Source organism: Corynebacterium sp. CCUG 70398 (assembly GCF_024454055.1).
GTDB lineage: Bacteria > Actinomycetota > Actinomycetes > Mycobacteriales > Mycobacteriaceae > Corynebacterium > Corynebacterium genitalium.
Window position 1 is genome coordinate 172,252 of record NZ_JAGPYZ010000003.1, and the last position, 82,217, is coordinate 254,468.

82 protein-coding genes (1 of these 82 running past the window's edge) are annotated in these 82,217 nt (G+C 63.5%); 61 read left to right on the forward strand and 21 right to left on the reverse strand.

All coding sequences use genetic code 11. The features are described from left to right. Window positions 1–659 carry the final stretch of a signal recognition particle protein gene (gene ffh, locus KBX07_RS05385; RefSeq protein WP_256023324.1) on the forward strand. Its footprint begins 1,066 nt before the window's first position, so the window shows 659 of its 1,725 coding nt (coding positions 1,067–1,725); its start codon lies beyond the left edge, outside the window; its stop codon occupies window positions 657–659. Between the two features lie 124 nt (window positions 660–783). Here the strand turns inward: ffh and KBX07_RS05390 are convergent, their stop codons facing one another. Further along, complete coding sequence (locus KBX07_RS05390) at window positions 784–3,123, reverse strand: acyltransferase family protein (protein ID WP_256023325.1); 2,340 nt, start codon at window positions 3,121–3,123, stop codon at window positions 784–786. Between the two features lie 274 nt (window positions 3,124–3,397). On the opposite strand from KBX07_RS05390, the gene rpsP reads away from it, so the two are divergent. The 12 genes from rpsP (at window position 3,398) to KBX07_RS05450 (ending at window position 13,206) form a co-directional block, all read left to right on the forward strand. Continuing rightward, on the forward strand, window positions 3,398–3,922 hold the full coding sequence (gene rpsP, locus KBX07_RS05395; RefSeq protein WP_255995845.1) for a 30S ribosomal protein S16: 525 nt from the start codon (window positions 3,398–3,400) through the stop codon (window positions 3,920–3,922). An 82-nt stretch (window positions 3,923–4,004) separates the two neighbouring features. Beyond that, window positions 4,005–4,514 (forward strand): ribosome maturation factor RimM, encoded by a 510-nt coding sequence (rimM, locus tag KBX07_RS05400; RefSeq protein ID WP_256023327.1) that lies wholly within the window; start codon window positions 4,005–4,007, stop codon window positions 4,512–4,514. Window positions 4,515–4,516: 2 nt separating this feature from the next. Continuing rightward, window positions 4,517–5,722 carry a tRNA (guanosine(37)-N1)-methyltransferase TrmD gene (trmD, locus tag KBX07_RS05405; RefSeq protein ID WP_256023328.1) on the forward strand — a complete coding sequence of 402 codons (1,206 nt, stop codon included), beginning with the start codon at window positions 4,517–4,519 and terminating at the stop codon, window positions 5,720–5,722. 117 nt (window positions 5,723–5,839) lie between these two features. After that, window positions 5,840–6,187, forward strand: coding sequence for a 50S ribosomal protein L19 (gene rplS, locus KBX07_RS05410; RefSeq protein ID WP_005289675.1), 348 nt, complete (start codon window positions 5,840–5,842; stop codon window positions 6,185–6,187). Between the two features lie 219 nt (window positions 6,188–6,406). After that, a complete protein-coding gene (gene lepB / locus KBX07_RS05415) occupies window positions 6,407–7,108 on the forward strand; it encodes a signal peptidase I (RefSeq protein ID WP_083770353.1) in 702 nt (233 codons plus the stop codon). A 1-nt stretch (window position 7,109) separates the two neighbouring features. Then, window positions 7,110–7,757, forward strand: coding sequence for a ribonuclease HII (locus KBX07_RS05420; protein WP_256023330.1), 648 nt, complete (start codon window positions 7,110–7,112; stop codon window positions 7,755–7,757). Next, window positions 7,754–8,059, forward strand: a complete 306-nt coding sequence (locus tag KBX07_RS05425) for a DUF2469 domain-containing protein (RefSeq protein WP_005289678.1) — start codon at window positions 7,754–7,756, stop codon at window positions 8,057–8,059. Before KBX07_RS05420 ends, KBX07_RS05425 begins: the two co-directional genes overlap by 4 nt. Before the next feature lie 179 nt (window positions 8,060–8,238). Further along, entirely contained in the window at window positions 8,239–8,616 is a 378-nt protein-coding gene (locus KBX07_RS05430) for a YraN family protein (RefSeq protein ID WP_255998310.1), read from the forward strand. Further along, a complete protein-coding gene (locus KBX07_RS05435) occupies window positions 8,603–10,135 on the forward strand; it encodes a YifB family Mg chelatase-like AAA ATPase (RefSeq protein ID WP_256023331.1) in 1,533 nt (510 codons plus the stop codon). The genes KBX07_RS05430 and KBX07_RS05435 overlap by 14 nt, the downstream gene beginning before the upstream one ends. Then, entirely contained in the window at window positions 10,132–11,328 is a 1,197-nt protein-coding gene (locus KBX07_RS05440; protein ID WP_256023333.1) for a DNA-processing protein DprA, read from the forward strand. The genes KBX07_RS05435 and KBX07_RS05440 overlap by 4 nt, the downstream gene beginning before the upstream one ends. Window positions 11,329–11,599: 271 nt before the next feature. Then, complete coding sequence (locus KBX07_RS05445; protein ID WP_040423620.1) at window positions 11,600–12,226, forward strand: LysE family translocator; 627 nt, start codon at window positions 11,600–11,602, stop codon at window positions 12,224–12,226. Between the two features lie 95 nt (window positions 12,227–12,321). After that, window positions 12,322–13,206 carry a tyrosine recombinase XerC gene (locus tag KBX07_RS05450; RefSeq protein ID WP_256023334.1) on the forward strand — a complete coding sequence of 295 codons (885 nt, stop codon included), beginning with the start codon at window positions 12,322–12,324 and terminating at the stop codon, window positions 13,204–13,206. On the opposite strand, the gene KBX07_RS05455 is transcribed toward KBX07_RS05450, so the two are convergent. Beyond that, complete coding sequence (locus KBX07_RS05455) at window positions 13,169–13,714, reverse strand: M23 family metallopeptidase (RefSeq protein WP_256023336.1); 546 nt, start codon at window positions 13,712–13,714, stop codon at window positions 13,169–13,171. The genes KBX07_RS05450 and KBX07_RS05455 overlap by 38 nt on opposite strands. A gap of 387 nt (window positions 13,715–14,101) precedes the next feature. Between KBX07_RS05455 and rpsB the strand changes: the two genes are divergently transcribed. The 4 genes from rpsB (at window position 14,102) to KBX07_RS05475 (ending at window position 17,911) form a co-directional block, all read left to right on the forward strand. Beyond that, the gene (gene rpsB, locus KBX07_RS05460; RefSeq protein ID WP_256023337.1) at window positions 14,102–15,082 is read left to right on the forward strand and encodes a 30S ribosomal protein S2; all 981 of its coding nucleotides are present in this window, start codon (window positions 14,102–14,104) and stop codon (window positions 15,080–15,082) included. Window positions 15,083–15,274: 192 nt separating this feature from the next. Further along, a complete protein-coding gene (gene tsf, locus KBX07_RS05465; RefSeq protein WP_256023339.1) occupies window positions 15,275–16,093 on the forward strand; it encodes a translation elongation factor Ts in 819 nt (272 codons plus the stop codon). Window positions 16,094–16,285: 192 nt separating this feature from the next. Next, window positions 16,286–16,969 (forward strand): UMP kinase, encoded by a 684-nt coding sequence (gene pyrH / locus KBX07_RS05470; RefSeq protein WP_232210339.1) that lies wholly within the window; start codon window positions 16,286–16,288, stop codon window positions 16,967–16,969. A 12-nt stretch (window positions 16,970–16,981) separates the two neighbouring features. Continuing rightward, a complete protein-coding gene (locus tag KBX07_RS05475) occupies window positions 16,982–17,911 on the forward strand; it encodes a DMT family transporter (protein WP_256018404.1) in 930 nt (309 codons plus the stop codon). Here the strand turns inward: KBX07_RS05475 and KBX07_RS05480 are convergent. Then, on the reverse strand, window positions 17,898–18,998 hold the full coding sequence (locus tag KBX07_RS05480; protein ID WP_256023340.1) for an amidase: 1,101 nt from the start codon (window positions 18,996–18,998) through the stop codon (window positions 17,898–17,900). The two genes, KBX07_RS05475 and KBX07_RS05480, sit on opposite strands and share 14 nt — an antisense overlap. A gap of 79 nt (window positions 18,999–19,077) precedes the next feature. Here KBX07_RS05480 and frr point away from each other — a divergent pair, with 79 nt between their 5' ends. From frr to rlmN, 3 genes are all read left to right on the forward strand, one after another. Beyond that, the gene (frr, locus tag KBX07_RS05485) at window positions 19,078–19,635 is read left to right on the forward strand and encodes a ribosome recycling factor (protein ID WP_005289691.1); all 558 of its coding nucleotides are present in this window, start codon (window positions 19,078–19,080) and stop codon (window positions 19,633–19,635) included. Window positions 19,636–19,639: 4 nt separating this feature from the next. Continuing rightward, entirely contained in the window at window positions 19,640–20,533 is an 894-nt protein-coding gene (locus KBX07_RS05490) for a phosphatidate cytidylyltransferase (RefSeq protein ID WP_005289692.1), read from the forward strand. 70 nt (window positions 20,534–20,603) lie between these two features. Continuing rightward, window positions 20,604–21,725 carry a 23S rRNA (adenine(2503)-C(2))-methyltransferase RlmN gene (gene rlmN, locus KBX07_RS05495; protein WP_156774825.1) on the forward strand — a complete coding sequence of 374 codons (1,122 nt, stop codon included), beginning with the start codon at window positions 20,604–20,606 and terminating at the stop codon, window positions 21,723–21,725. Between the two features lie 103 nt (window positions 21,726–21,828). On the opposite strand, the gene KBX07_RS05500 is transcribed toward rlmN, so the two are convergent. After that, window positions 21,829–22,422, reverse strand: a complete 594-nt coding sequence (locus tag KBX07_RS05500) for a DUF2631 domain-containing protein (RefSeq protein WP_256023342.1) — start codon at window positions 22,420–22,422, stop codon at window positions 21,829–21,831. Between the two features lie 154 nt (window positions 22,423–22,576). On the opposite strand from KBX07_RS05500, the gene dxr reads away from it, so the two are divergent. From dxr to map, 5 genes are all read left to right on the forward strand, one after another. Further along, on the forward strand, window positions 22,577–23,725 hold the full coding sequence (dxr, locus tag KBX07_RS05505) for a 1-deoxy-D-xylulose-5-phosphate reductoisomerase (protein ID WP_256023343.1): 1,149 nt from the start codon (window positions 22,577–22,579) through the stop codon (window positions 23,723–23,725). After that, window positions 23,716–24,918 carry an RIP metalloprotease gene (locus KBX07_RS05510; protein WP_255994971.1) on the forward strand — a complete coding sequence of 401 codons (1,203 nt, stop codon included), beginning with the start codon at window positions 23,716–23,718 and terminating at the stop codon, window positions 24,916–24,918. The genes dxr and KBX07_RS05510 overlap by 10 nt, the downstream gene beginning before the upstream one ends. A gap of 10 nt (window positions 24,919–24,928) precedes the next feature. Continuing rightward, entirely contained in the window at window positions 24,929–26,092 is a 1,164-nt protein-coding gene (gene ispG / locus KBX07_RS05515) for a flavodoxin-dependent (E)-4-hydroxy-3-methylbut-2-enyl-diphosphate synthase (RefSeq protein ID WP_005289697.1), read from the forward strand. 63 nt (window positions 26,093–26,155) lie between these two features. Next, a complete protein-coding gene (locus KBX07_RS05520; protein WP_256023345.1) occupies window positions 26,156–28,009 on the forward strand; it encodes a penicillin-binding transpeptidase domain-containing protein in 1,854 nt (617 codons plus the stop codon). Window positions 28,010–28,172: 163 nt separating this feature from the next. Next, window positions 28,173–29,045 carry a type I methionyl aminopeptidase gene (gene map / locus KBX07_RS05525; protein WP_256023346.1) on the forward strand — a complete coding sequence of 291 codons (873 nt, stop codon included), beginning with the start codon at window positions 28,173–28,175 and terminating at the stop codon, window positions 29,043–29,045. Between the two features lie 101 nt (window positions 29,046–29,146). Here map and KBX07_RS05530 read toward each other — a convergent pair whose 3' ends face one another. The 4 genes from KBX07_RS05530 to KBX07_RS05545 all read right to left on the reverse strand — a co-directional run bounded on the left by KBX07_RS05530 (window position 29,147) and on the right by KBX07_RS05545 (window position 32,583). After that, on the reverse strand, window positions 29,147–29,548 hold the full coding sequence (locus tag KBX07_RS05530) for a hypothetical protein (protein WP_256018418.1): 402 nt from the start codon (window positions 29,546–29,548) through the stop codon (window positions 29,147–29,149). A 52-nt stretch (window positions 29,549–29,600) separates the two neighbouring features. Further along, a complete protein-coding gene (locus KBX07_RS05535) occupies window positions 29,601–29,957 on the reverse strand; it encodes a hypothetical protein (RefSeq protein WP_256023348.1) in 357 nt (118 codons plus the stop codon). A gap of 227 nt (window positions 29,958–30,184) precedes the next feature. After that, entirely contained in the window at window positions 30,185–31,597 is a 1,413-nt protein-coding gene (gene mtr, locus KBX07_RS05540; protein WP_256023349.1) for a mycothione reductase, read from the reverse strand. Further along, a complete protein-coding gene (locus tag KBX07_RS05545) occupies window positions 31,579–32,583 on the reverse strand; it encodes an alpha/beta hydrolase (protein WP_256023351.1) in 1,005 nt (334 codons plus the stop codon). Before KBX07_RS05545 ends, mtr begins: the two co-directional genes overlap by 19 nt. 153 nt (window positions 32,584–32,736) lie before the next feature. Here KBX07_RS05545 and mqo point away from each other — a divergent pair, with 153 nt between their 5' ends. After that, the gene (mqo, locus tag KBX07_RS05550; RefSeq protein WP_256023352.1) at window positions 32,737–34,284 is read left to right on the forward strand and encodes a malate dehydrogenase (quinone); all 1,548 of its coding nucleotides are present in this window, start codon (window positions 32,737–32,739) and stop codon (window positions 34,282–34,284) included. Window positions 34,285–34,312: 28 nt separating this feature from the next. Here the strand turns inward: mqo and KBX07_RS05555 are convergent, their stop codons facing one another. Then, the gene (locus KBX07_RS05555) at window positions 34,313–35,497 is read right to left on the reverse strand and encodes a protein adenylyltransferase SelO family protein (protein WP_256023354.1); all 1,185 of its coding nucleotides are present in this window, start codon (window positions 35,495–35,497) and stop codon (window positions 34,313–34,315) included. Between the two features lie 24 nt (window positions 35,498–35,521). Here KBX07_RS05555 and cobA point away from each other — a divergent pair, with 24 nt between their 5' ends. Both cobA and KBX07_RS05565 read left to right on the forward strand, forming a co-directional pair. Continuing rightward, window positions 35,522–36,262 carry a uroporphyrinogen-III C-methyltransferase gene (cobA, locus tag KBX07_RS05560; protein WP_256023355.1) on the forward strand — a complete coding sequence of 247 codons (741 nt, stop codon included), beginning with the start codon at window positions 35,522–35,524 and terminating at the stop codon, window positions 36,260–36,262. Further along, complete coding sequence (locus tag KBX07_RS05565; protein ID WP_256023357.1) at window positions 36,246–37,229, forward strand: class I SAM-dependent methyltransferase; 984 nt, start codon at window positions 36,246–36,248, stop codon at window positions 37,227–37,229. Before cobA ends, KBX07_RS05565 begins: the two co-directional genes overlap by 17 nt. Here KBX07_RS05565 and KBX07_RS05570 read toward each other — a convergent pair. Together KBX07_RS05570 and KBX07_RS05575 are read right to left on the reverse strand one after the other, a co-directional pair. Beyond that, window positions 37,201–37,722: a thermonuclease family protein gene (locus KBX07_RS05570; RefSeq protein WP_256023358.1), complete on the reverse strand. Its 522-nt coding sequence runs from the start codon at window positions 37,720–37,722 to the stop codon at window positions 37,201–37,203. The genes KBX07_RS05565 and KBX07_RS05570 overlap by 29 nt on opposite strands. Before the next feature lie 8 nt (window positions 37,723–37,730). After that, window positions 37,731–38,450 (reverse strand): DUF1648 domain-containing protein, encoded by a 720-nt coding sequence (locus tag KBX07_RS05575; RefSeq protein WP_256023360.1) that lies wholly within the window; start codon window positions 38,448–38,450, stop codon window positions 37,731–37,733. Window positions 38,451–38,525: 75 nt separating this feature from the next. On the opposite strand from KBX07_RS05575, the gene KBX07_RS05580 reads away from it, so the two are divergent. Beyond that, window positions 38,526–39,446: a hypothetical protein gene (locus KBX07_RS05580; RefSeq protein ID WP_256023361.1), complete on the forward strand. Its 921-nt coding sequence runs from the start codon at window positions 38,526–38,528 to the stop codon at window positions 39,444–39,446. Between the two features lie 210 nt (window positions 39,447–39,656). Here the strand turns inward: KBX07_RS05580 and KBX07_RS05585 are convergent, their stop codons facing one another. Next, window positions 39,657–41,453, reverse strand: coding sequence for a proline--tRNA ligase (locus tag KBX07_RS05585; protein WP_040424378.1), 1,797 nt, complete (start codon window positions 41,451–41,453; stop codon window positions 39,657–39,659). 31 nt (window positions 41,454–41,484) lie between these two features. Here KBX07_RS05585 and yaaA point away from each other — a divergent pair, with 31 nt between their 5' ends. Then, window positions 41,485–42,228, forward strand: coding sequence for a peroxide stress protein YaaA (gene yaaA, locus KBX07_RS05590; RefSeq protein ID WP_040423630.1), 744 nt, complete (start codon window positions 41,485–41,487; stop codon window positions 42,226–42,228). Between the two features lie 24 nt (window positions 42,229–42,252). Here yaaA and KBX07_RS05595 read toward each other — a convergent pair whose 3' ends face one another. Then, a complete protein-coding gene (locus KBX07_RS05595; protein ID WP_255998339.1) occupies window positions 42,253–43,098 on the reverse strand; it encodes a hypothetical protein in 846 nt (281 codons plus the stop codon). A 38-nt stretch (window positions 43,099–43,136) separates the two neighbouring features. Here KBX07_RS05595 and rimP point away from each other — a divergent pair, with 38 nt between their 5' ends. From rimP to KBX07_RS05640, 9 genes are all read left to right on the forward strand, one after another. Continuing rightward, window positions 43,137–43,718: a ribosome maturation factor RimP gene (gene rimP, locus KBX07_RS05600; RefSeq protein ID WP_040423632.1), complete on the forward strand. Its 582-nt coding sequence runs from the start codon at window positions 43,137–43,139 to the stop codon at window positions 43,716–43,718. Continuing rightward, a complete protein-coding gene (gene nusA, locus KBX07_RS05605) occupies window positions 43,715–44,740 on the forward strand; it encodes a transcription termination factor NusA (RefSeq protein ID WP_255994988.1) in 1,026 nt (341 codons plus the stop codon). Before rimP ends, nusA begins: the two co-directional genes overlap by 4 nt. A gap of 94 nt (window positions 44,741–44,834) precedes the next feature. Further along, on the forward strand, window positions 44,835–45,107 hold the full coding sequence (locus tag KBX07_RS05610; protein ID WP_255994989.1) for a YlxR family protein: 273 nt from the start codon (window positions 44,835–44,837) through the stop codon (window positions 45,105–45,107). 119 nt (window positions 45,108–45,226) lie between these two features. Next, on the forward strand, window positions 45,227–48,070 hold the full coding sequence (infB, locus tag KBX07_RS05615; protein WP_256023363.1) for a translation initiation factor IF-2: 2,844 nt from the start codon (window positions 45,227–45,229) through the stop codon (window positions 48,068–48,070). 148 nt (window positions 48,071–48,218) lie between these two features. Then, a complete protein-coding gene (rbfA, locus tag KBX07_RS05620; RefSeq protein ID WP_256023364.1) occupies window positions 48,219–48,659 on the forward strand; it encodes a 30S ribosome-binding factor RbfA in 441 nt (146 codons plus the stop codon). Continuing rightward, a complete protein-coding gene (locus KBX07_RS05625; protein ID WP_256023366.1) occupies window positions 48,659–49,657 on the forward strand; it encodes a bifunctional oligoribonuclease/PAP phosphatase NrnA in 999 nt (332 codons plus the stop codon). Before rbfA ends, KBX07_RS05625 begins: the two co-directional genes overlap by 1 nt. Before the next feature lie 3 nt (window positions 49,658–49,660). Next, on the forward strand, window positions 49,661–50,956 hold the full coding sequence (locus KBX07_RS05630; RefSeq protein ID WP_256023367.1) for an MATE family efflux transporter: 1,296 nt from the start codon (window positions 49,661–49,663) through the stop codon (window positions 50,954–50,956). A 23-nt stretch (window positions 50,957–50,979) separates the two neighbouring features. Then, entirely contained in the window at window positions 50,980–51,798 is an 819-nt protein-coding gene (locus KBX07_RS05635; protein WP_255994994.1) for a metallophosphoesterase, read from the forward strand. Continuing rightward, window positions 51,795–52,496, forward strand: a complete 702-nt coding sequence (locus KBX07_RS05640; protein ID WP_256023369.1) for a 4'-phosphopantetheinyl transferase — start codon at window positions 51,795–51,797, stop codon at window positions 52,494–52,496. Before KBX07_RS05635 ends, KBX07_RS05640 begins: the two co-directional genes overlap by 4 nt. Here the strand turns inward: KBX07_RS05640 and truB are convergent. Further along, the gene (truB, locus tag KBX07_RS05645) at window positions 52,458–53,378 is read right to left on the reverse strand and encodes a tRNA pseudouridine(55) synthase TruB (protein ID WP_256023370.1); all 921 of its coding nucleotides are present in this window, start codon (window positions 53,376–53,378) and stop codon (window positions 52,458–52,460) included. The genes KBX07_RS05640 and truB overlap by 39 nt on opposite strands. On the opposite strand from truB, the gene KBX07_RS05650 reads away from it, so the two are divergent. From KBX07_RS05650 to KBX07_RS05665, 4 genes are all read left to right on the forward strand, one after another. Next, window positions 53,377–54,387: a bifunctional riboflavin kinase/FAD synthetase gene (locus KBX07_RS05650; RefSeq protein ID WP_255994997.1), complete on the forward strand. Its 1,011-nt coding sequence runs from the start codon at window positions 53,377–53,379 to the stop codon at window positions 54,385–54,387. The two genes, truB and KBX07_RS05650, sit on opposite strands and share 2 nt — an antisense overlap. A gap of 42 nt (window positions 54,388–54,429) precedes the next feature. Further along, entirely contained in the window at window positions 54,430–55,398 is a 969-nt protein-coding gene (locus KBX07_RS05655) for a nucleoside hydrolase (RefSeq protein ID WP_255994998.1), read from the forward strand. 125 nt (window positions 55,399–55,523) lie between these two features. Continuing rightward, on the forward strand, window positions 55,524–55,793 hold the full coding sequence (rpsO, locus tag KBX07_RS05660; protein ID WP_255994999.1) for a 30S ribosomal protein S15: 270 nt from the start codon (window positions 55,524–55,526) through the stop codon (window positions 55,791–55,793). A 124-nt stretch (window positions 55,794–55,917) separates the two neighbouring features. Next, window positions 55,918–58,221, forward strand: a complete 2,304-nt coding sequence (locus KBX07_RS05665; RefSeq protein WP_370687014.1) for a polyribonucleotide nucleotidyltransferase — start codon at window positions 55,918–55,920, stop codon at window positions 58,219–58,221. Window positions 58,222–58,300: 79 nt separating this feature from the next. Here the strand turns inward: KBX07_RS05665 and KBX07_RS05670 are convergent, their stop codons facing one another. After that, a complete protein-coding gene (locus KBX07_RS05670) occupies window positions 58,301–58,978 on the reverse strand; it encodes a hypothetical protein (protein ID WP_256023372.1) in 678 nt (225 codons plus the stop codon). Between the two features lie 147 nt (window positions 58,979–59,125). On the opposite strand from KBX07_RS05670, the gene dapB reads away from it, so the two are divergent. The 8 genes from dapB (at window position 59,126) to KBX07_RS05710 (ending at window position 69,596) form a co-directional block, all read left to right on the forward strand. After that, window positions 59,126–59,872: a 4-hydroxy-tetrahydrodipicolinate reductase gene (gene dapB, locus KBX07_RS05675; protein WP_005289755.1), complete on the forward strand. Its 747-nt coding sequence runs from the start codon at window positions 59,126–59,128 to the stop codon at window positions 59,870–59,872. Next, the gene (gene thyX / locus KBX07_RS05680) at window positions 59,872–60,624 is read left to right on the forward strand and encodes an FAD-dependent thymidylate synthase (protein ID WP_255995002.1); all 753 of its coding nucleotides are present in this window, start codon (window positions 59,872–59,874) and stop codon (window positions 60,622–60,624) included. Before dapB ends, thyX begins: the two co-directional genes overlap by 1 nt. A gap of 14 nt (window positions 60,625–60,638) precedes the next feature. After that, complete coding sequence (gene dapA, locus KBX07_RS05685) at window positions 60,639–61,529, forward strand: 4-hydroxy-tetrahydrodipicolinate synthase (protein ID WP_255995003.1); 891 nt, start codon at window positions 60,639–60,641, stop codon at window positions 61,527–61,529. 2 nt (window positions 61,530–61,531) lie between these two features. Next, window positions 61,532–63,655 (forward strand): ribonuclease J, encoded by a 2,124-nt coding sequence (locus tag KBX07_RS05690; RefSeq protein WP_305082948.1) that lies wholly within the window; start codon window positions 61,532–61,534, stop codon window positions 63,653–63,655. A gap of 113 nt (window positions 63,656–63,768) precedes the next feature. Continuing rightward, entirely contained in the window at window positions 63,769–64,398 is a 630-nt protein-coding gene (locus KBX07_RS05695) for a TIGR03085 family metal-binding protein (RefSeq protein ID WP_255995004.1), read from the forward strand. Between the two features lie 93 nt (window positions 64,399–64,491). Further along, window positions 64,492–67,599, forward strand: a complete 3,108-nt coding sequence (locus tag KBX07_RS05700) for a DNA translocase FtsK (RefSeq protein WP_255995005.1) — start codon at window positions 64,492–64,494, stop codon at window positions 67,597–67,599. Beyond that, complete coding sequence (locus KBX07_RS05705; RefSeq protein WP_255995006.1) at window positions 67,600–68,205, forward strand: DJ-1/PfpI family protein; 606 nt, start codon at window positions 67,600–67,602, stop codon at window positions 68,203–68,205. A gap of 215 nt (window positions 68,206–68,420) precedes the next feature. Then, window positions 68,421–69,596, forward strand: coding sequence for a TerC family protein (locus tag KBX07_RS05710; protein WP_255995007.1), 1,176 nt, complete (start codon window positions 68,421–68,423; stop codon window positions 69,594–69,596). A gap of 15 nt (window positions 69,597–69,611) precedes the next feature. Here KBX07_RS05710 and KBX07_RS05715 read toward each other — a convergent pair whose 3' ends face one another. Then, window positions 69,612–69,884 carry a YciI family protein gene (locus KBX07_RS05715; RefSeq protein ID WP_255995008.1) on the reverse strand — a complete coding sequence of 91 codons (273 nt, stop codon included), beginning with the start codon at window positions 69,882–69,884 and terminating at the stop codon, window positions 69,612–69,614. Between the two features lie 33 nt (window positions 69,885–69,917). Here KBX07_RS05715 and pgsA point away from each other — a divergent pair, with 33 nt between their 5' ends. The 4 genes from pgsA to KBX07_RS05735 all read left to right on the forward strand — a co-directional run bounded on the left by pgsA (window position 69,918) and on the right by KBX07_RS05735 (window position 72,502). Further along, the gene (gene pgsA / locus KBX07_RS05720) at window positions 69,918–70,481 is read left to right on the forward strand and encodes a CDP-diacylglycerol--glycerol-3-phosphate 3-phosphatidyltransferase (protein WP_255995009.1); all 564 of its coding nucleotides are present in this window, start codon (window positions 69,918–69,920) and stop codon (window positions 70,479–70,481) included. Then, a complete protein-coding gene (locus KBX07_RS05725; protein ID WP_256023373.1) occupies window positions 70,478–71,101 on the forward strand; it encodes a CinA family protein in 624 nt (207 codons plus the stop codon). The genes pgsA and KBX07_RS05725 overlap by 4 nt, the downstream gene beginning before the upstream one ends. Window positions 71,102–71,155: 54 nt before the next feature. Continuing rightward, entirely contained in the window at window positions 71,156–71,518 is a 363-nt protein-coding gene (locus KBX07_RS05730; RefSeq protein ID WP_255995011.1) for a helix-turn-helix domain-containing protein, read from the forward strand. Between the two features lie 105 nt (window positions 71,519–71,623). Beyond that, a complete protein-coding gene (locus KBX07_RS05735; protein WP_005289774.1) occupies window positions 71,624–72,502 on the forward strand; it encodes a PspA/IM30 family protein in 879 nt (292 codons plus the stop codon). Window positions 72,503–72,522: 20 nt separating this feature from the next. Here KBX07_RS05735 and KBX07_RS05740 read toward each other — a convergent pair whose 3' ends face one another. The 4 genes from KBX07_RS05740 to KBX07_RS11435 all read right to left on the reverse strand — a co-directional run bounded on the left by KBX07_RS05740 (window position 72,523) and on the right by KBX07_RS11435 (window position 75,599). Continuing rightward, entirely contained in the window at window positions 72,523–73,140 is a 618-nt protein-coding gene (locus KBX07_RS05740; RefSeq protein ID WP_256023375.1) for an energy-coupling factor transporter transmembrane protein EcfT, read from the reverse strand. Next, on the reverse strand, window positions 73,137–73,826 hold the full coding sequence (locus tag KBX07_RS05745; protein ID WP_256023376.1) for an ABC transporter ATP-binding protein: 690 nt from the start codon (window positions 73,824–73,826) through the stop codon (window positions 73,137–73,139). The genes KBX07_RS05740 and KBX07_RS05745 overlap by 4 nt, the downstream gene beginning before the upstream one ends. A gap of 9 nt (window positions 73,827–73,835) precedes the next feature. Beyond that, entirely contained in the window at window positions 73,836–74,426 is a 591-nt protein-coding gene (locus tag KBX07_RS05750; protein WP_005289783.1) for a biotin transporter BioY, read from the reverse strand. Window positions 74,427–74,489: 63 nt separating this feature from the next. After that, window positions 74,490–75,599 carry an HNH endonuclease signature motif containing protein gene (locus KBX07_RS11435; protein WP_255995015.1) on the reverse strand — a complete coding sequence of 370 codons (1,110 nt, stop codon included), beginning with the start codon at window positions 75,597–75,599 and terminating at the stop codon, window positions 74,490–74,492. Window positions 75,600–75,755: 156 nt separating this feature from the next. Here KBX07_RS11435 and KBX07_RS05760 point away from each other — a divergent pair, with 156 nt between their 5' ends. From KBX07_RS05760 to KBX07_RS05770, 3 genes are all read left to right on the forward strand, one after another. Next, window positions 75,756–75,971: a DUF3046 domain-containing protein gene (locus KBX07_RS05760; protein ID WP_255995016.1), complete on the forward strand. Its 216-nt coding sequence runs from the start codon at window positions 75,756–75,758 to the stop codon at window positions 75,969–75,971. Window positions 75,972–76,163: 192 nt separating this feature from the next. Next, a complete protein-coding gene (gene recA / locus KBX07_RS05765; RefSeq protein ID WP_256002582.1) occupies window positions 76,164–77,285 on the forward strand; it encodes a recombinase RecA in 1,122 nt (373 codons plus the stop codon). Continuing rightward, a complete protein-coding gene (locus KBX07_RS05770; RefSeq protein ID WP_256002584.1) occupies window positions 77,285–77,896 on the forward strand; it encodes a regulatory protein RecX in 612 nt (203 codons plus the stop codon). Before recA ends, KBX07_RS05770 begins: the two co-directional genes overlap by 1 nt. 21 nt (window positions 77,897–77,917) lie before the next feature. On the opposite strand, the gene KBX07_RS05775 is transcribed toward KBX07_RS05770, so the two are convergent. Beyond that, window positions 77,918–78,772: a glutamate ABC transporter substrate-binding protein gene (locus KBX07_RS05775; protein WP_256002586.1), complete on the reverse strand. Its 855-nt coding sequence runs from the start codon at window positions 78,770–78,772 to the stop codon at window positions 77,918–77,920. Between the two features lie 56 nt (window positions 78,773–78,828). Between KBX07_RS05775 and miaB the strand changes: the two genes are divergently transcribed. The 3 genes from miaB (at window position 78,829) to KBX07_RS05790 (ending at window position 82,128) form a co-directional block, all read left to right on the forward strand. Next, window positions 78,829–80,391 (forward strand): tRNA (N6-isopentenyl adenosine(37)-C2)-methylthiotransferase MiaB, encoded by a 1,563-nt coding sequence (miaB, locus tag KBX07_RS05780; RefSeq protein WP_256023378.1) that lies wholly within the window; start codon window positions 78,829–78,831, stop codon window positions 80,389–80,391. 7 nt (window positions 80,392–80,398) lie between these two features. Continuing rightward, window positions 80,399–81,043: a hypothetical protein gene (locus tag KBX07_RS05785; protein ID WP_256023379.1), complete on the forward strand. Its 645-nt coding sequence runs from the start codon at window positions 80,399–80,401 to the stop codon at window positions 81,041–81,043. Window positions 81,044–81,171: 128 nt separating this feature from the next. After that, window positions 81,172–82,128 (forward strand): hypothetical protein, encoded by a 957-nt coding sequence (locus KBX07_RS05790; RefSeq protein WP_256023381.1) that lies wholly within the window; start codon window positions 81,172–81,174, stop codon window positions 82,126–82,128. The last annotated feature ends 89 nt before the right edge of the window (window positions 82,129–82,217 follow it).

The window sequence follows — 82,217 nt, forward strand, 5'->3', positions numbered from 1 at the left end:
TGGGGCCGATCGGCAACCTGCTGAAAATGATGCCCGGCGGCAAGCAAATGAACGACATGGCTGACATGGTCGACGAGAAGCAGCTCGACCGCATCCAGGCCATCATCCGCGGTATGACCCCGCAGGAGCGTGAGGACCCGAAGATCCTCAACGCTTCCAGGCGCAAGCGGATTGCTAACGGTTCCGGAGTCACTGTCGCTGACGTCAACCAGCTGGTGGAGCGCTTCTTCGAGGCGAAGAAGATGATGAGCAAGATGGCTAACCAGTTCGGCATGTCCGGAATGCCCGGCATGCCGGGGATGCCTGGCATGGGCGGCGGCCGGTCCGCGACGAAGAAGCAGCCGAAGGGCCGCAAGAACAAGAAGGGCAAGCGCAAGCCGCCGAAGAAGCAGAACGGGCCGAAGATGCCGCCAATGGGCGGAGCGCCCGGTGCCCCGGCAGCCCCCGCCGGTCCTGGTGGAATGCCGGGGATGCCCGGGATGGACGGCCTCGATCCGGCTGAGCTGAAGAAGATTCAGGAGCAGCTGCCTCCCGGCATGGACGGGCTGGACCTGGGCAACCTGAACAACATGGACATGAACGAGATGATGAAGCGCATGGGCGGCATGCCCGGCATGGGCGGTGGCTTCCCGGGCTTCGGGGGGAAGAGAAAGAAGTAAGGTCCGAGAGTTACTCGGACCCGGAATACTGCTCGAGCTTATAAGCCGATCTGCATGTTTCTCACCAGGGCTTTCACGTGAGCAGTATTGCGGAAAACCCCGAGTAGTATTCCGGTGTCGCGCGTTAGTTGAAGATCAATTTGCCCGGTTCTCCCAGCGCGGGGTTGTTCGGGTCCGCGGGTGCGTAGGGTCCGTTGGGGTGAGCCTCGCCGGTAGGGTCCCCGTCGTCGGTGGCAGGGTCAGCATTCTCCGGTGCAGGCGGCGTGGTCGGGCTGCTTTCGCCGGTGGCTTCAGTGGCATCGGTGGCATCGGTGGCATCGGTGCCGCCGTTGTGCGGAATCTCCAGGGCGTCGAAGATCTCTCTGAGCTTCTCCCACACCAGCGGGGTGGTGGTTCGCGCGTAGGCGTTGGAGATGTGGTTCTGATCGCGGTAGACGTAAAGGTTGCCGATGATCGGCGGGCACAGCGTGTCGTCGCAGAACCAGTCGGACGTATCCAGGGACCACTGCTGGTTCTCCGGGAAGAGGAACGCCTCGCCCGGGTCTTCGTATCCGTAGACGGTTTCGCGGACGGTCGAGCAGGCTTCCATGGAGTTGCCGGCAACGAGGCACTCGTTGGGGTCCATGTGCTCGCCCTCGCGGCTGAATACCCACGGGTTGTCGCGAATGCCCAGGAAGGGGATGTCGTTCAGGCGGAGAGTGTCCCACACGTTTGCGTAGGCGGCTGGAACGAGGTCAGGGCCGACACTGCCTTCGCCGGCGCGGCCGGCCGGCCGGGTCGAGGTGGACACCGCCAGGTCCGGGTCGAGGTCGATGATCTTTTGGAAGGCTTGCTGGGACCACTCGGCACACACTTCAGACACAGTGTCCAGATCATCGAGGACTAGCGGGCACTCTTGACGCATGTACGGTACGACCTTGAACCCGTGCTCGCGCCCGAGGATGTCGAGGGGGATGACCCAGGGCTCCGAGTGGGAGCCGCCGAAAAGAACCACGGTGGTGTCGGCTTCGGCGTCGCCGTAAACGCAATGCTCGCCAGGCATCATGTCGGCTGGCTGGTCCATCCAGATCAAGCAGCCGTCATCAACGGTCGGCGGGAACATGTCAGCGATCAAGGTGGGGTCCGGTTCTGCTTGGGCCTCCGGTACATCGGCGCCGAAACGCGCCATCACGCCCGGGTAGGTGGCCGCGTCCAGGACTCCTTCAGCGTTGTCCACTTGGCGGGCAAAGACCGGCTGAATCGCCAGCAAACCTGCCAACAGTAGTGCGATGACAGCGCCGCCGGCGGCGCGGAGGCGGCCAGGAAGCGTCGTCAAGCTTGCTTTGGCGCGTTGAACGGGCTTGTCCGTCGTCTTAGGGCGCTTGGCGTGCTGGCGCAACGGGTCTTCGACCAAGCTGTAGGTCAGGTGCGCGAGCGCGAGCGACAGGCCGATGACGAGGATGCCCAAAGCGATCGACGGCGTGTCGCGTTCCGATCTCACCGTAAACAGAATGAGCAGCGGCCAGTGCCACAAGTAGAGGGAGTAGGCCACCTTGCCCAACCACTTCATCGGGGAGGACGCCAGTACGCGGGCGACAGCGTGATCCGGCCCGGCCACGACGACCAGCGCTGCACCCAGCAGCGGGAGCAGCGCGGCGGGGCCGGGGAATGCCAGCGAGGTGGAGATGACAAAGCCGGTGATCGTGATCATCACTAGGCCGAGACCCGCTGCGAACGAGCGGAGGCGTGCCGGGATGACGTCGGCGAAGGGAATCATGGCCAGCAGTGCACCGAAGCTCAGCTCCCACAGGCGGGAGGGGAAGGCGTAGTAGTTCTCCGGCGTGCCGACGAGCCCGTGCCGCGACGCGTAGGCAAAGGACGCGATCGTGACCAGTGAGAGCACGACAATGGCGCCGCGGCGCAGTCGCTTAACACCGATATGTGCGCGGGTAGCCAACAGCGCCACGATGATGCCGGCCGCGATGGCGAAGAGGTAGAACTGCCCCTGCACACTCATAGACCACAGGTGCTGCAGCGGGGATGTCTCCGAACCCGCGGCGGCATAGGCGGCGTCCTGCGCAGCGAGCTCGTAGTTCTGGTAGTACAACACGGACGCGGTGAACTGCTGAGTCAGCTCTAGGCTGAGCAACTCCGGCGTGAGATACTTGATCCCCAGGTAGGTCGCGGATAGCACCACCGCCAGCGCTGGCAGAAGACGCCGTGCGGTGCGCCACAACGGCCACCAAGGGTTGAGCGACGGGTTCGGGCGGACTGCATAGCGCAGCTGCGCACCCATGAAGAAATAACCGGACAGCAGCAGGAAGACATCCACACCGCCGGAAACGCGCCCGACGAAGACGTGGAAGACTACGACTAAGGCGATGGCAAACCCGCGCAGGCCGTCAAGGTCGTTGCGGTACGTCAGCCTAGGCAAGGGGGCTTGCCCCTGCTCGCGTGGCTTCTGTGTGCTTACCGTGGTAGTCATGCAATCTTGTCCGGCGTGTCTCGCTCGTATGTTTTGTTGATCCCCGCAGACCTTACCGCGCTTTCCCTGTAAACCTCATAACCCACGCCTCTTTTGGTGTATAGGCCAGCAGCGGGTAGGGTGATTCGAGCTGCGTAAGCGCCGACCCCGGTAGTGCCAGTACAGCACACAACCGGCCGGCCAGTCACACGCAGGGAAATCTAAGGGTTGAACCGGTCCGCCAATAAGTGGCGGATGTCTGCACTGCCCAGTGACCGTAAGGAAGTACTTAAACATGGCTGTCAAGATCAAGCTGCAGCGCGTGGGCAAGATCCGCAATGCCCAGTACCGTGTTGTCGTTGCCGATGCCCGCACCCGCCGCGATGGTCAGGTCATCGAGAACATCGGTATCTACCACCCGAAAGAAGAGCCGTCGCTCATCCGCATCGATTCCGAGCGTGCACAGTACTGGCTCGGCGTCGGCGCACAGCCGACGGAGCCGGTTGCGGCTCTGCTCAAGGTGACCGGCGACTGGCAGAAGCACAAGGGCCTCGACGGTGCAGAGGGCACCCTCAAGGTTGCTGATGAGAAGCCGTCCAAGCTCGACCTGTTCAACCAGGCTCTTGAGGAAGCTGCTGGCGGCCCGACCGCTGAGGCCATCACCGAGAAGCGCAAGAAGGCTAAGGAAGAGGCAGAGGCTAAGGCTGCTGCTGAGGCTGCCGCTGAAGCTGAGGCTGCAGAGGCAGCTGAGGCTGAGGCTGAGTCCGATGACGCTGCTGAGGACGCACCGGCTGAAGAGGCTGAGGCCGAAGAGAACTAGTCGCCATCCCGCGAACCTCTCTGGGCTAGGACCTGGGGAGGTTTTCTCATGCCCGGAAGGAGATCGCGGTAGCCTGAGCTGCATGGAAATCAGGATTGGCAGGGTAGTGAAATCTCATGGTGTCCGCGGTGAGGTGGTTGTGGAGCCACTCGCGGACGACGAGGACATTCATTTCGCTCAAGGCGAGGTGCTCCACGGCCGACAGGCCGGCAAGGAGCGAGACCTGACCGTCACATCGGTGCGTCCGCATCAGAAGCGCCTGCTGGTCACGTTCGAGGAGGTTGCGGACCGCACTGCCGCAGAATCTCTGCGCGGCATGCAGTTCTTCGCCGAGCCGCTCGAGCGCGACGAGGACTCCGACGAGTACTACGACCACGAGCTCATCGGCCTGAAAGTGCTCCTTGACCATGCCGGAGGCACGCACATCGGCGATATCACCGGCGTGATGACCATGCCCAACCGCAAACTCCTCGAAGTGGACTATCAGGGCAAGGAGGCGCTCATCCCGTTCGTGATGGACATCGTGCCGGAGATCGACCTGGATGAGGGCTACCTGGTGATTACTCCGCCGGAGGGTCTGTTGGAGCTGTGAGCATGAGACTGGACATCATCACGATCTTCCCCGAGTACCTCGACCCGCTGCGCCACGCGCTGTTGGGCAAAGCGATCGAGCAGGGGATCCTCTCCGTCGGCGTGCACAATCTGCGCGACTGGGCCACCGGCAACCACAAAGCGGTGGACGATTCGCCGCTCGGTGGCGGCCCCGGCATGGTGATGCTCCCGGAAGTGTGGGGCCAAGCGCTCGATCACGTGGCGCAGCTTCCGCTTATCGACGGCAGCGCCCCCCAACTCCACTCCGCGACCCCGCACCGCAACGACAAAGCGCGCCATGACGACGTCGCCGCTGTGGCGCCGCGGCCGTACCAGGAAGAGAGGGACTGCCGGGCGGGCGAGGATCCAGAAGCGCCCTTGCTGCTCGTACCCACGCCCGCCGGGGTGCCGTTCACCCAGGCGGATGCACGGGCGTGGTCGCGCGAAGAGCACATTGTTATCGCCTGCGGGCGCTATGAAGGCATTGACCAACGTGTGTTCATGGACGCCGCGCAGCGCTACCGGGTGCGGGAGGTCTCCATCGGCGACTACGTGCTCATCGGTGGGGAAGTGGCGGCATTGGTCATCGCCGAGGCCGTGACGCGACTCATTCCCGGCGTGCTGGGCAACACCGAGAGCCACGAGGAGGACAGCTTCTCTGACGGCCTACTCGAGGGACCGTCCTACACTAAGCCGCGTCAGTGGCGGGGACTCTCGGCACCGGAGGTGCTGGTATCGGGAGACCACGGCAAGATCGCCCGGTGGCGCCGTGATGAGGCTTTGCGCAGGACGCAGCAGGTGCGGCCGGAACTCGTCGATAAGCTGCGCGCAGAAGGTGGGCTGGATGGAGATGACCTATTCACGCTCGATGCGCGGGATGTCTCCACCGACATCGCGGTGATCATGAATGCGGTCGCGTGGGAAAAGTCCCAGGGCAAAGTGGCGAAGAAGCTGCGCCGGGCGGGATTCATGGATGCCGCCGTGACAGTGGAGCTGCAGGATCAGATGTGTGTGGTGGACAATGCCGTCGTCACGCAATATTTGCAGGCTGAAGACGGCCCGCTGCTCGATCCGGTGTACCGCGTTGTTGTGGAGGGCCGCACGGCGCTGCCGCTGAAGGACGCGACTCAGGCCGTGGTCAACGCACTTCCCGGTGTCCAGTACTGGTACGGAACGACGACGGAGAAAACCGCACGGCGATTTGGGTGAACCCCTGGTGGTGTGCTTGAATATTCGGGTCATGTAGCCGACACGAACCAGCCGAGCGCCTTGCATAGGGAAGAGCCGCTAGGGTCCTCTGTCCAAATCTGAAAAGGAACATTCGTTATGTCTAACGGCATTATCGACAAGGTCGACGCAGGCCAGCTGCGCGATGACATCCCCGACTTCCGTCCCGGTGACACCCTGGGTGTCCACGTGAAGGTTATTGAGGGCAACGTTACCCGTACCCAGCTCTTCGAGGGCTTCGTGGTCCGCCGCCAGGGTTCTGGTATCCGCGAGACCTTCACTGTCCGCAAGATCTCCTTCGGCATCGGTGTGGAGCGTACCTTCCCGGTTCACTCCCCGAACATCGACCACATCGAGGTTGTCCGCCGCGGCCGTGTCCGCCGCGCGAAGCTGTACTACATGCGCGATTTGCGCGGTAAGGCAGCGCGCATCAAGGAGCGCCGCTAAGCTCCTGCCGTGCGAAACGCCCTCACCTGGTGGTGGGGGCGTTTGGATTTCCTGGTGCTAAGGTGATTGCCCGTGACCCACAACCCTGATCCCCGGTCTTCCCGCCGAACCGCCCCGTGGCCCGAACTTCCGCAGCAGTCCGGTAGTCCTGTGACGGCGCGGTACCAGCCCCGCCCTTCTGGTGAGCCGAAGAAGGCACCGAAGGACGACAAGGCCACGATGCCGTGGTACGTGGAGATCCCCATGGTGGTCGTGCTGACGCTGGGATTGATCTTCCTGCTCCAGACGTTTGTGGGACGCGTTTACCTGATTCCGTCGGCGTCGATGGAACCGACGCTGCACGGCTGTGAGGGCTGCAACGGTGACCGCATCTTCGTAGAGAAGGTCTCCTATTACTTCTCCGACCCGGAGCCGGGCGACATTGTGGTCTTCGAGGGCACTGACTCCTGGAACACCAATTACGTGTCTAACCGCTCGGACAACCCGATTGTGGCTGGGCTGCAGCAGCTCGGTTCGTACGTGGGCTTGGTCGCCCCCGACGAGAACGATTTGGTCAAGCGCATTGTCGCAACCGGTGGCCAGACCGTGTCGTGCCAGGCGGGAGACCCTGCCGTGATGGTTGACGACGAGCCGATTGACCAGTCCTACATTCTTCAGCCCCACGCGAACCCGATCATCGGTGATGAGGCTTCAGAGGCCTGCGGTGGAAGCTTCTTCGGGCCGCTGACAGTGCCGGACGATCATGTCTTCGTCATGGGCGATAACCGCACGAACTCGCTCGACTCCCGAGCTCACATGGGCGACCAGTTCCAGGGAACGATTCCAGAGGAGAACATCCGCGGCAAAGTCTCCTTCATCATTCTGCCGCTGACGCGCATTGGGTCTGTGAACAACCAGGACATTCAGCCGCAGCAGCAGTAGCGTGAGGCGACTCAAGCAGCTGCGCACGTATGAAGTCGCGCTGAGCAAAGCGGGCTTGGGGCCTGTCGCAGGTATCGACGAAGCCGGCCGCGGCGCATGCTTCGGCCCTGTCACTATCGCCGCGTGCGTACTGCCCGACAAGCCCATTCCACCGCTCGACGGTCTGACGGATTCCAAGAAGCTCACGCCTGCCAAAAGAGCAGTGCTTTACGACGCCATCCTTACCTCCTCGGATGCCCACTGCGTCGTGCATATCCCTGCCGCGGAGGTGGATCGGCGCGGGATCCAGAACGCCAACCTTGACGGCGCGCGCCTGGCTATCGCAGGTCTTGGACTGAGGCCGGGCTTCACGCTTGTCGACGCATTCCGCGTCCCGGGCCTTACCATGCCCCAGTTGCCGATCATCGGAGGGGACTACACCGCCCGCTGTATCGCCGCGGCGAGCGTGCTGGCGAAAGTCAGCCGCGACCGGCTCATCACGAAGATGGCGGAGACTTTCCCTGACTACGGCTTGGAGAGCCATAAGGGCTACGGCACGGCGGCGCACATGGATGCGGTGCGCCGTCACGGTGCGAGCGCGGAGCATCGCTACACTTATGCCAACGTTGCAGCTGCCCACGAGATGTACATGAGGAGCCGGACACAATGAGTGCTGAGGAACTGGACAACTACGAAGCAGAGGTGGAGCTGTCCCTCTACCGCGAGTACCGCGACGTGGTCAGCCAGTTCTCCTACGTGGTCGAGACAGACCGCCGCTTCTACCTGGCCAACGCCGTGGAGCTGATCCCGCACACCGAGGGCAAGGATGTCTACTACGAGGTCCGCATGTCAGACGCGTGGGTCTGGGACATGTACCGTGCGGTCCGTTTCGTCCGCTACGTCCGCGTGATTACCTACAAGGACGTCAACATCGAGGAGCTGGATAAGCCGGAGATGGTCATTCCTGAGTGACCCCTTTTCTAGCTCTGGCCGCTAATAGGACCTGTGGATAACGGTGGTTATCCACAGGTTTTGTCGTTCTCGGATGTTTCTCTCCCCCTGACGGAACCGATCGAGGTTCTCCGGTAGTCCAACGAAGTAGATCGTTTCAGCACGACTCTTCACACAGGTTCTGGACAACAGGGGGATACATGACTGCGGGCATCACGCCACGCGACCAGTACATGCTGGGAGCACTGGGGGAGACAGAGGTAGCCACCCGCTACGAACAAGCGGGGTACATCATCGTGGCGCGCAACTACCGCTGTCGCGATGGGGAGATAGACATTATCGCCATGGCCACAGACGGCACGACTGTGTTCGTGGAGGTGAAAACGCGCCGGGGCACGAACTTCGGCGGCGCTGAATCCGTGACCGCACGCAAGCTTGCGCGCATGCGCAAAGCCGCGGTGCACTGGCTCAGAGATAAACCGTTCAGGCAGGTGCGGTTCGACGTTGTCGAAGTGCTTTTCGACGGTCACGACTGCCACACCCGCCTCTACCAAGGAGTCGACGATGGCTCTTGCTAGCACCTACTCCGCCACGGTCGAAGGCGTGACGGCGCATTCGGTCACCGTGGAGGCCAACGTCGGTCCCGGCTTGCCGGGGATGCACATTGTCGGCCTCGGTGACAAAGCTGTCGGGGAGTCCCGGGACCGGATCCGCACCGCGGTGGCCAACTCGGGCTTGCCGTGGCCGCGGACGAAGATCATGGTCTCGCTCTCACCGGCCAACTTGCCGAAAGCCGGCTCACAATTCGATCTCCCTATCGCGCTGGCCGTTTTGGCCAGCATGGATCCGGTTATCGAGCGTCGCCTCAAGGGCTGCCTGGTAGTCGGCGAACTGGGGTTGAGTGGCCAGCTCAGGCGTGTCGACGGCATTTTGCAGATCATCCTCGATGCCCTCCACAGCGACCCGCTCCGAACCATCGAGCACATCGTCATTCCCGCCGGTAACGCTCAAGAAGCGGCATTGGTTGGCCACCCCAGTGTGCGGATTGCGCAGAGTCTCACCGAAGCGTGGCAATGGCTCGCGGGGGAGCGGGAACTGCCCGGCTTGGAGAAGGTCGACCACGTCGTGCGTTCGGTCCCGGTTGCCGATTTCCGGGATGTCGTCGGGCAAGAGCAAGAGCGCCGCGCTTTCGAGATCGCTGCCGCCGGGGCGCACCACATTCTCATGATCGGCGCACCGGGTTCGGGCAAATCCATGCTGGCCGAGCGGTTGCCGTCCATCCTGCCCGAGCTTTCGTCACAGCAAGTCGTCGAGGCCACCGCGATTCATTCCATTTCCGGGGAGTCGAGTGGTGAGGTGATAGGGCAAGCTCCCTTTGTGGCGCCGCATCCGTCGTTAAGCAAGGCGGCGCTGATTGGTGGTGGTTCCGGGATTCCGCGACCGGGTGCCGTGAGCCACGCGCATCATGGCGTGCTGTTTCTCGACGAAGTCAGCGAGATCCCTGCCGACACCCTCGACGGGCTGCGCGTGCCGCTGGAAAAGGGGGAAGTTCGGCTTACCCGGGCGCGCCGGGAGGTGGTGTACCCGGCGAACTTTCAGCTGGTCATGGCGGCGAATCCATGTCGTTGCGGGGTGGACGTGCCGGAGAAGTGCACCTGCCGGCCGATGGAACGTGTTAACTATCTGCGCAATGTGTCGGGCCCGCTGCGTGATCGCGTCGATATCTCGCTCAGGACGTCTTCGGTCGGGGCGGTGGTGGGCAGGGCCGACAACGAACCGTCGGAAGCGATCGCGCAGCGAGTGTTGGCGGCGCGTGACCGGGCCAAGCACCGGTGGGAGAAAGCAGGCGTGCGCGCGGCAACCAATTCGCGCGTTGCGGGGGCGACATTGCGGCGGCACTTTCCGGCGGATGACGCCGGCATGGCGGTGATTGAGGGTGCCTTGGCGAATGGCGACATCACGCAGCGGGGAGTCGACCGGATCCTGCGTCTGTCGTGGACCATCGCCGATCTCGCGGGCGCGGAGCGGCCGAGCCTGGAGCACGTTTTCGATGCGCTGGAACTGCGCGCATCCAAGGAGAGGGGAGTACTGGTATGAGTGCATCGAAACTTGAGTCGTGGGCATATTTGAACCGGGTCGTGGAGGGGCCCAACCGCCACTTGCTCGCGCACTTGGGTGCCGGGCGCGATGCCGACGAGCTTGCCCGCGGCATCCGCACCCGTGCGAGTTGGCTGGGGGAGCTGGGTCCCGCGACAGAATCGCGCTACACCTGGGACCGTCCCGCCGAAGACCTGGAGGAGGCCGCGCAGCACGGATACTCGTTGATCACCCCGGAGGATCCGGAGTGGCCCGCCGATGAGATCGCAGCGTCATTCGGCAGCGCGTTGAGCAAGCAGGAGCGGGGCCTGGGCCCGGCTGCCGACGAAGAGCCCCTCCCGCCTGAGGGGTACCCACCGCACTCCTTGTGGGCGCGGGGCAATACGAACCTGGCGCAGTTGTTCGCGCAGTCGGTGGGGATCGTCGGCACGCGAGCGGCGAGCGCCTACGGCCACCACGCAACCGCGGATTTGTGTACCGGTCTTGCGCGGCATAGGTACACGATCGTGTCCGGCGGGGCACTGGGTATTGACACCGTCGCCCACGAGACCGCCTTGAACAACCAGGCGTTGACCGTTGTTGTGGCCGCGTGCGGGCCGGGGCAGATCTACCCGAAGCGCAACGGCAAACTGTTTGACCGGATCGCGGCTGAGGGCGGTGCCATTGTCACCGAGTACCCGCCGGGAATGACTCCGGACCGGCACCGATTCCTGACTCGAAACCGGCTCGTGGCGGCGTTGACTCAAGGGTCGATCGTCGTCGAGGCTGCGTTCCGGTCGGGCGCGTTGAACACGCTGAAATGGGTGAAGACGTACAACCGCATTCCGCTCGCTGTGCCGGGGCCGATCCTGGGGCCGGGCTCGCTGGGAACGAATCTGGCCATCAGAAACGACAGGGCTGACATGGTGCTCAGTGCCGACGATGCGCACCAGCAGCTCGGCGCGATCGGCTCCACTGATGCCGATGGACAGTTGGAGATCGACTTCGAGGCAGACGCGATCCAGAAGCTCTCCCGCAACGAGCTGCGCGTCTACGACTCGCTGCCAGTGGCCGGAGCGGGCGGAATCGACGCCGAGGCCGTTGCCCAGGCGAGCGGGTTCACACTCGCCCTCACCGTCCACCTACTGATGGACCTGCACAAAAAAGGGCTCGTGGTCAGGAAAGAGCAGATGTGGGAAAGGAGCGAGAACTAGACGGCGGCGCGGCACTTTCGCGTGTGAAGCGCCGCGCTGGCTGCTGCGCTTTCGTGCCGTCCACGCGTCAAGTAACACCTGCAACAGCAGTAACATCTGAACTGGGTGTTTGTAGAGGCGATTTCAACGGCACGAAAATGCAAAAAAGCTTATGGGTTTCCATTGTTAGCCGAGCTGGGGTGCAGCGCAGGACCGGATGTTGGGCTGGCGATGATTTACCGGGTCTGAAACTTTTGGCTGCCGGGCAGCGTCGTTCTGGCATAATTCCGGTGTGCTTTCACTTGCTGCACTATTCGGATTCGGTCTCGCGGTGGCGCCGCTCGTGGTCACGCCGGGTGCGAGCTTCACTTTGGTCAGTGCCCGCGGTCTGGCAGGGGATCGTCGCGGAGCTCGGGCGGTCATTGCGGGCACTGCCCTGGGAATTCTCACGCACGGTCTCTTTGCTGGTGTCGGGCTCGCAGCGGTGGTGATGCGTTCCGCTGAGGCTTATCAAATACTGCGCCTAGTCGGCGCGGTGTACCTCGTAGCGCTTGGCTCGCTCTTGGTAGTCCGAGCTGCTCGCGGGCAAGGATCCAGCACGGCCGTTGTTCGTCCTCCAGCAAAAAACGCAGCGAAAGAAATTGGGCGTGCGTACCTCGCTAATGTGCTGAACGTAAAAGCGGCTACCGTGTATCTCACGTTGGCTCCGCAGTTTGTGCCCGTCCAATCTGTCGGGGTGGGATCGATGGTCACTCTCGCCTTCGTGCATGTCTTAGTGATGGCCGCGTGGTTAGGGCTCTGGTCGACTGGTTTGGTGGCCATGTCAGCTCGATTCAACATCGCCACATGGAAAAGGCGGATTGATCTGGCCGGCGGGGCGGTCCTGGTCTTCTTGGGTGTTCGCTCAGCAAGGCCGTGAACCTGAATCGGGGCATGCGCGGATGTTCCGGAAAGCGGAATCGGCAGTCTTATACTTCCACTGAAGATGAGAAGTAGAGTTCCGGAGGTTGGGCGATGGCGCAGTTAGAAGAGGCCATCGATGACTTCGCTGATCACGCGCTGCTCGTCAAAGGCTGCTCCGAGGCGACAGTCAAGGGCTACCGCAGCGACCTGCGCACCTTGGCCGAGGTTGCTCCGACCTTCGACGATTTCACCCTCATCGCCCTACGCGGGTGGCTCGCCGACGCGATGCGGCAGGGCCTTGCGCGCTCCACAATGGCGCGGCGTACCGCCGCAGCGCGAAGCTTTTCGACGTGGGCGTACGAGCGCGGCTACCTCGACTCCGATGTCGCAGCGCGGCTGGTGACTCCCCAGATCAACCGTCACCTGCCCGACGTGGTGACTCCGTCGCGGGCGGGCGAGCTCGTCGAGGCGGAAATCAATCCTGACTCCGACGGACCAGAAGCCGCACGTGACCGGGCCATGCTTGAGTTGATGTACGCGACAGGCATGCGCGTGGCGGAGCTGACGGGACTCGATGTGGATGATGTCGATACCAAGCAAGGGCTTGCCCGCGTCACCGGAAAAGGCAACAAACAGCGGGTTGTGCCGTTTGGGGAGCGTGCCACGGCAGCCATCGAGGAGTGGAAGACCCGCCGCACCGAACTCGTGGGGGAGAAGAGCGGGCACGCGCTGTTCCTCGGCTCCCGGGGCGGGAGGATTGACCAGCGGCAAGTGCGGCGCGTGGTGGAACGCGCCGCGCAGCGCACCGGTGACACGGATCTGAGCCCCCACGCCCTGCGGCACAGTGCGGCAACGCACATGCTCGAAGGCGGGGCGGACCTGCGTGTGGTGCAGGAGTTGCTCGGGCACTCGTCGCTGCAGACGACGCAGATCTACACGCACGTCTCCGCGCAGCGGCTCAAGAACGTGTACGACCAGGCGCACCCGCGGGCGTGACACGCTGACCGGTGACGGGTTTGAGCCGGATCGGCGGGGCGTCGAGCAGGCTCAGCGGGTTGATATAGGAGTCTTTGCCGGTGCGCGCACCCCAATGGAGGCCCGCATGGCCCGCCATGGGGTGGGCCATTCTTCCGATCGGCTGGCCTTCACGGACGTGGTCGCCAACCTTCACTGTGGCGTGGACAGGCTGATAGGTGGTGCGGATGCCGTCTGGGTGGTCGACGGAGACCGTCGGCATGCCGACGACAAGACCGGTGAAAGCGACCACTCCCTCCCCGGCCGCGAGGATGTCTTGGCCGGTGCGGGCAGCTAGGTCGACGCCGCGGTGGCCGGGCAGCCAATTCTTCTCCGGGATGTCGGCGCTGCGGGTAACGCCTGTGGCGTGCGGGGTACCTGTTGTCGGGTCGACATAGGCGGCGGCTGGGGTGGCAGCGGAGATGCCCGTCACAAGCGTCGTGAGCATCACAAGCGCGGCTAACAAGGGTGAAACGGAGCGGGTGTTCATGGGGTTCAGTGTGGCGGGGATGGTGGGAGGATGCGTCGCTAAGCGAAATGCCCTGTGGAAAACGCCGGCTTATCCACAATCCCGGTTCGTCCGCGCGCCGTGAATTGGCGCATACGCTGGAACGATGTAGACTCAACTACTAGCAGTGTGCCCTGCGGGGTGTGCTGACTACGCGCGATGAAAATGCCTGGTAAGGCCCTTGCGTCAAGGGCCTTGCGCAACACAGGTGCTGCTACCCGCAACGGTCCCACGAACATGAGCACACGGGCGGTTCCCTGCCCGGTGAAAATTTTTGAGGGCGTGGGTGCGGCTCGTCGCTAGGGTGCGGGCAAAACCCGCACAACAGACAAGTAACCGAACACGATTAACTCCCAAGGAGACATTCCCATGGCAGTCGTAACCATGCGTGAACTCCTCGACGCCGGTGTGCACTTCGGCCACCAGACGCGTCGTTGGAACCCGAAGATGCGTCGTTTCATCTTCACCGACCGCAACGGCATCTACATCATCGACCTGCAGCAGACGCTGACCTACATCGACGAGGCATACGAGTTTGTCAAGGAGACCGTCGCACACGGCGGCACCATCCTCTTCGTCGGCACCAAGAAGCAGGCTCAGGAGCCTGTCCAGAAAGAAGCTGACCGTGTGGGCATGCCGTACGTCAACCACCGCTGGCTCGGTGGCATGCTGACCAACTTCCAGACCGTGTCCAAGCGCCTCGCCCGCATGAAGGAGCTGCAGGCCATGGACGCTGCCGAGGACGGTTACGCTGGCCGCGGCAAGAAGGAAATCCTCATGCTCAACCGCGAGCGCACCAAGCTCGAGCGCGTGCTGGGCGGCATTTCCGACATGACCAAGACCCCGTCCGCACTGTGGATCGTGGACACCAACAAGGAGCACATCGCTGTCGCCGAGGCAGAGAAGCTGCGCATCCCTGTTGTCGCCATCCTGGACACCAACTGCGACCCGGACACCGTCGACTACCCGATCCCGGGCAACGACGACGCGATCCGCTCCGTCAAGCTGCTCACCCACATCGTGGGCGAGGCTGTTGTTGCTGGTAAGCAGCAGCGCGAGGAGCGCCAGCTGGCAAAGGCTCGCGAGGCTGCTGGTGACGCTCCGGCAGCTGGCACCACCCAGGACGCCGGCATCGCCGAGGTTCAGGCTGAGGCTCCGGCAAACGCTTCTGGCGAGAACGTTGCTGAGGCTGTCGCAGACGTGGAGGCCACCGAGACCGCTGCGCCGCAGGGCACCCCGGCAACCCCGGCCGCTCAGGAGGCAGACGCTGCTTCCGCTCCGGCGCAGGAGGCTGCAGCTGAGGCTGTGGAGAACGTCGACAACCCGAACAACGACGTCGACCCGGTCTAAAACACGTGACATCGCGAATGTGACCCCCGCGCCCGCAGTGCGCCCTGTGAGCATAAAACGCCACGAAGGGTGCGGGACGCGGGGGTTTGTCGTGGTGTAAGACAGCTCCGGCAAACTCCGCGCGAGTCCACTACGCTGTCTAGCGAACTACATAAAGAACGAAGATCCAATAACGAGGAGGCTCGCCCCACTATGGCGAACTACACCGCTGCAGACGTGAAGAAGCTGCGCGAAACCACCGGTTCCGGCATGCTCGACTGCAAGAAGGCCCTGGAAGAGGCCGGCGGAGACTTTGACAAGGCCGTTGAGATCCTGCGCGTCAAGGGCGCAAAGGACGTGGGCAAGCGCGCTGAGCGCAACGCCCTGGAGGGCTTGGTCGCCGTCGCCGGCAATACCATCGTTGAGATCAACTCTGAGACCGACTTCGTTGCCAAGAACGAGGAGTTCAAGCAGACCGCCGACCAGATTGCCCAGGCCGCGGCCGCTGTGAAGGCGAACACCCCGGAGGAGCTGGCCAACGCTGACGTCAACGGTCAGCCGGCTACCGAGGTGCTGCAGAACCTGTCCGCGAAGATCGGCGAGAAGCTGGAGCTGCGCCGCGCCGCCACCATCGAGGGCGACAACGTGGAGGTCTACCTGCACCAGAAGGCTGCCGACCTGCCGCCGGCAGTGGGCGTGCTCGTCGCCTACACCGGTGACAGCGCTGAGGCTGCTCACCAGGTTGCTCTGCAGATCGCCGCTATGAAGGCCCGCTACCTGGACAAGGACTCCGTCCCGGCTGATGTCGTGGAGAAGGAGCGCGCGGTCCAGGAGGAGATCACCCGCAACGAGGGCAAGCCGGAAGCTGCCATCGAGAAGATCGTCGAAGGCCGCTTGGGTGGCTTCTTCAAGGATGTTGCTTTGCTCGAGCAGCCGTCCCTGGCTGACTCCAAGAAGACTGTCCGTCAGTTCGCTGAGGAGTCCGGCATCACTGTGACTGACTTCATCCGTTTCGAGGTTGGCCAGCAGTAAGCTCACGCTTTCCGCGGACCCCGGTATCGTCGCTTGTCGACGGCACCGGGGTCTTGCTTTTGCAGCCTCCAGTGCGAGTAGACTGGGTCGGCGGAATAGCCCGCCCCCTGTCGAACCCCGTCGAAGGAGCTTTCGGTGACCGACCCGATCAACGAAGATCACGTCCAGTCTCGCCGCGGATACAACCGCGTCATGCTCAAGCTGGGAGGTGAGATGTTCGGCGGCGGCAAGGTCGGCATCGACCCGGATGTGGTGGAGAACGTGGCCCGCCAGATCGCCGATATTGCTCAGAGCGGCACCGAGGTGGCGGTGGTCATCGGTGGCGGTAACTTCTTCCGCGGTGCGGAATTGCAGCAGCGCGGCATGGACCGCGCCCGCTCCGACTACATGGGCATGCTGGGCACGGTGATGAACTGCTTGGCGCTGCAGGACTTCTTGCAGCAGCTGGGCGTGGACTGCCGTGTGCAGACCGCCATTAACATGGCGCAGATCGCGGAGCCGTACCTGCCGCTGCGCGCATCCCGCCACCTGGAGAAGGGTCGCGTGGTCATCTTCGGTGCAGGCATGGGTATGCCGTACTTCTCCACCGACACGACTGCTGCTCAGCGCGCCCTCGAGATCGGGTGTGAGGTACTCCTCATGGCTAAGGCTGTCGACGGCGTGTACTCCGACGACCCGCGCACCAACCCGGACGCGGAACTCTACACCGAGATCACCCCGCGCGAGGCGATCGAGAAGGGTCTCAAGGTCGCCGACGCCACCGCGTTCAGCCTGTGCATGGACAACAACATGCCCATCTTGGTGTTCAACCTCCTCAAAGAGGGCAATATTGCGCGTGCTGTCGCCGGTGAGCGCATCGGCACCCTCGTCCAGTAGGCGGCCCGGTAATTGCTAGTTGGAGCCGCCCTCGGTGTCGGGTCAGTTGTTCCTGCCCAGACTGCGGTGAACGCCCGGCTGCGTAGCAGCATCGGCGCACCGATCCCGGCATCGCTCATTTCTTTCTTCGTCGCGCTGTGCTGCGCCGCGGCGGTGGCCCTTGCCGTTTCCGGGCCGAACGTCGATTTTGCGGCGGCTGCCGCGCAGCCGTGGTGGGTGTGGATCGGCGGCGCTATGGGCGTGGTTTTCCTCACTGGCAGCGTGGTTTTGTTTCCCATGCTGGGCGCGGTGGAAACGATCATCATCCCGATCCTGGGGCAAGTGATCATGGCCCTGGTCATCGACCACTTCGGGCTGTATAACTCTCCCCAAAACGAGGCGACGTTCTGGCGCGTGCTCGGGGCGTTCGTCGTGGTGGCTGGCATTGTGACTGTTCATGTCCTGGGCACTCCCGGTTCGCAGCCGGGGCTCGGGGAGGGACGCGCTGACGCCGGTGCCGCCTGGGGATGGCGCGCCTTCGGAGTGCTCATGGGCATGTGCTCGGCTACGCAGACCGCCGTCAATGGTCACCTGGGCACTGTGCTGGGCAGTTCATTGCAGGCCGGCACGATCAGCTTGTTCGTTGGAGTTGTCCTGCTGCTTTTGCTCAGCATGCTCGAATCGACATCCCGCAAAGCCCTGCTCACCGGGATTGAGCCCGGGCCGTGGTGGATGTGGCTCGGGGGTGTCTTCGGCGCGATCTTCGTCGTGGGCATGGCCACGCTCGCACCCATCTTGGGCACTGGAACGACGGTCATTGCTCAGCTGGCCGGCGCGATCATCTGCGGCCAGGTCATTGAGGCGCTCGGGTTGTTCGGCTCGGCGCGCACGCGCATCAACGGTGCGCGTATCGGGGGGCTTGTCCTCGTCTTCGCCGGCGTGGCGATGGTCAGACTCCTCTAGCCGCCTTCCATTCCTGCCACACGTCTTCGACTTCTGCGGCGAGCGCGAGCACCTCGCTGTCGCTGGCAGTAATACCGCCGATGTGGATGGGCCCGACAGCAATCGCCGGCCCGCCAGTGAGGTTGAAAAGAGAGCACCACGGCGACCACGCAGTCTGCGCGGCGAAGCTCTCCGCTGGGCTCATCGCGGAAAAGTGACCCACCGGCGGGGGATCTGTAGCGACGGTCGGGGTGAGCAGCACATCCACACCCCACTCACGCTGCAATGCCTGCGACAATCCGGCAATATGGCGCTGATCCTCCGCGAGCTGCGCGGCAGTCACGGCGATACCTTGCTCCTTCAACCAGGAAATGTAGGCACTGTCCAGCGGGTCCACCTTCACGAACGCCTGCTGGATACGGCGGGTGAAGTGCGTAAACGTCTCTGCGGCCGCCTGATACGGGTGGAGCTTAACGACGTCGCAGCTGCCCCCGAGCACCTCCGCCGCCTGCTCAACGACTGCTATTCGGTCGGGGCTGACCACCGATTCAGTGGAGAAGAGGGGAGTGGTGAGGAGGCCGACGCGCAGGCGTCGATAAGCATTGGGCGCGTTGTGCAAGAACTGCTGGTCCGCGACTGTCGCTGTGATGAAGCCGTCGGTGGACACGGTCTTGCTGGTACCCGCGGGCTTGAAACCGACAACCTCGCATGCGGCGGCCGGAACGCGCAAAGAGCCGCCCGCGTCGCTGCCGTGCGCCGCGCGGTGCAGGCCCTCGGCGACGACGACAGCAGCCCCGGTGGATGACCCGCTTGGAGTCGCGCCCGGATAGGCAGGTGAAGTGAGCACAGGAACGTCGGGACGCTCGGCATAGATCGTGGCGCCAAGCTCGGAGGTGGCTGTCTTGCCGTTGATCGTCGCGCCCTCGCGCTGGAGAGCAGCTAAAAAGGGGCTGGTGGTCCCCGCAACGTATGTGCGCTGCGGGTTTCCGCCGGTGGTGGGCATGCCTGCGACATCGGACAGATCTTTAGCAGGGATGACCCAGCCGCTCAAGCGGCCCGTAGTTACGGGCTGCGGATCCGGGGCAAGATACGCGAAGGCGGGGTGCATAGTGTTCTACAGTCTATGACGGTAGCTGGCACTGCTAAGTTGGTAGAGAACACAATCAGGATCAGTGAAGGATGAACCCATGATCGATGACGTATTGCTCGACGCTGAAGAGCGCATGACCAACTCCGTGGAGCACACCCGCGGCGAGCTGGTGACCATCCGCACGGGCCGCGCGAACCCGGCGATGTTCAACAGCGTCATGGCGGAGTTCTACGGCGCACCCACGCCGATCAACCAGATGGCCACCATCTCCGTGCCGGAGCCGCGCATGCTGCTGATCAAGCCGTACGACCCGTCCACCATGGGTGAGATTGAAAACGCCATCCGTAACTCTGACCTGGGTGTCAACCCGACGGACGACGGCCAGGTCATCCGTGTGACCATCCCGCAGCTGACGGAGGAGCGTCGCCGTGACCTGGTCAAGCAGGCTAAGGGCAAGGGCGAAGACGGCAAGATTGCAATCCGCAACGTCCGCCGCTCCGGCATGGATGCGCTGAAGAAGATCCAGAAGGACGGCGACGCCGGCGAGGACGAAGTCTCCGCTGCGGAGAAAGAGCTGGACAAGACCACTGCCAAGTACGTCGACATGATCGACGACCTGGTGAACAAGAAGGAAGCAGAACTGCTCGAGGTATAAGCCTGTGACAGACAGCGAGGCACCAGCAGCCGGCCATTCACGCCGGGTGCATTTGCCGAAGCCGAAGAACTCCGCAGGCCGTAACCTCCCCGCCGCTATCGCGACGGGTCTCGCGCTGATCGCCCTCGTGCTGGTGGCCACATGGGTGGGTCCCGTGATGTGGTACCCCGTGGTGTGTCTCGCCATGGCGTTGGCCATGTGGGAGGTGCTCACGCGCCTGCGCGAGCACGGTTTCGGGGTGTACAGGTTCACCATCATCGTGCTCGGTTTGAGCATGGTCGTGTCCACCTGGCCGTTCGGGTACCCGGGCCTGCTGGCCACGTTCACGGTCAGTGCGCTGGCCATCATGTTCTCCCGTCTGTTCTTCCACGGGAGGAACACTCCGCCGCAGAACTACGTCCGCGATACTGCGGTGAGCATTTTCGTGCTCGTGTGGATCGGGCTGTTTGGCTCCTTCGCCGCGATGATTTCCCGGCTGGAGTCAGGGGATGTCACCGGTAGCCATTTCATCCTCACATTCATCGCGTGTGTGGTGGCGAACGACGTGGGTGGCTACGTCGCTGGAGTTCTGTTCGGCTCCCATCCCATGGCACCGGCCGTCAGCCCCAAGAAGTCCTGGGAAGGCTTTGCGGGTTCAGTGCTGTTTGGCGCGGTGACAGGCGTGTTGACGGGCATGTTCATGCTGGCGAGCCCGTGGTGGACGGGACTCATCTTTGGCGTGGGGACCGTGCTCTGCGCCACCATGGGCGACCTGGTGGAAAGCCAGTTCAAGCGTGAGCTGGGCATCAAGGACATGTCGGGGCTTTTGCCCGGCCATGGCGGCATGATGGACCGCGTCGATGGCATTCTGCCGGCCGCCGCTGCGACGTGGCTGCTGATGAGTGTCGTGGTGATCTAACGGCCGTCTCACCCGTGCCTCTGGTTGCTATTCGCTAACTGCGCTATCCCGTGCCACAATGGGGCACGTCATGAGTGATTTTCCAAAGATCCAGTTGCTGTCGCCCAAGCGCGGCATGCCGCCGAAGCACTTCGCCGACCTGAGCGAGGAAGAGCGGATTGAAGCGCTCGGTGAACTCGGCCTGCCTAAGTTCCGCGCCGATCAGATCGCGCGCCACTACTACGGCCGCTTCGAGGCGGACCCGTCCACGATGACGGATTTGCCCGCCGCGCAGCGCGAGCTGGTCAAGGATTCCCTGTTCCCGCGTCTGCTCACCCCGGTGCGCAAGGTGGAGACCGACAACGGCGACACCACCAAGACGCTGTGGCGCTTGCACGACGGCATTCTTCTGGAGTCCGTCTTGATGCGCTATCCGGGCCGCGCCACCCTGTGCATCTCGTCGCAGGCAGGGTGCGGCATGGCGTGCCCGTTCTGCGCGACCGGCCAGGGCGGCCTCGACCGCAATCTGTCCACTGCGGAGATCGTCGACCAGGTCCGTGAAGCCGCCGCGATGATGGAGGCCGAAGGCTCCCGCCTGACCAACGTCGTGTTCATGGGCATGGGCGAGCCGCTGGCCAACTACAACCGCGTCGTGTCCGCGGTGCGCCAGATTGTCAGCCCGGCCCCGCACGGCTTCGGCATCTCCCAGCGCAACGTGACGGTGTCCACGGTCGGTCTCGCCCCGGCGATCCGCAAGCTTGCCGACGAAGGCCTTTCCGTCACCCTCGCCGTGTCCCTCCACACGCCTGACGATGAACTGCGCGACGAACTCGTCCCGATGAACAACCGCTTCACCGTTCAGGATGTGCTGGACGCCGCCCGCTACTACGCGGACCAGACCGGACGCCGTGTGTCGATTGAGTACGCGCTTATCCGCGACATCAACGACCATGACTTCCGCGCGGACATGCTGGGCCAGAAGCTTCACGACGCGCTCGGCCCCCTCGTCCACGTCAACCTCATCCCGCTCAACCCGACCCCAGGGTCGAAGTGGGACGCCTCCCCGCGCGAGCGCCAGGACGAGTTCGTCCGCCGTGTCATTGCCCAAGGCGTCACCTGCACGGTCCGCGATACCAAGGGTCAAGAGATCGCAGCTGCTTGTGGCCAGCTAGCTGCCGATGAAAAGCAGGCGGGGGAGAAGGCCGGCGCTTAGTCCCACCGGGTCTCACCCCCACGTTTCCTAGCGCTATAACAACAAAACCCCGCTGAAGCGGGGTTTTTGCGTTGCGGAAGGTGCCGGCTTAAGGCTACGGGGACTACTTGTCCTCGACGTGCACGGTCTCGCGGCGGTTCGGGATCTCCGGTGCGGCAATGACCTCGTCGAAGGCGGCGCGGGTGTGAGTGGAGTGGCCTGCGCCGACGGCGGTGCGCTGGCCGGCCGGGGCCTGCTGGCGAACCGTTGCCGGGTCGATATTCAGAGCGCGCAGCTGGCTGTCCGTCAGCTCAGCGTAGGGGCCGGTCAGAGTCTTCTGCATGTAGGTCCAGTTCGGCTCGACGTGGCCGACCGGCTTGTTGTGGGCCGTCACAGTGCGGGCGGTGGACAGCTCCGGGCGGATCGCGAAGAGGATTAGGCCCAGGGCGATGAGCACGGCAAGGGAGATGAGCCAGATCGTTTCGACGTGGCCCTGGTGGTTACCGAAGTTGTAGGCGATGAGGAACGCCACAGAGATCCAGCCGGCAATCTGGATGGTGGCCGGCTTCAGCTCGCTCCAGCCGAACTTGGCAGAGGGGACATCAGCCTCGGAAACACCGTTGTAGACCTGGGGTGCGTCATCCTTAGCGCTCACAGCAAACTCCTTGCACGGAAATAGCACGGTAAATAGAAGTACGTTCCTATTATATTGGCACATCGCACCCGGTTGGGACGATTGGTCCCCCCGAATGATTGCGATCTCCAGCACGATCGGTTGACCCAGCTATCCCTTAGTTTGACCCCGCCTAGAAAGACCAGCGAAATGACCAGGGCAGCGGGGTAGAACGGTCGGCGTGTGTGAGAATGGTCGGGTGCGAAAAGTACTCATTCTCGGCTCGACAGGATCGATCGGCACCCAGGCGTTGGACGTCATAGGAGACAATCCGGAGAATTTCGAGGTAGCGGGCATCGCGGCCGCAGGATCGGATCCGCAGGCGATCATTGCTCAAGCCCGGCAGTTCGGCCTGTCAGCCGAACAAGTAGCCGTGTCTAAGCCTGAGGCGGCGCAGGTCATCTCGGAGGTGCTGGGCGGCGAAGTTCTCACCACCGCCGAGGAACTGGTGATCAGTGCGACCGCGGACGTCGTCCTGAACGCTCTCGTGGGCTCCCTCGGTCTTGCCGCCACGCTGGCGACGCTGGATACCGGGGCAATCCTGGCGCTCGCTAATAAGGAGTCCCTCGTCGCCGGCGGTGACCTCGTCCTGGAACGCGCGAAGAAAGGCCAGCTCGTGCCCGTCGATTCGGAGCACTCCGCGATGGCCCAGTGCCTCCGGGCAGGCCGCACGGAGGAAGTGTCCCGCTACGTCCTCACGGCCTCCGGTGGCCCTTTCCGCGGTTGGACGCGCGAGCAGATGTGGGATGTCACCCCGGAGCAGGCGGCCGCGCACCCGACATGGTCGATGGGGCAGATGAACACGCTCAACTCCGCAACGATGGTGAACAAGGGCTTGGAGCTGATTGAGGCGACGTTGCTGTTCGGCATCAGCCCCGACATCATCGACGTCACCGTTCACCCGCAGTCCATCGTCCACTCCATGGTCACGTTCTGCGACGGTGCCACCATCGCCCAGGCCTCCCCGCCGTCGATGAAGATGCCGATCGCCCATGCGCTGGCGTGGCCAGGCCGCGTGCCTAAGGCGCAGCACAGCCTCGACTTCACCCAGGCGATGGACTGGCGTTTTGAGCCCCTGGACGAAGACACTTTTCCCGCCGTCAAACTCGCCCGCGAGGTCTCCCGCCTGCGCGGGACGTACCCCGCCGTCTACAATGCCGCCAACGAGGAAGCTGCGGCCGCGTTCCTAGCCGGGCGGATCCGGTTTCCCCAAATCGTCGACGTGGTGGGCGACGTGCTCGACGCCGCGTCCGATTTCGCGGTTCAGGCGGGGTCGTTCGGGGAGGTTGTAGACGTCGAAAAGCAAGCGCGCGTACGGGCGAATGAGCTGGTGGACGCATGCTCGTAGGCGTCGTTGTATTCGCGCTGTGCATTGCGCTGTCGATCGCGCTGCACGAAGCCGGGCACATGCTCACCGCGAAGGCGTTCGGCATGCGCGTGCGCCGTTACTTCATTGGCTTCGGGCCCACGCTTGTGTCGCAGAAAGTGGGGGAGACCGAGTACGGTCTTGCCGCACTGCCGTTCGGAGGGTTTTGCGACATTGCAGGCATGACCGCGATGGATCCGCTCACGCCGGAGGAAAAACCGCACGCGATGTACCGCAAACCGTGGTGGCAGCGGGTGGCGGTGATGAGCGGCGGCATCATCATGAACCTGTTCCTCGGATTCCTCGTCCTCTACATCGTCGCGGTGACAGCTGGCATCCCGAACCCCTACGCCGACCGCACGCCAACGGTGGGCGAGGTCAGCTGCACCTCCGACCAGGTCGATGCGGAAACGCTCGCTGACTGCACTGGCCCCGGACCTGCTGGTACCGCCGGCATCGAGCCGGGCGACAAGCTCCTTGCTGTCGATGGACAGGCGCTGGAAAGCTTCGTCGATCTGCGCGACTACGTGCTCGAGCGCCCGGGCGAGACCATTGAACTCACTGTGGGGCGCGGTGAGAGCGAGGTGCTTATTCGCGTCCCCCTCGCCTCCGTCCAGCGCCTCGACCCTCAAGGGCAGGCCTATACGGCGGGTGCCATTGGTCTCACCAGCGCGCCCGTGAAAGACGCGGTGAAGCAGTTCGGTCCGGTCGAAGCAATCCCAGCTGCGGCGAACCTGTCGGGGGAGATGCTCCAAGCTTCTGTTGAAGGCCTAATTGCGTTCCCGGCGAAGATCCCAGGCGTAGTCACCGCGATCTTCGGCGGCGAGCGTGACGTGGAGGGCCCGATCAGCGTCGTCGGTGCGTCGCGCACCGGTGGAGAACTGGTGGAGAGGTCCATGTGGGACGTGTTTTTCATGCTGCTGGTCTCGCTGAACTTCTTCCTCGCCCTGTTCAACTTGGTGCCGCTGCCGCCGCTGGACGGAGGTCACATTGCCGTCGTCCTGTTCGAGCAGGTGCGGGACGCCTTCCGTCGCCTTCGCGGCCTGCCTCCGGGTGGGCCGGTGAACTACGAGAAACTCATGCCGTTGACCTATTTCATGGCGGCGTTGCTGCTCGGCGTGGGTGCGTTGGTCATGGTGGCGGACGTGGTTAATCCTGTCCGGCTCTTCGGCTAGGCTGTAGACCATGAATCAACCCATCGGTTTGGGCATGCCCGAAGGCCCGCCTCCGACCCTCGCTCCGCGCCGTAAGACCCGCCAGCTCTTCGTCGGCGGTGTCGGTGTCGGTTCGGAGCACCCCATCACCGTGCAGTCGATGACCACCACGAAGACGCACGACATCAACGCCACGCTGCAGCAGATCGCGCAGCTGACCGCGTCCGGTTGCGACATTGTGCGTGTGGCCTGCCCGAAGACGGTGGACGCTGAAGCGCTGCCGGCCATCGCGCAGAAATCCCCGATCCCGGTCATCGCCGACATTCACTTCCAGCCGAAGTACATCTTCGCTGCGATTGAGGCAGGGTGCGCTGCCGTGCGCGTCAACCCCGGCAACATCAAAGAGTTCGACGGCCGCGTTAAAGAGGTCGCCCAGGCAGCCGGTGACGCTGGCATCCCGATCCGCATTGGTGTCAACGGTGGTTCCCTGGACCAGCGCCTGCTGCAGAAGTACGGCAAGGCCACCCCGGAAGCGCTCGTGGAGTCCGCCTTGTGGGAGGCGAGCCTGTTTGAGGAGCACGGGTTTGGCGACATTGCCATCTCGGTGAAGCACTCCGACCCGGTGCTCATGGTGGAGGCCTACCGCCAGCTGGCTGAGCAGTGTGATTACCCGCTGCACCTCGGCGTGACGGAGGCTGGCCCGGCTTTCATGGGCACGATCAAGTCCTCCGTGGCCTTCGGTGCGCTGCTTGCCGAGGGCATTGGTGACACCATCCGTGTCTCCCTGTCCGCTGACCCGGTCGAGGAGATCAAGGTCGGCGACCAGATCCTCCAGTCGCTCAACCTGCGCCCCCGCAAGCTGGAGATCGTGTCCTGCCCGTCTTGTGGCCGCGCCCAGGTGGATGTCTACTCGCTCGCCGAGGAGGTCACTGCTGGCCTCGAGGGCATGGAGTACCCGCTGCGCGTCGCCGTCATGGGCTGCGTTGTCAACGGTCCCGGTGAGGCCCGCGACGCCGACCTCGGTGTGGCATCCGGTAACGGTAAGGGCCAAATCTTCGTTAAGGGCGAGGTCGTGGAGACCGTGCCGGAGTCCAAGATCGTGGAGACCCTCATCGCTCACGCAGAGCGCATCGCCGAGGAAGAGGGCCTCGAGGAGATCGAGGGTGCCAAGGCTGAGGTCAAGGTCACCAGGTAGACCTTCGACCCGCTCAGAGTGGCAGCGTGGGAGAACTTTGCCGCGCTGCTATTTTAAACTCCCATGGAATCCAGGCTGACAGTGCGTGTTGCGGGGATCCTCGCTGTGCTCGCACTCGCCTTCGGGGTGGTGGCCTGCACACCGAAACCGAACCCCGCTCAGCCAGTGGCCAACGACTTCCTCGAAGCATTGCAGGAGCTCGATTACGACGCGATGTCGGAGCTTGTCGACGACCCCGACACCGCCATCCCCTCTATCCAAGCCACCGTCGGCGGCCTGCAGATGGAGGGTGTCACCGCCACGTTGAACCACGTGGACCAGCAAGAGAACATCGCCACGGCGACCTACACCTTCGACTGGCAACTTCCGCGCGGCCGCAACGTGTCCTATGACGCGTCGATGACCTTGACCCAGTCCAACGATGATTGGACGATCCGCTGGCAGCCCTCGATCCTCCACCCGCGGCTTGGTGCCAGCCACCACTTGGAGCTGCGTACCGTACCCGCCGATCAAGCAAATGTGGTCTCCTCCGATGGAGTGGCACTGCTCAGCCCCGGCATTGCTTACCGTCTGCTTGTGGACACCGAGGCAGTGCGCAACCACGCCGAGGTTGCCTCAGCCGTCTCCTCCGCGTTGGAGAAGGCCCATGCCGAGGACTCGTCTGTGCCCACCCGAGAAGCCGGCGAGCTGCAGAGTTCACTCTTGTCCGTCACCGGTGTCTACTCCGTGGCGATGATTCCGGCTGGCACGCACAAGATCGTCCAAGACGTCCTTAAGGGCACCCCGGGTGTGCGGCTCAACGAAGAAGCCTCAATGGTCAACAACGACCCATCTTTTGCTCCCGACATCATGGCCCGCGTTGGCGAAGTCGTCCGCGATGACCTTGAAGGCGACTCCGGGTGGAAGATCGCCGTTGTCAACGAAAACGGTAATGAGATGGAGGATGTGGAGTTTCATGAGGCGCGGCCGTCGCCGTCGATAAGCATCAGCTTGTCGCATGAAGTGCAGACGGCGGCGGAGAAAGCCCTCGAGCCGATCAACGGGCAGAAGGCGATGATCGTGGCCATTCGCCCGTCGACAGGGGAAATTCTCGCTGTGGCGCAGACGAAAGCCGCCGATGAAGACGGCAACCTGGCCATGATGGGGCAGTACCCGCCGGGATCGACGTTCAAGATCATTACCTCCTTCGCCGGAATGGAGAAGCAGGGGCTCACGCCGGAGTCGGTCGTGCCGTGTCCGGGATCGATGGATATCTACGGGCGCGTGGTCAACAACTACGCCGGATTCGGCCTGGGCAATGTGCCAATGGACACTGCGTTTGCGCGATCGTGCAACACCACGTTTGCCGACATTTCCACGAGGCTCGAGCCGGGGGAGCTGCAGAGCGTGGGCAAGCAGTTCGGTATGGGGATCGACTACGAGATTCCGGGGTTGGAATCCATGACTGGTTCCATCCCCGTCGGCGAAGAACCGCTCGACCGCACGGAAGCCGGGTACGGCCAGGGCCTCGACCTTGCCAGCCCCTTCGGCATGGCGCTTGTCTCCGCTACTGCCGCGCGCGGGGAGACGCCGATGCCGTACTTGATCAAGGGGGAGGAGACCAAGGCCAGCGAGACGGCCGCGAAGCCGAACCCTCAGGCTATCGACGGTCTGCGCTCCATGATGCAGTCCGTTACCGGGCCGGGTGGCACCGCAGGCGGCATGGGCGCCGGCGGGGACATCCGCGGAAAGACCGGTGAGGCCGAGATCAATGAAGGATCCCACTCCTGGTTCACCGGATACCGTGACGACGACATCGCCTTTGCCACCCTCATCGTTCTCGGGGGCGGGTCCGAGGCGGCGGTGGCAGTTACCGACGCGATGTTCCGCAACATTGATGAGCCGGGGCCGGAGGCGGGAGCGCCGAAGCCCGAGTAACTGCAGGGGCGGGCGCGGGTCTCGCCGGTTGTACATTTTCAGTATCGCCTTCCGAGCCTTTTCCGGCTGGTTCTGGGCCAGTTTTCGGGCTGAAGGGCGATACTAGAATGCTGCCTCGGACCCGCCCCGTTCGGTTTTGGTGCGCGGGACTAACATGGCCCGCATGAACCCACGAGGAAAACTCACCCCCGGCAAGCCGACCCCGCAACTCGAGGTGCCTGCGGACATTGAACGCCCTGAATACGTCTGGAAGAGCGAGGCCCAGGAGAATGTCGGCGAGCCGGTCATCCAAACCCCGGAGATCATTGAGGCGATGCGGGAGGCGTCCCGTATCGCGGCGAACGCTCTCGAAGCGGCTGGCGCTGCCGTTGCCCCCGGTGTGACGACGGATGAGATCGACCGCATCGCCCACCAATACATGATCGACCACGGTGCTTACCCGTCAACGTTGGGTTACCGAGGCTACCCGAAATCCACCTGCGTCTCGCTCAACGAGATCGTGTGCCACGGCATCCCGGATACGACCGTGATCCAGGAAGGCGACATCGTCAACATCGACGTGACCGCCTTTAAGAACGGAGTACACGGTGACACCAACGCGACCTTCCTCGCCGGCGAGGTTGCCGAGGAGCACCGCCTCCTTGTCGAACGCACTGAGGAAGCCATGATGCGCGGCATCAAGGCCGCCAAGCCTGGCCGCCAAATCAACGTCATTGGGCGCGTCATCGAGGCCTACGCAAAGCGCTTCGGCTACAACGTGGTCACCGATTTCACCGGCCACGGTGTCGGCCCGACCTTCCATAATGGCCTCGTCGTCCTGCACTACGATTCCGATTCCTACACCGATGTCCTCGAGCCCGGCATGACCCTGACGATCGAGCCAATGATCAACCTGGGCGAGTTGCCGTACGACATCTGGGACGACGGCTGGACCGTCCAGAACCGCGACGGTGAGTACACCGCGCAGTTCGAGCACACCATCGTCATCACCGACCACGGCAACGAGATCCTGACCATTCCGGACTCGCAGCGTTAGTCCGCAGGCCTGGTGCTGCATCGCATGCGCACGAAGAAAGGGGAACCGCCGAAGCGGCTCCCGTTCTTCTATGGGAATCTAGAGCGAATCTAGAAGTCTGTTTACCACGGGATCTGCGGCAGGTAACCGTTGTACAGAGCCCAGTTTCCAGCACCGATGACAGCGCCGATGCCGGCCAGGATGGCGACGATGTTGAAAGCCTCACGCCAGATGCGTGCCCACTGCGGCATGTTCTCCGGGTTCTTGAAGAAGTCATTGCTGTTGGCGGCGGTGTCAGCGTTGGTGGCGTGACCGATCTTGGTGACTGGGTTCTGCTCGCCGAGCTTCTGGATCAGGTCCTTGCGGGTCGAGTCGTTGCCATCGTTACGGAAACCGGTGGTGCTGGAACCAGAAGTAGCCGCCGGCTTTGGTTCGCCATCAGCGGCGATTGCGACGGAGGTGCCACCAAAAGCGACGGCGGTAGCGGTTGCGGTTGCGAGGGCAGCGTGGCGGAACTTGCGCATGTTATTTCCTTACTACTTGAAAGATGAATTGGTTGTGGAAGTTCGCACGCAGCTACTTAGCGAACGGACCGTACTTGATGAAGTTGTCGATCGGACCAGCGATCGCTGCGATCACTGCGACGATGCCAAGGATCCAGGTGCCTGCGTAGATCGCTTTCCAGGAGGAAGGAACCGCGTCCCAGTTCGGCTTCTGGCCGAAGATCTCACGGCCGTTGATCTCGGTTTCCTTCTTCTCGGAAGCTTCGCTCTCGTTCTGGCCGTTGGTTTCCTGGTCGGTAGCGTCCTGGTTGGCGCCCGGTTGGGTGTTGGTCTGGTCGGTGTTCTCCTCAGCCGCTGCAACGGAGGTGCCGCCGAAGGTCAGTGCCATCGCGGTAGCGCCGGCGAGTGCGGCGTTGCGGAACTTACGCATAATACGAATCCCTTTCTGTGGATCTAGGTGGGGGCAAGTGGAACCAGGCTTCAAGCAAGATTGGAGTTTGCTGGAAGTCTGATCCACTTTCCAGAGAAACATACTAGCGCATGGCAGGCTGCTTTGCCTACATGACCTGGTAATTTTCAGGTTCTGATGTGTCTCTCAGGAACCTGGACGGCTGCCAGGGAGCGTACAGACTGCGCGGATTGAGCGGCGGTGGAACCTTAGACCGGCGGAAACTCGAAATCGAGACCCAGAATCGCGTTCTCCGTGACCTCCACGAGGGCAGGGTGAATCCAATACTCGCGACGCGCCACGTCACGCAAATCTAATCCAAAACTTATGACGGTGATCATCTGTTGGATCAGAGTCGCGGCTTGTGGGCCCATGTAGTGAGCACCAAGGAGTTTGGCGGTCTTCTTGTCGGCAATGAGCTTGACGGCGCTGGTGGAATCCTCCAGGGCCCAGCCATAAGCGACGTCGCCGTAGGACTGGATCTTGGTGGTCACCTCGTACCCCTCGTCGCGCGCTTGCTGCTCGGTGAGACCGACAGATGCGATCTGCGGGTAGGTGAACACTGCGGACGGAACGTGGTCGTGGGGGAGTTTGACCAGATCGTCGTTGAGAAGGTTGTGGCGCACTGCGCGCAGTTCCGCATTAGCGACGTGCTTGAGCATGTGCGGGGACGAGACGTCGCCAATAGCCCACACGCCCTCGCAGGTCGTGCGGCCATACTCGTCAACCTTGATGCGGTGGTCGTCATGCATCTCAATCCCGGTGGCATCCAGGTTGAGACGGTCGCCATTGGCCACGCGTCCGGTGGCAACGAGGAGAGCATCGGAGGTGAGGGTGGAGCCGTCGTCAAGCGTGAGCGTGACGCCGCTGCTATCGTGCGATGCGGAGGAGACCGTTCGACCCACGTGCGTTTCGTAGCGTGGAGCTGCCAGAGCGTTGAAGCGGTCGTGGATGTCTTTGTCTAAGTGGCGCATGAACGGCGAGCGGTTCACAATGCGCACGTGTGTGCCTAGCGACTGGAAGACGTGGGCGAACTCCATCGCAATGTAGCCGCCACCGAGAATAGTGAGCGTCTTCGGCTGCTCCGGAAGACGCATGATGTCCTCGTTGGTGTGGAACGGTACACCGGAGTCGAGGATGACCTGTGGAATGAACGGGCGGGAGCCGGCGGCGATGAGGATCGTGTCGCCGGTGATCGTGGCGGGCTCACCGTCGATCGACGTGGTCAGCGTCTTTGGGCCGACGAACTCCGCATGGCCGTTGTAGAGGGTGATGTTCGGGCACTCCTCGCCGCGGCGGTACTCCTCGCCGGAACGGGAGATCACGTCGACGCGGTGGCCGAAGACACGGTCGACGATGGCCGGCCAATCCGCACCCTCGAAGGTGGTGTGGATGCCGAGCCGCTCCGAGTTCGCGGCAGCAGCTGCAGTGTCGGCGGCGACAACGTACATCTTCGTCGGAATGCAACCGGCGTTAAGGCAAGTGCCGCCGAACTGCGGGTTCTCCTCAATCAGCGCAATGGATTTGTCGTCGAACTCCGGACCGGGCAACGAGTTGCCGGAGCCGGAACCGATGATGATCAGGTCGTAGTGGGTCGGGTTTGTCACAGGTTCTCCAACCATTCGTCGAGGGTGTCAAACGCCTTTTGGCGGGCGTGCGGGAGGGATAGGAAGACGTCGTGAAGGGCACCGTCGATAGGCTTGGTCTCGTTGTGTTTGTCGGAGACAAACGGGGCCCAGTGCTTGATCTGCTCGACATCAAGGACCGTGTCAGCTGAGTCGGCAGCGGCCGAGTAGGGCTTACCCAGGTAGGAGTCGGCCGAGCACAGCGTCAGGGTAGGCACGCCTGCGTCAACAGAACCCTCGTGGATACGGTCCTGGCCGACCATGACGGCGCGCAGCCAGCCGAGGTATTTGTCGTGGCCGCCAATCGCCTTCTTCTCAGTATCGAAGTCCCAGTGGCCGTGACGGCCTTTATAAATGGACTCGCCGTACGTGCCCTCGCCGACGGAAGGAAGGCGCAGGTTGGGGAACCTCGCGCCGAAGACGTTGACCACGGGCTTGAGCGCCTTCACCGCCCAGCCCGGGAACTGCATGTCCAACCAGGGGCTGTTGAGCACTTGGCCGGCGATTTGCTGGTGCGTGCGCCAGTCATGGCGGCGGACGTGGTCGATCCACAACGGGACGATAAGGCCACCGGTGGAGTGGGCGAGCGGAATAACGGCGCCGTGCTTGGCGGCGAGGAGCTTCGTCGCTGCGGTCAGCTCGTCGTAGTAGTAACGCAGGTCAGTGGTGTAGTGCCAGCGCTGGCCTTCCTTGTGGGCGCGGCCGCACTTGCGCAGGTCGATCGCATAGAACGGGTAGCCGAGCTCCTTGTAATGCTTGGCGACGTGCTCCTGGAAGAAGTAATCCGACATTCCGTGCACCCACAGCAGAGCAGGTTTGCCGGTCGGCTCATCCGGCTGGGACTGCACGAGGACCGCGGCGACCTCGCCCTCTCCGTCTGGATCACGGCCTAGGGGGAGTGTCGCGCGCAGAAAACCATCGAGTTCGTCGTCGATCCAGTTCAATGAGTTCAGGTCGGTAGCGTCGAAGTCCATGCTGTCCATCCTAGAGCGCGTCCTGAAGCGTGTCCTAGGTCTCTTCTTGGCGCCACTGTGGGCGCGAGCTGATTTGCTAAGGCGTTGTTACTCGCGTGGAATGGAGGAGGAGTAGAATGCGGAAAAGCATTCAAAGGTGACAAGATCAAAGAGGTCATAAAGGTGTCAGCAACCCAGTCCCAGCAGTCCAAGAAGAACACCCAAGGGGACGAGGTTGACGTCCTGCTTATCGGTGCCGGAATCATGAGCGCCACGCTCGGCGCGATGATCCGCCAGCTGGAGCCGAGCTGGTCCCAGCTGATCTACGAGCGTCTCGACGGCGCATCCCTGGAGTCCTCCTACCCGTGGAACAACGCGGGTACTGGCCACTCCGCGCTGTGCGAGCTCAACTACACGCCGGAGAAGAACGGCCGTATCGATGTTTCCAAGGCCATCAACATCAACGAGAAATTTCAGGTGTCTCGCCAGTTCTGGTCCCACCAGGTTCTCGAAGGCGTGTTGACGGACCCCACCGCGTTCATCAACCCGGTCCCGCACGTCTCTTTCGCCCAGGGCGACGATCAGATCGACTATCTTCAGCGCCGTTACGACGCGTTGAAGGACAATTACATGTTCCCGGACATGGAATTCACGACCGACCGCGACAAGTTCGCCGAGGTGCTGCCACTCATGGCGAAGGACCGCGACTTCGACAAGGAGCCAGTCGCGATCTCCTGGACCACGGCGGGTACCGATGTCAACTACGGTGCGCTCACTAACCAGTTCATCGACCACGCTGGGCAGGTAGGCACGGAGGTCCGTTACGGCCACGAAGTGACCAACATCAAGAAGAAGGGCAACTTCTGGCACGTCACCGCCAAGAACCTGCACACCGGTGAGAAGGAGACCACCCGCGCACGCTTCGTCTTCGTCGGCGCCGGCGGTTACGCGCTGGACTTGCTGCGCAAGGCTGGCGTGCCCGAGGTCCGCGGTTACGCTGGTTTCCCGATCTCCGGTGCGTGGCTGCGTACCACCAACCAGGAACTGGTCAAGCAGCACCAGGCCAAGGTTTACGGCAAGGCGAAGGTCGGTGCTCCGCCGATGTCGGTACCGCACCTGGACCTGCGTGTTATCGATGGCAAGCAGTCCCTGCTGTTCGGGCCCTTCGGTGGCTGGACCCCGAAGTTCCTCAAGAAGGGGTCCTACCTGGATCTGTTCAAGTCCATCCGCGTCGACAACATTCCGTCCTACCTGGGCGTTGCCGGCTGGAACTTCGACTTGGTCAAGTACCTCGTCGAAGAAGTGTTCAAGCCTTTCGACGGCCGCGTTGAAGACCTGCGCGAGTACATGCCGTCTGCTGACGGCAAGGACTGGGAAGAGGTCATCGCTGGCCAGCGCGTCCAGATCATCAAACCGGCCACCCCGCCGCACTTCGGCTCCCTCGAGTTCGGTACCGCTCTGGTCAACGATCAGGACGGCACGATCGCCGGTATTCTCGGCGCTTCCCCGGGTGCGTCTATCGCCCCGGCTGCAATGCTCGAGCTGCTCGAGCGCTGCTTCGGTGAGCGCATGATCGACTGGAGCGAGAAGCTCTACGACATGATCCCGACCTACGGCAAGTCCCTCATGCGTGAGAAGAGCGTTTACGACGAGCAGTGGGCGTACACCCTGAAGACCTTGCGCCTCGACGAGCCTCGGGAGTTTTCCGGCACGACCAGCGCGCACGACTAAGCTATCGGTAGGCGTGATCTAGCGTCAGCTATGTCCCGCAGAAGCTGACAAACGGGATATCGCCTTCGGGCTCGGCCATCCAGTCCGGGCCCGCTTTGTCGTTATAGGGGTCAGCAACGGCTGCGAGCAGCTCAAGGTAGGACTCGACTGTGCCTTCTTGTTCCGCAGCGGTGATAGCCCTCTCCAGCATTTGATTGCGGGGAATGAAGACTGGCCCATCGCGGTGCTCGCGGTTGTAGGCGGTGATGTCCTCAGCGGCAGCGAGAGCGTCCGGATCGAGAATGTGCTTCTCCCAAGCGCTCTCCCAGGTCGGCTCAACTTCCGCGAGCACTTCGCGCAGTGCGTCCTCATTGCTCACGGGAAGCAGCGCCTCGGCGAGGCGGGCGAGGTTCCATGCCATGATGTTGGGCTGGTTGCCAAAGGCGTAGCGCCCACCCCGGTCAATGGAAGAGAACACTGCGTCACCACGGAACTTCTCAGTGAACGCGCACGGCCCATAGTCGATGGTCTCGCCAGACAGGGCGGTGTTGTCGGTGTTCATCACACCGTGGACGAAGCCGATGCTCATCCACTGCGCCACAAGGTCGAGCTGGCGCTGCATGACGGTGGACAACAGGTCCTCCGGATCCTCGAATCCAGCAGCGGCAACCACGTCGCGCACTAGCTCGTGCGAGCGCATGGCCGCGTACTGCACGGAGCCGACACGAAGGTGGCTGCGCGCCACCCGCACCACGATGCCGCCCGGGATGTGCCCCTGCTGGCGCAGCACCGTCTCCCCAGTGTTCAGCACGGCCAGCGAGCGGGTGGTCGGGATGCCCACTGCATGCATGAACTCACTGACCAGGTACTCCCGCAGCATCGGGCCAATCGCACCGCGCCCGTCCGAACCGGGCCGTGAAAACGGAGTCGGGCCGGAGCCTTTGGCCTGGAACTCGTAACGTTCATTCGCGGGATGGGGGTTGGGGAGGAGGAGGGCGCGACCGTCGCCAAGCATGGGCACGAACTGGCCAAACTGATGCCCGGCGTACGCAATGGCGTGGCCGCCGCTCGCCCCAGTGAGCCACGCGATGCCGTCTGTGCTGCGCAGCCAGGCGGAATCCAAGCCGAGCTCCGCAGCGAGTGGCTCGTTGAGCACCACGATCTGTGGGTCAGGAAAGTCCGCGCCGCGCGCGGGGATGGCCATGTCGGGGAGTGCGTCGACAATGTGAGGCATGGCCCTAGCCTAGACTTGATCGCCATGACGAACGGACACGTGACCCTAGTCGGCGGCGGCCCGGGCGAGTGGGACCTGATCACTGTGCGCGGACTGCGTGCTCTTGAAGCGGCGGATGTGATTCTCACCGACCACTTGGGCCCCACGAATCAGCTTGACCAGTTTCTTGACCTCACCGGCAAAGACGTCATTGACGTGGCCAAGCTGCCGTACAAAAAGCAGGTCGCACAAGAACGCATCAACGAGCTGCTGGTCACCCACGCCCAAGACGGCAAGTGCGTCGTGCGGCTCAAAGGCGGGGACCCGTATGTATTCGGCCGTGGTTTCGAGGAGCTGCAAGCCTGCGCTGCCGCCGGCGTCCCGTGCTCAGTTGTCCCCGGTGTGACCAGCGCGACGTCTGTCCCCGCAGCAGCCGGCGTGCCTGTCACACAGCGCGGGGTCACCCATTCCTTCACGGTCGTCTCCGGCCATCTCGCACCCGGTGACCCGCGCTCCCTGGTCGACTGGGACGCTCTCGCGCGCGTCGGCGGGACCATCGTGGTCATCATGGGCGTGCGCCAGGTGCGCCCCATCACGCGTGCGCTTATCGACGCAGGCCTGCCCCCTTCCACCCCCTCCACCGTCATCCAAGACGGCGAAACCGCAGACCAGCGGCAATTCCGGGCGGCGCTCGGGGACTTAGCGGACGTCATGGAGCAAGAAGGCGTGACCAACCCGGCTGTGTACGTCATTGGGGAGGTGGCTGGCCTTGAGGTCCTTGGATAGCCTCATCCTCGAAGTCGCCGATCTCTCTACGCCTGGGGCTGTTGTCGTGTGCGATGACCCGACAGGTGACCTGGTTGCTGCTGCTCTGGAGACGGGGGCACCGGTGTACTGCGTTGATGCCGACTACACCCGCGCCCACGCCGCGAACGCAGCTGGCGCCGTTGTCGCCGGCATCGACGGCCCCTTGCGTGCCGATGAGTTCCTGGTCTCCCGCGCTCCTGCGGGGGCCGTGGCCGTGGGAGAAATGCCAAAGTCTTTGGGCCGGCTCGACTATCTCGCGCGCTCACTGGCTTCGGCTGGTGTCGGCCGAGTGGTGTTCGGAGGGAACAACAAGCATCTTGCCCGTTCGATGAACGACGAGCTTGCTTCTTCCTTCGCGGAGGTAGCTGCCTCGCGAGGCCGCGGCAAGTTTCGCTGCCTCATCGCGTCAGGGCCGCGCGACGTTGCCTACTCGCCGGTGGAAGCAGGCGGGTTCACCGCCGTCGGAGGAGTGTTCTCCGGCGCGCGGGAGGACTACGGCGGGGCGCTGCTCACGTCCACGCTCCTGGATTCCAAGGCGGAACTGGGGAAGGTGCTGGATTTGGGGTGCGGGAACGGGAGCGTCGTCAAGCGACTGCTCGAAGCGGGAGTCGATGCGACCGCGACGGACGCTGATGCTGACGCCGTCCTCTCCACCCGTGCTCTGGGCATTGAAGCGACCTGGGATGATGCAGGTTCGCAGTGGGAGGCGGGGACTTTTGACACAGTCGCCCTGAACCCGCCGTTTCATGACCGCGCAGGCGTAGACGCGACGCTGGTCCAACACCTGCTTGATGCCTCTGCGCGCCTGTTAGCGCCTGGCGGTCAGCTATTCATGGTGCATAACTCGCACCTGCGCTACCGCGGCGAGGTTGAGGCGCGGTTCACGTCCGTGGAGCAGGTGGCACGGAACCAGAAGTTCACCGTCCTGCGTGGCACTCGGGGCTGAACATCCCCAACTGCGCTTGGCGGGCGGCGGCCTCCGCCGACTGCATGCGCGAATAGTAGGTGTCATTCGACTGATAGACCACAGCGCGCGCTAGCCCCTCTTCGACCAGAACCTCGTTGATGAAGACGTCCCCGTCGAACACCGCGGCGAGGTCGCGCCCGTACTGGTCCTGGCGCTCCTTGTCGTAGACGAGGGTGACTGTTGAGCCGACGGGAGCAAGCTCCTCGAGACGCTGCGCAGCGGCGCTGCCCATGCACTCCTCAGGCTGACCGTCACGGGCGAGCTCCGGGGCATCGATGTTGAGCAGACGCAGCCGCAGCCGATCACCGCCGGAGTGGACGATAAGGGTGTCGCCATCGACAACCCGCTCCACCTTTGCGGTTTCGCCATCGGCCAGAGCTGGGGTCGGAGTGTCTTCCTGCAGCGTCATCTCGAGGACGACGCCAAAGACAATCAACAAAGCGGCGAGAAAACCGAGAGCAGTTTTGCGCATGCTTACCCTTAGATGAACACTGCCACGAAGACGACTACGAATGCAGCCAGCATCAGGAAGGTGCGCTGCCGCACCGGCTTATGAGCCCAGTTCATCTCCACGTTCGCGTTATTGAACGGCGAAATCTGCATCACCATCGGGTCGTTCGGCTCTTTGTACACACCTATTGCGCTGCCATAGCCGAAGTGCTTCTTGCGCTCCACTTCGTCCTCATCGGTAGGCATTTCAGCCAGGACGTTTTGCCATTGCAGCATGCTACGGAAGAGGTTGACCATTGCTGCGCCGATGGCCACGATGAGCACCACCACGCCGACCCCTTCAGGAACCCGGAAAGCGGGCAGGCTCATCGTGATCTGCAGGAAAGCACTCGAGATGGCCACCGCGAGGGCCATCCACGCCATCGCCCGGTCCTGACTGGCCAAGAAACGCGCCGTCTTGTCCGCCGCCGTCTGTGAGAACGGGATGTCGGAACTGTCGGGGACAGGCATGCGTCGATAAGCAAAGGGCGCTTTGGGGCCCGACACCCACAGTGCGAACGTCAACAACGCGGCGAACCACACACCAAACGTCGCCGACTTCACCGATTTCAGATCCGTGCGGTTGACCGTGCCATCAAACCCAGTCTGCATGGGGACTTGGTCGGGAATCTGGTCGAACTGCAGCATGATGAACACGAACGCAGCCAATGAAACCAGCAGAGACGCGATGTAAATGTGCCGGGTGCGCATTGTTTCAGGTTAACAGGGAACCGAAAGGGGGTCGGGAGCGGTCTAACGAGGTAAGGCTAAGTGTTAGGCGGAACCTTGAAGAAGAATCGTGCGGAAGAATTGTTGTGGATGCTCGTGGATGTGCGCGAGGCATCCCGGGGGCACACAGAGTTGCTCCAGCGGCTCGTGGACGGGGAACTTATCGCGCTCTCCCGCCAGTACGCTATCGAAAGAACAGTCCTTACCAAGCTCAAATACCACGAAAAACAATGGCTCCGAGCAGTAGCGGTGGGTAAAACAATGAACAAGGCTGTCCTGAGCGGAAGGACAGCTGCGCGAGTTCTCGGGATGTGGGTAGTCGCAACCAGCACGGAACAAGCCGAGCTGATGCTGCCGTCCGGAGCAGTGCCGGGGAAGCACAAATGGGGAAGAGGGACCGTGTACAGAAAAGGGGCTCCATCCGATACCGAAGTGCTAGACATCGACGGGGTGCGGGTAACCGACCACGTGCGGACCGCCTTCGACATTGCAGTGACTCATGGGTTCAAAGAAGGACTCGTCGCATTCGACTGGTTGCTAATGACCGGCACGGTGACCAAACGCGAACTCAAACGGCGCATACAGATGATGCGCGGCCGACGAGGAGTACCAGTCCTACGGCAGATCCTGGCCTACGCAGTAGACAACTCGCAATCGGCCTACGAGAGCTACGCTCGAGCGCTTCTCATCGAGGACGGGATTACCTGCATCCGAACCCAGGTGCAGATCGGACCGTTCACGGTGGACATGATGATAGGCCGCTTGGGTGTCGAAGTGGACGGTGAAGAGAAGTACGACGGCGTCACCTACAAACCGCTAGATGAGACCCTGCGCAGAGAAAGAGATCGAGCCGTCTACATCCAGAATCAAGGCTATCCACTACGGCGGGTTCAGCCAGCTGAGCTACTCCGGGATCCCGGCGGGTTTGTGGGGATGGTCAGGGAAGCACTGATGGGGATCGAGAACGGTGCTGCGTAGCGGTCTGCGGTCGGTGGTTCGCCGTTGGTGGTTCGCCTTCGATGGTTCGCCGTTCCGCAAAACCCCTGGTCGCGCTAGAAGACGAACCATGATCGGCGAACCGTGCGAGGCTCGCTGGCCGGGCCAGCGTGCGGGCGGACGGACCAGTGTGCGGGCGGCCGGGCCAGCGTGCGGGCGGCCGGGCCAGCGTGCGGGCGGACGGACCAGCGGCTAGCGGGCCGCGGCGATGAGCTCCTGGACGCGGGAAACAATCTCGTCAGCCGGCACCTCGAGGATCTCCCCGCCATTCTCGCCGCCGCGGATGCGCAGCTCGATGATGCCGTCGGCAAACGAGCGCCCAAGGATGACGATGAACGGCATGCCCAGCAGCTCGGCATCTTTGAACTTGACGCCGGGGGAGACTTTGGGGCGGTCGTCGACAAGCACGTCGATACCGGCGGCCTCGAACTCGCCGACGAGGCGCTCGCTAGCTTCCATCGCAGCGGCGTCCTTGTTCGCCACCGCCAGGTGTACCTGGTAGGGGGCGATTTCGACAGGCCAGACCAGGCCTTTGTCGTCGTGAAGCTGCTCAGCGATCACGGCGAGCATGCGGGTCACGCCGATGCCGTAGGAGCCCATCGTGGGCACGGCGCGCTTGCCGTTCTCGTCGAGGATCTGCACGTCCATGGCTTCGGTGTACTTGCGGCCGAGCTGGAAGATGTGGCCGAGCTCGATACCGCGCGCCAGGCGAAGGGTGCCGTTGCCGGTCGGGGAGGGGTCACCCTCTTTGATCTCTGCGGCTTCGATGTAGCCGTCGATCTCGAAGTCACGTCCGGCGACGAGGCCGACGACGTGCTGCTGCGCAGCATCGGCACCCGTGATCCACGAAGAGCCAGCCACCACTCGCGGGTCGGCGAGCACGCGCACGCCGTTAGCGTTGAGGCCGCGCGGGCCGACATAGCCCTTGACCAGGAAGGACGACTTCGCGAAGTCCTCGTCGGAGGCAAGCTCAAACGCCGCGGGCTCGAGCGAGGCTTCAAGGCGCTTCTCGTCCAAAGCGCGGTCACCGGGCATGAGGATGCCGGTCAGCTGCGGTCCGACAGGCGTGCCATCCTCAGAAACAACGCGCGGGTCATCGATCTTGACCACCATGCACTTGAGCGTGTCAGCGGCGGTGACTTCACGGTCTTCGACGTTCACACCGGCCGAGTTGGCCCAATCCACGAGCGACTCGATCGTTTCGGACGCCGGGGTTTCGTGGACAACCGCCTCCGGCAGCCCCTCGACCGGACGGTCTGCAGGGGCGATCGTCTGCACAGCCTCCACATTGGCAGCGAAGTCGCCTGCAGTGGACACCACGAAGGTGTCTTCACCGTTGTCGGAGTAGGCGAGGAACTCCTCGGACGCGGAACCGCCCATGGCGCCCGACGTAGCCTGGCAGATCTCGTACTTCAGGCCGACACGGTCGAAAATCGCCTGGTAAGCACGACGGTGAGCAGCGTAGGACTCGGACAGTCCCTCGTCGGTCATGTCGAAAGAGTAGGAGTCCTTCATCACGAATTCACGGCCGCGCAGGATTCCGGCGCGCGGGCGCGCCTCGTCGCGGTACTTGGTTTGGATTTGGTACAGCGTGACCGGGAAATCCTTGTAGGAGGAGTAAAGATCCTTCACAGCGAGGGTGAACATCTCCTCGTGCGTCGGCCCGAGCAGCATGTCCGTTCCCTTGCGGTCCTGCAAGCGGAACAGGTCGTCGCCGTATTCGGTCCAGCGGTTGGTCGCCTCGTAGGGTTCGCGCGGTAGCAACGCGGGGAAGAGCAGCTCCTGGGCGCCGATGGCGTTCATCTCTTCGCGCACAATCTCCTCGATGTTGCGCACGGCCTTCAACCCCAGCGGCAGCCAGGAGTACACGCCCGGCGCGGCGCGGCGAATGTACCCAGCGCGCACCAGCAGCTTGTGGCTGGGCACTTCGGCGTCGGCGGGGTCTTCGCGCAGCGTGCGCAGGAACAGGGTGGAGAGGCGTGTGATCATAAGCTGCAAGTTTAGCGCTAGGGTGTGGGCCATGCTCATCGTGCTCCCACCGTCTGAAACGAAGGCCCCCGGCGGCGAGTCGGACGGCCTCGACGTGTCATTTTCCAGCCTCGATCCGATCCGCCAGGAGATCATGGAGGATCTGGCTGCGCTCGATGTCGACGAGATGATGGCCGCGCTCAAACTGCCCGCGACCAAGCGTGAAGAGGCCGAGGAGAACAGAGCGCTTTTGCGCGCCCCTGTCATGCCGGCCATCTACCGCTACACCGGGGTGCTTTACGACGCCCTCGACGCCGCCACCCTGACCGACCCCGCCGTCTCGCGGATCGCGATCGGTTCAGCACTCTTCGGCGTGGTGATGGGGTCGGACACGATTCCGCGCTACCGACTCTCGGGCGGGTCGAAGTTGCCTGTACGGAAAACTGATGCTGCCGCACAGAAGAACTCGATCCCCACCATGAAGAAGCGCTGGGGCAGCGCGATCACGGATGTCTTACAGGAGCAGGGCTTCGTCGTGGACATGCGCTCCGGTGCGTACCAGCAGCTCGGGCCGGTGCTCGGCGCGGTGACGGTGCGGGTGGAGTCGGTGCAGGAGGACGGCAGCCGAAAGGTCGTCAGCCACTTCAACAAGCACTACAAAGGCGAGCTGGCCCGCGTGCTGGCATCGGCACCGGATGCGGATTCGGTGACGGGTATTCAAGGAGTTGCCGCGATCGCTGAGGCTGCGGGGATGACTGTCGAGATCAGCGACAGAGAGCTCACGCTGGTGGTCTGAGCCACTCCGCCACTGTTAAGCCGGTTAAGCGGTGTTGGCGGCGTGCTGGGCGTGCGCCGCCAAATGGATCACCAGTGTGCGCCACTCGGCCGGGGCATCCTCGGTGAACGCGTCGGAGGCAGCTGTGCGCCACCGGTCAACAAGGGTGGCTTCGATGTTGTCCACAAATGCGGCAGCTTCGCCGGGGTTGGTGGGGCCTCCGCCGTCGACCTCATAACCGGGCGCACGCGGGGGAAGGTCGGGGAAGGCGTCGCGCATGGCGTCGATGCGCATGTCGTGAAGCGGACGCAGATTGTCGATGCGTGCCTGGAGCTCGTCGTCAGCGTAGGCGGAGGCGAGATCGAGGCCGAACTGAACGGCATGCTCTTCTTTGATCAGCCCGGCGGCGGTCTCTGCCACGGACTCGTCGGCGATGGGTTCCTCCGGCACCGGGAAATCCCAGTCGTCGGATCCGGGAGCGTCCAGGCTCGCTGTCAGGTCGACCGCCTGCGCCACGACCAACGGAACGGACTCGTCGGGAAGCTTGCCGCTCTGGGTGACGAGTGCGTCAGTCAAGGCGACCGCCGCTGCCACATCGTCCTTGGCGCCGGTGGCGTCGCCGGGGCCGCGCTCCACCTCACAGGATGAGGGAGGAAGACCTGCGGAGTCGGTGCCGCAGAGGCGGGTGATTTCGTCGAAAAGCTGGCGGGCGTGGAACTCGCGCATTCCTGCAGCATCCCCGTCGAGCGTTCCCGCGTCCGCTTCCGCTTGGCGCGCCAGGGTGAGCAGGTCTCCGTCGGGGTGGGGGCCGAAGACGTCGATAGGCGAGCAGGCGGTCAAGGGCGCCGCCGCGGTGAGAGCTACTGCGGCGAGGGTGCGGGAAAACTTCACGTGGAAGACTGTACCGGCCCGCCCGTACAGTGGTTCTCATGGCATTTCCGGAAGTCGAAGAACTGAAAGAGCTCATCCGCCCCGTCACAGACGCACGAGGGTTGGACATTGAGGCTGTGCGCACCGTCAAGGCCGGCAAGAAATCGCAGGTGGTCGTCGCTCTCGCGGCTGACGAAGCACCGACGTTGGACCAGCTCGAGGAAGTCTCGGGCGAGCTCAGCGAGCTTTTCGACGCCGCAGAAGCTGCCGGCACCGTTAACTTCGGCGCGGGATACACCCTGGAGGTGACTACTCCGGGCGTGGATCTTCCGCTGACGCAGCCGCGTCACTGGCGGCGCAACCGGGGGCGCCGCGTGAAGCTAGGTGGTGACATCTACCGCGTTGGCCCGCTCGATGACGCGGAGGAAAATGTCGCGTTGATCAGCCCAGCCGCTAAGAAGTCCGACGAACCGGGCGTGCGGGTCGCTCCCATTTCGGATGTGTCGGGTGCGGTGGTAGAAATTGAGTTCAACGCAGCACCGGAGGCAGAAGTTGAGCTGTCGAACATGAGCTTTGCCGACGTGGAGGGCCGTGCGGAGCAATCCGGTGCAGAAGCTGAAGTCAGGAAGGACGACAAGTGAATATTGACATCGCCGCGCTGAAGCAGATCGAGTCAGAGGCAGGAATCCCCGTCGATGACCTGCTGGGCACGATCGCCAGCGCGCTGCTCTTCGCCTACCGCGAGGGCAAAGATGAATTCGGTACCGGCGCAGCGGGGGAGGGCACGAAGGCTCGTGTCGACATTGATACGCAGACCGGTGCCGTGGCCGTCATGGTCAGCGAGCTCGACGACGACGGCAACGTCATCTCCGAGTATGACGACACCCCGGTGAACTTTTCCCGCGTAGGTGCGCAGGCGGTGCGCGAGGCAATTCTCAAGCGCATGCGCACGGCCGCCGACAACCGCGCTTACAGCGCGTACTCGGAGCTGGAAGGCCAGGTCGTCTCCGGTGTCGTGCAGCGCGACGCCAGCGCGAACGAGCGCGGCATCGTCGTGGTGCAACTGGGTACGGAATCTGACCCCCAAGACGGCATCCTTTTGCCCGCGGAGCAGATTCCGGGCGAGAAGCTGGAGCACGGTGACCGCGTGAAGTGCTATGTCGTCGGTGTCTCCGGCGGCGACCGCAGGACCACCGTCAACCTCTCGCGGACGCACCCGGAGCTCGTGCGCGGCCTGTTCGCCCTCGAGGTCCCTGAGGTCGCTGACGGCTCCGTCGAGATCGTCGCGATTGCCCGCGAGGCCGGCCACCGCTCAAAGGTGGCCGTCAAGGGTGTGGCCAAGGGCATCAACGCCAAGGGCGCATGTATTGGGCCGCGCGGCGCCCGAGTCACCAACATCATGGAGTCCCTCGGTGGGGAGAAGATCGATATCGTCGACTTCTCCGACGACCCGGCTGTGTACGTCGGTAACTCGCTCGCACCGTCGAAGGTCGTGCGCGTGGACGTGGTCGACCACGACGCGCAAACAGCCCGCGTGGTCGTGCCGGATTACCAGCTCTCACTCGCCATCGGCCGCGAGGGCCAGAACGCACGCCTGGCGGCCCGACTGACGGGGTGGAAGATCGACATTCACTCCAATGCAGACCTCAGCGCTGGGCAATAGCGGCTGAGTAACAGTTTTCTGCCTGGGTGGCGTAAGGTAAGACACTGGCTTCTTTCCCGCACGCCCGTGCGGGGTCGGGGCCGCACAAGGGAGTATGAGCGAAAAACATGTACCTATCCGGACGTGCATTGGCACACGCCGTGCACTGCCGGATGCTCGCCTTCTCCGTGTGGTCGTCGACCCGGATGATCCGTCGCGGATCGTCCCGGACCCGAAGCGGTCCATGCCGGGCCGCGGTGCGTGGCTGACCCCCACGCTGGAAGCGTTTGAGCTGGCGGAGAAACGCCGCGCCTTCGGGCGGGCTCTCCGCGTGTCCGCGCAAGTGGACACAAGCGATGTACGGAAGTACGTAAGTGAAAAGGACTAAAGAACTGATGAGTCTTCAACCATGAAGCAGAAAATGCATCAGCGATGAACGTCATGACCATCGTCTAGAGTCCGGTCGCGTAGCAGCGGCCCGTCTCTAGCCCAACCACGAGGAGACACGTGCCCGGAAAGCTACGCGTTCACGAGCTTGCGAAGCAGCTCGGCGTAACAAGTAAGGAATTGCTCGCCACCCTGAAGGAGGAAGGCGAGTTCGTCAAAACCGCTTCCTCCACCATCGAACCGCCGGTGGTGAAGAAGATGAAGGCGGTTTATGAGGCACGCGGCGGCGCAGACAGCGGCGACGCGAAGAATGCTAAGGACACCAAGGCCGATTCGGCTGCGAAGAAACCGGCTGCTAAGCCGGCAGCGAAGCCTGCCGCCAAGACGCCTACCGCGAAGAAGCCGGCTGCCCCGAAGTCTGACAGCGCTCAGGCTGAGTCTGCGGCGCCGAAGCCGGCAGCGGCAAAGCCCGCCGCGAAGCCGGGCCCGAAGCCCGCGGCACCCAAGCCCGCGTCCAAGCCGGCTGCTGAGAAGCCTGCGGACAAGCCCGCTCCGAAGCCGGCAGCGGCGAAGCCTGGCGCACCGAAACCGGCGGCGAAGCCCGGCCCGAAGCCGGGTGCTAAGCCTGGTGAGGGCGATGCTGGATCCGCCATGCCGCGCCCGATGCCGAAGCCGGGTGGCCGCCCCCGCGTGGCCAATAACCCGTTCTCTTCGAACGCGGGCGGTCCGCGCCCGCAGCCGCGTCCGGGCGGTGGCCCCGGCGGCCAGCAGAAGCGCGGCGGTGGCCAGGGACAGCGCGGCGGCGGCCAAGGCGCACCGCGCCCGGGCGCACGTCCCGGTGGCGGCAGAGGAGCTCCGAGCCCCGCAGATATGGCGAACCACCCGAACCCGGCACAGATGCCGTCCCGCGCCGCAGGTAAGCGCGGCGGCGGTGCGGGCGGCCGCGGTGGACAAGGCGGCGGTGGTCGTGGCCGCGGTGGCGGCTTCGGCGGTCCCGGCGGTCCCGGCGGCGGTTTCCGCGGTCGCGGTGGGCGCCGTGGCGGTACCGCCGGTGCATTCGGTCGTCCCGGTGGTGCACCGGGCAAGCGCCGCAAGTCCAAGGGCCAGAAGAGGGCCGAGTATGAGGAGATGCACGCACCGAACGTCATTGGTGGCGTTCGCCTGCCCGACGGCGGCGGCAAGACCGTCCGTCTGCGCCAGGGTGCAACTCTGACCGACCTGGCTGAGAAGATCGGCACCGAGGCATCGAGCCTCGTGCAGGCTCTGTTCAACCTCGGTGAGATGGTCACCGCGACCCAGTCTGTGTCTGAGGAGACACTGCAGCTGCTGGGTGCGGAGATCAACTACGAGGTGCAGATTGTCTCCCCGGAGGACGAGGACCGCGAGCTTCTCGAGTCCTTCGATCTGCAGTTCGGTGAGGACGAAGGTGGCGAGGAAGCTCTCGAGCAGCGCCCGCCGGTGGTCTCCGTCATGGGTCACGTCGACCACGGTAAGACCCGCCTGTTGGACTCCATCCGCCAGGCCAATGTTGGTAAGGGTGAGGCCGGCGGCATCACCCAGGGCATCGGTGCTTACCAGACCGAGGTCACCCTGGAAGACGAGCCTCGCAAGATCACCTTCCTGGATACCCCGGGTCACGAGGCCTTCACGGCGATGCGTGCCCGCGGTGCGAAGTCGACCGACTTGGCTATCCTGGTGGTCGCAGCCGATGACGGTGTCATGCCGCAGACGGTGGAGGCCATCAACCACGCCAAGGCTGCGGAGCTGCCGATCGTGGTGGCTGTGAACAAGGTGGATAAGGAAGATGCCCAGCCGGACAAGATCCGTGGCCAGCTCACCGAGTACGAGCTGGTTCCGGAGGAGTACGGCGGTGACACGATGTTCATCGACATCTCGGCAAAGCAGGGAACGGGCATCGACGAGCTGCTCGAGGCCGTCCTGCTCACCGCCGATGCAGCGCTCGAGCTGACTGCGAACCCGGACATGGACGCTCAGGGTCTGGCCATCGAGTCCCACCTGGACCGCGGCCGCGGCCCTGTCTCCACGGTGATCATTCAGCGCGGTACCCTGCGCGTCGGTGACTCTATCGTCGTCGGCGGCAACTTCGGCCGCGTGCGCCGCATGGTCGACGAGTGGGGCAACGACGTTGAGGAGGCTGGCCCGTCCCGTCCGGTTCAGGTCCAGGGGCTCAACGGCGTTCCCGGCCCCGGCGACAACCTGCTCGTGGTGGAGGACGACCGTGTCGCGCGCCAGATTGCTGCACAGCGTGATGCGCGTCAGCGCGCCGCGATGCAGGCCCGCCGCAAGAAGCGCGTCTCCCTGGAGAACCTGGACCAGGCGCTCAAGGAGACCAGCACCCTCAACCTCATCCTCAAGGGCGACAACGCCGGTTCGGTGGAAGCCCTCGAGGAGGCTCTGCTCAAGATCGAGGTGGACGACGAGGTGGAGGTCAACATCATCGACCGCGGTGTCGGTGCTGTGACCCAGACCAACGTCTCGCTGGCTGCGGCGTCCGACGCTGTCATCGTGGCCTTCAACGTCCGCTCCGAGGGCAAGGCCACCGAGGAAGCCAACGACGAGGGCGTGGAGATCCGCTACTACTCCGTCATCTACCAGGTCATCGACGATGTCGAGGCCGCTCTCAAGGGCATGCTCAAGCCCATCTACGAGGAGCGCGACCTGGGTGCGGCGGAGATCCGCCAGATCTTCAAGGCCTCTGCTGTCGGCCTCATCGCCGGTTGCATGGTCACCGAGGGTTCGGTCAAGCGCGGTGCGAAGGTCCGTTTGGTCCGCGACGGCAACGTCATCACACCGGACGCGACGATCGATTCGCTGCGCCGCGAGAAGGACGATGTCACCGAGGTGGCCAGGGGCTACGAGTGCGGTATGGTCCTGTCCTACCCGGATATCCAGGTCGACGACATCATCCAGGCCTACGAGATGGTCGAGGTGCCGCGCTCGTAACGTCGAAAAGCAATAATTGCTTATCGACGATTCCCCGGCAGCGCCCCGCGACGAGAGAGACCCCTCTCGCGCGGGGCGTTTTGCATGCGCGGGGTAGAGTGGTGGCTTGAATTGACGGCAGCTCTACGTGAGTCAAGGAGTGGTTACTGTGGCGGATAACACGCGCGCACAACGACTAGCTAAAAGGATCCAGGCGATTGTCGCTAGCGCTATTGAGCGCCAGATCAAGGATCGCCGGCTGGAGCTTGTCACAGTGACCGATGTCCGTGTGACCGGTGACCTCCACGACGCGACGGTGTACTACACGGTGCGCGGCGAGGGCATTGATGATGAGCCTGATTACGACGCTGCTGCAGAGGCACTCACCCGCCACAAGGGACAGCTACGCAAGATTGTCGGTGAGGAGCTGGGCGTTCGGTTCACTCCGACGTTGACGTTTGAGCTGGACACGGTTCCGGAGGCGTCGGCACGCATGGAAGAGCTGCTGGCGCGCGCCCGCGCGCGCGACGAGGAGCTCGCGGAGCTGAAGAAGAACGCGCAACCGGCTGGTGCCGCAGATCCCTACAAGACCCGAGCGGGGGACGAGTAATGGCCGCAGTGCCCGGTTTGTTTGCGCCGGGCGAAGGTGAGTTTGCGGCGGTGGCGCAGCGCCTGCGGGATGCCCCTGTCGTGCATGTGGTGACCCATATTCGCCCGGACGCAGACGCTATCGGGTCCGCATCGGCGCTCGCTCTCGGCTTGCGGTCTATCGGTGTCGACGCCACCGTGCGCATCGGCCAACGCGAAGCCGTGCCCGAGAACTTGGACTCGATCCCGGGTGTTACCGATGTCATCCTCGGCGAACCGCTGCCCGCTGAGGGCTTGGTAGTCACCACTGACTGCGCTTCGATCGACCGCACTGGGTCCTACCGCTCGGTGATCCAGCAGGAGCGTGACCGCGTCGTGGTCATTGACCACCACGAGTCCAACCCAGGCTTTGGAAGCATGAACCTGGTGTTGCCCTCGGAGTCCACGACCGTGATCATCCGCGAGCTGTTCGGGCATTTGGGTGTGGAGATCACCCCGGACATGGCTTACTGCCTGTACGCCGGTTTGGTGACCGACACGGGCAGTTTCCGCTGGGGCACCCCACGGATGCACCTGCTCGCCGCTGAGCTGATGGAGCTGGGTGTGGAACCGCGCTCTGCCGCGATGGCGCTCATGGATGCGGTCTCTGCTGAGGATCTGCGCTTGATGGGTGCTGTCATGGCCGGAATGGAGACCCGTGTGGCCGGCCACCACACCATGTCGGTGCTGGCTATTGATGACGCGCATCTGCACGGCATGAACCAGACCGCTGTGGAATCCATCATCGAGTACTCCCGCGCGCTGACCGGCAGCGACATCGGCGTGGTGTTCAAGGAGCTCCACCCCGGTTATTGGTCGGTGTCGCTGCGCTCCAGCGTGGTGAATGTCGCCGAGATCGCTGCAGTGCACGGCGGCGGCGGGCACATCCCGGCGGCCGGTTACTCGGCCCGCGGTCCTGTCGCAGACGCCATTGATGAGCTGCACGCGACCGTGGCTGCCCTCGACGCGACGGCGCTGTGACCTGTGGTTGAATCACCTGCTGAAACTGTCACTGCGCGCCGAGTTCTCGCCTTGGCGCTGCCTGCGCTTGGTGTGCTTGCGGCCAACCCGCTGTATCTCTTGCTGGACACAGCCGTCATCGGCCGGCTGGGAGCAGGCGAGCTCGCTGCGCTTGCCGCCGGCGCGACCGTCCAGTCGACGGTGACCACGCAGCTGACGTTCCTGTCTTACGGAACCACGGCGCGTTCCTCCCGGTTCTACGGTGCGGGGAAGAAAGAAGATGCCGTGGCCGAAGGCGTCCAGGCGACGTGGGTGGCCATAGGGGTCGGGTTGTTACTGGCCACCATCGTGTGGCTGTTCGCCCGCCCGATCGCTTTGTTCCTCACCGACGACCCCGCCACCGCAGACCTTGCTGCGAACTGGATGCACGTCGCCGCCATCGCGATCCCGCTGACGTTGATCATCATGGCGGGCAACGGCTGGCTGCGCGGGATCCAGAACACCAAGCTGCCGTTCTATCTGACTCTGTGCGGGCTCATCCCCGGCGCGGCGGCGCTGCCGCTGCTGGTCAACCGCTTCGGGCTCGTGGGGTCGGCGTGGGCGAATGTGATCGGCATGGGCATTACGGCCGCAGGGTTCCTTATTGCGCTGACCCGGTCCCATAACGGCGGGTGGGCTCCCGACTTCGCGGTCATCCGCCGCCAGCTGGTGCTCGGACGCGACCTGATCCTGCGGTCTTTGTCGTTCCAAGTGGCTTTCGTCTCCGCAGCGGCGGTGGCAGGCCGCGTGGGTGTCGCTGCGTTGGCGGCGCACCAGATCATGCTGCAGTTGTGGAACTTCCTCACCCTGGTGCTCGACTCGCTGGCGATTGCCGCCCAGACAATGACGGGGTCCGCGCTGGGCACCGGCCGTGTGCAGGATGCGCGCCGGGTGGGGGAGCAGGTGACCAAACTCTCCGCCGGGTTCGCGTTCCTCCTCGCCGCTGTCTTCGCGCTGGGCGGGCCGTTGATCCGCGGGCTATTCACCACGGACGCTTCTGTTCTTGAGGTGATGTCCACACCGTGGTGGCTGCTCATCGCCATGATCGTGGCAGGCGGAGTGCTCTTCGCGCTCGACGGCGTGCTGCTCGGCGCCAGCGATGCGGCGTTTTTACGCAACCTCACCATCGGTTCGGTGCTCCTTGGATTCCTGCCCGGCGTGCTCATCGCCTACTGGGCTGGCACTGGTCTGACAGGAATCTGGGCGGGGTTGGCCGCGATGATCGCGATCCGGCTCGCTGGTGTCATCTGGCGTTTCACGTCGATGCGGTGGGCGCAGTAAGCAGCGGTTAGAGTGAACTCACCATGACTACCGCGACCAGCACGACCAGCACGCTGTGGGCAGTTTCGGACCTTCACCTCGCTGTGAAAGCGAACCGGCCATGGCTAGATGAAATCCAGCCGCAGGATCCCTCCGACTGGCTCATCGTTGCCGGCGACGTCGCCGAGCGCACTGACCTGGTGGTTCGTGTCATGGCGAAACTCGCCGAGAGGTTCGACACCGTCGTATGGGTTCCGGGAAACCATGAACTCTTCAGCCGCAGTATGGATAGGTACAAGGGGAGGGAGAAGTACGCGGATCTCGTCGCAAAGCTGCGTGCTTTAGGTGTGATCACCCCGGAGGACCCGTACCCCGTTTTCGGGGGCGTGACCATCGTGCCTTTGTTCACGCTGTATGACTACTCGTTCCGCATGCCCACCATGACTGTGGAGGAAGCGCTCGAGTCGGCGCACGCGCAGCAGATCGTGCTGACTGACGAAGTGGCTATCGCGCCGTTCGTCGACATTCGTGCGTGGTGCTGGGACCGCTTGGCGTACTCCACCCGCCGGCTGTCGCGTATTGAAGGCGAGACCATCCTGGTCAACCACTGGCCCCTGGTGCAGGAACCGACGAACCACATGATGTTCCGCGAGATCGCGCTGTGGTGCGGCACCCGGCACACGCGCGGCTGGGCCAAGCGCTACAACGCGCGCGCTGTCATCTACGGACACCTGCACATCCCCGGCGTGCAGCGGATCGACGACGTCGACCACATCGAGGTCTCTCTCGGCTACCCCGAAGAATGGAAGCGTCAGACCAACCGTCCCACGTGGCCGTACCCGGTGATGGAGGTGCAGCAATGATCGACAAAGAGCTGTTCCCTGACCCGGCGCGGGTGGTGTACATGCGTATCGACGACACCGCAGAGACCACCGACCTGACTAACTACAACGACCTGCATCCAGAGGAAAGGGTGGTGGTCAGCCGGGCCGTCGACATTCGGAAGAGTGAATTCGGCGATGCCCGCTGGTGCGCTCACCGCGCGCTGCAAGAGCTCGGGTTGGAATCGGCAGGCTCGATCCTCAAGGGTGAGAAGGGAATGCCGCTGTGGCCGGACGGTTACACAGGCTCCCTTACCCACACGGAAGGTTTGCGCGTTGCCGTCGCCGCCCCGTCGAGCGAGTTGCTCTCCGTCGGCATTGACGCTGAGCCTGCCGAGCCGTTGCCCGAAGGCGTGCTCGACCAGATCGCACGCTCAACCGAACGCCACTGGGTGGATAAGCAAAAGTCTGCCGGCAATGCGTGGGCAGACCGCCTGTTGTTCTGCGCGAAGGAAGCCACCTACAAGGCGTGGTTCCCCATGACGCGGCAGTGGCTCGGTTTCGAAGATGCCGAGATCGAAATCCGCTCCGACGGCACCTTCATCGCGTACCTCCTGGTGCGGCCCACTCCGGTCCCGTATATCCGCGGCCGGTGGGTCGTGCGCGGAGGGTACGTCTACGCCTCGACGTTCGTGCCGGTGTTACAGCGTCGAGGGACGGGCGACAAAGAGCGTCGATAAGCGCTTGCCCTTTTCGCGAACAAGCGCCACGGCGCGGCCATCCGGTCCCACAGCGGCGTGAACGCCGTCGAGCCCGCGCGGCTCGAGCCACTTGCCCATGGCCAGCGCAGCGTATTCGTCAGCGGTGACGTTCAAGACGGGCCACGCGGCAGTGAGCGCTTCATCGAGCGAGAGCGACAACGCGGGGGAGTCCTCGAGCTGCTCGAGCGTGCGCGCGTGCTCCAACGTGAAAGGGCCGACTGCTTCACGGCGCAGCGCCGTCAGGTGCCCACCCACTCCGAGCGCCTCGCCCATGTCCCGGGCGAGCGAGCGAATATACGTTCCGGAAGAACAGTGCACCCGTGCATCCACGTCGACGAAGGAACCCTCGCGGCGGATGCCGGCGACGTCGAAAGAAAACACTGTCACCGGCCGCGCCGGGATGTTCACCTCTTTGCCTTCGCGGACGAGCTCATGGGCGCGCTTGCCGTCGATTTTGATGGCAGAGACTTTCGACGGCACCTGCATGATCTCCCCGGTGAGTGCAGTGACCTGTTCCATGATCTGTTCGTCGGTGAGCGTGGATGCGTCGGTCTCGGCGAGGACGTCGCCCTCGGCATCATCGGTCGTGGTGGAGGCACCGAGGCGGATCGTGGTCGCATAGACCTTGTCATCGGCCACCAGGTGAGCAAGCAGCTTCGTGCCGCGCTCAATGCCCGCGACCAGCACACCAGTGGCCATCGGGTCGAGCGTTCCCGCATGTCCCACCTTGCGCGTTTCGAAGAACCTGCGTAGCCGCGCGACCACATCATGGCTGGTCATCCCTGCCGGTTTATTCACGACGACAATGCCGGCGTGTGCCAGCGGATCGGTGTGGTTGGCGGTGTGCGCATCAGAGTTCATGGATCCAACCCTATGCACTACTCTGGCGCGGGTGGATATTTTGTCTGGGCTCGAGGACATTCCCGCTGATCTTAAGGACCCGGTAGTCACCATCGGCGTGTTTGACGGTGTGCACCGCGGCCACCAGATGCTGATCACCCGGGCGGTTGAGCACGCCCAAGCGGCCGGAGTGCCCAGCGTGGTCATGACGTTCGACCCGCACCCCGTCGCCGTGTTCGCGCCCGACCAGACACCGCCTGTATTGCTTCCGCTCGCCGAGCGCGCTCGTCTCATCGCGGACCTCGGTGTGGACTACATGCTCGTCATCGACTTCACCCGGGAGCTCGCAGGCGAGAGCCCGGAGGAGTACTTCGAGTCGGTGATCGTCAATAAGCTGCACGCCTCCCGCGTTGTCGTCGGCGAGAATTTCACGTTCGGTGCAGGCGCCTCCGGCACCGCGCAGACCATGCTGGCGCTCGGTGAAAGGTACCGCGTCGACGTCGATGTCGTTTCCTTGCTTTTCGACGGATCCGCCCGCATCTGCTCCACCTCCATCCGCTCCGCACTGCGCGACGGTGACGTCGCCGGGGCAGCCGAATTCCTCGGCAGGGAATTCTCCATCACCGCCCCGGTGGAGCGCGGCGCCGGCCGCGGCGGGCGCGAACTGGGCTACCCGACAGCGAACCAGTACGTCGCCGACACCGATGCGGTACCTGGCGACGGGGTCTACGCCGGCTGGTTCACTGTCCTCGACTCCGGGTCGGACAGCCAAGCAGTTCGAATCGATGGCGATATGGAACTCGGGATCCGCTATCCAGCTGCGATTTCGGTGGGCACTAACCCGACCTTCGGCGACGACCGACGCAGCGTCGAATCGTTCGTTCTCGACCGCGATGCGGACCTCTACGACCGCGTCGCCCGTGTCGAGTTCATCGCCAAGGTGCGCGACATGGTCAAGTTCGACTCTGTCGATGAGCTGCTGGAAAACATGGCCCGCGATGTCGCACGGGTCCGCGAAATCCTGTCCTAGCCCGTCGGTGCCTGTAGGGCCTAACGGCTAGTGTGGTGTCCCATGAGCAAAAAGATGATTCTGGATCTGGACACCGGCATCGACGACGCGCTCGCCTTGGCGTACGCCCTCGGTTCCGAGGAAGTCGACCTCATCGGTGTGACCGGCACCTACGGCAACGTGCTGGTGGACACCGGTGTGCGCAACTCCCTGGCCATCCTCGAGTTGTTCGGCCGCACCGACGTGCCGGTCTTCGCGGGACCGGACCACGCACGAGTGAAGGACTCCTTTGAGGTGCTGGAGATCTCCGAGTTCATCCACGGAGTCAACGGCGTTGGAGAGGCGCAGTTGCCGGAGCCGACTCGCTCGGTGGAGGAAAAGTCCGCGGTGGACTTCCTCGTGGAGTCGGTGGAACAGTACGGAGACGACTTGGTCATTGTCCCGACTGGCCCGTCGACGACGATTGCCGCTGCGATCGAGGCTAGCGATTCCTTCGCTAAGAAGGCCCACATTGTCATGATGGGCGGTGCGCTGACCGTCCCTGGCAACGTGGCACCGTGGGCCGAGGCGAACGTCAACCAGGACCCCGAAGCTACTGATCTGCTCTTCCGCCGGGCTAAGGACGTCACTATGATCGGCCTCGACGTCACCCTGCAGACGTTGCTCACCTACGACGAGACTGCGAAGTGGGAAGCACTGGGCACCCCGGGCGGAGACTTCTTAGCCGCTGCCACGAACTACTACATCAAGGCCTACGACACCACGGCCCCGCACCTGGGTGGCTGCGGCCTGCACGACCCGCTGGCTGTCGGTGTGGCGATCGACCCGTCGCTGGTGACCACCATCGACATCAACCTCAAGGTCGACACAGAAGGGGAGACCCGCGGCCGCACAATCGGCGACGAGACCCGGCTCAACGACGAGGAGAAGACGGCGCGGGTTGCTGTCGGCGTCGATAAGCAGCGCTTCTTGGATGAGTTCATGCGGCGCATCACCGCGCTCGCCGCGAACTCCTCACGCAGTGGCGATTAGGATCTCGCACGGCACGTGCGTTAACATGCTCATTCGGCCGTGAAACCAACGACTGTGGTCCGCAGCAGTCCTTCCCACGGCCAGATCCGAAGATTGCGGACTGAAACAAACAAGGAGAAACACTCATGGCTCTTTCCACTGAGAAGAAGGCTGAAATCCTCAAGGAGTACGGCGTCCACGAGACCGACACCGGCTCCCCGGAGGCTCAGGTCGCACTGCTGACCGAGCGCATCAACAACCTGACCGAGCACCTGAAGACCCACAAGCACGACCACCACTCCCGTCGTGGCCTGCTGCTGCTCGTCGGTCGCCGCCGCGGTCTGCTGAAGTACCTGCGCGAGAACAATGTTGAGCGTTACCGTGACCTCATCGCTCGCCTGGGGCTGCGCCGCTAAGCCCACGCGCTGAAGCGCACAGCGCCTCGTGCCCAGTTCTTCTGAACTGGGCATTTTTCATGCCCACCTGGTAGTATGCCGGGGTGTTGCAAGTCAAACATGCGGCGGCACCGATGATCGCCGAATCAACCCCCCAGAAAGGGATCTTTTGAGCAAGAACAAGCACACCCCGGACAACGCTGTTGAGGTCAATGTCGACGAGGAGTTCGGGATCACCGAATCCGTCGCTGTTCTGGACAACGGTGACTTCGGTGAGCGCACCATTCGTTTCGAGACGGGCCAGCTGGCACGCCAGGCTGGCGGGTCGGTGACGACCTACCTCGACGATGACACGATGCTGCTGTCCACTGTGACCGCATCCAACCAGCCGCGCGAGGGTTTTGACTTCTTCCCGCTGACCGTCGACGTGGAAGAGCGCATGTACGCCGCGGGCAAGATTCCGGGTTCGTTCTTCCGCCGCGAGGGCCGTCCCTCCACCGAGGCTATTCTGGCCTGCCGCCTGATCGACCGTCCACTGCGCCCGACGTTTGTGAAGGGTCTGCGCAACGAGGTGCAGGTTGTGGTCACGGTCATGAGCTGGAACCCGGAGGAGTACTACGACGTCGTTGCCATCAACGGTGCATCCGCCGCCACGCAGCTGTCCGGCCTGCCGGTCTCGGGTGCTGTCGGTGGTGTGCGCATGGCGCTCATCGCCGATGACCAGCACCCGGAGGGCCAGTGGGTCGCGTTCCCGAACCACGAGCAGCACGAAGCCGCTGTGTTTGAGATGGTCGTTGCCGGCCGCATTGTGGAAAAGAAGAAGGGCCGGAAGAAGGTCCAGGATGTCGCGATCATGATGGTCGAGGCAGGTGCGGGCGCTAACGCCGTGAAGCTTATCGACGGTGGCGCTCCCGCCCCCACCGAGCGCACCGTCGCCGAGGGCCTGGAGGCTGCTAAGCCCTTCATCCAGACTCTGTGCGAGGCACAGAACGCTTTGGCAGACAAGTCCGCGAAGGAAACCCAGGACTTCCCGCTGTTCCCGCCGTACTCCGACGAGGTCTTCGACGCTGTGGAGAAGAAGGCGTCCAAGAAGCTGTCCAAGCTGTTGACCATCCCGGGCAAGCACGAGCGCGATGACGCGACCAACGAGTACATGGAAGAGATCGAGGCAGATCTGCTCGAGACTTTCGCTGGCGAGGATGCAAGCAAGGAAATTCGCGCCGCATACAACGCGGTGATGAAGCAGATCGTCCGCGACAAGATCCTTTCCGAGGGCTTCCGTATTGACGGCCGCGGTGTCACCGACATCCGCGACCTCGAGGTCGAGGTCGAGCTCATCCCGCGTGCGCACGGCTCCTCCCTGTTCGAGCGCGGCGAGACCCAGATCCTCGGTGTGACCACCCTGGACATGCTGAAGATGGAGCAGCAGCTGGACTCCCTCCACCCGGAGACGTCCAAGCACTACATCCACCACTACAACTTCCCGCCGTACTCCACCGGTGAGACTGGCCGGGTTGGCTCTCCGAAGCGCCGCGAGATCGGCCACGGTGCTCTCGCCGAGCGCGCCCTGATTCCGGTCATTCCGTCGAAGGAGGACTTCCCGTACACGATCCGCCAAGTGTCGGAGGCTCTCGGCTCTAATGGATCGACCTCCATGGGTTCTGTTTGTGCCTCCACGCTGTCGCTGTACAACGCTGGTGTGCCGCTGGCTGCTCCGGTGGCCGGCATCGCCATGGGCCTTGTTTCTGGTGAGGTCGACGGTGAGACCAAGTACGTGGCACTGACCGATATCCTCGGTGCTGAGGACGCGTTCGGCGACATGGACTTCAAGGTCGCTGGTACGTCCGAGTTCATCACCGCCTTGCAGCTGGACACCAAGCTCGACGGTATCCCGTCCGACGTTTTGGCCAGCGCTCTGGAGCAGGCGAAGGAAGCCCGCGAGACCATCCTGGACACCATGGCTGAGGTCATCGAGGGGCCGGATGAGATGAGCGCGCTTGCCCCGAAGATCACCACTGTGCGCGTCCCCGTCTCCAAGATCGGTGAGGTCATCGGCCCGAAGGGCAAGACCATCAACCAGATCACCGAGGACACCGGCGCTGACGTCTCAATCGAAGACGACGGCACGATCTACGTGTCCGCCGCTACCGGTGAGGCTGCTGACGCTGCGATCGAGCAGATCAACTCGATCGCCAACCCGCAGCAGCCGAAGGTGGGGGAGCGCTACTTGGGCACCGTGGTCAAGACGGTCGCGTTCGGCGCGTTCGTCTCGCTCACCCCGGGCCGCGACGGCCTGGTGCACATCTCCAAGCTCGGCGGCGATAAGCGCATTGAGAACGTCGAGGATGTGGTCAACGTCGGCGACAAGATCGAGGTGGAGATCGCGGACATCGACAACCGCGGCAAGATCTCGTTGGTCCCGGTCTCTGAGGACGAAGACGAGAACTAAGCCGAAAACAAAGTCCCTCCGATCCGGCTGATAACCGGGTCGGAGGGAATCGCGGAGAAGCGCCCCACGGGGCGTTTTTCTATTTCTCGAAGTCGACGACTAGGCGCGTTGGGTTCTCCAGGATGCTCACCTTGTACGGGCGGGTGTCCTTCAGGCCCACGAAGTACTGGGATGCGCCCTCGAACGTGCCTTGGTTCACGACATCTACGACCGCACCGCTAGCCAAACCCAGGTTGGTCTTGCCCGCGTACTTGTGGTCCGGGGTCATATCCAGCGAGGTGCCGTGGATGAGCAATTCGAAGTGCGCATCGCCGGGCACCTCGACCGGATTGCCCGACGTATGCTGGCGCGGATCATCCGTGTATCCAGCGTGGAACCTAGGTTGACCGGTTCCTTCGAACTCGAAGACAAGGCGGTCGTAATTCTCGTGGCTACCCACGCGGATATCGGTCGTGCGCAGTTCCGCAGGGTCGCCGTCGAACTGCTCTGTGGATTCAGTGCTGAAGTCGCCGTCAGCGCCGGGTTGCATGTCTGCGGCCCCCAGTGTGTTCTGCTGGCCATCTTCCGTTCCTGTCGGCTTCGTCGCAGAGTTCTCCGCGTCCTTATCGGCAGCGTCGGCATCAGGGTTTGTGGAGGTGCTCATCTGGGGTTCTGGAACGGTCTCGCCGGTGTCGCAGGCAGAAAGAGCAAGACCAGCCGCCGCGAGGACAGCGACAGCCGCTGAGGCATGTGTCTTCTTCTGTGGTGTGTGTTTCATATGTGACAGCCTAGCTGGGTGCGGACTCCGGAGCGGTTGCGACGGGCCGGGGACAGCACGCAACGGTGGCGAACGGCGGCCAGCGATGCCGCGCTAAGGTGGTCCAGAGAAAACAGACGAAGCAAAGTGCGACAGAAAGGGCAACGCATGACTATCAAGGTGGGAGTTCTCGGAGCGAAGGGCCGCGTGGGCTCGGCAGTCGTGGCGGGTGTGAACGCCGCTGAGGACTTGGAACTGGTCGCAGAGGTTGACGCAGGCGATTCTTTGGATCTCCTCACCGACAACGGTGCTGAGGTCGTGGTGGACTTCACCACCCCGGGCGTGGTCATGGACAACCTGGAGTTCTGCATCAATAACGGCATTCACGCCGTGGTGGGCACGACTGGTTTCGACGAGGAGCGTTACGGCCAGGTGCGTTCCTGGCTCGAGGCCAACCAGGGCGTCGGTGTACTCATCGCGCCGAACTTCGCTATCTCCGCTGTGCTGGCCATGGCGTTCGCCCGCCAAGCAGCTCCGTTCTTCGACTCTGCAGAGGTCGTGGAGTACCACCACCCGAACAAGCTTGACGCTCCGTCGGGCACGGCGGTGAAGACCGCCCAGGGCATTGCGCAGGCCCGCAAGGACGCCGGCATGGGCGCCATGCCTGATGCGACAGAGCAGGCTCTCGACGGTTCACGCGGTGCCGATGTCGACGGTGTCCACGTGCACGCCGTGCGCATGCAGGGCATGGTCGCCCACGAGGAAATCATCTTCGGCACCACCGACCAGTCCCTGACCATCCGCCAGGATTCCTATGGGCGTGACTCGTTCGTGCCGGGTGTACTGACGGGTGTTCGGAACGTCGATAAGCACGCGGGACTGACGATCGGCCTGGACTCCTACCTGGGGCTGTAATGACGCAAAGCAGGAATCTCGATGTCCAACTGATCGCCGCAACTTCGTTTGCGGCGCCAGCGGATGTCGCGTGGGAGCAGGATGGGCAGGCCACGGATGCCGAAGCACTCGTGGAGTTCGCGGGCCGGGCGTGTTACGAGACCTTCGACAAGCCCAACCCGCACACCGCTGCCAACGACGCGTACCTGCGACACATCCTCGAAGTCGGGCACGACGCGTTGCTCGAGCACGCCACCGCGACGCTGTACATCCGCGGGCTGTCGCGTTCTGCAGGCAACGAGTTGCTGCGCCACCGCCACCTGTCGTTTTCGCAGTTGAGCCAGCGCTTTGTGCCTGCCGCTGAAGCAGATGTGGTCATCCCGGACGCGATCGCGGACGACGCGGACCTCAAACGCATCTTCCTCGCCGCTGTCGAGGAATCGCGCTTCGTCTACGAGGAGCTTTTGGGCGCGCTGGAGGAGAACACTGAGGACGAGCCGAACGCGCTGCTGCGCAAGAAGAAGGCCCGCCAGGCCGCGCGCGCGATCCTGCCGAACGCCACTGAGACGCGCTTCGTGGTCACCGGCAACTACCGCGCCTGGCGCGGCTTCATTGCGGCGCGCGCCAGTGAACACGCTGACGTGGAAATCCGCGCGCTCGCCATCGCGTGCTTAGAGATTCTTAAAAAGCAAGCACCAGCGCTTTTCGACGACTTCCTCATCAGCACGCTTGCCGACGGTTCCGTCATGGCCACCAGCCCGTACGCCGGATAGTAACCTGTTGAGCTATGGGCATTACTAAGAATGAATTAGGAACCGTCGGCGTCGCCATGGCCACCCCGTTCGACAGCAACGGTGACCTGGATCTCGAGACAGGCCGGAGGTTGGCGGCCCACCTCGTAGACAACGGGGTCGACCTGCTGATCTTGGGTGGCACGACCGGAGAATCGCCGACCACGTCCGCCGATGAGAAGCTCCAGTTGATCACAGCGGTGCGCGAGGAGCTCGGCGACCGCGTCAAGATCATGGCCGGCTCGGGCACGAACGACACCCGCTCCTCGATCGAGCTGTCGCGGGCCTCCCGCGACGCCGGCGCAGACTCCCTGCTGGTTGTCACCCCGTACTACTCCAAGCCGTCTCAAGCGGGACTTCTCGCTCACTTCAGCGCTGTGGCGGAGGCGACGGAACTGCCGATCTGCCTCTACGACATTCCCGGCCGCTCCGCGATCCCCATCGCCGGCGACACCATCCGCGCGTTGGCGGAACTGCCTACCGTCAAAGCCGTGAAGGATGCGAAGGGCGACATGCTGGAGGCCACCGCGATTATCAATGACACGGGGCTGGACTGGTACTCTGGCGACGACGTTCTCAACCTGCCGTGGTTCTCCCTCGGCGCGATCGGTGTGATCTCCGTGATTGCGCACGCCGCACCAGGGTTGATGAGAGAAATGGTGACAAGCTTCGAGGAAGGCGACCTCGCCCGAGCCCGGGAAATCAACGCCAACACCATGTGCGTGCTCGCTGGACAGCAGGCCGTGCTTGGTGGAGTGACATTTGCAAAGACAGCCCTGCGCTTGCAGGGCATCGAGGTCGGAGACCCCCGTCTGCCCATCGTCGCACCCGACGAGAAGCAGCTGGAGGCGCTGCGACGTGACATGGAAAAGGCTGGAGTCCTTTAAATATGAATGAATCCCGTAACCGCTCCCGCAAGGTGTCCCGCAAGGCGGGCCCCCCAGAGGCCGGCGACCAGCAACCGGTGTTCCAGACCCCGGACACCCCGCCCGCCGACAACAATGCCGATGCCGGCAACGACCGTGGGGGCCGGGATAACCAGGGCTCCAACAATAACGGCGGCGGCAACGGCAAGAACGACAACGGCGGCAACGGTGGCGGTTCGAACAACGGCGGTAACCGCTCTGGCAACAACCGCGGCGGAAACGGTGGCAACGGCGGAAATGGCGGCGGTGGCAACAACCGTGGCCGTGGACGCGGACGTGGCGGCCGTGGGGGAGGCCGCGGTGACAACCGCCGTAACCCAATGAAGTCGATGCAGGGTGCGGACCTGACGAAGCGTCTGCCCGCCCCGCAGAAGCCGGCAAACGGTGCGCTGCGTATTTACGCGCTCGGCGGCATCTCTGAGATCGGCCGCAACATGACCGTGTTCGAGTACAACGGCCGCCTGCTCATTGTGGACTGCGGTGTGCTCTTCCCGTCTTCGGACGAGCCGGGTGTGGATCTCATCCTGCCGGACTTCGGTCCGATCGAGAACAAGCTGGATAAGGTTGAGGCGCTCGTGGTCACGCACGGGCACGAGGACCACATCGGCGCGATTCCGTGGCTGCTCAAGCTGCGCCCGGACATCCCGATTTACTCCGCGCGCTTCACCAACGCGCTCATCGCGGCCAAGACCCGCGAACACCGCCAGAAGCCGAAGCTGCACGAGGTCAACGAGAAGTCGGAGATCACAGCAGGCCCGTTCAACCTGCGCTTCTGGCGCGTGGGCCACTCGATTCCGGACTGCCTCGGTGTGGTGATCAAGACCGGTGCCGGCACCGTATGCATGACCGGTGACATCAAGCTGGACATGACCCCGTACGACAACAAGCCGACGGACCTGCCCGCGCTGGCCCGCTACGGCGACGAGGGCATCGACCTGTTCCTCTGCGACTCCACGAACGCCACCATTCCGGGCATCTCCAGTTCGGAGGCCGGCATCGAGGAGACACTGATCCGCCTTGTCCAGGGCGCGAAGCAGCGCGTCGTCCTCGCATCCTTCGCCTCGAACGTGTCCCGCGTGCAAATGGCGATCAACGCTGCGGTGGCGTCGGGCCGCAAGGTCGCCTTCAACGGCCGCTCCATGATCCGCAACATGGAGATCGCGGAGAAGATGAGCATGCTCAAGGCTCCGCGCGGCACGATCATCCCGATCGAAGAGGCCGCGAAGATGGCCCCGCACCGCGTCATGCTCATCACCACCGGTACGCAGGGTGAGCCGATGGCGGCACTGTCGCGCATGTCGCGCCGCGAACACCGCCAGATCACGGTACGTGACGGCGACCTGATCATCCTGTCCTCCTCGCTCATTCCGGGCAACGAGGAAGCGGTCTTCGCCGTGATCAACAACCTCGCCCAGATCGGTGCGACGGTGGTGACCAACGAGGACGCCCACGTCCACGCGTCCGGTCACGGTTACGCCGGCGAGCTGCTGTTCCTCTACAACATTGCTCGCCCGCGCAACGCCATGCCGGTCCACGGTGAGTGGCGTCACCTGCGTGCCAACAAGGAGCTGGCAATTGCGACTGGCGTGAAGCCAGAGAACACTGTTCTGGCGCAGAACGGTGTGGTCGTGGACATGGTCGACGGCAAGATCACGGTCGCTGGCCAGTACCAGGTTGGTCACCTCTACGTCGATGGCACCACGATGGGCGATGTCGACCCGGATGTTCTGGCGGACCGCACTTCACTGGCATCCGGCGGTGTCATCTCCATTACCTGTCTGATCGACGACCGCACAGGCAGCCTCATCGAGAAGCCGAAGGTGTCTACCACAGGTCTCATCGACGATGATCGTGGTGTCGTCCCGGTCATCCAGGAGCTGGTGGAGACCACCATGTCTGACCTGGCTGCCGAGGGTGAGAATGACCCGTACCGCATGGTGCAGCAGCTGCGCCGGCGCATTTCCCGCACCATCGAGCAGAAGTACAAGCGCGAGCCAGTCATTCTGCCGACCGTGGTGCCGATGAACACCGACGACATCACCCCGGCGTCGCCCGAGGAGATCGCGGAGTCCCGCGAGTCGCTGTAGACGAGCATTGCTTATCGACGCGCCCTGCCGTAGTAACGGCAGGGCGTTTCCTTGTCATCTGGGCGCTAAATGCGCACAGCCTCGCTCGCCCCAGCCGCGCTAGGCTGGGGCTCATGTCGTTTCAGCAAAAAGAACGCGAGAAGCTCGCCGAACTCATGCTCGAGGTCGGCCCCGATGCCCCGACTTTGTGCGAGGGCTGGACTACCTATGACCTAGCAGCCCACCTGTTCATCCGCGAGCACCGCACGCACCTCGCGGGTGGGTACGTCGTATCGGCCCTCAAAGACTTGACTCGATCTGCGCAGGAGAAAGCCAAGCAGCAAGAGTCGTATGAGCACTTGGTCAACGAGTGGGCGGCGGGACCACCGCTGCACATCAAGCCTCTGGACAGCTTCATGAACGTCTCCGAGAACTTCATCCACCATGAGGACGTGCGTCGCGGTTCCGGCACCGTAGAACCACGCGAGTTCTCTCGCGCTGTCGAGACGAAGCTGATGGGCGCAGCCAAGATGATGGGGAAGATGGCCTTGACGTCCTCTGACGTGCCGGTGGTGCTCACCCCGCCGAACCACCCTCCCGTCACGCTCGGCGGCAAGCGCGGTGTCGCTGAGCAAGGCGACCGCGTCGTGCGCGTGAAAGGCGAGCCGGGCGAGTTGCTGCTCTGGGTCACCGGCCGCGACGCCGTCCAAGTCGAAATCGAGGGCAACGAGGCGGACATCCAGGAAGTCAAGCGCCAGTTCTAGTCTTTAGACTTGACGCTCATTCTCCACCATTGAACCGCTGAAACCGGTGTGGCGTATGTGACTTGAGGTGTGCTGGCCATTAACATGGTGACCATGTCTGTCACCAGTACCCAGCGCCGCGGCGGCGCGCGCAACACCGGCGGAACTCGCCCGTACCGCGGCCGCTCTACGTCCGATTCCACCGGCTCCACACGCGCAGCCGACACCGCCAACGAGCGTGTCGGCTCTGCTGTCGGCGCCGTCGGGCGCGGGCTGGGCAACGCCGCTCGCGAGGCCACCAGCTCATTCCGCACCGTCGGTGGGGGAGCCAGCGGCGGGCGCGGCCGTAAGCGCCGCGACGAGAACTTGCTTGACGACTCTCAGCCCACCACCGGCCGCGGATCCCGCACCTTGACCCCTGAAGAGGCATACGCCGACGAGACCACCCCGAAGTCGACACGGCGCAAGCGGACGACGCGCGACACTTCTCCCGCAACGGAACCCGCAGCTGATTCCCGTTCTGCTGACGCTGATTATGCCGACGACGCTGTGGGGCTCAACGGCCGACGCGTTGACGCGATCGGCCTTGTGCTCATCGGCCTAGCGGCGATCCTTGGCGCTTCGGTGTGGTTGGATATTGCCGGCCCGGTCGGGGCGGCCATTGCGAACGGGACCCACTGGGTCATTGGTGCCGGCGCTCTCGTGCTGCCCGTGATCCTCGTCTGCGTTGCCATCGCGATCATGCTCCGCCTGGGGTCGAACGCGTCCGAGCGCGCGCACAGCGGTTTGGGTCTGACCATCATCGGCATCTGCATGCTCGGTCTGATCCACATCTTCGCCGGAACGCCCGAAACATGGGAAGGCCGACGCGTCGCCGGGGGTGCGATCGGCGCTTTCGTCGGTGGCCCGCTCAGCGCAGGCTTTAGCCCGTACGTCGCTGTGCCGCTGCTGATTCTCGTCATCGTCTACGCTGCGCTGTTGGCTACGGGTATTACCGTGCGTGAATCCTTCGACTACATCCGCGCACTGTTCCGCAGCATCGCTGACAATGCGCGCACGCCCGACCCGGAGGACGACCTCGCCGACGATGACATGTACGGCCATGTCGAAGACGACCTCGATAACATCGCCGAGGGTCGCTCACGCCGCCCGCGCGGGTCCAGCGCTCGCGTAGAGCCCACGCTTTTCGACGTCCCCACCGACAGCAACTACGACGACTACGACGACTACGACCAGGTCGACCGTGGCGGTGGCGCTAACCGCACCCAAGTGCTGGACCCGCAGGCAGAACCACCGCGGAAGAAGCGTTCGACCCGCAAGAAGGTCGCTGTCGCACCGACCACCGTGGACGACGACATCGACGGCACTGACATTGACGGTGCCGACACCCACGCAACGGACACCGCTGACGCTGCTGACTCTGCAGACCCTGTCGCGCAGTCGCGTGAGCAGATGCGCCAGGCGATCATCGCTCGCTCCGGCATTGACGCATCGGCTGTGCCCGCATCTACTCCGAACTCGGAGAAGGAGAAGGCGAAGTCCGGCCAGGCCGACAAGGGTGACGCCGCTGACCAACCTCAGGCGCGTGAGCCGGAGACGTGGTCGCAGACGGATTACACGGTGCCGTCGACAAGCTTGCTCGTGGCTGGCCAAGCGCCGAAGACACGCACTGAGGCCAATGACCGGATGATCGAGGCGATCACCGATGTCTTCGAGGAGTTCAATGTCGACGCCCGCGTGACCGGGTTCTCGCGTGGTCCGACAGTCACGCGTTATGAGGTCGAGCTCGGCCCCGGTGTGAAGGTCTCCAAGATCACCAACTTGCAGTCCAACCTGGCGTACGCCGTGGCAACCGACAACGTCCGTCTGCTCACCCCGATCCCCGGCAAATCTGCTGTGGGTATTGAGGTCCCCAACGCCGACCGTGAGATGGTCCGCCTGCGCGACGTGCTCGAAGCGCCGAATGTGCGTGGCGACCATGACCCGATGCTCATCGGCCTGGGAAAGAACATCGAAGGCGATTTCGTGTCCGCGTCGGTGCAGAAGATGCCGCACCTGCTGGTGGCGGGTTCGACCGGTTCCGGTAAGTCGGCGTTTGTGAACTCGATGCTGGTGTCACTGCTGACGCGCGCAACGCCGGAAGAGGTGCGCCTGATCCTCGTTGACCCGAAGATGGTCGAGCTCACCCCGTACGAAGGCATCCCGCACCTGATCACCCCGATCATCACGCAGCCGAAGAAGGCCGCGGCCGCCCTGCAGTGGCTCGTGGAGGAGATGGAGCAGCGCTACATGGACATGAAGTCCGCGCGCGTGCGCCACATCAAGGACTTCAACAAGAAGGTCCGCTCCGGCGAGCTACAGGCGCCTCCGGGGTCCGAGCGTGAAATGCGTCCGTACCCGCTCATCATCTGCGTCGTTGACGAGCTGGCCGACCTCATGATGACCGCGCCGAAGGAGATCGAGGATTCCATTGTCCGCATCACCCAGAAGGCGCGCGCGGCGGGCATCCACCTGGTGCTGGCCACGCAGCGTCCGTCTGTCGACGTTGTCACCGGCCTGATCAAGACGAACGTGCCGTCGCGCCTCGCATTTGCCACGTCTTCTCTGACGGACTCCCGCGTCATCCTGGATCAGGGCGGCGCCGAGAAGCTCATTGGTATGGGTGACGGCCTGTTCATCCCGCAGGGCGCTGGCAAACCGCAGCGTCTGCAGGGTGCTTTCGTGTCCGACGAGGAGATCCAGGCCGTTGTGGACGCCGTCAAGGAGCAGGGCGAGCCGCATTACACCGAGGGTGTCACCGAGGAGAAGGCTGCCGAGAAGAAGGACATTGACGAGGAGATCGGCAAGGACATGGACGACCTCCTCGAGGCCGTCGAGCTTGTGGTCACCTCCCAGCTCGGCTCCACGTCCATGCTGCAGCGCAAACTGCGCATCGGCTTTGCCAAAGCCGGCCGCTTGATGGACCTAATGGAAACCCGCGGCGTCGTCGGCCCGTCCGAGGGCTCAAAGGCCCGCGAGGTGCTGGTCAAGCCGGAAGAGCTGGACACCATCTTGTGGATGATCAAGGGTGCGGATCCAGCAGACGCGCCCAAGGAGGTGCTCGAGGAGCAAGCACTGCAGGAGGAGAGCTCCTCCGATGCTGACTCCGTTTCGAACGACGGCGCCGACGCCGATCCCCAGACCGTGAAGGCCGCCTACAATCCGACCGGTGGAGCATTCTAAATGGGAGTCGATGGCTCCCGTCTGCGGGTGTCGGTCGTTCTGTTCGACGATGTAGAGCTACTAGATGTCGCCGGACCTGTCGAGGTTTTTTCCAAGGTCGACGACATCGAAGTGGAGATGCTGTCGGCGGACGGCGCGTCTGTTACAACCTCCCAAGGGGTTCGCCTAGGTGTAGACGGGGAACTCAGTGCGAAATCTGGAGACGTCCTCTTCGTCCCCGGGGGTCTGGGTACCCGCCAGCTCGTGAAAGACGAGAGTTTTCTGACCGACTTGAAGTCTTTGGCCGCCGATTCGCAGATCTTGATGTCGGTATGCACCGGTTCGGGACTATTGGCGGCCGCCGGGCTACTCGAAGGATACGCTGCAACGAGCAATAAGAATGCGTTCGCCTGGGCGACCACGTTCGGCAGCGCTATCGAATGGCGTCGCTCCGCACGGTGGGTTCATGACCGTGATCGGTGGACATCGTCGGGAGTCACTGCCGGAATCGATACGGCGGCCGCCTTCATCGCGCATCGTTTCGGCTTTGATGCCATCGCTGAGGTTGCGGGCTCGATTGAGCTGCGACTTAATCTTGACCCCGAGGATGACCCGTTCGCTGTTTAAACCACAGTGCAGCGGGCCAGGGTGTGTGGCGGCCGCGACGATCAAGTAGGGTTGCTTCCTGTTGGAGGGGAGTACCCCAAAAGCGCCTCGGATCGTCAACACGGTTCGACGGGCGGCCGCATGGTCGCGCGTTGCCCGGTCCAGGCGGCCCGCCGTCGTAACGCGCAGGTGGGGGAGACCTCCGGTCCGTACCCGTTTTGACCGGAGGTCACATCATGCACGTCCCTTTGTGGATCTGGCTTGTCACGTCGGCAGTCATCCTCGGCTTCTTCATCTTTGACTTCGTCTCCCACGTCCGCACCCCGCACGAGCCCTCCATGAAGGAATCGGGTGGTTGGGCTGCGTTCTACATGACCATGGCGGCGATCTTCGGCGGCATTGCCTGGTGGCAGTGGGACGCGGAGCACGGCGTGCAATTCTTCACCGGTTACATCACCGAGCTGTCGCTGTCGGTGGATAACCTCTTCGTCTTTGCGCTGATCATGGGCGCCTTCAAGATTCCACGCGCGTACCAGCAGAAGGTGCTGCTCATCGGAATCGTCATGGCGCTCGTGTTCCGCCTGATCTTCATTCTGCTGGGGGCTGTGATCATCTCGGCGTGGTCGTGGGTGTTCTACATCTTCGCCGCGTTCCTGCTCTACACGGCGATCAAGCTGGTGTATGACGAGGCTACCGATCAACCGGAGACCGACCCGAACGACATGCTGGTGGTCAAGACGCTGCGCAAGGCTATCCCGGTGACGCAGTCCTACCACGGCGACAAACTCATGTCTGTCACCGAAGCAGGCAAGAAGGCCGTCACCCCGCTGTTCGTGGCCCTGCTGGCGATCGGCTTCATCGACGTGATGTTCGCCTTCGATTCCATCCCGGCCATCTTCGGTATCACCACCGAACCGTTCCTCGTCTTCACCGCAAACGCTTTCGCGCTGCTCGGCTTGCGCCAGCTGTACTTCCTGCTCAACGGTTTGCTGGACAAGCTGGTGTACCTGCCGTACGGCCTGGCCGTGGTGCTGGGATTCATCGGAATCAAGCTTTTGCTCCACGCCCTGCATGAGAACAACCTGCCGTTCATCAACGGCGGCGAAGGCTTTGCAGTGCCTGAGATTGGCACGGTCACCTCGCTCGTTGTGATTGTCGGCGTGCTGGCCATTACCGCCATCGCTTCTCTGATCAAAGAACGCCAGATGGTCAAGAACGGCGAAAAGGACCCGAACGGCCCGCAGTTCCACATCGATTACGACGACCACGGCAACCGCCGCAAGGTCGACCCGGACGGCAACCACCTCGAGTGGATTGATGACCCTGCGACGTCCGGCAAGGGCGACCACACCGCCACTGGATCGCGCGACACCGGCCACCTCGACGTCTCACGCGGCGGCCAGCAAGCGTAACCGTCGCAGGCGGAGCTAGAACGCGTTGATCACCGGGTTCCACTCGCGGATTTCCCGGTCTGCGAGCGCTCCCGCCTCGGTGTAGGGGTCCGCGGCGAGAATCTCCTCGAGAGCCGCCCGGTCCGCCACGCGGAAGAGAATAAGCGACTGGGCGTCGCCCTCGAACGGCCCGGCCGCGACCACGATGCCGTCGTCCTTCAGGGCGGTCATGTAGTCGCGGTGGCGTGGGCGGGTGGCGCTGATGAGCGAGCGCTCACCATAGGTGTAGGTCACTGCGTAGTACTTCATGGACCCCGAGTCTAGGGATGTAGGGTTAGAAGTGTGACCGAACCAGCACCCAGACAGTCCAACTGGAACCTGCCCAACATTCTGACCTCGCTGCGTATCCTGTTCACGCCCGTTTTCGCGTGGCTGGTGCTTTCCCAGCAGTGGTGGTGGGCGTTCGGGGTGTTCGTTGCACTCATGATCACCGACAAGCTCGACGGCGACATTGCGCGCTCGCGCGGGCTGATCACGGACTTCGGCAAGATCGCCGACCCGATCGCCGACAAAGCATTGATGATCACGGCGCTGGTCACGCTGAACATTGCCAGCAACCTGCCGGTGTGGATCACGGTGGTCATCGTGGTACGTGAGCTGGGTATCACGTTCTGGCGGATGTGGATGTTGCGCCAGGGCAAGGTGGTTCCGGCGTCGAAAGGCGGAAAGCTCAAGACTGTCCTGCAGACTGTCGGTGTGGCGATGTACCTGTGCCCGCTGCCTGGCTGGATGGACATCCCGACGCTGGCGGTCATGCTCATCGCGGTCGCGGTCACCGTGGTCACGGGCGTGCAATACCTTGTCGATGGCGCGCGGGCCAACGCAGCAGGTAAGGCCTCCGCATGACCCGCTCCCTAGTCCCCCGGATCGAACAGGTCGATGTCGAGCGCAGCGTCCAGATTCGTGTCGCGGAGGCACTCGCAGCCGACATTATCGACGCGCTGCGCCGGCGGAAAGAGACCCTTGCGCTGTGCGAATCCCTCACAGCCGGGCTGGCCACCGCGACCATTGCCTCCGTGCCGGGATCATCCGACGTGTTGCGCGGGGGACTGGTCACCTACGCGACCGACCTGAAGGAATCTCTTGCGGGTGTGCCCGAAGAGGTGCTCGATCTGCATGGCCCGATCCACTCGGCCACGGCACGCCACATGGCGCGCGGCGCGAGAACGGCATGCGGCGCCGACTGGGGAGTTGGGCTGACCGGAGTCGCAGGACCCGATAGCCAAGACGACCACCCCGTGGGAGAGGTGTACGTCGGGGTGTCGGGGCCGCGGCGTACCGCAGCGACGAGAGCCGCCGGCATTCTCGCGCTCGACTACCCGAACGCGGTGCGGTACTCGCTCGTCCCGTGGTCCGCGACCCCGCAGCGGGTCGTGGCAGGCAACCGTCAACAGATTCGCGAGAACGCTGTGCTCGCCGCCATGTTCGCCCTGCGCTATGAAATCGAGGGTGTGAGCAGGCGCTAGACTGTCGGGAACACGACGGGAACAATATCTGCCGACCAACCGTTGAATAACACGATGGCAACTACAACAACGCTCAAGTACCAGCCCGCACATGCTGCTCCGGTGGAGCAGCCGGCGACGTCGACACGCATTCGTGAACCGCTGCTGCGTGAGGCGCTCGGCATGTCCCTGCGCGCTTTCCGTGCAGATAAGGGAGTGACTCTGCGCGAACTGGCCGCGCAGGCGCGCGTGTCGCCGGGCTACCTCTCCGAGCTCGAACGCGGCCGGAAGGAAGTCTCCTCCGAGCTGCTCGCCTCCGTGTGCCTGGCGCTTGATACCACCGTGTCCGATCTGCTGCTCGAGGCAGCAGCGAACCTGTCGCTGCAGGCGATGGCCGACGAACTGGCTCACACCCCGCCGGCAGCCGCCGAGGTCTAAGCGCTGCCCGGTCGCCGCGTTCTCCCGCGCACGGCTGGCACCACTCGGCTACCATGTAGGCGTTAAAGATTCTTTAGACATCGCCGCAGAAAGGCTCGAACACTCATGGCTAACCCGTTCACCAAGTTCTGGAACTACCTCATGGCCCTCTTCGATAACAAGATCGAGGAGAACGCAGACCCGAAGATCCAGATCGAGCAGGCGATTGGCCAAGCCCAGCGCCAGCACCAGGCCCTGAGCCAGCAGGCAGCTGCCGTGATCGGCAACCAGCGCCAGCTGGAGATGCAGCTCAACCGCCGTCTGGCGGATGTCGAGAAGCTGCAGGCGAACACCAAGCAGGCGCTGCAGCTGTCCGACAAGGCACGGTCCGAGGGCGACATGCAGAAGGCCACCGAGTACGAAAACGCGGCCGAGGCTTTCGCCGCCCAGCTGGTCACCGCGGAGCAGGGCGTGGAGGACACCAAGGTTCTGCACGATCAGGCGCTGCAGCAGGCCCAGCAGGCTAAGCAGGCCGTCGAGCGCAACTCCATGCAGCTCCAGCAGCAGGTCGCTGAGCGTTCCAAGCTTCTGTCCCAGCTGGAGCAGGCCAAGATGCAGGAGAAGGTCGCCGAGTCCCTGCAGTCCATGAACTCCATCACCGGCGGCAACCAGCCGAACCTGGACCAGGTCCGCGAGAAGATCGAGCGCCGCTACTCCAACGCACTCGGCCAGGCTGAACTGGCACAGAACTCCGTCCAAGGCCGCATGGCTGAGGTAGAGCAGGCAGGCATCCAGATGGCCGGCCACTCCCGTCTCGAGCAGATCCGCGCAGAAATGGGCGGTGGCGCTCTCGAGTCCGGTCAGCAGCAGGCTCTGCCGCAGGCCAACCAGGCGCCGAGCCAGCAGCCGCAGATTCAGGGCGGCTACCAGTCCAACACCGATGCGCCGGACGTGTCTAGCGACGCTGTCGCAGAGCGCATGCGTGAGCTGCGCGGCGATCACTAAAAACCCCTGCGGGGAAGCCGCTAATCGACGGCTCCTCGCGCCATGAGCGCCTCACCCGTGAGCTGAGCGCGGCGAACGCTGCGGATCACCAGCGGAGTCCCGAAAGCCAGGAGCGACGTATTCGCGCCCCTGGCTTTTCGCGCGTCTAGGGACTCATTGGCGGTGTTGAACAGCAGCGGGATCTGACGGATGGTCAGGGCGATAGCCAGGCTGATCGTGTCCACCGGCACCCCGATGCGTGCGAGCGGCGCCATGTTCGACTCGAGGGCCTCCATGAGTTCCTCGATGGTGGTCGTCAGGGTCAGCAACGTGGCCGCCATGAAGGTGGCAATCAGCCCGACCAAGGTGGTGAGCATGTTCATCCACCCGTTCTGCCACCACATGAATGCGCCGAGGAACGCCATGACCGGCAGGACCGGGGCGACTTGCCGCCATGCTGTGTCCACCGGAATGCCGGCAATAGCGTAGAAGCCGAAGATGCCAGCAAGCACACCCAGAGCATGCCACGGCTGGGTGGGCAGCCACACCACGAGGATGATGAATACGACGAGCGCGAGGAACTTCGCAGTTGGGGACGCGCGGTGCAGCAGTGTGTCGCCGGGCACGTAAACACCGAGCGGGAGTTCTCGCAGTCTCATGGCGTGCGCTTCATCAAATCGCGGTAGAACGCGACCGCGTCAGCGGGAGGGCCGTCGTAGACGAGCTCACTGTCGTTGATGCACAGCACGCGGTCGAAGTTGTCGAGCATCTCCAGGTCATGCGTGACGACGATCAACTGCTGGTCCAACCCCTCCAACTCCTGAATAATCCGGCGCCGGTTACGCAGGTCCAGAAGGGTGGTTGGTTCGTCCGCAATGATCGTCTCCGGTTCGATGACGAGCACGGCGGCTAGCGCGAGCATCTGCTTTTCGCCGCCGGAGAGGGTGTGGGGCGAGTTTTCGGCGCGGTCGCCGAGCTGGAAACGTTCCAGCATCTCGTCGACTCGGGCGTTGACCTCCTGTTTGGGCAGTTTGAACCGGCGCAGAGAGAAGGCGATGTCGTCGCGGACCCGCGGCATGACGATCTGGGCTTCGGCATCGGAGAAGATGAACCCTACCCGGCGGCGGATGTCTTTGCCGTGGGAGTGGGTGGCTAGTCCGTCGTAAAGCACGGCGCCCGACGTCGGCTCAATGAGACCGTTGACCATGCGCACCAACGTCGACTTGCCTGAACCGTTGGAGCCGATGATGCCGATGCGCTGCTCAGACAGCTCGAAGGACAGCGGCTGGAGAATGACCGAGCCGTCGTAGGCGACGCACGCGCGGTCGAACGTGATTGTGGGCACGGTGCACGCCTAGCTGCGGCGCAGTTGCGGGAATGCCGCGTGGACAGCAAGCGCGATGGCGATCATGACGGCGAGCTTGCCCAAATCGGGGAGAACGAACGCGCCCTGGGCGGCGATCGCCGCGCCGAAGCTCATGTCCGCGCGCCACATCATGCCCAGCGAACCGAAGAGGTACTGCAAAGCGAGGGCGACCACGCCGGCGAGAATGAATATGGCCACGGTCGCGCCCTTCTTCACCCAGGGGGAGCGGTAGGCGATCAGACCAGCGATGAAGGCACCGATGAGGTAACCGACCAGATATCCGATTGTCACGCCCGCGAAAGCTTGAATGACGGTGCGGCCGCCGGCGAGAACCGGAAGAAAAAGTCCCACGAGAAGGAACAGGCCGGTGGCAAGGAACCCCCGACGGGCACCGAGGACGAGGCCGGCGAGGATGGTGGCGGCGTTCTGCAAGACAATCGGCACACCGGCAGCGCCGACCGGGATGGCCAAGAAACCGAGCACGGCGATCAGGGCGGCGAAGACTGCGACGTAGGCGATATCGAGCGCGGTACTAGAGCTGCCGTTGCCGCGGGCAGTGGTGTCAGTCGTTGTCGTCATGGACAACACAATAGCGGACCCAATTGAACACCGTTCAAGAGGTGTCGCGCGCGGCGTGCTGCGTCAGCTCGCTACGGCGTGCCGCACGGTTCCGAAGAGCGCGTCCATCGCTCCGTACGGATGCTTCGTGTTCGTGCGCGGGTAGCCCCTCGGCGAGACGTACACTGGGCGGCCCGCGCGGATCTCGATGCGGCCGCGTCTGCTGATGTGGGCGTCATCGTCGTTGACGCGGTTGTGGTACTCGCAGACGATGGCCAAGTTGTCCATGTTGGTGACACCGCCGTTCTTCCACGGGTCGACGTGGTGGACCTGGCAGAGGTCGGCGGGCATCCGGCAATCCGGGTTCGCGCAGATAGGCTGAGTGATTTTGGCCAGGGTGCGCTGCTTCTCCGACGCGAAACGCAGGTCCCGGTAATGGTTGAGCGGGCCCTCGGTTGGGTGGAACAGGGCGGCCTCAAGGCCGTAGGCGGGATTCTGGAAGTACTGTGCCAGGAAGTCCTTGCCAGTGATGGTGGTGCCGTCGGTCAAGCCTAGGAGGACGTCATCACCCTTGCCGGCGTGAATCTGCGCCAGGTCAGGGGCGGGGACGATGATGGTCGGCCGCGGTGCCGCCTCGGGGACTCCTGCGCCTGAGCGCATCAGCTCTTCGAAGGCGTCGGCCATCTGCGGCGCGGCCGGCAAATCGCGAGAAATGTTCGAGCGCAGCGTCGCTTCGAGCGCCGCCATGACGTGCTCGCAGGCGGTGATGACTGCCGTGCGCATCCCCTTGACCGATGCGCCGAATGACACGCCCTTGCGCGGGTTGACTTCTTTCGCCGGAAGAATCGCCTTGGCGTAGCGCGCCAGCCCCGCACACGTTGTTACGGTGCTGGCAGCCGCAGCGATGAGCTTTGCCCGGAACCCGGCGCGCTCGACGTCGGAGGTGACGTGCTTGATGGAGCGTTCGATCTGGGCGAGCATGTCGACGCACACCCCGCCCGACCGGGCGGCGTCGGCGGCGTCGCGCTGCGCCACGGCTAACGACGACGACCGTGCTGGCCCGTAGTAGGCCGCATGCACCAAGGTCAGCTCGGCTACCCGGGCTGGTGCAAGGCCGGCCGCGAGGAAGGCATCGCGGTCGAAACCCGCGAGGTCGTCCACCCCGATGCTGGTGAGGAAGTCAAGTAAGTTCACGCCCTCACGCTAAGTGGGCCTCACCATGGCTGGCAAGGGATGTTTGCGCACTACAGTGAGCAAACTCAAGGAACGTGTTCCGTTGCCGGGCAGTCTTATAAGGGGTTGGGCAATGGCCGTCGATAAGCGAACGGCGGTGCGCGTATCCTTGGCCGCATGCGCTTGACGGAATTCCAGCAGCTAATCCACGACGAGTTCGGTGACGCGAAAGGCCAGTGGGTCGTGTCATCCCACGTCTTTCCCGGGGTGGGTAAGACGGCGGAGGAGCTGATCGAAAGTGGAGTCGATCCGCGCTACGTGTGGGAGGGGCTGTGCGAGGCGTTTGACGTGCCGGAAGAGCGCAGGTGGGGCGTGGATAAGCCAGGGGAGTGACGCGACGGAAACTTTCTTTTCGAACATTCGTGCGTGTATATTCGAAACAATGTCCGTTGCCGAAGTAGATTGAGTTTCTGACAACGGGGAACCGGAAACGGGTCTTCGGCGGTCTAACGAAATATGCAGACCGTAACCGACCCAGATAACAGCACAGACAGCAAAGTTATTAGCGAAAGGACTGACCACGCGATGGCGACGAAGAAGAAGGCAAGCAACACAGGCAACGACCGCCAAAACGCGCTCGATGCGGCGATGGCCATGATTGAGAAGGACTTCGGCAAGGGCGCCATTATGCGCCTGGGCGACGATAACCGCCCGCCGATCCAGGCGATTTCCTCCGGCAACACTGCCGTCGACGTGGCGCTGGGCATTGGCGGGTGGCCGCGCGGCCGCATCGTCGAGATCTACGGCCCGGAGTCGTCCGGTAAGACCACGGTGGCGCTGCACGCGATCGCAGAGGCGCAGCGCGCGGGCGGCATCGCAGCGTTCATCGACGCGGAGCACGCGCTGGACCCGGAGTACGCTAAGAAGCTCGGCGTGGACACCGACAACCTGCTGGTCTCCCAGCCGGACACCGGTGAGCAGGCGCTGGAGATTGCGGACATGCTGGTGCGTTCCGGCGCGATCGACATGATCGTCATCGACTCCGTCGCCGCCCTGACCCCGAAGGCTGAAATCGAGGGCGAGATGGGCGACAGCCACGTCGGCCTTCAGGCCCGCCTGATGTCTCAGGCGCTGCGCAAGATGGCCGGTGCGCTGTACAACTCTGGCACCACCGCGATCTTCATCAACCAGCTGCGCGAGAAGATCGGCGTCATGTTCGGCTCGCCGGAGACCACCACCGGTGGTAAGGCCCTGAAGTTCTACGCGTCCGTGCGGTGCGATGTCCGCCGCATCCAGACGCTCAAGGACGGCCAGGACTCGATCGGTAACCGCACGCGCCTGAAGATCGTGAAGAACAAGGTTTCCCCGCCGTTCAAGGTCGCCGAGTTCGACATCATGTACGGCGAAGGCATCTCGCGCGAGTCGTCGATCATCGACATGGGTGTGGACAACGGGATCATCAAGAAGTCCGGTTCGTGGTTCACCTACGAGGGCGATCAGCTGGGCCAGGGCAAGGAAAAGGCGCGCGTCTTCTTGAAGGAGAATCCGGAGCTGGCGAATGAGTTGGAGCGCAAGATCTTCGAGAAGCTCGGGGTGGGCGAGTTCGCTGGTCAGGACCAGCTGTCCGACGACCCGGTGGACATGGTGCCCAACATCGACTTCGACGACAATGAAGCCGACGAGCTCGCCGGCGCCGCTCAAGAGTAGTGCCGGACTATCCCGCGCCTGACCCGGAGAAGCTGCGCAAGCTGCAGGAAGCGCTCGACGAGTATGCGGCGGGCCAACACGCCCCGCTTATCGACGAAGCCCACGAGAAGGAAACCTCGCGCATCCGCGAGAAAGCACTGCGGTTGTTGGACCAGCGCTCCCGCTCGCGCCACGAGCTGCGCGAGCGGCTGGTGGGCACGGGGCCAGAGCCGCAGTTCGAGCCGGACCTCATCGACGAGGTGCTGGACGCCTTGGAGTCGAGCGGGCTTATCGACGACGCATCCTTCGCCCACGAATGGGTCCGCCAGCGCGCTACTGCCCGGGGCAAGTCCGCCCGCGCCCTTGACCTCGAGCTGCGGAACAAGGGCGTTGCCGAGCCGCTGCGTGCCGAAGCGCTCGCGCAGATCACGGCCGAGGATGAGGAAGCCCAAGCGCGGGTCGTCGCGGAAAAGAAAGTCCGCGAGGTGAAGGTGCCGCCGGAAGACCGCGCCGAGTACGACAAGGTGCTCCGCCGCGTCGTCGGCGTGCTGGCTCGTCGTGGGTATAACTCGGAGCTGACCATGCGCGTTGCGCGGGAAACGCTCGACGCGCGCATCGCTGAGGTGGGCTGAGCCCGGGCGACGTCGGCAGTGCTAGTTCAGGAAGGACATATCGCCCGGGGTGTCGGCCTGCACTGCGGCATCAGAGGCGAGGTGCTCATCGACGAAACGGTCGAAGGAACCGTCCTCGTGCATTTTCGCCAGCGCCTCATTGACGGCTGAGACGCTGGCATCATTGTCGCGGGGGAGGCCGAGGCCGTAGTGCTCGTCGTTAAGCGGTGCGCCATCGCGCTCCAACGGGACGAGCTGGAACACCCCTGGCTCGTGCGCGGAGAACCCGGAGAGAATCGCCGCGTCGGTGGACAGGGCGTCGACCTCCCCGGCGCGCAGAGCGTCGAGGCACGCGGTGTAGCTGTCGTATTCGGCAAGGACCACGCCCGGAATGTCCTCACGCAGTGTTTTCGCGGCCGTCGTGCCGGTGACAAAGCACAGGTTCTTGCCGTCGAGCGACTCCAGCCCCGTGATGTGAGACCCGTCCACCGTGAGTAGCGCCTGGTGGGTCAGCAGGTACGGCCCGGCGAAAGAGACCTCCTCAGCACGCTTGGCGTCGATGGAATAGTTCGAGGCGACCATGTCCACGTACCCGTTGTCCAGCAGTGACGCACGTTGGCCGGGCGGGGTTTCACGCCATTCGATCTCGGGGTGGTCCCACCCGTTGTCGTCGGCGATCGAGTTGATCACGTAGGTGGCGATGTCGATGTCGAGGCCGGCAGGGGAGCCGTCGTCACGCATCATGCTCAAACCTGGATTTGTGAACGCGGAGCCCACAACGACGCGGCCGGATTCGATCTGGTACAGAAGATCCTGATCATCCGGCGAACCGCACGCACTGAGTCCACTGACTCCGAGAACCGAAACGAGCGCGGCAGCAAGGTGGATCGAGCGCATGAGACCAACGTTACGCGGTTAGGACTCTCTCGGCGCGCGGAATACACTGTGTCACCGTGACACTAGCGACGAGCACCGTAAACGGAACCAGCCAGCACCCCCGCACCTACGAGGTGCGCACGTTCGGCTGCCAGATGAACGTGCACGATTCCGAACGGCTGTCTGGCCTGCTGGAAGACGCTGGATACGTCGCGGCGACTGACGACAACGCCGACCTGATCGTCTTCAACACCTGCGCCGTCCGCGAAAACGCTGACAAGCGCCTTTACGGCACGCTGGGTGCGCTGCGCGACAAGAAGCGGCACCACCCGAGCATGCAAATCGCCGTCGGTGGCTGTCTTGCGCAGAAGGACCGCGACACGGTGGTGGAGAAAGCGCCCTGGGTCGACGCGGTCTTTGGCACGCACAACATGTCGGCCCTGCCGGCACTGCTTGACCGCGCCCGGGTTGAGGAGGAGGCGCAAGTCGAGGTCGTCGAATCCCTCGAAGTCTTCCCCTCGGTGCTGCCCGCAAAGCGAGAGTCCTCCTACGCCGGCTGGGTATCGGTGTCGGTAGGGTGCAACAACACGTGCACGTTCTGCATCGTGCCGTCGTTGCGCGGCAAGGAGCAGGACCGCCGCCCGGGCGACATCCTCGCTGAAGTGCAGGCGCTCGTTGACCAGGGCGTGTCCGAGGTGACTCTCCTGGGCCAGAACGTCAACGCGTACGGCGTGAACTTCGTCGACCCGGACATGCCGCGCGACCGCTCGGCGTTTTCGAAGCTCCTGCGCGCGTGCGGCGAGATCGAGGGCCTGGAGCGGCTGCGCTTCACCTCCCCGCACCCGGCGGAATTCACCTCCGATGTCATCGACGCAATGGCCGAGACACCGAACATCTGCCCGCAGCTGCACATGCCTTTGCAATCCGGGTCCGACAAGGTGCTCAAGGATATGCGCCGATCGTACCGTTCGAAGAAGTTCCTCGGCATTCTCGACGAGGTCCGCGCGAAGCTGCCGCACGCGTCCATCACCACGGACATCATCGTGGGTTTCCCGGGTGAGACGGAGGAGGATTTCCAAGCGACGCTCAACGTCGTCGAAAAGGCGCGGTTTACGTCTGCGTACACGTTCCAGTACTCGCCGCGCCCCGGCACGCCCGCCGCGGAAATGGACGGCCAGGTTCCCAAAGAGGTCGTCCAGGAGCGTTTCGAGCGCCTGCTCGCCCTGCAGGAGCGGATCAGTTACGAAGAGAACCTGAAGCTCATCGGCACCTCCCAGGAGCTGCTCGTCCAGGAGACGAACGAGAAGAAGGCGGACCGCGCGCAGAGCACGCGGCTGTCCGGGCGCGCACGTGACGGACGGTTGGTGCACTTCGACGCCGGTTCGCTTATCGACGCCGTCCGCCCCGGCGACATCGTCCACGTCACCATCACCGATGCCCGTCCCTTCTACCTCATCGCGGATTCGGGCGTTACGGCGCACCGCCGCACGCTGGCCGGCGACAACTCCGAAGCCGGCCAGGTGCCTACGACCGCGCCTGTCGGGGTGGGGTTAGGCATGCCGAAGATCGGTGCGCCGGTAGCTGCGCCCGCTGCAGCTGGCGCGGCCGGCGCGGGCGGGGCATGCGGGAGCTGCGGATAGGAGGATCATGAGCAACCCGACGCAGACCGAACTCGCCCAGCAGGAGAAGCACTCCGCTGACACCCTCGATCTAGGCTGGCACCAATGGCTACTGGTCGGTGCGATCGTTGTTTACGTGGTGTCTCTGTTCCTACCCTTCGCTGGCGACACCACGGGCCTTCAGATGCTCACGTTCACCGAGGCGGACGGCATGTCGATCGCGGTCACGGAGCGGCTATTCACTCTCTTGTCGTTTCTGTGCCTGGTGGTATTCACGCTGTTGACGGTGATCCTGCGGCGCACGTCGTTAGCCTTGCTGGCGTGGATGGCCGGTTGCGTCGCGTTAGTCAGGGCGCTGCTGGGCTTGTGGCTGCGCCAGACCAGCTCGGCAGCCGCCGCGGGGGTGACATCTGGGGCCGGTATTTACGTGGCAATCCTCGCGGTCATCGTGGCTATTCCGGTGCTGTCGGTCGCCTGGATGCGCCGCACCCCCGAGCAAAAACGCCTGGAGGAGCAGCGGCGCGAGCAGACGGAGTTCAACCCCGTCGCTGATCTGCAGACGGATGCGGCGACGCAGGCCGTGCGGCGCACAGACGGCGCGGGCTCCATTGTCGACGACCGCCGCCAGCGGGCAGCCCAGCGCCACCGTCAAACCGGGTACGCGCACGACTAAATAGGGGCGGGACGCAGTACGCAGAGCATAGGCTCACCGCCCGGGATCGGTACAACCACCGCAGCATCAGGAACTTTTCATACTGACGCAGCATTCCACTTCCAGAGTGTGAATGGACGGAGTGCAGCGTGAACGAGCAGCGAAGAAGGTTAGAGAAGCCGACATACGGTGGCGGTACCGACACCCATCCGGAGTACCGCATTACCCCGAACGGGTTGGAGCCTCCGGGCAAGCTGAAGCCGTGGACCATGTTGTACATGGGCAACATGGTGTTGCACCCACCCATGGGCCTAGCGTTCATGTACTGCTTTGCTGCGGGATTGCCCTACGTCGGTAATTCTGGGTGGTTGGGTTTGACCTACGGTGGTGCGCCGTCGGAGCCTGCGGCCGCGAATCTAGCGGAGACGGTCTCCTTCTGGGCGGGTCTCCTCGGCATTTTGCTCGTGATGCTTGTCGCAGCGAATTTTCGGTTCTACTTCCTCATCGTCACAACGACACTGACGTGTGCTGTTTCCACTGCATGCTGGTGCATCGGCGCATTGCAGCGATTCGCCGAGTCGATGAGTAACCCATCTTCTGCGGCAGCCAACCAGGTGCACATTGGTTACTTCCTGCTGCCCGTGCTGACGGCGAGCCTCACACTGATGCTCGGCAGCGTGTGGAAGGGATGCGAATGGGCCACCCGTCCGAACGGCAACCAGTTATACGAGCGAAACCGCTATGCGTGGGACCGCCGGTACTACAAGGTGGCCGAAATTAAACGGCCTTTCGAACGGGTCCCGCGTCGTGAGGTCGGCGGCAAGCGATGGCTGCTTCTCGGATGTGTGGGCGCGTTCGTTTTCTTGCTGTCCGCACCGGTGGTAGATGGCTTGAACACGTTTGATGTCTTTTCCGTCGTGGGCGATAACCAGCCCATTAGCAGTACCGGAATCGAGCTGATATTCCTCGTACTTGCCATCGTTGGAGTCGTTGGTTTTGGCATGTGGGTGGTTCTGAGCAACCGTGCCGGCAATGCCGTTTACTGGGCGTGGTTGTTGTCCTGCTCAGCTCAGTTGAAGCGTCCTGGTTTTCGTTCCGCTTATTGAACGCCCAACGGCTGGGCGTGTGATTGTTGATAGTAGGCGTCTTCCATCTCTTGTGGGGTGATGTATCCCAATGACTCGTGCAGGCGGTG

Bases quoted from the DNA above. Each gene is read 5' to 3' on its own strand.
- yaaA (WP_040423630.1), top strand. From the start codon at position 41,485: ATGCTCATCGTGCTCCCACCGTCTGAAACGAAGGCCCCCGGCGGCGAG.
- rimM (WP_256023327.1), top strand. From the start codon at position 4,005: ATGGAAATCAGGATTGGCAGGGTAGTGAAATCTCATGGTGTCCGCGGT.
- tsf (WP_256023339.1), top strand. From the start codon at position 15,275: ATGGCGAACTACACCGCTGCAGACGTGAAGAAGCTGCGCGAAACCACC.
- KBX07_RS05425 (WP_005289678.1), top strand. From the start codon at position 7,754: ATGAGTGCTGAGGAACTGGACAACTACGAAGCAGAGGTGGAGCTGTCC.
- truB (WP_256023370.1), bottom strand. From the start codon at position 53,378: ATGAACTCTGATGCGCACACCGCCAACCACACCGATCCGCTGGCACAC.
- KBX07_RS05510 (WP_255994971.1), top strand. From the start codon at position 23,716: ATGCTCGTAGGCGTCGTTGTATTCGCGCTGTGCATTGCGCTGTCGATC.
- KBX07_RS05480 (WP_256023340.1), bottom strand. From the start codon at position 18,998: ATGCACCCCGCCTTCGCGTATCTTGCCCCGGATCCGCAGCCCGTAACT.
- rpsO (WP_255994999.1), top strand. From the start codon at position 55,524: ATGGCTCTTTCCACTGAGAAGAAGGCTGAAATCCTCAAGGAGTACGGC.
- KBX07_RS05670 (WP_256023372.1), bottom strand. From the start codon at position 58,978: ATGAAACACACACCACAGAAGAAGACACATGCCTCAGCGGCTGTCGCT.
- pyrH (WP_232210339.1), top strand. From the start codon at position 16,286: ATGCTCAAGCTGGGAGGTGAGATGTTCGGCGGCGGCAAGGTCGGCATC.
- KBX07_RS05610 (WP_255994989.1), top strand. From the start codon at position 44,835: ATGAGCGAAAAACATGTACCTATCCGGACGTGCATTGGCACACGCCGT.
- KBX07_RS05650 (WP_255994997.1), top strand. From the start codon at position 53,377: ATGGATCCAACCCTATGCACTACTCTGGCGCGGGTGGATATTTTGTCT.
- KBX07_RS05775 (WP_256002586.1), bottom strand. From the start codon at position 78,772: ATGCGCTCGATCCACCTTGCTGCCGCGCTCGTTTCGGTTCTCGGAGTC.
- KBX07_RS05760 (WP_255995016.1), top strand. From the start codon at position 75,756: ATGCGCTTGACGGAATTCCAGCAGCTAATCCACGACGAGTTCGGTGAC.
- KBX07_RS05430 (WP_255998310.1), top strand. From the start codon at position 8,239: ATGACTGCGGGCATCACGCCACGCGACCAGTACATGCTGGGAGCACTG.
- KBX07_RS05530 (WP_256018418.1), bottom strand. From the start codon at position 29,548: ATGCGCAAGTTCCGCCACGCTGCCCTCGCAACCGCAACCGCTACCGCC.
- frr (WP_005289691.1), top strand. From the start codon at position 19,078: ATGATCGATGACGTATTGCTCGACGCTGAAGAGCGCATGACCAACTCC.
- KBX07_RS05500 (WP_256023342.1), bottom strand. From the start codon at position 22,422: ATGTGCCAATATAATAGGAACGTACTTCTATTTACCGTGCTATTTCCG.
- KBX07_RS05635 (WP_255994994.1), top strand. From the start codon at position 50,980: ATGACTACCGCGACCAGCACGACCAGCACGCTGTGGGCAGTTTCGGAC.
- rimP (WP_040423632.1), top strand. From the start codon at position 43,137: ATGGCATTTCCGGAAGTCGAAGAACTGAAAGAGCTCATCCGCCCCGTC.
- KBX07_RS05535 (WP_256023348.1), bottom strand. From the start codon at position 29,957: ATGCGTAAGTTCCGCAACGCCGCACTCGCCGGCGCTACCGCGATGGCA.
- cobA (WP_256023355.1), top strand. From the start codon at position 35,522: ATGACGAACGGACACGTGACCCTAGTCGGCGGCGGCCCGGGCGAGTGG.
- KBX07_RS05725 (WP_256023373.1), top strand. From the start codon at position 70,478: ATGACCCGCTCCCTAGTCCCCCGGATCGAACAGGTCGATGTCGAGCGC.
- KBX07_RS05455 (WP_256023336.1), bottom strand. From the start codon at position 13,714: ATGAACACCCGCTCCGTTTCACCCTTGTTAGCCGCGCTTGTGATGCTC.
- KBX07_RS05440 (WP_256023333.1), top strand. From the start codon at position 10,132: ATGAGTGCATCGAAACTTGAGTCGTGGGCATATTTGAACCGGGTCGTG.
- KBX07_RS05390 (WP_256023325.1), bottom strand. From the start codon at position 3,123: ATGACTACCACGGTAAGCACACAGAAGCCACGCGAGCAGGGGCAAGCC.
- dapB (WP_005289755.1), top strand. From the start codon at position 59,126: ATGACTATCAAGGTGGGAGTTCTCGGAGCGAAGGGCCGCGTGGGCTCG.
- KBX07_RS05575 (WP_256023360.1), bottom strand. From the start codon at position 38,450: ATGCGCACCCGGCACATTTACATCGCGTCTCTGCTGGTTTCATTGGCT.
- KBX07_RS05640 (WP_256023369.1), top strand. From the start codon at position 51,795: ATGATCGACAAAGAGCTGTTCCCTGACCCGGCGCGGGTGGTGTACATG.
- KBX07_RS05690 (WP_305082948.1), top strand. From the start codon at position 61,532: ATGAATGAATCCCGTAACCGCTCCCGCAAGGTGTCCCGCAAGGCGGGC.
- KBX07_RS05545 (WP_256023351.1), bottom strand. From the start codon at position 32,583: ATGGACAGCATGGACTTCGACGCTACCGACCTGAACTCATTGAACTGG.
- KBX07_RS05730 (WP_255995011.1), top strand. From the start codon at position 71,156: ATGGCAACTACAACAACGCTCAAGTACCAGCCCGCACATGCTGCTCCG.
- KBX07_RS05555 (WP_256023354.1), bottom strand. From the start codon at position 35,497: ATGCCTCACATTGTCGACGCACTCCCCGACATGGCCATCCCCGCGCGC.
- KBX07_RS05735 (WP_005289774.1), top strand. From the start codon at position 71,624: ATGGCTAACCCGTTCACCAAGTTCTGGAACTACCTCATGGCCCTCTTC.
- KBX07_RS05655 (WP_255994998.1), top strand. From the start codon at position 54,430: ATGAGCAAAAAGATGATTCTGGATCTGGACACCGGCATCGACGACGCG.
- KBX07_RS05710 (WP_255995007.1), top strand. From the start codon at position 68,421: ATGCACGTCCCTTTGTGGATCTGGCTTGTCACGTCGGCAGTCATCCTC.
- lepB (WP_083770353.1), top strand. From the start codon at position 6,407: ATGCCGTGGTACGTGGAGATCCCCATGGTGGTCGTGCTGACGCTGGGA.
- KBX07_RS05435 (WP_256023331.1), top strand. From the start codon at position 8,603: ATGGCTCTTGCTAGCACCTACTCCGCCACGGTCGAAGGCGTGACGGCG.
- KBX07_RS05520 (WP_256023345.1), top strand. From the start codon at position 26,156: ATGGAATCCAGGCTGACAGTGCGTGTTGCGGGGATCCTCGCTGTGCTC.
- rplS (WP_005289675.1), top strand. From the start codon at position 5,840: ATGTCTAACGGCATTATCGACAAGGTCGACGCAGGCCAGCTGCGCGAT.
- KBX07_RS05785 (WP_256023379.1), top strand. From the start codon at position 80,399: ATGAGCAACCCGACGCAGACCGAACTCGCCCAGCAGGAGAAGCACTCC.
- KBX07_RS05700 (WP_255995005.1), top strand. From the start codon at position 64,492: ATGTCTGTCACCAGTACCCAGCGCCGCGGCGGCGCGCGCAACACCGGC.
- ispG (WP_005289697.1), top strand. From the start codon at position 24,929: ATGAATCAACCCATCGGTTTGGGCATGCCCGAAGGCCCGCCTCCGACC.
- KBX07_RS05715 (WP_255995008.1), bottom strand. From the start codon at position 69,884: ATGAAGTACTACGCAGTGACCTACACCTATGGTGAGCGCTCGCTCATC.
- KBX07_RS05585 (WP_040424378.1), bottom strand. From the start codon at position 41,453: ATGATCACACGCCTCTCCACCCTGTTCCTGCGCACGCTGCGCGAAGAC.
- thyX (WP_255995002.1), top strand. From the start codon at position 59,872: ATGACGCAAAGCAGGAATCTCGATGTCCAACTGATCGCCGCAACTTCG.
- KBX07_RS05705 (WP_255995006.1), top strand. From the start codon at position 67,600: ATGGGAGTCGATGGCTCCCGTCTGCGGGTGTCGGTCGTTCTGTTCGAC.
- KBX07_RS05740 (WP_256023375.1), bottom strand. From the start codon at position 73,140: ATGAGACTGCGAGAACTCCCGCTCGGTGTTTACGTGCCCGGCGACACA.
- KBX07_RS05695 (WP_255995004.1), top strand. From the start codon at position 63,769: ATGTCGTTTCAGCAAAAAGAACGCGAGAAGCTCGCCGAACTCATGCTC.
- KBX07_RS05750 (WP_005289783.1), bottom strand. From the start codon at position 74,426: ATGACGACAACGACTGACACCACTGCCCGCGGCAACGGCAGCTCTAGT.
- rlmN (WP_156774825.1), top strand. From the start codon at position 20,604: ATGAGTGATTTTCCAAAGATCCAGTTGCTGTCGCCCAAGCGCGGCATG.
- recA (WP_256002582.1), top strand. From the start codon at position 76,164: ATGGCGACGAAGAAGAAGGCAAGCAACACAGGCAACGACCGCCAAAAC.
- trmD (WP_256023328.1), top strand. From the start codon at position 4,517: ATGAGACTGGACATCATCACGATCTTCCCCGAGTACCTCGACCCGCTG.
- dapA (WP_255995003.1), top strand. From the start codon at position 60,639: ATGGGCATTACTAAGAATGAATTAGGAACCGTCGGCGTCGCCATGGCC.
- map (WP_256023346.1), top strand. From the start codon at position 28,173: ATGAACCCACGAGGAAAACTCACCCCCGGCAAGCCGACCCCGCAACTC.
- KBX07_RS05450 (WP_256023334.1), top strand. From the start codon at position 12,322: ATGGCGCAGTTAGAAGAGGCCATCGATGACTTCGCTGATCACGCGCTG.
- KBX07_RS05570 (WP_256023358.1), bottom strand. From the start codon at position 37,722: ATGCGCAAAACTGCTCTCGGTTTTCTCGCCGCTTTGTTGATTGTCTTT.
- rpsB (WP_256023337.1), top strand. From the start codon at position 14,102: ATGGCAGTCGTAACCATGCGTGAACTCCTCGACGCCGGTGTGCACTTC.
- KBX07_RS05625 (WP_256023366.1), top strand. From the start codon at position 48,659: ATGGCCGCAGTGCCCGGTTTGTTTGCGCCGGGCGAAGGTGAGTTTGCG.
- mtr (WP_256023349.1), bottom strand. From the start codon at position 31,597: ATGGTTGGAGAACCTGTGACAAACCCGACCCACTACGACCTGATCATC.
- rpsP (WP_255995845.1), top strand. From the start codon at position 3,398: ATGGCTGTCAAGATCAAGCTGCAGCGCGTGGGCAAGATCCGCAATGCC.